A 115343-nucleotide genomic window follows, 5' to 3' on the forward strand; every position below is an offset into this window, starting at 1 on the left:
CTGGCGGCTTTAGCGCGGTGGTCCCACCTGACCCCATGCCGAACTCAGAAGTGAAACGCCGTAGCGCCGATGGTAGTGTGGGGTCTCCCCATGTGAGAGTAGGGAACTGCCAGGCATCAAATTTAGCGTGCTGATATGGCTCAGTTGGTAGAGCGCACCCTTGGTAAGGGTGAGGTCCCCAGTTCGACTCTGGGTATCAGCACCACTTTATACTTAGGTTAAAGTTCGGTAAGAAGTAAAAGAATTTGTCTGGCGGCTTTAGCGCGGTGGTCCCACCTGACCCCATGCCGAACTCAGAAGTGAAACGCCGTAGCGCCGATGGTAGTGTGGGGTCTCCCCATGTGAGAGTAGGGAACTGCCAGACATCAAACAAGCAAAAAGGCCATCCGAAAGGATGGCCTTTTTGCGTTATGTCTCCAGCTAAACCAATTCCCTTATTCGATATTCTAACTGGCGCTGTTATTATCTGACGGACGTGTGAAAGCGTTTTACCCTGCTGAAGCTGAAGTTTTGGAATGGAGTATACTGGCTTGCTGCCGCGTTAAATCAATTAAATATTTATGCCAGAGGCTATACAGATAAGGATGTATAGCGGGAAGTAAGGTAGTGTATTGAATTTAAATAATATGTGAAGCCATTCGTGATGAGGTATATACGTGCCGTGAATTCGGCAAAAAAAAAGCGCGACCATCGGCGCGCTTTTAAAATTCTTATTTAGTCAGGGCGACTATACCGAGTGTCAGGCCAGCGATTGCCGCGGCTCCTCCAGCTATTGCACCTGCTGTTTCCCAGTTATCCTGAGTGGTGCCTTTCATACAGGTATTGGTGTGGACCAGGCGGCCCTGATCGTCGTATACCGGTACACATGGAGAGTCGTGCGCGCAACCAGCAAGCAGCGCAGCGAGAAGTGCAACGGAAAGGAATCTTTTCATGATGTTACCTCAATATGATCGCTTATTCGCTACAGAGCCGATGCGGCAATTAACGAACTGATGATTATTTTACCACCGCACTAATACCATGCAGCACGGGGAATAATCTCAATTTGTGTAGATTGTAAAAATCATGGAGAAAAAGCGTGGGGGCTAATTATTAATGGAGGAAATGTGGAGATGAAGCGTTTCATTATATTGTTATTCAAAATAAAAAGGCACCAGAGGTGCCTTTTTATTTTCATTAATCCTTGTGCTTTGTAAACCGTCTCCGGACAACCACAAAGAAAACAGGAACAAAGAAAATGGCCAACAGAGTGGCTGACAACATCCCGCCCATGACACCCGTCCCGACCGCATTTTGTGCCCCGCTACCTGCACCGCTGCTGATGACCAGAGGCATAACACCGAGAATGAATGCCAGGGAGGTCATCAGGATAGGACGCAGGCGCATACGCGAGGCTTCAAGCGTGGCTTCGATAATCCCTTTGCCTTCTTTATCCATGAGATCCTTGGCGAACTCAACGATCAGTATGGCGTTCTTGGCAGATAAACCAATTGTCGTAAGCAGACCAACCTGGAAGTAAACGTCATTGTTTAAACCTCGCATTGATGCAGCCAGAAGCGCGCCGATCACCCCCAGCGGCACAACCAGCATGACTGAGAAGGGAATTGACCAGCTTTCATAGAGAGCCGCCAGACACAGGAACACCACTATGAGTGATATGGCATAAAGCGCTGGCGCCTGATTCCCGGAAAGTCGTTCCTGATAGGACATCCCCGTCCAGTCGTAGCCGATGCCGGACGGAAGTTTTGACGCAAGGCTTTCCATCAACGCCATTGCTTCACCGGTACTTTTGCCTGGCGCAGACTCACCGAGGATCTCCATTGATGGCATCCCATTGTAACGTTCCAGACGGGGTGAACCGTACACCCAATGAGAGCTACTAAAGGCAGAGAAAGGCACCATTTCGCCGTTAGCGCTACGCACATACAGGTCGTTGATATCTCCTGGTAACATACGGAAGCGAGCATCTGCCTGGACGTAAACTTTTTTCACGCGCCCGTGATCGATAAAGTCATTTACATAGGTGCCACCCAGCGCTGTTGAAATCGTCTGATTGACGTCAGAAACGCTCACACCCAGCGCCTGTGCCTTCTCCTGGTCGACATCCAGCTTGAACTGTGGCGTATCTTCCAGGCCATTAGGACGCACGCGAACCAGTAAGTCAGGGTGTTCCCTCACCATACCAAGCAGTTGGTTACGCGCCTGCGTTAGCTGCGTATGTCCCAGGTTTGCCTGGTCAATCAGTTCAAAGTCAAAGCCTGTTGCGGTACCCAGTTCAATAATGGCAGGCAGGTTAAACGGAAATACAAGACCATCTTTGATCTGGCTGAACGCTTTCGTTGCGCGGCTGACAATCGCCTCAACGGCATTTTCCTTGCCCGGGCGTTCTTCCCATGGCTTCAGGCTGACGAAAGCGATACCGGAGTTCTGCCCCTGTCCGCTAAAGCTAAACCCGTTGACCGTAAAGACCGATTCAACGTTCGCTTTCTCTTTCGTCAGGTAATAATCCTGAACCTGATCGAGTACCTGCTGGGTTCGCATCTGCGTCGCCCCTGCTGGCAGTTGTACCATCGTCATAAACACACCCTGATCCTCTTCCGGCAGGAAGGAGGAAGGCAGGCGCAGGAACAGAACTGCCATGCCGCCGACGATGATGACGTAAACCAGCAGATAGCGGCCGGTCTTACGTAAAATGCCGCTCACGCTGTTGCTGTAATGTTCCACGCTTTTATCAAAGAGCGCGTTAAACCAGCCAAAGAAACCACCTTTCTTTTCATGATGTTCGCTGGAAACCGGTTTGAGCAGCGTTGCACAAAGAGCAGGCGTTAATATCAACGCCACCAGTACCGACAAGGCCATCGCGGAGACAATGGTCAGCGAGAACTGGCGATAGATAGCCCCGGTTGAACCACCAAAAAATGCCATCGGAATAAATACCGCCGAAAGCACCATGGCAATGCCCACCAGAGCGCCCTGAATTTGCTCCATCGACTTCTGCGTCGCCTCTTTAGGCGGTAGTTTATCCTCCACCATAACGCGTTCTACGTTCTCGACCACCACGATGGCATCGTCAACGAGCAAACCTATCGCCAATACCATTCCGAACATCGTCAGGGTGTTAATCGAGAAACCGAACGCAGCCAGTACTGCAAAGGTGCCCAGTAACACCACGGGCACGGCGATAGTCGGAATTAGGGTCGCGCGCAGGTTTTGCAGGAACAGATACATCACCAGGAACACGAGAACGATCGCTTCAAAAAGCGTCTTCACCACTTCATGGATTGAGATCTTCACGAAAGGTGTGGTGTCGTACGGATAAACGACTTTCAGACCCTGAGGGAAGAAGGGCTGTAACTGCGCCAGTTTACTTTTGATGGCAGCAGCGGTATCCAGCGCGTTTGCGCCAGTCGCCAGCTTGATCCCTAGCCCCGTTGCTGCCTGGCCATTGATTTTGGTGACCATGTTGTAGTTTTCGCCACCCAGCTCAATGCGGGCCACATCTTTCAGATGGACCATTGAACCGTCCTGGTTCACCTTCAGCGTCACACGGCCGAACTCTTCCGGCGATTTCAGACGCGTTTGAGCAATAATTGAGGCGTTCAGTTGCTGTCCCGGTACGGACGGCGTTCCGCCCAACTGGCCCGCAGCAATCTGGTCGTTCTGCGTTTTAAGCTGGTTAATAATATCCAGCGGCGTGAGCTGATATTTGTTCATCGCGTTGCTGTCCAGCCAGATGCGCATTGCATACTGCGCACCGAACAGCTGTACGTCACCAACGCCGGAAGTACGGCTGATCGCATCTTTTACGTTAGAAGCAACATAGTCGGAAATATCATCCTGAGTGAGGTTTTTATTATCCGAAACAAAGCCGGCAACCAGCAGGAAACTGCTGCTGGATTTTTCCACGCCGATCCCCTGCTGCTGCACTTCTTGTGGAAGCAGCGGCATGGCGAGCTGAAGTTTGTTCTGAACCTGCACCTGCGCAATATCAGGATCTGTACCTGACTCGAACGTCAGCGTAATGGTGACGTTACCAGCGGAATCACTGGTGGACGACATGTACATCAGATTATCGATACCGTTCATATTCTGTTCGATAACCTGAGTTACGGTGTCCTGTACCGTCTGGGCATCAGCGCCAGGGTAGGTTGCTGTCACCGCCACCGCCGGCGGCGCAATGGTCGGATATTGCGCGACCGGCAGTTTTAGAATGGCCAGCCCGCCCGCAATCATCAGAATGATGGCGAGGACCCAGGCGAAAACAGGCCGTTGAATAAAGAAATTAGCCATGTCGTTATTCCTTAACTGGCTGGTGTAGCGGCGGTATCAGGAATAGCCACGACGGTGACGCCAGGGCGAACTTTTTGCAGGCCGCTGATAATGACGCGGTCGCCATTTTTGAGGCCTTCCGCGATCAGCCAGCGATCGCCAATCGCCTGCGGTGCAACGACAGTGCGAGATTCCACCTGGTTTTTCTCGTTTACCACTAGCACGGTCGCATCCCCGCGAGGTGTACGGGTCACCCCCTGCTGGGGAACAAGAATGGCATCAGGTTGTATACCTTCATCAATGCGTGCACGGACAAACATACCCGGTAACAACATATGCTGCGGGTTAGGGAAGAGGGCGCGAAGGGTGATTGAGCCGGTACTTTCATCTACCGTGACATCAGAGAACTGGAGCGTTCCTTTCAGCGGATAAGGCTGACCATTTTCCATCAGCAACTCGACGCTGCTGGTGTCTCCTTTTTGCAGGCTCGTCTGCTGTTTCAGACGCATAAAATCACTGCTGGATTGCGTCACATCGACATAAATAGGGTCAAGCTGCTGAACCGTCGCCAGCGCAGTTGACTGACCATTAGTGACTAATGCCCCTTCGGTGACGCTGGATTTACCTATACGCCCGTTGATTGGGGAAGTCACTTTCGTATAGGCCAGGTTAATCCGCGCGCTTTCAACGCCAGCCTTTGCGGCAACGACGGTCGCATCTGCCTGCTGGGCTGTTGCCACCGCCTGATCGTACTCCTGCTTGCTCACATATTGTGTTCCAACCAGCGGAACGTAACGCTTCACCGTCAGATGGGCGATATTTGCCGCCGCCTGCGCTTTTACCAGTTCACCTTTCGCATTATCGTAGGCTGCCTGATAGGTGGCCGGATCGATTTGATAAAGGGATTCACCCGCTTTAACATCGCTGCCTTCGGTAAAATTACGGTGCAGAATAATACCACTTACCTGAGGACGAACCTCCGCAACACGATACGCATCTGTTCTGCCAGGCAATTCCGTCGTTACGGCCAGTGGCGCACTTTTAACAATATGAACACTGACCTGAGGAGCTTGCGCATGCTGCTGGGGATTTTCTTGCCCATCGCACCCGGTGAGCAGCGCGGCACAGACAATGAAACCGTATAAGGGTAGGTATCTGAAGTGATTCGTCATTACTGTTCCTTAAACTACCCCTGAACCGATATTTGCTATGAATCGGTGAAAGGGTGTGAGGCAAAAAATAGAAATGTAGCTGTGTATAATAATGAGGGTATTTAATGTTTTTTAATTTATAAGTGCTGATGGCGTTTTTAAAAAGCAAAAATTGGATGGTGATCCAGAGCATTTTGCATGTTATTTCTGTCAGGATAATCAACAAAATGCTTTTTGGTGTGCGCTATTCATATGTTTTATGAATTTAATTGATTGAATTTATTCGTGTTAATTATAAATTAAATAAATTGACTTTTTTTGTGCAAAATTAACACGGGTTTTGGTTAATACTTTGACTTACACGACCACGTCAATATCCTACGATAACGTATCAAACTGATGAGTAGTGAGTAGCATGTTATGGCGCGCAAAAAGAAAGAAGAGGCTCAAAAGACCCGCCAGCAGCTGATTGAAGCCGCTATCGGGCTATTCGCGACGCGTGGCGTGGCCAGCACCACGCTTACCGACATCGCCGATGCTGCTCAACTCACACGCGGGGCGGTTTACTGGCATTTCTCGAGTAAAGCGGAAATATTTAATGCAATATGGGATCAGCAATTGCCGATGCGTGAGATGATTCGTGACAGGTTAATACTTTCCGAAAATGATGACCCTTTGTTAATGCTTCGTGAACAATTTATTGTCGCGCTGCAATATATTGCGAGTGAGCCCCGGCAATATGCACTTTTACAAATTTTGTATCATAAGTGTGAATTTCATGACGATGTGATTTCAGAGTGTGAAATACGCAAGCGGATCGGTTTAAACGATGATTATCTTCGCAAGACGCTAAAGCGATGCATTGCTCGTAACGTTATCTCTTCGCAAATCAATATTGAACTGGCGCTGATTGTTTTCCACGCCTTTTTTAGCGGTGTCATTAAAAACTGGCTAATGGATAGCAACAATTTTAATCTGTACAAGCAAGCACCGGCGTTGGTGGATAATATTCTGGCGACACTAAATATCACCCGAATGGCGCCAGTGGTTTACGATACATACTCATGACTGCGCCCGGGGTGGCGACATCTCCCCGTGCTGGCACTGTTCCATAATAGCTTGCGCGGTAATCGGTTTACCCAGCAGATAGCCCTGTAGCGTATTGCATCCCAGTTCTGTCAGAAAGGTTTGCTGCGCTGCGGTTTCGACCCCTTCCGCCACGACCTTCAGATTCAGCGTTTTTGCCAGGGCGACAATCGCCGAGACGATCGTTACATCTTCACTCTTCCCACTTAACTCTTTCACGAAAGCGCGATCGATTTTCAACTCGCATGCGGGAAGCCGCTTAAGATAGAGAAGACTTGAGTAACCTGTGCCAAAATCATCTATTGAGGCTTTTACTCCGGCATCCGTCAGCGCTGTCAGGACACGAACGCTTTCGTCTGGATTGCTCATCGCCGTGGTTTCGGTCACCTCCAGGATTAACATGCCGGGCGGCACGCTATGGCGCGTCAGACAATCGAGCACCGTTTTAACCAGCGAGGGCTGTTCGAACTGCAATGTAGAAAGATTCACCGCCATTGACCAGTCCGTGTGGCCCTGAAGATGCCATTCACGCAGCTGGCGGCAGGCCTCGTCGATTACCCAGTTTCCAATTGGAATAATCAACCCTGTTTTCTCTGACAGCGGTAGAAACAGATCGGGGGACAGTAAGCCCTGTTTTGGATGCTCCCAGCGTAACAGCGCTTCGAACCCGAGGATCGGCCCGGCAGGGGCGTGGAATTTGGGTTGATAAAGCAGACGTAACTCATTACGGTCGATGGCCTGCCACAGATCATTCATCAGCTGAAGATGCGTCTGCGCCAGCGTATTCATTGACGGTTGGAAAAAGTGATAGCCGTTGCGGCCCATATGTTTTGTGTGATACATCGCAGCATCCGCGTTAAACATCAGTTCACGATCGGTTTTGCCATCGTGCGGATAGAGTGCAATGCCAATGCTCAGGGTGACCATCAGTTCATAAGGATCGAGATGGAACGGACTATCAATGACGCGCACCAGTGAATTGGCCAGTGAGGCAGCATCATCCGGGGTCTCGGTTTCGGCAAGCAGAACGAATTCATCCCCACCGATACGCGCCAGCGTGTACTGACCTTTCAACTGCAACAGCAAACGCTGGGTCACCGCAACCAGAAGCTTGTCGCCGACATCATGACCATACGCATCATTGACGGTTTTAAAGCCATCGAGATCCATAAACATCAGTGCAAAAGGGCTTCCCTCGCGATCGGCCTTGCTGATGGCCTGATCGAGGCGATCCTCAAGCAGAATACGATTGGGCAATCGCGTCAGCGTATCATGCAACGCCAGCTGTGCGAGTTCACGGTTAGCTTCTGCCAGTGATGAGGCCAGCAGCGAGGTACGAGCCTGAAGGCGGGCATCGAACATCGACACCAGCAGCGTAATCCCCAGAATAGCGAGCGCAACTACGCTAACCAGTATCGCCAGCCAGCTCCCGTTAATACCATGATGGTGGACCATCGTCGACATCGGAAATTGTGCTGCTTCCATGCCGGCGTAATGCATCCCAGCGATAGCGATGCCCATGGCGATCGCTGCCCCCAGCCGCATCAATGCCATTCGTGCAGCTTCCTGACGTAAGCGGAACGTCAGCCAAAGAGCGGCCAGTGAAGCGACAAGAGCAATGACTACAGAGATGACCACCCACATTTTATCCCAGACAATGCCCGGCGTGACCTCCAGGGCCGCCATACCGATATAGTGCATGGCAACAATGCCCGTTCCCATCACGACTGCGCCGGGCAGCAGCCGACGCAAACGTAACTGCTCGCCGCTAACGAGCCACAGGGCGAACATAGACGAGCTGATGGCAATAACCATTGAAAGCACGGTCAGGGCCGCGTTGTAACTCATGCTCATGGAAAGATCCATCGCCAGCATGCCGATGAAATGCATCGCCCATACGCCAATCCCCATCGAAACACCGCCACCTGTCAGCCAGACGCGTGCAGCGACGCCCTGGCTTCCGGCAACGCGCGCAGCCATATTCAGCGCGGTATAGGCGGCAAGAATGGCAACCATAAAGGAGATAACTACGAGGATTTGGTTGTATTGGCTAACCAGCATGGTCTGTTCACTCGTTGTGAGACGTTAAGCGAAAGCGGTTGGAAAGGGCACAGACATTATCATCGTCAGGAAATGACGAAAAGTGATTTAAGCCCCTGTTTTTATTAGGTGATAACAGGGGTTTTACAGGATGGAAGAGGTTAGTCCAGCTCTGAGCAGTTGACCAGTTTAAGCGGGTTCACGGAATTCATATTGCGACATTTATCGGTTTCGGTGCTCATCAGTTCAATCCACTGCATCAGCAGCGCATCGAAAATGAAAACAGAGACAGCAAAAACGACCAGCCACCAGTATTTACGAATCATGTGTCATTCCGCGAAAAAGAGAGCCTGTAAGGTGGTGGAAATATACACGAAAAGCGGGCGTTGAAAAGCGGGGAAAGAGAAGGTTTACAAAGCGTTGACGGTTGCCCGTCCGGACGATAAAAAAGGCGCTTCCCCATGCCGAAGAGCGCCTTTTTAAACAAGCAATTAGCTAATCGAAATTAGTTCATGCCGTATTTTTTCAGTTTCTTACGCAGGGTACCACGGTTGATGCCCATCATCAGGGCAGCGCGGGTTTGATTACCACGGGTGTATTGCATCACCATGTCCAACAGTGGCTGTTCAACTTCAGCCAGTACCAGCTCATACAGGTCATTAACATCCTGACCGTTCAGTTGAGCAAAATAGTTCTTCAGTGCCTGTTTAACCGAGTCACGCAGGGGCTTTTGAGTCACCTGATCCTGAGAGTTAACGGTAGAAACGGTCAGTACGTCAGAATTTACGCGTTGTTCGAACATAGTTCTGTCAGCTCTTTATTTCATTACGCAAGATTTTCGAAGTATGCCTCCAACGCCTCCAGCTGTTCGCTGGCATCCTCAATGGCGTTGAATGTGCGCCGAAACTGGTCATTTGGAGCGTGCTCCTGGAGATACCAGGAGACGTGTTTACGCGCAATTCGGTACCCTTTTGCCTGGCCGTAGTGGTCATGCAGTTCCCGAACATGCGAACAAAGCAAGCGCTTGACCTCTGCCAGAGGCAGTGGGGCAAGCAGCTCCCCAGTGTCCAGATAATGCTGGATTTCCCGAAAGATCCAGGGTCTTCCCTGAGCGGCACGTCCTATCATCAGAGCATCAGCTCCCGTATAGTCGAGCACAGCTCTGGCTTTAAGCGGGTCAGTAATGTCGCCATTCGCGATAACCGGAATGGAAACTTTCTGCTTAACTGCCCGAATGCTGTCGTATTCAGCTTCACCGTTGAACAAACAGGCGCGAGTGCGTCCATGAATGGTCAGGGCCTGAATGCCACAGTCTTCGGCCAGTTGGGCAATCTCTACGCAGTTACGGTGTTCCGGCGACCAACCCGTGCGAATCTTCAACGTAACAGGAACGTCCACTGCGCTGACAACCGCCGTCAGGATTGACTTCACCTGGTCGGGGTATTGCAGAAGGGCTGAACCTGCAAGCTTGCGATTCACCTTTTTGGCCGGGCAACCCATATTGATATCAATAATCTGGGCGCCACTTTCCACGTTAATACGCGCGGCATCTGCCATCTCTTCAGGCACGCTTCCGGCAATTTGCACGGTGCGGATACCTGGTTCATCAATGTGCACCATCCGTAGGCGGGATTTATCGCTTTCCCAAACCTGCGGGTTAGACGACATCATCTCGGAAACGGTCAGGCCTGCTCCCATCTCGTAGCACAGCGTCCTGAACGGCCGGTCGGTAATACCTGCCATTGGGGCTGCGATCAGGCGATTTCTGAGCTGGTGGTGTCCGATGCGCATGAGTTAAGAAATGACCATACTGTGACTGCAAGGCGGCGTATATTACGCATTTTTTGCACGAGATGAAAGGCCAAACTTTGAACAATCCTCTGTTGTAGATCAAGGAATCGCCAGTCATTCTTTTTGGATAAGATTATTCGCTATTTAAATCATTGTGTTATGAGTAAATGAACATTTTCTGGGCGCTTACAATTTCCCGTAACTTCTCATCATTTCTGAATAAATGAATCAATTGTCCGGGATAATCTGCTGCTATAAGCAGCAGATTATGGCGCTTCTTTGCGATCTGTATCGCATTTCAGCACAGGATAACAGCGTAAAAAATCGACTTATTCAACAACCAGACGGCCATGAAGCGGCTGAACCGGGCGGCTGTTTTCGTGGTGCATGGTGTGAGTGAATGTTTGCAGCTGTTCGGCAGAGACGGTCAGCGGGTGCTTGAGCACCAGCCACGTCACCCCTTCTGAACACGGCGGCGTGGTCAGAGAGCCGCTGAAACGCCAGTACGTTTTGTCCGCGGGCAGTAATTTATTCATATCAAGGGTTGGCTTAATCGTGACGTTCTGATCAACCTTTCCAGGCATCACGCCCCAGAGCTTATCCAGTTCAGTATTTGCCGCGCCCTGATCGAACATAACGGCAACGACCGTCAGTTCGCCGTCAGCGTTTTTATGGACCAGATGCATTTCCATTGCGTATTTTTTACCGTGCACCGTATTTTCGGATGGCGCATGGAAATGGAACTGCTGTAACGTCCAGCGCTGTTTATCAAGCGTGATGCTGTCGCGTGTATCGGCGTTTTCACTCGCCTGGATAGTATGACCGTTGTTTGTCAGGGTGACCGGGCCGTCGATATAGTGCGTTTCCAGCGGAGAGATGTTGGCTTTGACCGTGCTATCAATGTTAATCGGCGACTGATACATCCCGCTTTTACACGTTTTATACGCCTCGTCCAGTTCGCCCCAGTGCTCCGGTGCGCCTTCTCCCTGATAGCTCCAGTGTGATGCGTAAGCCGAAGCCGACATTATGCTCAGCGCCAGCAGCGCTGCCTTGCCTGAAAAGTGTTTCATCGTATTCTTCCTGTGAATTTTATTATCCAAATCAATTATTAACATTATGATTCGTGTGGTTATTTTAGCGAAGAAAGGAAGACGGCGGGAGGAAAAATCGAAGGAAAAAAGCGTGGTCAGACGACCACGCCAAATGCTTATTTTTTGCGACCGGTGATGCGGCACCACTCTTCTTTCTCTACCACCGGATCGAGGGCAAAGAGATCGGCATAGGCTTCACAGACGCTGTCTGCCTGGCTGGCAAGGATACCGGACAGGCCCAGCAGACCACCTTCAACCGGCAATACGCTAATTAAGGGCGCCAGCTCGCGTAACGGACCAGCCAGGATATTCGCGACCACCACATCGGCTTTCATGGCCTCTGGCTGTGCATCGGGCAGATATAGCTCAAGGCGATCGGAAACACCATTGCGTTCGGCATTATCACGGCTGGCCTGAATCGCCTGCGGATCGATGTCGATCCCAATGGCTTTTGCCGCGCCCAGTTTCAGCGCTGCGATAGCAAGGATCCCGGAACCGCAACCGAAGTCGATCACGGTTTTGCCTTCCAGGTCCAGGCCATCCAGCCATTGCAGGCAAAGAGAGGTTGTTGGGTGAGTGCCGGTGCCAAACGCCAGACCGGGATCCAGCATCACATTGACCGCGTTTTCATCGGGAACTTCACGCCAGCTTGGGCAAATCCACAGACGCTGACCAAACTGCATCGGATGGAAGTTGTCCATCCACTCGCGTTCCCAGTCTTTGTCTTCCAGCTGTTCGATTTTATGCACAAATCCAGCGCCCAGCAGCGGATGGTTTTCCAGAATCGCCACGACCTCTTTCATGTCGGTTTCTGCATCGAACAGGCCGATAACGTCCGTATCACCCCACAGGCGCGTTTCGCCTGGCAGCGGCTCAAAGACCGGCGTGTCATGCGTGTCCTGGAAGGTAATAGAGACCGAGCCGGCCTCCATCAGCGCGTCACTCAGTTCTTCGGCGTTCTCGCCGGTTGTGTTCAGTTTTAATTGGATCCACGGCATGGCAAAACTCTTTATTTATCAGTAGAAATCAGGACAGCTTGTGGCATTGGACGACCAAAACGGTTTCCGACCACAAACGCCAGTAAACTTAACAGTAACGAAGGCACGATGGGATGGAAGCCCAGGTACTGAATTTTAAACGTGGCGAGAACGGCATACAGGACGCCTCCGACAATCATGCCGCTTAATGCACCCGCGGCATTCGCGCGTTCCCAGTACAGCCCCAGCACCAGCGGCCACAGGAATACGGCTTCCAGCCCGCCAAAGGCAAGCAGGTTCAACCAGATGATCATCTCCGGTGGACGCCACGCGGCCAGCAGCAGCAACGCCCCCAACACCAGGGTTATCACCGCCGACATACGCTTGAGGCGCCGCTCATTTTCAACCTGTTCAGGGCGCAAATTCAGATAGAGATCTTTAATGATCGTAGCGGAACTTTGCAGCAACTGAGCGTTAATGGTCGACATAATAGCCGCCATAGGGGCAGCGAGGAAAATCCCGGCGGCAAACGGTGGAAGCACTTTCACCATCAGGGTCGGAATGACCAGATCCGGTACGGTAAGATCAGGGATCACCGCACGTCCCAGCGCGCCCGCAAGATGCATACCGAACATCAGGATCGCCACCACAATTGTCCCGATAATGATCCCGCGGTGTACCGCTTTACTGTCTTTATAAGAGATGCAGCGCACGGCGGTATGTGGCAGGCCAATCACGCCAAAGCACACCAGTACCCAGAACGAGGTCATAAAGGTTGGAGAGAGGATGTCATCCGCGCCCTGCGGCGAAACCAGTTTCGGATCGATTGCTTCCAGGGTTTTAACCGCATGGCTCAGGCCCCCTGCGGCATGCACGATACCCACCAGCAGAACGAGGGTGCCAATCAGCATTACCATCCCCTGCATCGTGTCGTTCAGCACGCTGGCGCGGAACCCGCCAAAGGCGGTATACAGCGCGATACTCACGCCGAAAATGACCAGACCGGTCTCATAGGGGATCCCGGCAGCCGTCTCGAGCAAACGGGCCCCGCCGATAAACTGCACCGTCATCGCGCCAATAAACGCCACCAGCAGACTCAGGCTTGCCAGCCATACCAGTAAGCGACTTTGATAGCGGGCAAACAGCATATCGTTCAGCGTTACGGCATTGTAGCGGCGGGCCAGAATGGCAAATTTTTTACCCAGTATGCCCAGAGAGAGCCAGATGGCAGGCAGCTGGATCATGGCCAGCAGTACCCAGCCCAGCCCGTACTTATAAGCGGCGCCGGGGCCACCGATAAACGAGCTGGCGCTGATATACGTGGCGGTCAGCGTCATGGCCAGCACGACGCCACCCATTGAGCGGCTCCCGAGGAAATACTCGTTCAGAAAGGTGCCGGTCGAACGTTTACGCATCGCATAAACCGACAGGCCAAATACCAGGAACAGGTAAGCGATAAGGGGCAGAATGACTTCAAGCTGCATCATCGTCCTCCAGTGAAATATCGCGATAGATGAATTTCACCATCGCCCAGCACAGCAGAATAAACACCAGCGGCAGCAGCAGGCAGGCCATTTCAAACCAGTGCGGGAGGCCGGTAATGCCAATCGCCGAATCAGGTAAGTAAGCAGTTACTAACCAGGCGGCGAGATAGAGAAGGGTCAGCCACAGCGCCCAGCGCGCTTCTTTATGGGCCTGAACAAAACGTTTGTCCATTTTTTGTCCCTTGTGGATGAAGAAAGCGGGGATTGTACATGATGGGGCTTAGCGATCCCCAGAAATAAAAAAGGCCGGATAATCCGGCCTTTTAGCAACACTGGTCTCTTACTTCTCGTTCAGACCGAGTTTTTTCTCCAGGTAATGGATGTTAGTGCCACCATTCTGGAAGTGCTCGTCGCTCATAATGCGCATCTGGAGATCAACGTTGGTTTTGATCCCGTCGATGATCAGCTCCTGAAGGGCGTTCTTCATGCGTGCAATGGCCACGTCACGGTTTTCGCCGTAGCAGATCAGCTTACCAATCATTGAGTCATAGTACGGCGGTACGGTGTAACCGGCGTAGATATGGGACTCCCAGCGCACACCAAAGCCGCCCGGCGCGTGGAAACGCGTGATTTTACCCGGGCTTGGCAGGAAGGTGTTCGGGTCTTCGGCGTTAATACGGCACTCTACCGCATGGCCTTTAACCACAACTTCTTCCTGTTTGATGGACAGCGGCTGACCGGCTGCGATACGCAGTTGTTCTTTGATCAGGTCAACGCCGGTGATCATTTCTGTCACCGGGTGTTCAACCTGAATACGGGTGTTCATCTCAATGAAGTAGAACTCGCCGTTTTCGAACAAGAATTCAAAGGTACCCGCCCCGCGATAGCCGATATCGACACACGCTTTTGCACAACGCTCACCGATGTAGCGACGCAGTTCTGGCGTAATGCCCGGCGCTGGCGCTTCTTCGACGACTTTCTGGTGACGACGCTGCATAGAGCAGTCACGTTCTGCCAGATAGATCGCGTTACCCTGACCGTCAGCCAGTACCTGAATTTCGATGTGGCGTGGGTTTTCCAGGTATTTTTCCATGTACACCATGTCATTGCTGAAAGCCGCTTTCGCTTCCGCTTTGGTCATGGAGATGGACTGCGCCAGTTCAGCATCGCTGCGTACAACGCGCATACCGCGACCGCCGCCGCCGCCGGACGCTTTGATGATCACCGGGTAGCCAATGCGTTTAGCATGGGCGCGGTTAGCATCCATATCGTCGGTCAGCGGGCCGTCAGAGCCCGGTACGGTTGGCACACCGGCTTTTTTCATCGCGGTGATGGCAGACACTTTGTCACCCATCAGGCGAATGGTGTCGGCTTTCGGGCCGATGAAGATAAAGCCAGAGCGTTCTACTTGCTCAGCAAAGTTGGCGTTCTCAGAGAGAAAACCATAACCCGGGTGAATCGCGACCGCGCCAGTGATTTCGGCGGCGCTGATGATCGCCGGGATGTTCAGATAGCTTTTTACGGACGGAGCCGGACCGATACAGACCGTCTCATCCGCCAGCAATACGTGTTTTAAATCGCGATCCGCGCTTGAGTGCACGGCCACGGTCTTGATGCCCAGTTCTTTACAGGCCCGAAGAATACGCAGTGCAATCTCGCCACGGTTGGCGATAACAATTTTATCCAGCATGTTCGCCTCGTTACTCGATGACGACCAGCGGCTCGTCAAATTCTACCGGCTGACCACTTTCGACCAGGATCGCTTTCACAGTACCTGACTTGTCTGCTTCGATCTGGTTCATCATTTTCATGGCTTCAACGATGCACAGGGTATCGCCTACGTTGACTTTCTGACCCACTTCGATGAACGCTTTCGCGTCCGGGCTCGGGGTGCGGTAGAAAGTACCAACCATTGGGGAACGTACGATGTGACCACTGATTTCTGTTGCAGCCGCAGGTGCTGCTTCTGCTGCCGCTGGCGCAACGGCTGCGGAGAGCGCAGGCTGCTGCACTGGCGCAGCGTAAGCTTGCTGCATTACCGGGAAGCTAGCGGCTGGGGCTGCACGGCTGATGCGTACAGACTCTTCGCCTTCAGAAATTTCCAGTTCGGAGATGCCTGATTCTTCAACCAGCTCGATCAGTTTTTTAATCTTACGAATATCCATGAGTGGGTTCCGTACTCTTGTTTAGTGTGATTGTGACAAGCGTTTTACCGCTGTCTGTAAAGCGTATGAATAGCCGTCTGCACCCAGCCCACAAATCACGCCAGCGGCGATATCTGACAGGTAGGAATGGTGGCGGAACGGCTCTCGGGCGTGCACGTTGCTCAGGTGGATCTCGATAAACGGGATATTCACCGCGAGCAGTGCGTCGCGTATAGCAACACTGGTGTGCGTAAACGCGGCCGGATTGATCAGGATATAGTCCACAGTGTCTTTAGCCTGATGAATACGGTCGATGATTGCGTACTCCGCGTTTGACTGAAAATGGTCCAAATCCACATTCAGCGAGGCTGCTTCCGTACCCAGACGGTTAACAATTTCGCTCAATGTCAGCGTGCCGTACTTCTCTGGCTCACGGGTGCCGAGCATGTTCAGGTTCGGTCCGTTTAATACTAAAATTTGGAATTTGTCAGCCATTGTGCCGCTATCTCCTGCAATTTTCGGGTAAAAAACAACATATACCCTCAAAGCGCAATTGTCACCCTTTCAGAGGCCTAATAGCCCTGTCCGGAAAACCGAAGTCGCACATTATAACGATTTCGTAGCATTTGGCAGCTAAATACTGGTCTTATCAGGGAAGATTATCAACCGCTATCCGAAAAAGATTCGCGGTTGATAAGTAAACTGCGGGAAAACGCACAGTTTCGTGAACTATCGCAACCACTGGCGGAACTTCTTGTAACGCCACGCTAAAAGGGCCAATGCCAGCAGGGCGTAGATGACCGGCTGTGGGGATAAAATCTTCACCGACCACAGGTAATGTATGGGGGCGAGGATCGCGACAAGATAGACGAAGTTGTGCAGCAGTTGCCAGCGTCGACCCAGTTTTCGCTGCGCATACTGCGTGGATGTCAGCGTCAGCGCCAGCAAAACCAGCCAGCTTACGATACCCAGCGTCAGATAAGGACGCGTCACCAGTTCGCTGCCAAGGAGTGCCAGGTTGTTAATGCCCAGCTCCAGCAGGGCGTAGCTGGTGAGATGCAGCGTCGCCCAGGCAAAACACCATAGCCCTAAAAGCCGACGGGTGCGTATTAATAATGGCTGTTTAGCGTAGCGCGCCAGCGGTGAGATGAGCAAGGTCGCCAGCAAAAATTTCAGAGCCATCCGACCCGTAAAATGCTGAATATCTTTAGCCGGATCGGCACTGAACTGTCCCTGACTGGCCGCCCAAAAGAGCCAGATAAAGGGGAGCAATCCGGCTAAATGCAGGAATACCTTCAGCCAGGTTATCTGCTTTGCCGTTAAACGCACTTAGAAGTTCTCCCGTAAATTCAGACCACGGTAGAGGGATGCCACCTCATCCGCATAGCCGTTAAACAGCAGCGTTGGCTGGCGTTTCACATCCAGCGCGCCGCCGGAACCGATAAAACGTTCCGTCGCCTGCGACCAGCGCGGATGGTCAACGTGTGGGTTAACGTTGGCAAAAAAACCATACTCATCAGGCGCTGCCAGGTTCCAGGTGGTAGGAGGGCGTTCACGGGTGAGCTTAATACTGACGATCGATTTGATGCCCTTGAAACCGTATTTCCACGGTACGGTTAAGCGAATGGGCGCTCCGTTTTGCGGCGGCAGCGCTTTGCCGTAGACCCCGACGGTAAGCAGCGTAAGCGGATGCATGGCTTCGTCGAGACGTAAACCTTCAACGTAGGGATACTCCAGCCCGCCGCCGATAAACCGATCCTTCTGGCCTGGCATCTCATCCGGGGCGTAGCGCGTTTGAAAGGAAACATACTTCGCGTTGCTGGTGGGCTCAACCAGCGCCAGCAGTTTGTGCAAAGGGAAACCTACCCATGGCACTACCATCGACCAGGCTTCCACACAGCGCATACGGTAAATGCGTTCTTCAAGTGGGAAGCGGGTGGTGAGGTCATGATGATCCAACGTTAGCGGTTTTGCCACCTCGCCATCTATCTTCAGCGTCCAGGGATCGGTTTTCATGCTCCCGGCGTTGGCGGCAGGATCGGCCTTATCAAGACCAAACTCATAAAAGTTGTTATAGCCGGTGACTTTATCTTCTGGCGTCAGCATCAGTTTATTCTGCCACTGCGCCGGTTTCGTGAAGGTAAGCGGTGCTCCGGAAGGGGCTTTTGGGCGGTCGTTGCCTTTAAACCAGTCGAGCAGGTCGGCGTGGGCCGCAGGGGTGAGCGTCAGGGCGGTGGCGCTAATGCCAAGCATTTTCAGGATCTGGCGGCGCTGTAGCATAAAGACAGACTCAGACGTTACGTCGGCTTCCGTCAGTTTTCGGGTTTTCATGGCATCCTCCGTCAGGCGTTTTTCTAAGCATGACGGAGGAGAAGGGTTAGCGCGAATATGTCACGAAAATTTGAAGATTAGGCGATCTTAACCAGCGCACGACCGTGGAACTGATTATCCATAATGTTATTCGCGAATTCTGGCACCTGGCTCAGGGAAATCTCCGTGGCGCTCTGATCGTAGAATGAGGCTGGCAGATCCCGCGCCAGACGTTCCCAGGCCTCGGTACGTCGTTCGGCTGGGGTCATGACCGAATCGACCCCCTGAAGACGCACATTACGCAGAATAAAAGGCATCACCGTCGTCGGCAGGGCAAAACCTCCCGCCAGTCCACAGGCCGCCACGCAGCCGCCGTAATTCATTTGCGCCAGCACCTTCGCCAGCACTTTGTCGCCGACGGTATCTACTGCGCCGGCCCAGACCTGTTTTTCCAGTGGACGGGTCTCGGCGAACTCATTTCGGCTCAGAATACGGTTTGCGCCCAGCTGACGAAGATAATCATGTGTACTTTCGCGGCCAGAGACGGCGGCGACCTGATACCCCAGCTTGTGCAGCAGCGTGACGGCCGTGCTGCCCACGCCGCCGCTGGCGCCGGTGACGACAATTTCGCCAGAGTCAGGATGGATCCCGGCCTCTTCCAGGGCCATCACGCAGAGCATGGCGGTAAAACCCGCAGTGCCAATGATCATCGCTTTGCGACTGTCCAGACCTTTCGGCATCGGGACAAGCCAGTCACCTTTTACGCGCGCCTGCGCTGCCAGTCCACCCCAGTGGTTTTCACCTACACCCCAGCCGGTGAGCAGTACCTGCTGTCCGGCGTGAAAACGCGGATCTTCACTGGTATGCACGTGGCCTGCAAAGTCAATTCCTGGCACCATCGGGAAATTTCGGATGATTTTACCTTTCCCCGTAATGGCCAGTGCATCCTTATAGTTCAGGCTGGACCAGTCGATATCCACGGTCACGTCGCCCTCCGGCAGGCGGCTCTCTTCGATGGATTGCACCGAGGCAACGGTTTTACCGTCCTGCTGTTCTAAGATCAAAGCCTGCATACAGGTCCTCACTAGGTTTGATGATGGGATAATATGTTCTGAAGACTATACTCGCTTAATGAAACGCAGTGCCGATTTAACGCAATAAATTGCCAGATACACCAGGTTTGGTAGTATGTCGCATTTAAAATGCAAGTTAGCGCTCACTTGCACCCCCCTTCAATCCACGGAGTAATCTCAAGGATGCGATTAACGACGAAGTTCTCAGCTTTTATCACCTTGCTGACGGGGCTGACCATATTTGTCACGCTAATCGGCTGCTCGCTGAGCTTTTATAACGCCATCCAGGATAAGCTGGTTAACCGTGTTGAATCGGTTGCATCGGTTATCGACACCCGCCTGATTACAACCTCCTTCCCGGCGCTTTCGCGTGAGCTGGATGAGTTAATGGTGCCTGTGGATATTGTGCAGATTGACATTAAACAGGGGAAACGGACCGTTTTCAGCCATACCCTCCAGGGCAGCTATCGTCCTGCCGGCACGGTAGATCAGTATCGCGACGTCACGGTTCCTTCACTTAAACATCCGGGTATGGCAATTCATCTGATTTACCAGGATCCGATGAACAACTATTTACGCTCGCTTATGACCACCGCGCCCTTAACCATCGCCGTTGCCTTTATCATACTGCTGATTTTCCTCGCCGTTCGCTGGCAGCGACGTCAACTTTCCGGCCAGGAACTGCTGGAAACACGCTCCGCGCGGATACTGAATGGCGAGCGGGGGCCGCAGGTGCGGGGATCGGTTTATGAATGGCCATCACGCACCAGTAGCGCCCTGGACGTACTACTCTCCGAAATCCAGTTTGCCAGCGATCAGCGCAGCCGTATGGACACGTTGATTCGCTCTTACGCCGCGCAGGATAACAAAACGGGCCTCAACAACCGTCTCTTCTTTGATAATCAGCTGGCTACGCTTCTTGATGATCCTGAAAAGGTGGGTACGCATGGCGTGGTAATGATGATTCGCCTGCCCGACTTCGATCTTCTTCGGGATACCTGGGGCCAGCGTGTGGCGGAAGAGAACCTCTTCACGCTGATTAATCTGCTATCCACCTTTATTATGCGCTATCCCGGCGCGCTACTGGCGCGCTACCATCGCAGTGACTTTGCCGTCTTGCTGCCGCATCGCACTTTAAAGGAGTCCGAGAGTATCGCCAGCCAGCTGCTGAAAGCCGTCGATGCGCTACCGCAGAGCAAAATGCTCGACAGAGACGACATGGTGCATATGGGTATCTGTGCCTGGCGCGGTGGCCAGTCGACGGAGCAGGTGATGGAACATGCTGAAGCGGCCACGCGCAACGCCGTATTGCAGGGGGCGAACGGCTGGGCGGTCTATGATGATACGCTGCCCGAGAAAGGGCGCGGCAACGTGCGCTGGCGAACCCTGATTGAACAGATGCTGAGCCGCGGCGGACCGCGTATCTATCAAAAACCGGCGGTCATGAAGAGTGGTCATGTTCATCATCGTGAACTGATGTGCCGTATCTTTGACGGGACCGAAGAGGTTATCTCAGCGGAGTATTTGCCGATGGTGCTGCAATTCGGGTTGTCCGAAGAGTATGACCGCCAGCAAATCACGCGTCTCATCACGTTTTTATCGTACTGGCCTGAAGAAAATCTGGCTTTACAGGTAACTGTCGAATCGCTGATCCGTCCCCGCTTCCAGCGCTGGTTACGTGACACGATAATGCAATGCGAAAAATCGCAACGCAAACGCATTATTTTTGAACTTGCAGAGGCAGATGTAGGTCAACACATCAGCCGGTTGCGCCCGGTGGTGCGTTTAATCAATGCGCTTGGGGCTCGCGTGGCGGTAACCCAGGCGGGTTTGACCCTGGTGAGCACAAGCTGGATCAAAGAGCTTGATGTCGAATTATTGAAGCTGCATCCGGGTCTGGTAAGAAATATTGAAAAACGTACGGAAAACCAGCTGCTGGTACAAAGCCTGGTGGAAGCCTGCAAAGGAACGCAAACGCAAGTATTTGCCACAGGCGTACGTTCACGAAGTGAATGGCAGATGTTGACAGAGCGCGGCGTGACGGGCGGTCAGGGGGATTTTTTTGCCGCCTCTCAGCCGCTTGACACCAATGTGAAAAAATATTTGCAAAGATACTCTGTTTGACCTGCCGTTTACTTTGTTTTCACGTAGAATATCGCGCCTGTAGCTTTGAGTAAGACGAGCATAAAAGCCAGTGAACGACCTTTAGTGGGTTACAAGTGAAAGTGAGGGACGCTGCTGTTTACTCAGCCCTGAGGGATTCAGGGGATGAATTTGTAACAAAGGAAACGTGCTGCACTAATTTTCACCGTAGCAGACGATTTTTGCGCCTTGTCGCTGCTGCGTGTGGTTGGTAAAGTAAGCGGATTTTGTTTTCCGCCCCAGCTTTCAGGATTATCCCTTAGTATGTTGAAAAAATTTCGTGGCATGTTTTCCAATGACCTGTCCATTGACCTGGGTACCGCGAATACCCTTATTTATGTAAAAGGACAAGGCATCGTATTGAATGAGCCTTCCGTTGTGGCCATTCGTCAGGATCGTGCCGGCTCGCCAAAAAGCGTGGCCGCAGTAGGTCATGATGCGAAGCAGATGCTGGGCCGTACGCCAGGCAACATTGCCGCGATCCGCCCTATGAAAGACGGCGTTATTGCTGATTTCTTCGTGACTGAAAAAATGCTTCAGCACTTCATCAAGCAGGTTCACAGCAACAGCTTCATGCGTCCAAGCCCGCGTGTGCTGGTGTGTGTGCCGGTTGGCGCAACCCAGGTTGAACGCCGTGCTATCCGTGAATCCGCTCAGGGTGCCGGTGCACGTGAAGTGTTCCTGATTGAAGAGCCGATGGCTGCGGCAATTGGTGCGGGTCTGCCGGTTTCTGAAGCAACCGGCTCTATGGTGGTGGATATCGGTGGCGGTACCACTGAAGTGGCCGTTATCTCCCTGAACGGTGTGGTTTATTCCTCTTCCGTGCGTATCGGCGGCGACCGTTTCGACGAAGCCATCATCAATTACGTTCGCCGTAACTACGGCTCTCTGATCGGTGAAGCGACCGCAGAGCGCATCAAGCACGAAATCGGTTCTGCGTATCCGGGTGATGAAGTTCGCGAGATCGAAGTGCGTGGTCGTAACCTGGCTGAAGGTGTGCCACGCGGATTCACCCTGAACTCCAACGAAATCCTGGAAGCGTTGCAGGAGCCGCTGACCGGCATCGTGAGCGCGGTAATGGTTGCGCTGGAACAGTGCCCGCCAGAGCTGGCCTCCGATATTTCTGAGCGCGGTATGGTTCTGACCGGTGGTGGTGCGCTGCTGCGTAACCTCGACCGCCTGTTAATGGAAGAGACAGGGATTCCTGTCGTAGTTGCAGAAGATCCACTGACTTGCGTCGCCCGTGGTGGTGGCAAGGCGCTGGAAATGATCGACATGCACGGCGGCGACTTGTTTAGCGAAGAGTAGTCGGGTGTGAAAGGGTAGCAATTCGCTACCCTTTCTCTCTGACGCGAGAATACGCATAGCCTATGAAGCCAATTTTTAGCCGTGGCCCGTCGCTACAGTTTCGCCTGATCCTGGCGGTTCTGGTTGCGCTCGGGGTCATTATTGCCGATAGCCGCCTCGGTACGTTCAGCCAGATCCGAACGTACATGGATACCGCCGTCAGTCCTTTCTACTTTATTTCAAATGGTCCCCGTGAATTGCTCGACTCCGTGTCGCAGACGTTGTCATCGCGTGACCAGCTCGAACTCGAAAACCGTGCATTACGCCAGGAGCTGCTGCTGAAAAACAGCGAGCTGCTGATGCTGGGGCAATATAAGCAGGAAAACGCACGTCTGCGCGAACTGCTTGGCTCGCCGCTGCGCCAGGATGAACAGAAAATGGTCACCCAGGTGATCTCCACCGTAAACGATCCGTACAGCGATCAGGTGGTGATTGATAAAGGCAGCGTGAATGGCGTATACGAAGGTCAGCCTGTCATCAGCGATAAAGGCGTCGTGGGCCAGGTTGTGGCGGTTGCCAAACTGACCAGCCGCGTGCTGCTGATTTGCGATGCCACCCACGCACTGCCGATTCAGGTGCTGCGTAACGATATTCGCGTTATTGCTGCCGGTAACGGCTGTACCGACGATCTGCAACTGGAACACCTGCCGGCCAACACGGACATCCGCGTGGGCGATGTGCTGGTGACGTCCGGTTTGGGTGGGCGTTTCCCGGAAGGCTACCCGGTTGCGGTTGTCTCATCCGTGAAGCTCGACACGCAGCGAGCCTACACTGTGATTCAGGCGCGTCCGACGGCTGGCTTGCAGCGTTTGCGTTACCTGCTGCTGCTGTGGGGAGCCGATCGTAACGGCGCTAACCCGATGACCCCGGAAGACGTGCATCGTGTAGCCAATGAGCGCCTGATGCAGATGATGCCACAGGTACTGCCTGCGCCGGATGCGATGGGGCCACCTGCGCCCGTACCGGCTCCGGCGACAGGGTTAACGCAGCCGCTGCCGGATGCGCCGCCACCTCCGCAAGTCTCTGGTGGAGGGCAGTAGTGGCCAGTTATCGTAGCCAGGGGCGCTGGGTTATCTGGCTCTCATTCCTCGTTGCACTGTTGCTGCAAATTATGCCCTGGCCGGACGACATTCTCGTTTTCCGGCCAAACTGGGTATTGCTCATTTTGCTGTACTGGATCCTGGCCCTGCCGCACCGCGTAAATGTCGGCACAGGTTTTGTGATGGGTGCCATACTGGATCTTATCAGTGGCTCTACGCTTGGCGTCCGCGCCTTATCCATGAGCATTATTGCATATCTCGTCGCACTCAAATTCCAGCTCTTTCGTAACCTTGCGCTCTGGCAACAGGCGCTGGTGGTGATGTTGTTGTCGCTCGCTGCGGATATCGTTGTTTTCTGGGCAGAGTTTTTAGTGATCAACGTCTCTTTCCGACCGGAAGTGTTCTGGAGTAGTGTAGTAAACGGTGTGCTCTGGCCGTGGCTGTTCCTGCTGATGCGTAAAATTCGCCAGCAGTTTGCCGTGCAATAAAAGGTTTCTATGACGTCTCTGTATCTTGCCTCCGGTTCTCCGCGTCGCCAGGAACTGCTCGCGCAGTTGGGCGTCTCCTTCGAACGCATCGTTACCGGCATTGAAGAAAAACGTGCTGAGGGTGAAAGCGCTCAGCAGTATGTCTCTCGTCTGGCGCGTGAAAAAGCGCAGGCGGGCGTCGCATGCGTGCCGCATGACTTACCGGTGTTGGGCGCGGATACCATCGTCATTCTTAATGGTGAGGTACTTGAGAAACCTCGCGACGCAGACCATGCGGCGCGGATGCTGCGTAACATGTCCGGACAAACCCATCAGGTGATGACGGCAGTGGCGCTGGCAGACAGCCAGTACGTTCTGGATTGCCTTGTGGTAACGGAAGTGACGTTCAGAGTCCTCACCGACGAGGAGATCGCCGGCTATATCGCCAGCGGTGAACCTATGGATAAAGCAGGTGCATACGGTATTCAAGGGTTGGGTGGCTGTTTTGTCAGGAAGATAAATGGCAGCTATCACGCCGTAGTCGGCTTACCGCTGGTGGAAACGTATGAGTTGCTGAGCAATTTTAACTCACTGCGTGAGGGAAGGGATAATTATGACGGCTGAATTGTTGGTAAACGTAACGCCATCGGAAACCCGTGTGGCTTACATTGATGGTGGCATTCTTCAGGAAATTCATATTGAGCGTGAAGCGCGACGCGGAATCGTAGGCAATATCTACAAAGGTCGTGTCAGTCGTGTACTACCGGGTATGCAGGCGGCTTTTGTAGATATTGGGCTCGATAAGGCCGCGTTTTTACACGCCTCCGACATCATGCCGCATACCGAATGCGTAGCAGGCGAAGAGCAAAAGCAGTTTGCCGTACGTGATATTTCTGAACTGGTGCGTCAGGGCCAGGATCTGATGGTGCAGGTGGTAAAAGATCCTCTGGGCACCAAAGGCGCACGTCTGACCACTGACATCACTCTGCCTTCACGCTATCTGGTCTTTATGCCGGGAGCATCGCACGTGGGCGTGTCACAGCGCATTGAGAGCGAAAGCGAGCGCGAGCGCCTGAAAAAGGTGGTCAGCGCCTACTGCGACGAGCAGGGCGGGTTTATTATCCGTACCGCGGCGGAAGGGATCAGCGAAGAGGATCTGGCCTCGGATGCGGCCTACCTGAAGCGCGTCTGGACCAAAGTGATGGAGCGTAAAAAACGCAACCAGACCCGCTACCGGCTGTACGGTGAACTGGCGCTCGCTCAGCGCGTATTACGCGATTTTGCCGATGCGCAGCTTGATCGCATTCGCGTGGACTCCCGCCTGACGTATGAAGCGTTACTCGAATTCACCGCCGAGTACATTCCGGAAATGCCAGGCCTGCTGGAACATTACACCGGCCGCCAGCCGATATTTGACCTTTATGACGTTGAAAACGAAATTCAGCGCGCGCTGGAGCGTAAGGTTGAGCTGAAATCGGGTGGGTATTTGATCATCGATCAAACCGAAGCGATGACTACCGTCGATATCAATACCGGCGCGTTTGTCGGCCATCGCAACCTGGATGACACCATTTTCAACACTAATATCGAAGCGACGCAAGCCATCGCGCGCCAGCTTCGCCTGCGCAATCTGGGCGGCATTATCATCATCGACTTTATCGATATGAATAATGAGGATCACCGCCGTCGCGTGCTGCACTCCCTGGAGCAGGCGCTGAGTAAAGATCGCGTGAAAACCAGCATTAATGGCTTCTCGCAGCTCGGTCTGGTGGAAATGACGCGGAAACGGACCCGCGAAAGCGTGGAACATGTTCTGTGTAATGAGTGTCCAACCTGCCATGGACGCGGAACGGTAAAGACGGTGGAGACGGTCTGCTACGAGATCATGCGTGAGATTGTCCGTGTTCATCATGCCTACGACTCAGACCGTTTTCTGGTCTATGCTTCCCCTGCGGTAGCGGAGGCCCTGAAAGGGGAAGAGTCGCACGCGCTGGCGGAAGTGGAAATCTTTGTCGGCAAACAGGTAAAAGTGCAAATTGAGCCGCTCTATAACCAGGAGCAGTTTGACGTTGTCATGATGTAAACGCAGTGCGCTGCGAGATTAAAGGCTGACAAGGAGAGACGCGTGAGGCGATTGCCGGGGATTTTACTGCTTACAGGGGCAACGCTGGTCGTGATTGTCGCATTGCTCGTGAGCGGGCTGCGTCTCGTCTTACCGCACCTGGACAGCTGGCGTCCGCAAATCCTGGCAAAAATCGAATCCGCCACCGGCCTGCCGGTGGACGTGAGCCATATTGAAGCAAGCTGGCAGAACTTTGGCCCGACGCTTGATGCGCGGGATATCAGCGCCAGCCTTAAAGATGGCGGTCACCTCAAAATCAAACGCGTCACCCTGGCGCTGGATGTCTGGCAAAGCCTGCTGCATCTGCGCTGGCAGTTTCGCGATCTCACCTTCTGGCAACTTCAGCTGATGACCAACACGCCGCTGCAAAGCGGCGACAGCGATCGGGGGCTGGAAACCAGCCGTATCAGCGATCTGTTTCTGCGTCAGTTCGATCATTTCGATCTGCGCGACAGTGAGGTGAGCTTTATTACGCTTTCCGGGCAGCGCGCCGAGCTGGCAATTCCGCAGCTGACCTGGCTAAACGGGAAAGAGCGTCACCGCGCCGAGGGACAGGTCAATCTTTCCAGCCTGAACGGCCAGCACGGCGTTATGCAGGTGCGGATGGATCTGCGCGACGACAATGGCCTGCTGAACAACGGCAGGGTTTGGCTACAGGCGGATGACGTGGACGTGAAGCCGTGGCTCGGTGAGTGGCTTCAGCAGAACATGCAGCTGGAAACCGCGCGCTTCAGCCTCGAAGGCTGGATGACCCTGACGAACGGTGCGTTCGCCAGTGGTGATATCTGGCTTAAGCAGGGGGGCGCGAGCTGGAAAGGCGAACATCATCAGCATCAACTTTCCGTTGATAACCTCACCGCTCACGTAACGCAGGAAAAGGGCGGCTGGCAGTTCGCTATTCCGGATACGCGTATCTCCATGGATAACAAACCCTGGCCGCGCGGCGCGCTGACGCTGGCGTGGATGCCGGAGCAGGACGTCGGCGGGATAAACGGTAAACGCAGCGACGAGTTGCGTATCCGCGCCAGTAACCTGGATTTGACGGCGATCGAAGGTTTGCGTTCAATGGCCGCAAAACTCTCTCCGGAGCTGGGCGAAATCTGGCTGGCGACGCAGCCGAGCGGGCAGATCAACCGTCTGGCACTCGATATTCCGCTTCAGGTCACGGAAAAGACACGTTTTCAGGCTGCATGGAAAAATCTTGCGTGGAAACAGTGGAAACTGCTACCGGGTGCTGAGCACTTCAGCGGTAAGCTGGAAGGAAGCGTGGAAAACGGCAGACTAACGGCAGAAATGCAGGACGCGAAAATGCCATACGAAACGGTCTTCCGTGCCCCACTGGAGATTGAAAAGGGAAACGCTACCCTTAACTGGCTGAAGAATGATAAAGGTTTTCAGCTCGATGGCCGCGATATCGATGTGAAAGCCAAAGCGGTACATGCGCGCGGTAATTTCCGCTATCTACAGCCTGAAGGTGATGAGCCATGGTTGGGTATTCTGGCGGGCATCAGCACGGATGACGGCGCGCAGGCATGGCGCTACTTCCCCGAAAATCTGATGGGGAAAGCGCTGGTGGACTATCTCAGCGGCGCCATCCAGGGCGGTCAGGCGGATAACGCCACGCTGGTCTATGGCGGCAACCCACATCTGTTCCCGTATAAGCATAACGAAGGCCAGTTCCAGGTTCTGGTGCCGCTGCGCAACGCCACCTATGCTTTCCAGCCGGACTGGCCCGCGCTGAAGAATCTGGATATTGAACTCAACTTCCTCAATGACGGCTTGTGGATGAAGACGGACAGCGTTGCGCTGGGCGGCGTGACGGCAACTAACCTGACGGCAAATATCCCGGATTACTCCAAAGAGAAATTGCTGATTGATGCGGACATTAAGGGGCCGGGTAAAGCGGTTGGCCCGTACTTTGAAGATACGCCGCTGAATGACTCCCTGGCAGCCACCCTTCAGCAGTTGCAGTTAGACGGCGATGTGAATGCCCGCTTACATCTGGATATCCCGCTGGACGGTGAAATGACCACCGCCAAAGGCGACGTTCGTCTTAATAACAACAGCCTCTATATCAAGCCGCTGGACAGCACGCTGAACAGCCTCAGCGGTCAGTTCAGCTTTGTTAACGGCACGCTGAAAAGTGAGCCGCTGAAAGCGACCTGGTTCAATCAACCTGTCAATATCGATTTCTCCACCACCGAAGGTGATAAAGCCTACCAGGTGGCGGTCAATATGGACGCGAACTGGCAGCCGTCACGCATGGATGTTCTGCCGAAGCCGATTGAGAATGCGGTGGACGGCGCGGTGTCATGGAATGGCAAGGTCGCCATCGACCTGCCTTATCATGCCGGTGCGCGCTATAACGTCGACATTACGGGCGATCTGAAAAACCTCAGCAGCCAACTTCCCGCGCCGCTGAATAAGAAAAGCGGTGAAGCATTGCCCGTCAACGTTAAGGTTGCGGGCAACCTTAACAGCTTCGATTTAACCGGAAACGCTGGCGGAACCAACCATTTCAACAGCCGCTGGCTGCTTAACCGCAAGCTGACGCTGGACAGAGCGATCTGGACGACGGACAGCCGTACCACGCCGCCGCTGCCGGAGCAGGCGGGCGTTGAACTGAATCTCCCGCCGATGGATGGCGCAGAGTGGCTGGCGCTGTTCCAGAAAGGTGTCGGGCAAAACGTCGACCAAACGGCGCAGTTCCCGCAGTCCATTACCTTGCGCACGCCTGCGCTGACGCTGGGCGGGCAGCAGTGGAACAACCTGAGTATTGTCTCCCGGCCGACGGTAAACGGCTCAAAGGTCGAGGCGCAGGGGCGTGAGATCAACGGTTCGTTGACCATGCGCGATCACGCGCCATGGCAGGCGGCTATCCGTTATCTCTATTACAACCCGACCTTTGCGACATCTCACGCGCAGTCGACAAGCGCTTCTCTGTTAGGCGAGGCCTCGCGCGTGGATTTCAGCGGCTGGCCCGATCTCCAGCTGCGCTGTGCGGAATGCTGGCTGTGGGGGCAAAAATATGGCCGTATCGACGGTGACTTTGCCATCCAGGGCAACACGCTGAACCTCTCTGGTGGGCTGGTGGATACCGGTTTTGGCCGCCTGACTGCCGCCGGCGAATGGGTGAACAAACCGGGTGAACAGCGCACCTCGCTTAAGGGCGATATTAAAGGCAACAAGCTGGATGCCGCGGCTAACTTCTTTGGGATCAGCACGCCGCTTCGCGGATCGTCCTTCAATGTGAATTATGATCTGCACTGGCGCGCAGCGCCGTGGACACCCGATGAAGCTTCGCTTAACGGCATCCTGAAAACCAACTTCGGTAAGGGTGAGATTGCCGATGTGAGCACGGGGCGCGCCGGGCAGATCCTGCGTCTGCTGAGTTTTGACGCGCTGCTGCGCAAGCTGCGCTTCGACTTTAGCGACACCTTCAGCGAAGGTTTCTACTACGATTCCATTCGCAGCACGGCGTGGATCAAAGACGGCGTTCTGCACACCGACGATACGCTGGTGGACGGCCTGGAAGCGGATATCGCGATGAAAGGGTCAGTGGATCTCGTGCGCCGCAAGCTGGATATGGAAGCCGTGGTGGCGCCGGAGATTTCCGCAAGCGTGGGCGTTGCGGCAGCCTTTGTGGTCAATCCGATCGTCGGCGCGGCGGTATTTGCCGCCAGCAAAGTGCTGGGACCGCTCTGGAGTAAAGTCTCGATTCTGCGCTATCGCATTACCGGACCGGTTGATAAACCACAGATTAATGAAGTGCTGCGCCAGCCGCGCAAAGAAGCACAGCAATGATTTGACGTGGGCAGGTAATTGCCTCACTCTCAATAAATACGATCTTTATACCGCCACGGGCGGCAACGAACGAGTAGCAATACGATGAGTCTGAACCTGGTAAGTGAACATTTGCTCGCAGCGAACGGCCTGAGCCATCAGGACCTGTTCTCCATTCTTGGTCAACTGACCGAACGCCGTCTCGACTACGGCGATCTCTATTTCCAGTCGAGCTATCACGAATCCTGGGTTTTAGAAGACAGCATCATTAAAGATGGCTCCTATAACATTGACCAGGGCGTCGGCGTGCGCGCCGTCAGCGGCGAAAAAACCGGTTTTGCCTATGCAGACCAGATAAGCCTGGCCGCGCTGGAGCAGAGCGCGCAGGCGGCGCGAACCATTGTGCGCGATACGGGCGACGGACGGGTGAAAACGCTGGGTGAAGTGCAGCACGCTGCGCTCTATACCAGCATCGACCCGCTGCAAAGCATGAGCCGCGAAGAGAAGCTGGACATTCTGCGTCGCGTGGACAAAGTGGCTCGCGCAGCGGACAAGCGCGTGCAGGAAGTTTCTGCCAGCCTGAGCGGGGTCTATGAACTGATTCTGGTGGCGGCGACGGACGGTACGCTGGCCGCCGACGTGCGTCCGCTGGTGCGTCTTTCCATCAGCGTTCAGGTGGAAGATGACGGCAAGCGCGAGCGCGGCTCAAGCGGTGGAGGCGGTCGTTTTGGCTATGACTGGTTCCTGGGCGATGTGGATGGCGAAGCCCGCGCTGATGCGTGGGCGAAAGAAGCCGTGCGCATGGCGCTGGTCAATCTGTCTGCCGTGGCTGCACCCGCCGGTACGCTGCCGGTGGTACTGGGCGCAGGCTGGCCGGGCGTGCTGCTGCACGAAGCGGTCGGTCACGGCCTGGAAGGTGATTTCAACCGTCGCGGCACGTCCGTATTCAGCGGTCAGATGGGGCAGCTTGTCTCCTCCGAGCTGTGTACCGTGGTGGATGATGGCACCATGCTCGACCGTCGCGGCTCGATTTCTATCGACGATGAAGGTACGCCGGGTCAGTACAACGTGCTGATCGAAAACGGTGTACTGAAAGGCTACATGCAGGACAAGCTTAACGCACGGTTGATGGGAGTAGCGCCAACGGGTAACGGCCGTCGTGAATCCTACGCGCATCTGCCGATGCCGCGCATGACCAACACCTACATGCTGCCGGGTAAATCTACGCCGCAGGAGATTATCGAATCCGTTGATTACGGGATTTTCGCGCCAAACTTTGGTGGTGGCCAGGTGGATATCACCTCCGGCAAATTTGTATTCTCTACCTCCGAGGCGTATCTGATTGAGAAAGGCAAAGTGACAAAAGCGGTGAAAGGCGCGACGTTGATTGGGTCTGGCATTGAAGCGATGCAGCAGATTTCCATGGTCGGTAACGACCTGAAGCTGGATAACGGCGTGGGCGTTTGCGGCAAAGAGGGCCAAAGCCTGCCTGTGGGTGTGGGCCAGCCAACGCTGAAGGTTGATAACCTGACGGTGGGCGGCACGGCGTAAATTCTCCCCCTCACCCTAATCCTCTCCCCAACGGGGAGAGGGAACGGCCCCGTGCTGTCTTTTCTCCCTCGCCCCTTTGGGGTGAGTGGAAAAGCCTACTCTTTCCTTCTTCCCCGCATCCCCTGAAACAGGTCCGCCACTTCCACAAAATAGTCTGTCAGATAGTTAATACAGACCTGAACCTTCAGCGGCAGCTTGTCCTTTTCGGTATACAATGCGTACACCGGGCGCGGATCCGACTGGTAGCGCGGGAAGAGGATCTCCAGTTCGCCGCTGTTGATCTCGTTAATTACCCACATTAGTGGCACATAGGCGATCCCGGCCCCGGCCACCAGCCAGCGCGAGATCGTCATCGGATCGTTGGTCACGAAGCGGCCTTCTGGCAGCAGTTTAGTGGAAAGCCCTTCCGGCGCAATCAGTTCAAATTCGTTATCTGGCCGTACGCTGTATTCCAGCCATGAGTGGTTGCTCAGGTCGGCAGGTTTTTCCGGTACGCCATACTGTGCCAGATAACTCTTCGAAGCGCAGACCACCATCGGCATGCTGCCCAGTCGACGCGAGAACAGGCTTGAGTCCTGCAACGCGCCAACGCGTATCACCACGTCTAACCCATCGGCAATCAGATCCGGTGCTGGAATGCCCGTTACCAGATTGACACTCAAACCGGGATACTCCTTCAGCATTTCCGCCGTCATGGCAGCGAGAACATTTTGTGCCATAGTTGAAGAACACCCGATACGCAGCGTGCCGATAGGGGTGTTGTTAAAGGCATAGAGCTGCTCGTGAACATCCTGCACTTCATGCAGCATTCGACGGCAGCCCTGATAATAAATTTTACCCGCTTCCGTCAGCCCGATGCTGCGGGTGCTGCGGTTGAGCAGCTTCACCTGAAGCTCATCTTCCAGTTTTGACACTGTCTGGCTAATGGATGAAACACTCATTTGTAGCTGACGTGCTGCGGCGGTAAAAGAGCCTTGTTCGACAACTCGGGCAAACACCGACATGCGTTTTAGACGTTCCATTATTCACTCTGGCTTAAAAGTGATTTAGATCACATATGATAGATAACAGCATAACAGTTACGTTAATATATTATTAATTACATAACGGCTGCGCCACTCTCGCCCGGCAATTCTTGCTCTCCTGCGGCGGCGTGAGCTTAAAAATCCAGTAACCTGCACTCTCTTTAATCAAGGTCAACATGAGTCTGTTTCCCGTTATCGTGGTGTTCGGTTTGTCGTTCCCACCGATATTTTTCGAGCTTCTTTTATCACTGGCGATCTTCTGGCTGGTGCGCAAGGTGCTGGTCCCTACCGGGATTTATGATTTCGTCTGGCATCCTGCATTGTTTAATACCGCGCTGTATTGCTGCCTGTTTTATTTAATATCGCGCATGTTTGTCTGAGGTTGATGTGAAAACGCTAACAAGAAAAATCTCCCGCACTGCCATCACTATGGCGCTGGTCATCCTGGCGTTCATCGCTATTTTTCGCGCCTGGGTGTATTACACTGAATCCCCGTGGACGCGCGATGCGCGTTTCAGCGCGGAGGTGGTCGCGATAGCGCCCGATGTCGCCGGTCTCATTACGGCAGTCAACGTCCACGATAACCAACTGGTGAAAAAAGATCAGGTGCTGTTCACCATCGACCAGCCGCGCTATCAAAAAGCGCTGGAAGAAGCGGAAGCCGACGTGGCGTATTACAACGCGCTGGCCTCTGAAAAACGCCGTGAAGCAGGACGTCGTAACAAGCTGGGTATCCAGGCCATGTCCCGGGAAGAGATTGACCAGTCCAATAACGTGCTGCAAACCGTGCTGCATCAGCTGGCCAAAGCGCAGGCGACGCGCGATCTGGCGAAGCTCGATCTGGAACGTACCGTTATCCGCGCCCCGTCCGATGGCTGGGTGACCAACCTCAACGTCTATGCGGGTGAGTTTATCACGCGCGGCTCAACCGCTGTGGCGCTGGTGAAACAGAACTCCTTCTACGTCCTCGCCTATATGGAAGAGACCAAGCTGGAAGGCGTGCGTCCGGGCTATCGCGCTGAAATCACGCCGCTCGGCAGCAACCGGGTCCTGAAAGGGACCGTGGACAGCATTGCCGCGGGGGTGACCAACTCCAGCAGTACCAATGACTCAAAAGGGATGGCGACCGTCGATTCCAACCTTGAGTGGGTTCGCCTGGCGCAGCGTGTACCGGTTCGCATTCGTTTGGATGAGCAGCAGAGCAACCTCTGGCCCGCAGGCACCACGGCGACGGTGGTGATCACCGGTGAAAAAGACCGTGACGCCAGTCAGGACTCCATCTTCCGTCAAATCGCCCACCGCCTGCGCGAGTTTGGTTAATCACTATGGGCATTTTTACCATCGCCAGCCAGCACATCCGCTTCGCCGTGAAGCTGGCATGCGCCATTGTGCTGGCACTGTTTGTTGGATTCCATTTCCAGCTTGAAACGCCGCGCTGGGCCGTTCTGACCGCCGCAATTGTCGCCGCCGGTCCTGCCTTCGCAGCGGGTGGCGAACCCTACTCTGGGGCAATCCGCTATCGCGGAATGCTGCGTATTATCGGGACCTTTATCGGCTGTATCGCCGCCCTGACCATTATCATCCTGATGATCCGCACCCCGCTGCTGATGCTGATCGTGTGCTGTATCTGGGCCGGTTTCTGCACCTGGGTCTCTTCGCTGGTGAAGGTTGAGAACTCGTACGCCTGGGGGCTGGCGGGATATACCGCGCTGATTATCATCATCACCATTCAGACCGAACCCCTGCTCGCTCCCCAGTTTGCGGTGGAGCGATGCAGTGAGATTGTGATTGGTATTGTCTGCGCGATTGTCGCAGATCTGCTTTTCTCTCCGCGATCCATTAAGCAGGAGGTGGATCGTGAGCTGGATGCGCTGATAGTTGCCCAGTACCAGCTCATGCAGCTGTGCATTAAGCACGGCGACAGCGAGGAGGTCGACAAGGCCTGGAGTACGCTGGTGCGCCGCACGCAGGCGCTGGAAGGGATGCGCAGTAATCTCAATATGGAATCTTCCCGCTGGGAGCGGGCCAATCGTCGTCTGAAAGCGATCAATACCGTCTCGTTAACGCTGATCACCCAGGCGTGTGAAACCTACCTGATTCAGAACACCCGCCCCGAAGTGGTAACGGATACTTTCCGCGAACTGTTTGATGAGCCTGTGGAGACGGTGCAGGACGTGCATCGACAGCTTAAACGCATGCGCCGTGTGATTGCCTGGACGGGAGAACGGGATACGCCAGTCACCATTTATACCTGGGTTGGCGCCGCAACGCGCTACCTGCTCCTGAAACGCGGCGTGACGGGCAACACCAAAATCAGTGCGGCGGAAGAAGAGGTGTTACAGGGCGAAGTGGTGATCAAACCAGAATCCGCCGAGCGCCACCATGCGATGGTGAACTTCTGGCGTACCACCCTGGCCTGTATACTCGGCACGCTGTTCTGGCTGTGGACCGGCTGGACGTCCGGCAGCGGCGCGATGGTGATGATTGCCGTCGTTACCGCGCTGGCGATGCGTCTGCCCAACCCGCGCATGGTCGCGATTGATTTTCTGTACGGCACCATTGCGGCGTTACCCATTGGCGCGCTCTATTTCCTGGTGATTATTCCCTCGACGCAGCAAAGCATGCTCTTGCTCTGCATCAGCCTGGCAGTGATGGCGTTCTTTATCGGGATTGAGGTCCAAAAGCGCCGTCTGGGATCGTTAGGTGCGCTGGCGAGTACGATTAACATCATCGTGCTGGATAACCCGATGACCTTCCATTTCAGCCAGTTCCTGGACAGCGCATTAGGCCAGCTGGTGGGGTGTTTCCTGGCGATGATGGTGATCCTGCTGGTGCGGGATAATTCTCAGGCCCGGACCGGACGCGTGCTGCTGAATCAGTTTGTGTCGGCCGCCGTTTCGTCCATGACCACCAACACTGCGCGGCGCAAGGAGAACCACCTGCCGGCGCTCTATCAGCAGCTTTTCCTGTTGCTGAATAAATTCCCTGGCGATGTGGCCCGCTTCCGCCTGGCGTTAACCATGATTATCGCGCACCAGCGTTTGCGGAACGCGCCAGTTCCTGTCAACGACGATTTGTCCGCTTTCCACCGCCAGCTACGGCGAACGGCAGACCATGTGCTATCGGCATCCAGCGATGACAAACGTCGCCGCTACTTTAAGCAGCTGCTGGAGGAGCTGGATATCTACCAGGAGAAACTGCGGATCTGGGAAGCGCCGCCGCAGGTTACCGAGCCGGTAGAGCGGCTGGTGTTTATGCTGCACCGCTACCAGAATGCGCTGACAGACAGCTAACGAAGAGAAAACCGACGCCAAAAGCGTCGGTTTTTTTGTGGCTATACTTAATCTTGCAGGTTCAAACATTCAGGAAGGGAGGACACATGACAACCCAGGCTCTACAGGATAGTATTCTTTTTCAGACCGGGTATCTGGTTAACGGTATCTGGAAAACACTCGACACCACGTTTGATGTACTAAACCCGGCCACGGGCGAGGTGGTCGCCAAAGTGGCGAAAGCCGGTAAAGCTGAAACCGAAGAGGCCATTGCGGCCGCGGCGAAGGCCTTTCCCGCATGGCGTGCAAAAACGGCAAAAGAGCGTTCCGCGATCCTCTATCGCTGGTATGAACTGATTATTGAGAACAAAAGCTGGCTCGGGCGGCTGATGACCACCGAGCAGGGCAAGCCGCTGAAAGAGGCTGAGGGCGAAGTGGACTATGCTGCCAGCTTCATTCAGTGGTTTGCCGAGCAGGCCAAGCGCGCCAACGGCGAAATCATTCCTCCGGTTAAACCCGGCTCCCGTATTCTGGCCACGCGTGAACCTTTCGGGGTGGTTGCTGCTATTACGCCATGGAACTTCCCGATGGCCATGCTCACCCGTAAGCTTGGCCCGGCGCTGGCGGCAGGGTGTACCGGCGTGATTAAACCTGCAAACAACACACCGCTGAGCGCCTTTGCGCTGCTGACGCTGGCGAAGCAAGCTGGTGTGCCGGATGGGGTGCTGAATGCGGTCGCGGGGAACACCTCAGAAATTAGCGACGCCATTATGGCCAGCCATGACGTGCGCAAAATCTCGTTTACGGGTTCAACCGCCGTCGGGAAAACGCTGGTTCGCAATTCCGCAGAGACCATGAAAAAGGTATCGATGGAGCTGGGCGGTAATGCGCCGTATATCGTTTTCGAGGACGCGGATATTGAGGCCGCCGTCCAAGGCGCGATCGCCAATAAGTTCCGTAACGCCGGGCAGGTCTGCGTCAGCGTAAACCGTTTCTATATTCAGGAGACGGTCTATGACAAGTTCGTCAATCAACTTGCCGATGCCGTGAAGGCGCTGAAGGTGGGTAACGGTCTGGACGAGGGCGTCGTTGTCGGCCCGCTGATTGAGCCTTCTGCTGTCGAGAAAGTGCGTGAGCACGTCGAAGATGCGGTAGCGAAGGGCGCCACGGTGCTGGCTGGGGGTAAACCGCACGAACTTGGCGGCAACTTCTGGATGCCAACCGTACTCGGTGACTGCCATGAAGGCATGAAGCTGGCAGAAGAGGAGACTTTTGGTCCCGTTGCCGCCTGCTTCCGCTTCACGTCGGAAGACGAAGTTGTGATGCGCGCTAACAATACGCCTTACGGGCTGGCGGCCTACTTTTATACCCAGAATCTCTCGCGCGTGTTCCGCGTCTCACAGGCCATTGAGAGCGGCATGATCGGAATTAACGAATGTGCGGTCTCGACCGAACTGGGTCCGTTTGGGGGCGTAAAAGAGTCCGGGCTGGGCCGCGAAGGGTCCGTGCTGGGGCTGGAGGAGTTTCTGGAAGTCAAAACCCTGCATATTGGGGGATTATAATAGACAGGGCGGCATCTGACGCCCGCCTGTACCGGGTGGCTGGCAATGAAAATCTATACCTTTGATTTTGACGAAATTGAGAGTCAGGAAGACTTCTATCGCGAGTTTATTCGGGCGTTCGACCTGGAGCGGGGCAGCGTAAGCAATCTTGATATGCTGTGGGATGTGGTTACCGGCGATCGGCTGCCGTTACCGCTGGAAATCGAATTTACCCATCTGCCTGAAAAACTGCGCAGACGCTTTGGCGCACTGATTTTATTATTTGATGAAGCGGAGGAGGAGCTGGAAGGACAACTGCGTTTCAACGTGCGTCAGTCATAAAAAGGCCCCTGACCGGGTGGTCAGGGGCAAGTCGTATGATGAGATACGACGAGGGTTTATTTGTACAATTCTGCGGTAGCGTGCCAGTGGTCACCACTGCGCGCTTCGATGATGCGATAGGATGACGCACCTTGTTCTTCCGCTTTTTTATTCAGCATTTCGTGCATGTCCATCGGAGACGTACCGATGGCACCAACAGAAACAGTCCCGATAGCCTGACGGGATTGTGCCTGTTCGGCATTAATGGTGTCGGCTGCAAACGCACCGAATGACAGGACGGACAGTACGCTCAGGGCGGCTACAGTGGTTTTAATTTTCATGGTTATTTACCTCGTCAATTATTTACTGGGGTCTTTGTTCTGTGACCCTCATCACAAAATCAAGTATACACTAATCACGCAAAAAATTAATACCAGACTAATGGTTTCGCCTGTTATTACGGGTTAAAAAGATGATTTTTTATAACGCGAAAGCATAAAAAAGGGCGCCACAATGCGAGGTTTGTGGTTTTTTCTTGTCTAAATCAAAGGGATAGGTCAATTTGATTTTTTGTGCGATTTAGCGGCGGATCATTCACTGAATGAATGTTAACAGGCGGTAAAAAGCACTATTTGCCAAAACAGGAGGCAGCGAAAAGCAGGGTAAAACGAGGTAATAGCAGAATGATCCCCGCAGCCAGGCGCTACGGGGCAGACGATTACAGCTCCTGTTCGAACAGAACCAGAATCGCTTCGTAGAGGTCTTTCACTGAGAAACCATTCGCCGGGGTCGTAAAAATGGTGTCATCACCGGCGATGGTCCCGAGGATCCCCTCTGCTTTACCCAGCGAATCCAGCAGGCGAGCGATCAGCTGAGCTGCGCCTGGGCTGGTATGGATCACAACTACGGCATCGTTATAGTCGATGTCCAGAACCAGGTTCTTTAGCGGGCTGGAGGTGGTCGGCACGCCAAGTTCAGCAGGCAGGCAATAGACCATCTCCATTTTGGCGTTGCGCGTACGTACCGCACCAAACTTGGTTAACATGCGAGAGACCTTTGACTGGTTAATGTTGTCGAAGCCTTGCTCCTGCAACGCCTGAACAATTTCTCCCTGAGAACTGAATTTCTCTTCTTTGAGCAGCGCTTTAAACGCCTTCACTAATTCTTCTTGCTTAGACGAGCTTCGCATAAGTCACCCGGAATATGACGATAGAAACAACATTATTATGCATGTGGATGAATTTTTATGCAAATTATCTGCCTGATGCCAGGCTGAAATAATGTTATGAAAGGGAGTGATTTTATCAGATTTCGTTATCGGAAAACATGCCTGGGTCACGGCGCGCAAATAAGCTTAAAAGTAAATTAAATGTTATCAAAATGATGTTGTTTTGGTGGCGTGGCAGGGTGTATTGTAACCCCCTCTTAATTCGTTGTGCCCACAGCCCGATAGCATTCAGGTGAAGGCGAAAGACGTGCGACCTCAAATTCTTTAGCGATGAAAATTGTAATTAATGACGTGCTGAATTATGGTCGCCGCAACGGAGTTACAGATACTTAAGTTAACCATAATAAGGAGTTTAGGATGAAAGTCGCAGTCCTCGGCGCTGCTGGTGGTATCGGCCAGGCGCTTGCCCTACTACTGAAAACCCAACTGCCTTCAGGCTCAGAACTCTCCCTGTACGATATTGCTCCGGTAACCCCAGGCGTGGCGGTTGACCTGAGCCACATCCCGACAGCTGTGAAAATCAAAGGCTTCTCCGGTGAAGATGCACGTCCTGCATTGCAGGGTGCCGACGTGGTGCTGATCTCTGCGGGTGTCGCGCGTAAACCGGGTATGGATCGTTCAGACCTGTTTAACGTCAACGCGGGCATTGTGAAAAACCTGGTTCAGCAGATCGCAGAAACCTGCCCGAAAGCGTGCATCGGTATCATCACCAACCCGGTGAATACTACCGTGGCCATCGCAGCAGAAGTGCTGAAGAAAGCGGGCGTTTACGACAAGAACAAACTGTTCGGCGTGACTACGCTGGATATCATCCGTTCCAATACCTTCGTGGCTGAGCTGAAAGGCAAGCAGCCAACGGAAGTGGAAGTGCCGGTTATCGGCGGCCACTCTGGCGTGACCATTCTGCCTCTGCTGTCGCAGATCCCGGGCGTGAGCTTCACCGAGCAGGAAGTAGCTGACCTGACCAAACGTATTCAGAACGCAGGCACCGAAGTGGTGGAGGCGAAGGCGGGTGGCGGTTCTGCAACTCTGTCCATGGGCCAGGCGGCGGCACGTTTCGGCCTGTCTCTGGTTCGCGCGTTGCAGGGTGAAAAAGACGTTGTTGAATGCGCCTATGTTGAAGGCGACGGTGAACACGCGCGCTTCTTCTCTCAGCCGCTGCTGCTGGGTAAAAATGGTGTTGAAGAGCGTAAGTCTATCGGCACGCTGAGCGCGTTTGAGCAAAACGCGATGGAAGGCATGCTCGATACGCTGAAGAAAGATATCACTCTGGGCGAAGAGTTCGTTAACAAGTGATCTTGTCCCGGTAAAAAAAACGGAGCGCTAAGCTCCGTTTTTTTATGCCCGTCAGTTAGTGGCCGGGTATTCCTGAATGGTGACCTGAATCGTCAGCTTCTTATCATTACGCATGACTTCAACAGGGATGATGGAACCCGGTCGAATCTCAGCCACCTGATCCATGGTTTCAAGCGCAGAGACCGCTGGCGTGCCGTTGACGGAAAGGATAACGTCGTTCACCTGGATACCCGCATTCGCCGCCGGGCCGCCCGGGGCCACTTCGTTGACTACAATCCCCTGAATCTGATCGATACCACCGCCCTGCGTATGCATCGGCGCGATTTCACGCCCGCCGATACCAATGTAGCCACGGATCACGCGACCATCGCGGATCAGCTTATCCATAATCTTGGTTGCCAGCTGGAACGGAATGGCAAAGCCAATCCCCTCCGGCGTTTCACCGTCGTTGCTCTTATCGAAGGAGAGGGTGTTAATGCCCATCAGTTCGCCCAGCGAGTTGACCAGTGCGCCGCCGGAGTTACCGTGGTTGATGGAGGCATCGGTTTGCAGGAAGTTCTGCCGTCCTGACGGGTTCAGGCCGATTCGACCGGTTGCGCTGATGATCCCCTGAGTGATGGTCTGGCCCAGATTGTACGGGTTACCAATCGCCAGCACCACATCGCCGATGTGCGGCGTTCGTTTGCGATTAATCGGGATAGTCGGCAGACCGCCCGTGGCGTTGATCTTAAGCACCGCCAGATCGGTCAGGCTGTCCGACCCCACCAGCAGGGCTTCAAACACGCGGCCATCCTGCAAGGCGACGATAATCTGGTCGGCATCGTTGATGACGTGTTTATTGGTGATGATGTAACCTCGGTCATCCATGATCACACCGGAACCGAGCGTGCGGATCTCCAGCTGGTTATGAGCGGAACTGTTAAGCCCGCGGTTATAGACGTTAACCACGGCGGGGGCGGCACGGCGTACCGCCTGATTGTACGTCGCAGGCGTTTCATCCGTGCTGTCGAACTGGGGAGCCGACAGTTTGTTGAACTGGCGTAAAGAGGGCATAGCCACCAGAAGCAGGCCGGCAACGATCAAACCAATGACAATTGAACGAAAGAGCTTTAAAAGCATGATGCGTGTGTCGTTAAAAAAGGAACGGTTTGCAGCATAACATGAGTTATCCGGACATCACACGCAGCGGCGATGCCCGGAGTCGCAAATGGTTAATGCAGTAAAATGTAGAGGGTGTCGTTGCCACGGATAATTTGCAGGGCAATGACCGCCGGTTTACTCTCCAGCACCTTACGCATTTCGGCAATAGACTGCACACGAGTGCGGTTCACGCCTACTATCACGTCGTCCTGATGTAAGCCTGCCTGCGCAGCCGGGCTACTCTTCTCAACGGTAGTGACTGAAATGCCTTTCGTGCCGTTTTTAAGCTGGCCGTCGCTCAGCGTAGCGCCCTGTAGCGCCGGGGAGATCTGTTCGGCACTGGCGGAAGAAGAGGTGCTCTTGTCCAGGGTCACTTCCACGGTCAGCGGTTTCCCCTCGCGGATCAGGCCCAGCTTCACTTTAGCGCCCGGCTCCGTGGTGGCAATACGTGAACGTAATTCAGCGAAGCTGCTCAGTGGTTTATCGTTCAGGCTGACAATAACGTCGCCGGATTTCACACCCGCTTTCGCAGAGCCTGAGTTGGGCAGCACTTCGCTGACAAACGCCCCGCGCTGGACGTTGAGCTTAAAGGCTTTGGCGATATCGGCGCTCATCTCCATACCTTTGATGCCCAGCAGACCGCGCTTAACCTCGCCAAACTGAATCAGCTGTTGAGACAGGGTTTTCGCCATGTTACTCGGAATGGCAAAACCAATCCCGATGCTACCGCCGCCTGGCGCGAGGATAGCGGTGTTGATGCCGATTAGCTCGCCGTTCAGATTAAGCAGCGCGCCGCCGGAGTTGCCCCGGTTGATGGAGGCATCGGTCTGGATGAAGTTTTCCAGCCCTTCGAGATTCAGGCCGCTGCGCCCCAGGGCGGAGACAATCCCGGAAGTGGCGGTCTGGCCTAAACCGAACGGGTTACCGACCGCGACGGCAAAATCACCGACGCGCAGCTTATCGGAATCCGCAATGGCGATCTGGGTCAGGTTGCTGGGATTTTGCACCTGTAGCAGGGCGATATCACTCTGATCGTCACCGCCGATCAGTTTGGCGTCAAACTCCCGGCCATCGTTCAGCTGAACGCTGATTTTATCAGCCTGGCTGATAACGTGGTTATTGGTCAGGATATAGCCTTTAGCCGCGTCGATAATCACCCCTGAGCCCAGACCTTCAAACGGCTGAGCCTGCTGATCCGGCGCGTCTTCGCCAAAATATTTCTTCAGCTCTTCGGGAATGCGCTGGCTTTGGCGTGCCGTCCCTTCCACCTGAACGCTGACCACCGCAGGCAGTACTTTTTCAAGCATCGGCGCAAGGCTGGGAATGGCTTCTTGTCCAGGCACCTGCGAAGGCAGTGCCGCACTGGCGGGGAAGGCCGCCGAGAGAGATAACCCGACACTTAACGCTAAGGCGCTCAACAGCTGGTTTTTTTTCTTCATCGATGCTGACTCTCGTATCCTGGAATGAAAAAGAACGGCCCCAAAAACATCTTGATGTTATTGAATTTTCAACCGCTGAACAATGAGGTGTTTGACTAAATAATAGCTGGGGACGGGAAGAAAGGACGGGCGCATAAGGTGCGCCCGTTAAATTTATTCAGGTTGTGCGATTAATCGCGTTTTACGCCACCGCGCAGCAGGCCGGATGCGCCGTCTGAATAGTCGCGTGGCATCTGAACCGGTGCCTGATCGTTACCGGCTTCAGAGTCCGCCAGACGATTGCGGAAGGGGTTGGTCTCCGCGGTCATTTCCGGCAGCAGGCTGCTGGAGCTTTTCGCCATGTGCTGGTAGAGCTGGCGATAATCTGTCGCCATGTTGTCCAGCAGCTCAGCGCTACGGGCAAAGTGGCTGACCAGCTCTTCGCGATATTCTTCCAGTTCGGCTTTGTTCTTTTCCAGTTCGTATTGCAGTGACTGCTGCTGACGCAATTTGCGGTTACCGAAACGCATGGCCACAGCACCAATGATGATGCCGACGACTAAACCGATTAGCGCATATTCCCAGGTCATGAACTTCTCCCGTTGTCTTGTTGTTCCTTAGGGTGTTGGCTCGGCTCCTGCCTGTGCCTGATTATGCCACTATAACCGCTATTTCCGTAGAAGTGGAATCCTGACGTATCATCGCGTAGTGTAGAACGGCCTTTTTTTCATCAGCCATGCGCGCTGTTGAGGTTTAACTAAAGGAATAACAACAACATCATGCAAAACCTGTCCCCTTCATCGCGTTACCAACTGGCCCTGAGCGAGGGCACACACCAGCCGGATGATGTCCAGCGTGAAGCGGTTAACCGCCTGGACACGATTTATCAGGCACGTCTGGCGAAACCCGCCGATGCGGTGCAGAGCAGTGGGCTGAAGGCGGCATTCGGCCGTTTACTGGGCAAAAAAGAGCCTACGGTAAACGCACCGGTTCGTGGCTTATATATGTGGGGCGGCGTTGGGCGGGGTAAGACCTGGCTGATGGACTTGTTCTACCAGAGTCTGCCCGGCACGCGTAAGCAGCGTCTGCACTTTCACCGTTTTATGCTGCGGGTCCATGAAGAGCTGACGGCGCTCCAGGGCGAAACCGACCCGCTGGACATCGTGGCCGATCGCTTTAAGGCGGAAACGGACGTACTCTGCTTCGACGAGTTCTTTGTTTCCGATATTACGGATGCCATGCTGCTGGGGGGGCTCATGAAAGCGCTGTTTGCGCGTGGGATCACCCTGGTGGCGACCTCCAATATCCCGCCGGATGAGCTTTATCGCAATGGTCTCCAGCGAGCGCGTTTCCTGCCGGCCATTGATGCTATTAAACAGCACTGCGACATCATGAACGTCGACGCGGGCGTCGATTATCGTTTGCGCACATTAACGCAGGCACACCTGTGGCTTTCGCCATTGAACGCCGACACAGCCCGCGAGATGGATAAACTGTGGCTGGCGCTGGCGGGAGCGCCGCGGGGTAACGCGCCTGCGCTGGAGATTAATCATCGTCCGTTGCCGACGCTTGGCGTAGAAAACCAGACGCTGGCCGTCTCGTTTGCAACGCTCTGCGTGGATGCCCGCAGCCAGCATGACTACATTGCGCTTTCGCGTCTGTTCCATACCGTTATGTTATGGGATGTGCCCGTTATGACCCCACTTATGGAGAGCGAGGCGCGCCGCTTCATCGCGCTGGTTGATGAGTTTTACGAGCGCCACGTTAAGCTGGTGGTCAGCGCCGAGGTGCCTTTATATGAGATTTATCAGGGCGAGCGCCTGAAGTTTGAGTTCCAGCGCTGCCTGTCGCGCCTGCAAGAGATGCAGAGCGAAGAGTACCTCAAGCGTGAGCATATGCCATAAATGCTACCCTCTCCCCGTGGGAGAGGGGCTGGGGGTGAGGGCACCAGACCCTAACTAATGCTACCCTCTCCCTGTGGGAGAGGGGCTGGGGGTGAGGGCACCAGACCGCACAAGACTTAACCCCGAAAAACCCATTCCAAATCACATTTAAGGGTCGATCTTTGACCTCAACTTCTCTATAATCTTGCGACCCCACGTTACGAGAAGGTTTTTTTCCCGAAACTTTCTATGTGTCGGCATGTGCTATTCGAAGGGGTAGGTTTGCCGGACTTTGTCGTGTGAACCTCAACTGACTAAACGTTTGGGTGTTCACCAACGTGTAACTTATTATTTGGGTAAGCTTTTAATGAAAACTTTTACAGCTAAACCAGAAACCGTACAGCGCGACTGGTATGTTGTTGACGCGACCGGTAAAACTCTGGGCCGTCTGGCTACTGAACTGGCTCGTCGCCTGCGCGGTAAGCATAAAGCGGAATACACTCCGCACGTTGATACCGGTGATTACATTATCGTTCTGAACGCTGACAAAGTTGCTGTTACCGGCAACAAGCGTACTGACAAAATGTACTACCACCACACCGGCCACATCGGTGGTATCAAAGAAGCGACCTTTGAAGAGATGATTGCCCGCCGTCCTGAGCGTGTGATTGAAATCGCGGTTAAAGGCATGCTGCCAAAAGGCCCGCTGGGTCGTGCTATGTTCCGTAAACTGAAAGTTTACGCAGGCAACGAGCACAACCACGCGGCACAGCAACCGCAAGTTCTTGACATCTAATCGGGATTATAGGCAATGGCTGAAAATCAATACTACGGCACTGGTCGCCGCAAAAGTTCCGCAGCTCGCGTTTTCATCAAACCGGGCAGTGGTAAAATCGTCATCAACCAGCGTTCTCTGGAACAATACTTCGGTCGCGAAACTGCCCGCATGGTAGTTCGCCAGCCGCTGGAACTGGTTGATATGGTAGAAAAACTGGATCTGTACATCACCGTTAAAGGTGGTGGTATCTCCGGTCAGGCAGGTGCGATCCGTCACGGTATCACCCGCGCTCTGATGGAGTACGACGAATCCCTGCGTTCTGAACTGCGTAAAGCTGGCTTCGTTACTCGTGACGCCCGTCAGGTTGAACGTAAGAAAGTGGGTCTGCGTAAAGCACGTCGTCGTCCACAGTTCTCCAAACGTTAATCCATTCTGCTTACGCAGAACGATTGGCAAAAAACCCGCTTCGGCGGGTTTTTTTATGGATAATGCGCAGGTTATCCACAGTAACATTTCATATATCTTCTCTTTTTCCACATTTCCAGAATCCCCTCACCACAAAGCCATCAAAATCTGGTAAACTATCATCCAATTTTCTGCCCAAATATCGGTGAATACTCGATTTTTGTTCGATTCTTGAACAATGTGTCTTCTCTGGGATGGGCGATACATCATCTGGCTGGCCCCGTTGGGCTGGTAGCAGTAAAAATTCTGAATATACCTGGAGGTTTTCATGGCTGTCGCTGCCAACAAACGTTCGGTAATGACGCTGTTTTCTGGTCCTACTGACATTTATAGCCATCAGGTTCGTATCGTGCTGGCCGAGAAAGGTGTCAGTTTTGAGATCGAGCATGTGGAAAAGGATAACCCGCCTCAGGATCTGATCGATCTCAACCCGAGCCAAAGCGTACCGACGCTGGTGGATCGCGAGCTGACCCTGTGGGAATCCCGTATCATTATGGAATACCTGGATGAGCGTTTCCCGCATCCGCCACTGATGCCTGTTTATCCTGTAGCACGTGGTGAAAGCCGCCTGTACATGCAGCGTATCGAGAAAGACTGGTACTCGCTGATGAACGTTATCGTCAACGGTTCCTCTTCAGAAGCGGATGCTGCACGTAAACAACTGCGTGAAGAGCTGCTGGCGATTGCGCCGGTATTTGGTCAAAAACCTTTCTTCCTGAGCGACGAGTTCAGCCTGGTAGATTGCTATCTGGCTCCGTTGCTGTGGCGTCTTCCAACCCTGGGCGTAGAGTTCAGCGGTCCTGGCGCGAAAGAGCTGAAAGGTTACATGACTCGCGTCTTTGAGCGCGATTCTTTCCTGGCATCCTTAACTGAACCGGAACGTGAAATGCGTCTCGGCCGAGGCTAATGACTGTGGAAATGTCACAACTTTCACCACGCCGTCCGTATCTGCTGCGCGCCTTCTATGAATGGCTGCTGGATAACCAGCTCACGCCGCACCTGGTTGTGGATGTGACGTTGCCGGGCGTGCAGGTTCCAATGGAATACGCACGCGACGGACAGATTGTACTGAATATTGCGCCACGTGCAGTGGGTAACCTGGAGCTGGCAAACGACGAAGTGCGCTTTAATGCACGTTTCGGCGGTGTGCCGCGTCAGGTTTCCGTTCCGCTGGCAGCGGTACTGGCCATCTACGCCCGTGAAAACGGTGCCGGCACCATGTTCGAGCCGGAAGCGGCTTATGATGAAGATGTTGCCAGCCTTAACGATGAAGAGTCAGTACCCGATTCAGAAAGTGAAACGGTCATGTCCATTATTGATGGTGATAAGCCGGACCATGCCGACGATAACGATCCGGATGACGACCCACCGCCGCGTGGGGGGCGTCCAGCGCTACGCGTCGTAAAATAGATTCAGCTTAGTTATAAACCAGCCAGTTAACATTACCTGGCTGGTTTTTTTTTGGGGAAATTTTGCTTATTTTTCTATTTTGTAATTGATAATGCATATGTTTTTTTATTTCTAACACAGAAAAATGAAAATTTGAAGCGCAGATTCATAACTCGTGTGAATAATATAATCCATTTTTTTCATTGAAAGTTCTGATTTTATAGCTATTCCATATCTTATGAGTGGTTCTTAATTTATTAATTAATAATGCTAAATTGCATGTATTTATAAAAATAATATTATGATGCCCAATGCTGGAGACTGTCATCGATTATTGACGCATTTATACCAGCATAATATTCGCATATGTTAAGGAATAACAGGTGAAAAAGGTTTTACTCGCCTTGGTTTAGTCTCCTTGCGTTGTGTCTACATGAACTACAGATATCGCACCACTGAAATGTCAGTAAGCCTGCAACCAGGCACGGTGGCGTAGTTGATTGCGGTACAGATAAATAACGTGGGTTCAATAAACCCAGAGAGTAAATAAATCATGCATTTATTCTCTTTTTAACAGCACGATAGACATGGATTGTATTGTTGTCGCTTCTAAGGATTTATTCATATGTCATGCTTTAAAAGTGTATTATTAAACACATTAATTACTGCTGCGTTATTCTCAGTGCAATTTTCTGGGCATGCCGCAGGTATGGTTCCCGAAACCACCCTGCTTGTTATTGACGAAGCAACGCACAGTGGAACCATTAACGTTAAAAATACGGATAGCTTTCCGTCACTGCTGTATACCAATGTCGTGGACCTTCCTGACGATAAAGGGTTGAAGCTGATCGCTACGCAGCCAGTTGTTCGTCTGGAGCCGGGGCAAACCCAGCAGCTTCGTTTTATATTGCAGACAAAAGAGCCTTTGAGCGTCGAGCATTTTAAACGTGTCACTTTTGAAGGCATTCCGCCAAAAAGCGATGATAAAAAAATAAAAATAGGTATTAACATCCGCCAGGATATACCCGTGCTTATCCGTCCAAAATCGCTCGCGGTTGTGACGGACGCCTGGAAAGAACTGAAGTGGAGTGCCAATGGCAAATCACTGAAGGTCAACAACCCGAGCAAGTACGTCGTTCGTCTGGCGCAAAAAGTAATAACTCAGCCCTCGGGTGCGGCTGGCTCGCTGTCTAAAACCTACATCCTTCCAGGTGAAACGCTCACCACGACTTTAGATAAAACGCCGGTGAGTGATAACAAGGTGAAGTTTTTCCCGGCAAGCCGCTATGGGGTTGAAGTACCGAGCTTTATTTCGGACTTGAATAAATAAAATAGGGATATGACGGTGTGTAAAAAAAGCCGCCTTGCACTTTGTGTCCGCGCGATCCTTTGCGGCACGCTGCCTCTGGTATTACTGAATTCAACTTCCCTCCAGGCGAGGGAAGTGACATTTGACACGGGGATCATTAAATCCCGTGGTTTAAGCATGGATCTCAACCATTACTTTGCAGAAGCCCCGCGCTTCCTACCAGGTACGCACTCCGTACAGATTAAAGTGAATGGCAAAGACCGTGGCACTGCGGCAGTACGCTTTAATGAAGAAGGTGTACTGTGTATAGATAATGATTTTATTGAATTTGCAGGCATTATGCCTGTTCCACTAAAAGCCAGTGAAACGTGCCACGATATTCGCAGTGATTATGCGCAGGCTGTTGTTAACTCACTTCCTAACCAGGAAGCGGTGGAACTGTTTTTACCACAGGAAGCCATTAACAGCCTGACAGCGGATGTTAAAAACTTCCAGCATGGCGGAACCGCGGGACTCCTGAATTATTCCCTGTTTAGCACCCGTAATGAATACGGTAGCAGCGAAAGCAATCGATACTCGCAGGCGAGTCTGGAGGCAGGTTTTAATGCTCTGGACTGGTCGCTGCGCAGCCGTTATATCCTGACGGATGATCAGGGGAAAAGGAACGCAGAGAGCATTTACACCTACGCCGAGCATGTGTTTGTGCCTCAGCGTCTGACCATGCAGGTCGGTGAAATTAACGCCTTATCGCAGGTACTGAGCGGCGCCCCCATTTTAGGCGTTCAGTTGATGCCCACCACGGGCTTGCAAAAGCAGGGCCGTGGCGTGAGTGTCTCCGGCATTGCACGTACCCCGCAAGCTCGCGTTGAGATTCGTCAAAGCGGGCAGGTTATTTTCAGTACGTTAGTGCCAGCCGGTCCCTTCAAGCTGGACGATGTACCAATGGTCCGTAGCAATGTGGACCTGGATGTCACCGTGGTCGAGACGGATGGCTCCAGCAGCCACTTTATCGTGCCTGCCGCGTCGGTGAGATCGCAGCAATTGTCGCGTCCGCAGGGTCTTACAATCTCAGCAGGTCAGGTACGCGACATTGAAAGTGATTATGATGACCCGATGATCGTGAACGTTTCTGATGGCTGGCGGATCCTGCCATGGATGAACTTCATGGCGTCCGGTGCGGCAGCGGAAGACTATCAAGCCGTAGGTGGCAGAACCGAGTTCAGGTTAACCGATAGCTGGGGGATTTCAACGAGTGCCGCAGCCAGTAAATCGAAATTTGGCGACAGCAACAGCGGCCTGAAAACGGAATTGCAGAGTGATTTGGCGCTGGGCGAAAACCTGGGGCTCTCTGCAAGTGCGGCGCATTACAGCGGCGGCTACCGTGAATTGTCCGAAGCAATGGATGATGATTTTGAAGCCAGCGATAATACCTATTCAGGGAACGTCAGCTTCTCGACTGAAATGGCGGGCGTTTTCAGCGCCGGGTTTAACTACAACCAAAGCGCTGGTGATGAGCCTGACTCACGCTACCTGTTGCTGACATGGGGTAAAACCTTCAAATACGCCTCTGTGAACGTGAACTGGCAGACTTCGGTAGGGAATAATGATAGTGATGATGAACAGGATGATGACCTGCTCTATGTCAATGTGAGTATTCCTCTGGGCGGTTCACAAAGCCTGAGCACCTATATGCGTAAGCAGGGTGATAGCACCAGCTATGGCGTTGCGAACAGCGGAGGCATTGGTGATAACACCAATTACTACATCTCTGCTGACCGGGATGATGAGTCCCACGAAAACAGCTTTAACGGAAATCTCACGACGAACCTGCACTATACCCAGCTTGGCCTGGGCGGCGGTACCAGCGGTAATAACAACCGCAACTATAATGCCTCGCTGTCTGGTGGGATCGCGATGCATAAAGATGGCGTTACTTTCTCGCCATATACAATCAAGGACACTTTTGCTATTGCCAAAATGAGTGAGCCTAAGAGCGGGATAGAGATTTCTACCCCACAGGGAACCGTCTGGACGGATCGCTGGGGACAAGCCGTGGTGCCAGGGCTGACTGAATGGCGTAACTCTCGTCTTGAAGTCGATGCGAACAAACTGCCTCAAAGTATGACTCTCGCGAACGGGACCAAATACGTGGCTGCGGGGCATGCATCAGTCAGTGAAGTGACCTTTAAAGTGCTCAATAGTCGTCGCGTAATGTTGCGTGTGAAGCGTACCGATGGTACGCCATTGGCAAAAGGGATTTCGATTGTTGACGGTAATGGTCATTACATTGTGACCACCGTTGATGACGGTCACGTCTTCCTGAACGATGCCGATCAGCTTGACGCGCTGTATGCGATGGACGACAACAACAAACAACTGTGTCAGATTGATTTCACCCTCAGTGATAAGCGAAATGAAGATGCATTCTATGAGGAAGTGAACGGAGTATGCCGATGAGATTTCAGCGAAAAATGACACTCGCCGGGCTGCTGGCGCTCTGTTTACCTGCTATGGCGTTTGCCGAAGACTGTCAGATTACCCTCTCGCAGTCCGTGGTGGATTACCACCAACTACAGCGTGAAAACATTGTCACGACGCAGCAGGACTTGCACAAAATGCCGGAGCGTGAAGTCAATGTGAATGTTTACTGCCCCGAAAAACGCCAGATCGGCGTGCTGCTCCAGGGGGCAACCGGCGAAAAAGGTCGTTTTCTGTTTGGTGAAAAGGGTGGTGTCGCGATCAAAATCGATAACATGATCGTTGATGGTCAAAATTACACCGTGGGTAAAACAGGCGACCAGGTTAACTTAAAGCCTGAGAGTGGTGGTGAACAGTCGTTATATTTGAGAAATAACGAAACCGTAGTGGCCGTAGAGAACAACCAGGTCCCTTTAGTTCAACAGATGAGCTTCAGGGTGACGGTTTTCCCCGTTCTGAAAGATAACGCATTCAGAAACACTGCGGACGTTACGCAGCTGGAAAGCGATCTGAGCTGGAAAATCATTACGAAATAATGTTTCGCCTTATGACGCGGTAACGTTATAAGGCCTGCTACCGCTATCGATATTCAGTCCGTTGTTAGCCGCGTAAAAAAGCCGGATGGTCTGTACCATCCGGCTTATCTCTTACACTTCCAGGAAGTTCATAATCCCTTCGGCCGCTTTGCGTCCTTCGGCAATCGCCGTGACCACCAGGTCAGAACCGCGAACGATATCGCCACCGGCGAAAATTTTCGGATTGCTGGTCTGGAAGGCGTTATCGCTACCTTCTGGCGCAATCACGCGGCCCTGCGAATCCAGCTCGACGCTGTGCTTCGCCAGCCACTCCATGCTGTGAGGACGGAAACCAAACGCCATCACCACGGCGTCGGCCGGGATCACGTGTTCAGAACCGGCTACGATCTCCGCGCGACGACGGCCTTTTGCATCCGGCGCGCCCATCTCCGTGCGAGCCATCTTCACGCCGCTCACTTTACCGTTGGCATTTACTTCAATACCCAGAGGCTGGATGTTGAACTGGAACTCCACGCCCTCTTCGCGCGCGTTTTTCACTTCGCGCTTAGAGCCCGGCATGTTCTCTTCATCACGACGATAGGCACAGATGACGTGCGCCGCGTTCTGACGAATAGACGTACGCACGCAGTCCATTGCGGTATCACCCCCGCCCAGCACGACCACGCGTTTGCCTTCCATGCTGACGAATGGCTCTTCGGCAGTTTCGCCGTAGCCCATAAGCTGCTTAGTGTTAGCAATCAGGAACGGCAACGCGTCATAGACGCCCGGGGCATCTTCGTTCTCCAGACCGCCGCGCATGGACTGATAGGTGCCCACGCCGAGGAACACCGCGTCGTAATCCTTCAGCAGGTCGTCGAGCTGGACGTCGCGGCCCACTTCTACGTTCAGTTTGAACTCAATGCCCATGCCGCTGAAGATTTCGCGGCGGCGAGTCATGACCTCTTTCTCCAGCTTGAAGGCCGGGATACCGAAGGTCAGCAGACCACCAATTTCCGGATGGCGGTCAAAGACCACAGCCTTCACGCCGTTGCGGGTCAGCACGTCCGCACAGGCCAGGCCCGCCGGGCCTGCACCGACGATCGCCACGCGCTTGTCGGTTTGACGCACGCCGGTCATATCCGGACGCCAGCCCATCTCGAACGCTTTATCGTTGATATAGCGCTCGATGTTGCCGATGGTCACCGCGCCAAACTCGTCGTTCAGCGTGCATGAACCTTCGCACAGGCGGTCCTGAGGACACACTCGGCCGCACACTTCCGGCAGGGTATTGGTCTGGTGAGACAGCTCGGCAGCTTCAAAAATACGCCCTTCGTTAGCCAGCTTCAGCCAGTTGGGGATGTAGTTATGCACCGGGCATTTCCATTCACAATAAGGGTTACCGCAGGACAGGCAGCGGTCTGCCTGCGCTTTGGCCTGGCCTTCGGAAAACGGCTCATAAATTTCAACAAATTCAATTTTACGGATCTTCAGCGGTTTCTTTGGCGGATCAACACGCTGAAGGTCGATAAACTGGTATACATTCTGGCTCATCTAAATTCCTCAAATCTGATTCATCGGGCTATTTTTCTTGTGATTCTGGACCAGGGCAGTGCTCAGACTCCTCGCGTACTACGTGTACGCTGCGGGTCTTGCGCGCTGTCCGTGTCCAGACTCACTGCGACAATGACGCCCGCTAAATCCAGATTTACTGCGCCTGCACGCGCAGCTCTGCTGCGCTACGACTACGGTGACCCAACAGGGCTTTAACATCGCTGGACTTCGGCTTAACCAGCGCGAATTTCGCAGAGAACGCAGGCCAGTTCGCCAGGATCTCTTCGCCGCGCGAAGAACCGGTATGCTGCACGTGTTCGGTAATCAAACCGCGCAGGTGTTCTTCGTGGATGGCCAGCGTATCAACGTCCAGCACTTCCACCAGCTCCGGGTTCACGCGCTTGCGGAACTCACCGTCTTCATCCAGGACGTAGGCAAAACCGCCCGTCATGCCCGCGCCAAAGTTCACGCCGGTTTTACCCAGGACGCACACAATTCCGCCGGTCATGTATTCGCAGCCGTTATCGCCAATGCCTTCCACCACGGTGATGGCGCCGGAGTTACGCACCGCAAAACGCTCGCCTGCCCGGCCCGCGGCAAACAGACGTCCGCCGGTCGCGCCGTACAGACAGGTGTTGCCGATGATGCTGGCATCACAGCTGCGGAAGGCTGAGCCGACCGGAGGACGCACCGCCAGCAGACCGCCCGCCATGCCTTTTCCGACGTAGTCGTTGGCATCGCCGGTCAGGTATAACTCAACCCCGCCTGAGTTCCACACGCCGAAGCTCTGACCTGCGGTACCGCTGAAGTGGGCGGTAATCGGATCCGACGCCAGACCCTGGTCACCGTGCGTTTGCGCGATGTAACCGGAGAGAGACGCCCCCACGGAACGGTCGGTGTTGCGGATATCAAACCAGAACGTTTTGCTCTGCTTCTCATCCACATACGGCTTCGCCTGCTGCAACAGCTGCGCATTCAACACGCCGTTGTCGAACGGCGGGTTGTTCTCGGTGCAGTACACCGCTTTGCCTGGATGCGGCTGCGCGGTTTCCAGCAGCTTGGACAGCTCCAGCTTTTGCTGCTTGGCGGTGAAGCCTTCCAGCTCTTTCAGCAGGTCGGTACGGCCAATCAGGTCTACCAGACGCTTCACGCCCAGCTGCGCCATCAGTTCGCGGGTTTCGCGGGCGATGAAGTCAAAGTAGTTGGTCACTTTGAACGGCAGGCCGTGATAGTGGTTCTTACGCAGCTTTTCGTCCTGGGTAGCAACGCCCGTTGCACAGTTGTTCAGGTGGCAAATACGCAGGTATTTACAGCCGAGCGCAACCATCGGGCCGGTACCAAAGCCGAAGCTTTCCGCTCCCAGAATCGCCGCTTTGATGATGTCGAGGCCGGTTTTCAGCCCGCCGTCCACCTGTAAACGGATCTTGTGACGCAGGCCGTTAGCGACCAGCGCCTGCTGGGTTTCCACCAGACCAAGCTCCCACGGACAACCCGCGTATTTCACGGAGGAGAGCGGGCTCGCGCCGGTGCCACCGTCGTAACCGGCGATGGTGATCAGATCCGCATAGGCTTTCGCCACGCCGGTGGCAATGGTGCCAACGCCCGGTTCGGAAACCAGCTTCACGGAGATCATCGCTTTCGGATTGACCTGTTTCAGGTCGAAAATCAGCTGCGCCAGATCTTCGATAGAGTAGATATCGTGGTGCGGCGGCGGGGAGATCAGCGTCACGCCCGGCACCGAGTAGCGCAGTTTGGCGATGTACGGCGTGACTTTATCACCCGGCAGCTGACCGCCTTCGCCCGGCTTCGCGCCCTGAGCGACTTTAATCTGAATCACGTCGGCGTTGACCAGGTACGCTGGCGTGACGCCGAAGCGACCGGATGCCACCTGCTTGATGCGGGATACTTTGTTAGTGCCGTAACGCGCTGGGTCTTCACCGCCTTCGCCGGAGTTGGAGTTGCCGCCGATGCTGTTCATGGCTTCCGCCAGCGCCTCGTGGGCTTCCGGGCTCAGCGCGCCGATGGACATTGCCGCGGTGTCGAAGCGTTTGAACAGCTCGGAAGCAGGCTCAACGTCGTCAATGCTGACCGCTTCATCACCCGGATTGAGGGCAATGAGATCGCGCAGCGTCGCCGCCGGACGGTTGTTCACCAGCTCAGCATACTGCTGATAATCGCTGTACTCGCCGCTTTGCACCGCCTGTTGCAGCGTGCGCACCACGTCCGGGTTATAGGCGTGATACTCGCCCCCGTGGACATATTTCAGCAGACCGCCCTGTTCCAGCGGCTTACGCGCCAGCCAGGCGCGTTTCGACAGGTTCACCAGATCCTGCTGGAAGTCAGCAAAACCGGCGCCACCGATGCGGCTAACCACGCCCTGGAAGCAGAGGTTAGCGACCTCGTCATGCAGGCCGACCGCTTCAAACAGCTTCGAGCAGCGGTAAGAGGCGATGGTCGAGATGCCCATTTTGGACATGATCTTGTACAGGCCTTTGTTGATGCCGTTACGGTAGTTCAGCATCACGGTGCGGTAGTCTTTGTCGATCGCGCGGGTATCCACCAGGCGGGCCAGCGTTTCGTAGGCGAGGTAAGGATAAATCGCCGTGGCACCAAAGCCTAACAGCACCGCAAAGTGGTGCGGGTCGCGCGCGCTTGCGGTTTCAACGATGATGTTGGCATCGCAGCGCAGGCTCTTGTCGACGAGACGCGTCTGGATAGCCCCTACCGCCATTGGCGCAGGCACAGGTAGACGGTTTTTCGCGATGTTGCGGTCAGACAGCACCAGCAGAACGGTGCCGTTACGCACCATCTGTTCGGCTTTATCGCACAGCGCGTTCACCGTCTCTTCGAGGCTCGTTTCGGTCACGTCGAAGGTGATATCGAGCGTGTCGGCGCGGTAGTGCTCCTCGGTCATGGTAGTGAGCTGTCTGAAATCGGAGTACAGCAGGATCGGCGATTTAAAGGTCAGACGGTGCGCCTGGCCTTCGGCTTCGCAGAAGACGTTCATCTCACGGCCGATGCTGGTGGCCAGGGACATCACGTGGGCTTCGCGCAGCGGATCGATTGGCGGGTTGGTGACCTGCGCAAACTGCTGACGGAAGTAGTCATAAATGATGCGTGGCTGGCTGGAGAGCACGGCAAACGGGGTATCGTCACCCATTGAGCCGACAGCTTCCTGACCGTTTTCACCGAGCACGCGGATAACCGAATCCAGCTCTTCTGCGCTGTAGTTAAACTGTTTCTGGAAGCTCGCGAGGGTGTCGTCATCCATTTCGCGGCTGCCCACTTCCTCGTCAGGCAGATCTTCGAACGGCACCAGACGGCGGACGTTTTTCTCCATCCACTCTTTGTACGGGTGGCGGCTTTTCAGATCGTGATCGGTTTCGGCGGAATGCAGAATACGGCCACCGCGAGTATCGATCACCATCAGCTCGCCCGGACCGACGCGGCCTTTCTCAACCACTTCGTCTGGCTGGTAATCCCAGATCCCCACCTCGGAGGCACAGGTGATGAGTTTATCTTTTGTAATGACGTAGCGCGCCGGACGCAGGCCGTTACGGTCCAGGTTACAGGCGGCAAAACGACCGTCGGACATGACGATGCCCGCCGGGCCATCCCACGGCTCCATATGCATGGAGTTAAAGTCAAAGAACGCACGCAGCTCAGGATCCATATCCGGATTGTTCTGCCACGCCGGTGGAACCAGCAGACGCATGGCGCGCACGATATCCATCCCGCCTGCCAGCAGCAGTTCCAGCATGTTGTCCATGGAACTGGAGTCCGAGCCGGTTTCGTTCACGAACGGCGCGGCATCGTGCAGGTCAGGGATCAGTGGCGTCTGGAACTTATAGGTACGGGCGCGAGCCCACTGGCGGTTACCGGTGATGGTGTTGATCTCGCCGTTGTGCGCCAGGTAGCGGAACGGCTGAGCCAGCGGCCAGCGTGGAACGGTGTTGGTGGAAAAGCGCTGATGGAACAGGCAAATGGCCGATTCCAGACGCAGATCCGCCAGGTCCAGGTAGAAGCGCGGCAGGTCAGCCGGCATACACAGACCTTTATAGATGTTCACCAGGTTAGAGAGGCTACAGACGTAGAACTCTTTATCGTCCTGAAGACGTTTTTCAATGCGGCGACGAGCGATGAACAGACGGCGTTCCATATCGCGTGGACGCCAGCCCGCAGGTGCGTTAACAAAAATCTGTTCAATACGAGGCAGCGAGGAGAGGGCAATTTCACCGAGCACCCCTTCGTTGGTTGGCACATCGCGCCAGCCGACAATCGACAGGGTTTCACGCTGAAGTTCTTCTTCAACGATGCGGCGTGAGGCGGCAGCCTTTTCAGGATCCTGATTCAGGAACAGCATGCCGACAGCGTAGTTTTTGGCTAAACGCCAGCCGCGCTCTTCCGCCACGATGCGGAAGAAACGATCGGGTTTTTGCAGCAGCAGGCCGCAACCGTCGCCGGTTTTACCATCGGCAAGGATGGCGCCACGGTGCTGCATACGGGCCAGTGCGTGAATAGCAGTACGCACTACCTTGTGGCTAGGTTCGCCTTCTATGTGGGCGATCAGGCCGAAACCACAGTTATCCTTCTCAAGGGATTTATCGTACAACATATCAGTGAACCTCCCCAGGCTCGTCGGGCTTCCCACTGAACTTTACCGTGGCGCACAGGCGCAGAAAGAGCATGGCGACGGGGTTAGCGTTTCATACGCGGACCTCGCATTCGCCCTCTTTTTCATCCTTTCGCGCAGGTAAACAAGTTTGAGGACTTGCTTCAGAGGGAATCTCAATTACTGCATAAATATGATGAGCAGGCCGCTCATCCAGAAAGCTTCCAGCGGATTTCCAACTTATCGGGAATTGGTACACAGGTCAAATGGCAATCTTATTTATACAAAAATGTGCTAAAGCGTGTTTATCCTTTTGTTTTTATTGCATATTTAACTATTTTTACAAGCGCTTAAAGCACCGACAAGGTGCAGGGGAGTGTGATCTGACTCACTATATGAAAGCGGTATTATCGATGCAGCGTGCTGAAATGCAGATTTATAGCAGAATAATAATCTGGTGTTGCATTCAAACCCGCATAAAATCACTGTTTTTCAGTACTGACGCTATAAATGAAAAAAACAATCAGAACATAAGGAAAAGTAATCACAGATGGTGTGAATGAAAGTGCAGTAATCTTGAGTATTTATTCATATGGATAAAGGCCGTCCAGGGCGATTGATCCAGGTCATCGCCGACGGAGGCTAAAAATGGCAGGCTTGTTCCCTTTCTTCGGGACGGTCTATCAGATTATGCAGTTACAGAAATTAGTCAATATGTTTGGTGGGGATCTTTTGCAGCGCTACGGACAAAAGGTTCACAAACTGACGCTACACGGCGGCTTTAGCTGCCCGAATCGCGACGGCACCATCGGGCGTGGTGGCTGCACCTTCTGTAACGTGGCCTCGTTTGCTGACGAAGCCCAACAGCATAAATCTATCACTGAACAGCTCGCCCATCAGGCGAGTCTGGTGAACCGCGCGAAGCAATATCTGGCCTATTTCCAGGCCTACACCAGTACATGGGCAGAAGTGCAGGTGCTGCGCTCTATGTATCAGCAGGCGGTTGCTCAGGCTAACATTGTCGGGCTGTGCGTGGGGACGCGTCCGGACTGCGTGCCGGACGCCGTGCTGGATTTACTTAGCGAGTACAAAGAGAAGGGCTACGAGATCTGGCTGGAGCTGGGCTTACAGACCGCGCACGACAAAACCCTGCACCGTATCAATCGCGGACATGATTTCGCTTGCTACCAGCGCACCACGCGTCTCGCCCGCGAGCGTGGATTAAAAGTCTGCTCGCATCTGATTGTCGGCTTGCCGGGTGAAGGGCAGCAGCACGGTCTGGAAACGCTGGAAAAAGTCGTCGAGACCGGCGTGGACGGCATTAAGCTGCATCCGCTGCATATCGTAAAGGGAAGCATAATGGCGAAAGCCTGGGAAGCGGGGCGGTTAAGTGGAATCGAACTTGCCGACTATACGGTGACGGCGGGGGAGATGATTCGCCACACGCCGCCGGACATTGTTTATCATCGAATCTCCGCCAGCGCCCGCCGGCCAACGCTTCTGGCACCGCTGTGGTGCGAGAACCGCTGGACGGGAATGGTAGAAATTGACCGTTATCTGCATGAACACGGTGTGCAGGGGTCGGCGCTGGGCCGCCCGTGGGTTCCCCCGTTACCGGCGACGGCCGCCTAGCAGACTTCCCAGCATGCCGCGTACTATCTGATTGGTAATCTGACGCGTCGCGCTTTTTGCCATAGTCTGTACCACGCCATCGCGTTTGCCGCCGCGTGGCCCGGTGCTGCCGAATAGAATATCTTTCAGCCCACCAAGAATACCGTCATCCACGTCAACAGATTGCCCTTTGGCGGCAGGCGCATCCTGCGATTCGGCAGTTGCCTGCACCCCTTTTTGCAGCATCTCGAAAGCGGATTCGCGATCCACCTCGTCTTCATACTTCCCGTAGAGGGGGGAGTGGTTAATCAGGCCGTTGCGTTCATCGTCCGTGACCGGCCCCATGCGTGAGCAGGGCGCAATCACCATCGCGCGCTCGACAACTGTCGGGCTACCTTTTGTATCGAGGAACGAAATCAGCGCTTCGCCGGTTCCCAGCGCCTGAATGGCGGTTTCGGTATCGAAGGCCGGATTGGCGCGCATGGTTTGCGCCGCGGCTTTCACCGCTTTCTGATCTTTCGGCGTAAAGGCGCGCAGGGCATGCTGCACGCGGTTACCTAACTGCCCCAGAACGTTATCAGGAATATCCGACGGGTTTTGCGAAACAAACCAGACACCGACGCCTTTGGAGCGGATCAGGCGGATAACCTGTTCAATTTTATCCAGCAGCACCTGTGGGGCGTCGTTAAATAGCAGGTGCGCTTCGTCAAAGAAGAACACCAGTTTGGGTTTTTCCAGATCGCCAGCTTCCGGCAGTTGTTCGTACAGTTCTGAGAGCATCCACAGCAGGCTGGCGGCGTAGAGTTTAGGCATCTGGTAGAGCTTCTCTGCGCTAAGAATGTTAATGATGCCTTTGCCGCTGCTGTCGGTGCGCATCCAGTCTTTGATATCCAGCATTGGCTCGCCGAAGAAGTGTTCGGCTCCCTGTTGCTCCAGCGTCAGGAGTCCGCGCTGAATGGCGCCCACCGAGGCGCTGCTGATATTGCCATACTGATTCTGGAAGGATTTAGCGTTATCGCCAATGTACTGGGTGATGGCGCGCAGATCTTTGAAATCAAGCAGCAGTAAGCCCTGATCGTCGGCGATACGGAAGATAATGTTCAGCACACCGGACTGCACGTCGTTAAGATTAAGCAGACGAGCCAGCAGCAGCGGGCCGAGATCGGAGACTGTGGCGCGAACCGGATGGCCTTTTTCGCCGAATATATCCCAGACCACCACCGGATTACCGTGCGGCGTCCAGTCCGTGATGCCGATATTTTTCAGGCGCTCGAGGAGTTTTTCTGACGCTGCACCTTCCTGAGCCACCCCGGTTAAATCGCCCTTCACGTCAGCCATAAAAACCGGCACGCCAGTCTCTGACAACGACTCCGCCAGCTTTTGCAGGGTGACGGTTTTCCCCGTCCCGGTCGCGCCTGTGATCAGGCCATGGCGGTTCGCCATCGCGGGCAGTAAAAACAGCTCTTTTTCCAGCGTCCTGGCGATTAACAATGGTGTACTCATGATGCACGTCCTCTCGTAGTCCTGGGTGGAGTATAGGCAACCTGACGGCAAAATGTCTGCGTAAATTCCTCACTTTGCGGCGCATTTTCCAGTGCGGACTATGCTTTTGCATACGGTAAACAAAATTTTGGGAAACTATGTCCAGATTCTTTTTTAACGACCGCAAACAGCTTGTCAACGATGCCATTGAAGGCATACTTCTCTCCGCGCCGCACGGTAATCTCGTCAAACTGGATATCGATCCGGCCATCCGGGTGGTGGCACGCGGCGACTGGGATAAAAGCCGCGTGGCGGTGATCTCCGGTGGCGGCTCCGGCCATGAACCGGCACATGCCGGGTTCGTCGGTAAAGGCATGCTTACCGCAGCAGTGTGTGGCGATCTGTTCGCCTCCCCAAGCGTGGATGCGGTCCTCAATGCCATTGTGGCGGTGACGGGCGATCGTGGCTGCCTGCTGATTGTGAAAAACTACACCGGCGACCGGCTTAACTTTGGCCTGGCGGCGGAAAAAGCCAAACGCTACGGCCTGAAGGTCGAGATGGTTATCGTGGCGGATGATATCGCCCTGCCGGATAACAAGCAGCCGCGTGGTATCGCGGGAACGGCGCTGGTGCATAAAATTGCGGGATATGCGGCAGAGCAGGGGAAATCGCTAAACGACGTGCGGGATATTGCGCAACAGGCCTGCGATAACCTCTGGAGCCTGGGGGTTGCGATGCAAACCTGTAACCTGCCGGGCAGCGATGATGAAGAGGGGCGCATTAAACAAGGCCATGTCGAGCTGGGTTTGGGCATTCACGGCGAGCCGGGAGCTTCCGTCGTGGATACGCAAAACAGCAAAGCCATTATCGACACGCTGGTGACGCCGTTACGCGCCCGGGCGGGTGACGGGCGCTTTGCGGTGCTGGTCAACAACCTCGGCGGCGTGTCAGCGCTGGAGATGGCTCTGCTCACCAAAGAGCTGGCGCACTCGGCGCTGAAAGAGAACATTGCGTATCTGATTGGCCCGGCGCCGCTGGTGAGTGCGCTGGATATGAAAGGCTTTTCGCTAACGCTGTTAAAGCTCAACGATTTCTTCGAGAAAGCGATTCACGCCGAGGTCGAGACGCTGGGCTGGCAGAAGCCCGTCGCGTTTGCGCCTCTGCGTACCGTTCCCCATAGCGCCCTTCATGACCGCGTAGAATATACCCCGTCGGACAATCCGCAGGTGAGCGCGGCCGTCGCCTCGGTAGTGAAAACATTGATCCAGCTGGAAAACCGCCTTAACGCACTGGATGCCAAAGTAGGCGATGGCGATACGGGCTCCACCTTTGCGCAAGGGGCGCGGGATATTGCGCAGCGACTTGAGGAGAACAACCTGCCCCTTAACGACGTGCCGACATTACTCCTGCTGGTGGGGGAGCGGCTGGCAACGGTGATGGGCGGATCGAGCGGCGTATTGATGTCGATCTTCTTCACGGCGGCAGGCCAAAAGCTTCACGATGGACAGCCGCTACCTGAAGCATTGTTGAGCGGGCTGGCGCAGATGAAGCAGTATGGCGGTGCAGATCTCGGCGATCGTACGCTGATCGATGCCCTGCAACCGGCGCTGGAGGCGTTACAGAAAGGCGATCTTCAGTCAGCGGCGCAGGCTGCGCAGCAAGGGGCTGAAGCAACGGCGAAAATGGCGAAAGCCGGCGCGGGACGCTCGTCGTACGTGAATAAAGAGAATCTGGACGGGGTGATGGATCCGGGAGCAGTCGCGGTGGCAGAGGTGTTTAAGACCATGGTAGATGCAAAACGGTAACAACCGTTACCGTTTTTAGTGTTTGCGCCCTCTCCCTGTGGGAGAGGGTTGGGGTGAGGGCATCAGGCCGCACATTCCCCGGCAATGTCACATCAAAAATCCGCTTTCAACACCACGCGGTAGCGGGCTTTGCCGTCGCGCACGTGCTGGATCGCTTCGTTGATTTTCGACATTGGATAGAGCTCGGTGGTGGGCGCCACTTTGGTGCGTCCGGCGAACTTCATCAGCTTGCGTAACTCATATGGCGTGCCGGTAGCAGAGCCGGATATGCTGCGATCCCCGCCGATCAGGGTAAACGCCGGAACTGGTAGCGGCTTCATCACCGCACCTACGGTGTGGAAGTTACCGCCGTAGGCCAGGGCTTCAAAGTAGGGCTGCCAGTCGAGATCGACGTTGACGGTGTTGATGATCAGATCAAACTGACCCGCCAGTGCGGTGAGTGCCTGCGGATCGCGACTGTTCACCACTTTATCCGCACCCATCGCCAGCACTTCCTGCTCTTTCGCCGGGTTAGAGCTGAACGCCGTCACTTCGCAGCCCATCGCATGTAACAGTTTGATGGCGATATGCCCCAGACCGCCAATACCGATCACGCCCACGCGGCTGGTGGCGGTGATGTGATGCATCAGCAGGGGCTTAAAGACGGTGATGCCGCCACACAGCATCGGACCTGCGGATTCAATATCAATGCTGTCCGGCAGCGGGATAACCCATTGCCAGTCGGCGCGCAGCTTATCGGCGAAACCACCCTTGTTAAGGATGGTCGGCGTAGCGCCCTCAAGGCAGTTGATCTGGTTGCCACTGATACAGGCGTCGCAGTGGCCACAGCTGCGTGCCGTCCAGCCGATACCCACGCGCTGGCCCACTTTCAGCCCTTTGTCCTGCGCGGCACTGCCGAGCGCCACGACGCGGCCAATCACTTCGTGCCCGGCCACCAGTGGGTAGCTGGAAAAGCCCCATTCATTGTCGATCATCGAGAGATCCGAGTGGCAGATCCCGCAGTAATCCACCTGTACTTCGACGTCTTCCGCTTTTAGTTCGCCCGCATCGTACTCGTACAGCTCAAGTTCTGCACCCGCCTGCGGTGCGGCGTAGCTTTTAATCTTCGACATCGCGTTTCCCCTGTTTTGGTGTGAACTGTGAGTGTAGAGCATTCAGTTTACAGACGCTTAACAGAAGACGGCAGGAACGAAATTTACAGACTTTTCAGCATCCTGACCTCGCAGTCCACGTGGCCCGTGCAGCCCAGTGGCGCATCGATATGCTCAAAGCCCAGATGTTCATACAGGCCAATGGCCTCTTTAAGGAAAGCGGTGGTTTCAAGGTAGCAGCGTTTAAAGCCCTGTGAGCGTGCATGTTCCAGGGCGACCAGCGCCAGCTTTTTCGCCAGGCCTTGTCCGCGTATCGTTGGAAGGAAATACATTTTTTGAAGTTCACAGATATCCGGCTCGCTGCAAAGCAGTGGGGCAATGCCGCCACCGCCCACGACCAGGCCGTCCTGCTCAATGACCCAGTAGGCATGACCCGGCTGGCTGTACAGCTGAAAAAGCTCGTCCAGATTGGGGTCGGCCACGGTGTAGCCTTTGTCGGCGGTCAGGCCGTATTCGGCAGAAACCGTGCGGATAACGGCGGCGATAGCCGGGTTGTCAGTCTCAGTGATCCGACGCATTGTCATCGCGACGGGGGTAATCACGCTCATAACATTACTCATGACAAAAATTGACACACAGCTGGTGTTAATAGCACCGCAGAAAGGGGAGTGCAAGCGAGGAGTTTTCAGGAAGGATACCCCTTACGCCCTGAAGCGTAAGGGGTAAAAGCATTACAGGGCTGCAATAACCGCCTGCTGCTCGATCAGTTTAGTCTTCGCATCGGCGAAGGCAACCAGACGCTCACGCTCTTTGGCGATGACCGCTTCCGGCGCGCGGGCGACAAAGCCCTCGTTCGCCAGTTTGCTTTCAATTTTGCCAATTTCCACGTCAACTTTCGCCACTTCTTTCGCCAGACGCGCCAGCTCCGCATCTTTGTCGATCAGGCCCGCCATCGGGATCAGCAGTTCCGCACCGTCGATGATTTTAGTCACGGAAACCGGACCTTTGTCATCGGCAGGCAGCACGGTGATGCTTTCCAGACGCGCCATGGTTTTCAGGAAGGTGTTGTTCTCAGTGACGCGACGAACGGCAGCTTCGCTGCAACCGCGCAGCAGCAGCTCCAGTGGTTTACCCGGCGCGATGTTCATTTCCGCGCGGATGTTACGTACCGCAACGATCGCCTGCTTCAGCCACTCGGTATCCGCAGACGCGGCTTCATCCACTTTCCCGGCGTCGAAGGCCGGGAACGGCTGAAGCATGATGGTATCGGCGTTGATACCGGCAATGACCTTCACGCGCTGCCAGATGGTTTCGGTGATGAACGGAATAATCGGGTGCGCAAGGCGCAGCAGACCTTCCAGAACGGTAATCAGCGTATTACGCGTGCCGCGCAGTTCCGCTTCAGAACCGCCGTTCATGACCGGCTTCGCCAGCTCCAGATACCAGTCACAGAACTGGTTCCAGGTGAATTCATACAGAATGCCCGCTGCGATATCGAAGCGGTAGCTGTCCAGCGCGTCGCGGAACGCTTTCACCGTCTGGTTAAATTCGGCCAGGATCCAGCGGTCCGCCAGAGAAAGGGTCATTTCGCCGCCGTTGAAGCCGCAATCCTGATCTTCGGTATTCATCAGCACGAAGCGGCTGGCGTTCCACAGCTTGTTACAGAAGTTACGGTAACCTTCCAGACGCTTCATATCCCAGTTGATGTCGCGGCCGGTAGAGGCCAGCGCCGCCAGGGTGAAGCGCAGGGCGTCGGTACCGTGAGACTCAATCCCGTTCGGGAACTGCTTCTCGGTGCGCTTGCGGATTTTCTCTGCCAGCTGCGGCTGCATCATGTTGCCGGTACGTTTTTCCAGCAGCTCTTCCAGAGAGATACCGTCCACCATATCCAGCGGGTCAATAACGTTACCCTTGGATTTGGACATCTTCTGGCCTTCATCGTCACGGATCAGACCGGTCATGTAGACGGTATGGAACGGAACCTGAGGCTTGCCGTCTTCGTCTTTGATGAAGTGCATGGTCATCATGATCATGCGCGCGATCCAGAAGAAGATGATGTCGAAACCGGAAACCATCACGCTGGTTGGGTGGAACTGACGCAGCGCGTCGGTGTTTTCCGGCCAGCCGAGGGTGGAGAAGGTCCACAGCGCGGAAGAGAACCAGGTATCCAGCACGTCTTCGTCCTGGCGCAGGGCAACGTCAGCGCCCAGGTTGTTTTCCTGACGCACTTCGTCTTCGGTGCGGCCAACGTAGACGTTGCCTTCGTTGTCGTACCACGCCGGGATGCGGTGGCCCCACCACAGCTGACGGGAGATACACCAGTCCTGAATATCGCGCATCCAGGAGAAGTACATGTTTTCGTACTGCTTTGGCACGAACTGAATGCTGCCGTTCTCAACCGCTTCTACAGCCGGTTTTGCCAGCACGTCGGCACGCACGTACCACTGGTCGGTCAGCATTGGCTCGATAACTACGCCACCACGGTCGCCGTACGGCACGGTCAGGTCGTGAGGTTTAATTTCTTCCAGCAGGCCGAGCGCGTCAACGGCAGCCACAATCGCTTTACGCGCGGCAAAGCGCTCCAGCTTCTGGAACTCAGCCGGGATCTCGCTGGAATAAACGTCGGATTCGTTGCCTTTGGTGTCATACACTTCTGCGCTTTCGCGGATATCGCCGTCGAAGGTCAGAATGTTGATCATCGGAAGTTGATGACGGCGGCCAACTTCATAGTCGTTAAAATCGTGCGCCGGGGTGATTTTCACGCAGCCGGTGCCTTTTTCCATGTCGGCGTGTTCGTCGCCCACAATCGGAATACGGCGGTTTACCAGCGGCAGCACCACAAATTTGCCGATCAGATCTTTATAACGCGGATCTTCCGGGTTAACGGCCACGCCGGTATCGCCCAGCAGGGTTTCCGGACGGGTGGTCGCGACGACCAGGTAATCTTTACCGTCTGCGGTTTTTGCACCGTCGGCCAGCGGATAGCGGATGTGCCACATGGAGCCTTTAGACTCGCGGTTTTCCACTTCAAGGTCAGAGATGGCGGTGCGCAGTTTCGGGTCCCAGTTGACCAGGCGTTTGCCGCGATAAATCAGGTCTTCTTTGTACAGGCGCACAAAGACTTCTTTCACGGCGTTGGAAAGACCTTCGTCCATGGTGAAGCGCTCGCGCTCCCAGTCAACGGAGTTGCCGAGACGACGCATCTGGCGAGTAATGGTGCCGCCGGATTCTGCCTTCCACTGCCAAATTTTATCGATGAACGCGTCGCGACCGTAGTCGTGGCGGGTTTTACCCTCTTCAGCGGCAATTTTACGTTCAACCACCATTTGGGTCGCGATACCCGCGTGGTCAGTCCCCGCCTGCCACAGGGTGTTTTTACCCTGCATGCGCTGGTAGCGGATCATGGTGTCCATGATGGTCTGCTGGAAAGCATGCCCCATATGCAAACTGCCGGTGACGTTCGGCGGCGGGATCATGATGCAGAAGGACTCTTTGCTTTCGTCGCCGTTAGGCTTGAAATAGCCCTGCTGTTCCCAGTGCTCGTAAAGCGGCTGTTCGATATCGCGTGGGTTATATGTCTTTTCCATTATTTCCAGGTTGCCGTATTCAGGTTAAAACCAGCCAGGCGGTACGCTTTATAGCGTTCGCGCGCCAGTTGTTTCAAGGATTCTTCGTAAGGGACAAAGTCTACCACTTCTGTGAAAGCGGTGGCAAAATCTGCAAAGTCTGTCCGCAGGCTAATGAGAATGTCGCGCGCGCTGCTGTTGCGTTTTTGCGGCCAGGCGATTTCGACCGGTGCCCCGCCGCGTGGACCTTCGCCCGACAGGTTATGCGGAACAAAACTCTCCGGCGGGCGCGCCCATAGCGCTTCATCCAGGCGAATCGCCTGCTGCTCATCTTCACAGGCAATCAGGACGCGTTTACCTGCGCGCCAACGTTCTGCGGCAATGTCACACACCAGTTGTTCAACGGCGCTGAGGCCATCCTGATGGGTGTCATTGTCCAGAAGGTAGAACGTTGCATTCTTCATATATGGGGCTTCTTGTGCTCACTTTAAATGCTTAAGCCGGGTGGCGGCTTCGCCTTACCCGGCCTACGGTTTACTGCCGTTTTGACTTACTCGTCGCCGTTAAAACCTGCGCGGTTTAGCAGGAACTGCGACAGCAGCGCCACCGGACGTCCGGTCGCGCCTTTGGCTTTGCCGGAGCGCCACGCGGTACCCGCAATGTCCAGGTGCGCCCAGTTGTACTTGCGGGTAAAGCGCGCCAGGAAGCAGCCCGCGGTAATAGCCCCGCCTGGACGACCGCCGATGTTCGCCATGTCTGCGAAGTTAGACTCCAGCTGTTCCTGGAACTCGTCCCCCAGCGGCAGACGCCACGCGCGGTCGCCGGCCTGTTCGGACGCGCCGATAAGCTCGTGCGCCAGCGGGTTGTGGTTCGACATCAGGCCGGTGATGTGGTGCCCCAGCGCGATCACACACGCACCGGTCAGCGTTGCCACGTCAATCACCGCTTCAGGCTCGAAACGCTCAACGTAGGTCAGCACGTCGCACAGCACCAGACGGCCTTCGGCATCGGTGTTTAGCACTTCAACAGTCTGGCCGGACATGGTGGTCAGCACGTCACCCGGACGATAGGCGCGGCCGCCAGGCATGTTTTCGCAGCCCGCCAGCACGCCGATCACGTTGATAGGCAACTGAAGTTCCGCGACCATGCGCATGACGCCGTAAACCGCCGCTGCGCCGCACATGTCGTATTTCATCTCATCCATGCCTTCTGAAGGCTTGATGGAGATACCGCCGGAGTCGAAGGTCAGCCCTTTGCCGACGAGCACGATTGGGCGCGCGTCCTCGGACGGGTTGCCTTTGTACTCGATGACCGACATCAGGGATTCGTTCTGGGAGCCGTTACCGACCGCCAGATAAGAGTGCATCCCCAGCTCTTTCATCTGCTGTTCGCCGATAACGCGGGTGATGACGTTCTTGCTGTAGGCGTCAGCCAGCTGGCGCGCCTGAGACGCCAGATACGCGGCGTTACAGATGTTTGGCGGCATATTGCCCAGATCTTTTGCCGCTTTAATACCGGCTGCAATCGCCAGGCCGTGCTGAATGGCGCGCTCGCCGCTGGTCAGCTCGCGACGGGTTGGCACGTTAAAGACCATTTTACGCAGCGGGCGACGCGGCTCGCTTTTGGTGGTCTTCAGTTGATCAAAGCTGTAGAGGCTCTCTTTTGCGGTTTCGACGGCCTGGCGCACTTTCCAGTACGTGTTGCGGCCCTTAACGTGCAGCTCCGTCAGGAAGCAGACGGCTTCCATCGAACCAGTATCATTCAGTGTATTAATGGTTTTCTGAATAACCTGCTTGTACTGGCGCTCATCAAGCTCACGTTCTTTACCACAGCCAATCAGCAGAATACGCTCGGACAGGACGTTCGGAACATGGTGCAGCAACAGGGTCTGCCCAGGTTTGCCTTCCAGTTCGCCACGGCGCAGCAGGGCGCTAATATAGCCGTCGCTGATTTTATCGAGTTGCTCGGCGATCGGGGAGAGTCGGCGTGGTTCAAAGACGCCCACAACGATGCAGGCACTCCGCTGTTTCTCCGGGCTACCGCTTTTTACACTGAACTCCATGCACTACGCTCCTGAATCTTAAAGACAACGGCGGCGGCTACGGATAGAATTGAAACCTTTCGTAACTCATGTCCGCCGTTGTGGTGACTTCGTGTTAATCTTACGTTACTACGGTTTCGACACGTCAATAAATGTCATGAAGCGCGAATCCGCCGGGTTTTTTAATCTTAGCGATGATTTCGACGACTCAAGAGAATAAATGACGTTTAAGCCATGAAACAAGCTAAATTCCTGCATAAGACGAGTTTTAACGGGCGTATTTAAAGTGATAATCATAAGATATCTGGTTCGGGAGACGTTGAAGAGCCAACTGGCGATCCTCTTTATCCTCCTTCTGATCTTTTTCTGTCAGAAGCTGGTCAGGATCCTCGGCGCGGCGGTTGATGGCGAAATCCCAACGAATCTGGTGCTTTCCCTGCTCGGGCTTGGCGTGCCGGAAATGGCGCAGCTTATCCTGCCGTTAAGTCTGTTCCTTGGTCTGCTGATGACCCTGGGTAAGCTCTATACCGAAAGCGAAATCACCGTGATGCATGCCTGCGGCCTCAGTAAAGCCGTACTGGTAAAAGCAGCCATGGTGCTGGCGCTGTTCACGGGCATTGTTGCCGCGGTTAACGTCATGTGGGCGGGGCCGACCTCGTCCCGTCATCAGGATGAGGTGTTGGCGGAAGCCAAAGCTAACCCGGGGCTGGCGGCGCTGGCGCAGGGGCAGTTCCAGCAGGCGACCGACGGTAACTCCGTGCTGTTTATCGAAAGCGTGGATGGCAATCGCTTCAATGACGTGTTTCTTGCTCAACTGCGCCCGAAAGGTAACGCTCGCCCTTCTGTGGTGGTAGCGGACTCCGGTCAGCTGGCGCAGCGTAAAGATGGCTCTCAGGTTGTCACGCTGAACAAAGGAACGCGTTTCGAAGGCACGGCTATGCTGCGCGACTTCCGCATTACGGATTTCCAGAACTATCAGGCCATCATTGGTCATCAGGCCGTCGCGCTCGATCCAACCGATACTGAGCAGATGGATATGCGCACCTTAATGAATACCGATACCGATCGTGCGCGTGCTGAACTGCACTGGCGTCTCACGCTGGTATTCACCGTATTTATGATGGCGCTGATGGTGGTTCCGCTAAGCGTGGTGAACCCGCGCCAGGGCCGCGTGCTGTCGATGCTGCCAGCGATGCTGCTGTATCTGGTGTTCTTCCTGCTGCAAACCTCAATCAAGTCTAACGGCGGGAAAGGCAAAATTGACCCGATGCTCTGGACCTGGGTCGTGAATGGTTTGTATCTGCTGCTGGCAGTCGGACTCAACTTGTGGGACACGGTGCCTGTGCGTCGTCTTCGTGCCCGGTTTACGCGTAAAGGAGCCATCTAATGCAGGCGTTTGGCGTACTTGACCGCTATATAGGTAAAACGATTTTCACCACCATCATGATGACCCTGTTCATGCTGGTGTCGCTCTCGGGCATTATCAAATTTGTCGACCAGCTGAAAAAAGCCGGGCAGGGGAGCTACGACGCGTTGGGCGCCGGGATGTACACCCTGCTCAGCGTACCAAAAGATGTACAGATCTTCTTCCCGATGGCGGCCCTGCTGGGGGCGCTGCTGGGCCTGGGGATGCTGGCTCAGCGTAGCGAACTGGTGGTGATGCAGGCATCGGGCTTTACCCGTATGCAGGTTGCGCTGTCGGTGATGAAAACCGCGATCCCGCTGGTGCTGTTGACCATGGCGATTGGCGAATGGGTCGCGCCGCAGGGCGAACAGATGGCGCGTAACTACCGTGCTCAGGCTATGTACGGCGGGTCACTGCTCTCCACGCAGCAGGGGTTATGGGCGAAAGATGGTCAGAACTTCGTCTATATCGAACGCGTTAAAGGGGACGATGAACTGGGCGGCGTGAGCATCTATGCCTTCAATAACGATCGTCGTTTGCAGTCGGTGCGTTATGCCGCCTCCGCTAAATTTGATGCGAACAACAAGCTGTGGCGGTTATCCCAGGTTGATGAATCTGACCTGACGAACCCAAAACAGATCACCGGTTCGCAGACCGTTAGCGGTACCTGGAAAACGAACCTGACGCCGGACAAGCTTGGCGTGGTAGCGCTCGATCCCGATGCGCTCTCCATCAGCGGTCTGCATAATTACGTGAACTATCTGAAATCGAGCGGACAGGATGCGGGGCGTTACCAGCTCAACATGTGGAGCAAAATCTTCCAGCCGCTGTCCGTAGCGGTGATGATGCTGATGGCGCTGTCGTTCATCTTTGGACCGCTGCGTAGCGTGCCGATGGGGGTTCGCGTGGTAACCGGTATCAGCTTTGGTTTCGTGTTCTACGTCCTCGATCAGATTTTCGGTCCGCTAACGCTGGTATATGGTATTCCGCCAATTATCGGCGCGCTGTTGCCGAGCGCCAGCTTCTTCCTGATCAGCCTCTGGATGCTGTTAAAACGCTCCTGATCAACCTTCTTCCTCGCTCCCGGTTGCCGGGGGCGAGGCTAATCTCCTGTTTCACCCCGCACTTTTTCTCACAACCTTCAACGCCTCGCCGTGAATTTGAGTATTATTGAGCGATAAAGTCGTGAAGGGATCCTCTATGAAGCAAATTCGAATGCTGGCCCAGTACTACGTCGACCTGATGATGAAGCTCGGGCTGGTGCGTTTTTCCATGCTGCTGGCGCTGGCGCTGGTCGTTCTGGCCATCGTCGTGCAAATGGCCGTGACCATGGTTCTGCATGGTCAGGTCGAGAGCATCGACGTGATCCGCTCTATTTTCTTTGGCCTGCTGATTACCCCATGGGCGGTCTATTTCCTCTCCGTGGTGGTTGAGCAACTGGAAGAGTCCCGACAGCGTTTATCGAAACTGGTGGATAAGCTGGAAGAGATGCGCGAACGCGATCTCAAACTCAATGTCCAGCTCAAGGACAACATTGCCCAGCTGAATCAGGAAATTTCAGACCGTGAGAAGGCGGAAGCCGAGCGTCAGACCACGCTTGAGCAGCTGAAAATCGAGATGAAAGAGCGTGAAGTGACGCAGATCCAGCTGGAACAACAATCCTCTTTTCTGCGCTCGTTCCTCGATGCGTCGCCGGATCTGGTGTTCTACCGTAATGAAGATAAAGAGTTCTCCGGCTGTAACCGGGCCATGGAACTGTTGACCGGTAAAAGCGAAAAGCAGCTGATCCACCTGAAACCTCAGGACGTCTATTCCGAAGAGGCGGCAGCAAAAGTGATGGAGACGGATGAAAAGGTCTTTCGCCATAACGTTTCGCTGACCTATGAGCAGTGGCTGGACTACCCCGACGGGCGCAAAGCCTGCTTTGAGATCCGCAAAGTGCCTTATTACGACCGGGTGGGTAAACGGCATGGTCTGATGGGCTTTGGCCGTGATATTACCGAGCGTAAGCGCTATCAGGATGCGCTGGAGCGCGCCAGCCGGGATAAAACAACCTTCATCTCCACCATCAGCCATGAACTGCGCACCCCGCTGAATGGCATTGTGGGGCTAAGCCGCATTCTGCTGGATACCGAGCTGACCAGCGAGCAGGAAAAATACCTCAAAACGATCCACGTCTCGGCGGTCACGCTGGGCAATATCTTCAATGATATTATCGACATGGATAAGATGGAGCGCCGTAAAGTTCAGCTCGACAACCAGCCGGTTGATTTTACCGGCTTCCTCGCGGACCTGGAAAACCTGTCAGGTTTGCAGGCTCAGCAAAAAGGGTTGAGCTTTGTGATGGAGCCAACGCTGCCGTTGCCGCATAAAGTGGTGACGGACGGCACGCGTCTGCGTCAGATCCTGTGGAATCTCATCAGCAATGCCGTGAAGTTTACCCAGAGGGGGCAGGTTGCGGTGCGTATTCGTTATGACGAAGGGGACATGCTCCACTTTGAAGTTGAGGACTCGGGTATCGGCATTCCTCAGGAGGAGCAGGATAAGATCTTCGCCATGTACTATCAGGTTAAAGACAGCCACGGCGGTAAACCGGCAACCGGTACGGGCATTGGCCTGGCGGTGTCGAAACGTCTGGCGAAAAGTATGGGTGGGGATATTACCGTTGCCAGCCAGCCGGGTAAAGGCTCCACCTTTACGCTTACCGTCCACGCGCCTGCCGTCGCGGAAGAGGTGGAAGATACGTTTGAGAACGACGATATGCCGCTGCCAGCCCTGCACGTCCTGCTGGTGGAAGATATTGAGCTGAACGTCATTGTCGCCCGGTCGGTACTGGAAAAACTCGGTAATAGCGTGGATGTGGCGATGACCGGCAAAGCCGCGCTGGAGATGTTCACGCCGGGCGAGTATGACCTGGTGCTGCTCGATATTCAGCTGCCGGACATGACCGGGCTGGATATCTCCCGCGAGCTGACGCGCAAATATGCCCCTGACGAGCTGCCGCCGCTGGTGGCGTTGACCGCAAACGTGCTGAAAGATAAAAAAGAGTACCTTGATGCCGGGATGGATGATGTGCTCAGCAAGCCGCTGGCAGTACCTGCCCTGACGGCGATGATCAAGAAGTTCTGGGATACCTGTGATGAAGAGGAGAGCACCATGACGTCTGTTGATAGCGCCAAAGCCCAAACGATACTGGATACCGCCATGCTGGAGCAGTATATCGATCTGGTGGGACCAAAACTGATCACCGATGGTCTGGCCGTGTTCGAAAAAATGATGCCGGGCTATCTGAACGTGCTTGAATCTAACCTGACGGCGCGTGACCAGAAGGGCATCGTCGAAGAGGGACATAAAATCAAAGGCGCGGCTGGCTCCGTCGGGTTACGCCATCTCCAGCAGTTGGGCCAACAGATTCAGTCACCTGATTTACCTGCCTGGGAAGATAACGTAGGTGATTGGGTTGAAGAGATGAAACAAGAGTGGCAAAACGATGTGGCAGTGCTGAAAGCCTGGGTGGATGCCAGAAAAAAATGACCCCGGCTATACCGGGGTGCGCGAATACTGCGCCAACACCAGGGAAATCGTGGCTGCGCCTGATTTTTGTGGGTTGTTTTCGCATGGACGCCGCCTGAAAAATTGAGGCCGCACGCAGATAAGATAGCAAATCTTAAACAGTTTGTTACATGAATCAGTGAAATGTGTGAAGCATAGCGTTTTAATCAGAATTTTTAATGTGCTTCAGCGAGTTGCATAGAAGGATCGTCAGAATGAAAAAGATTGGTGTCGTACTGAGCGGATGTGGTGTTTACGATGGTTCAGAGATACATGAAACCGTATTAACGCTGCTGGCCTTGTCGCGCCAGGGAGCAGACGTTACCTGCTTCGCCCCGGATAAAACCCAGGCAGACGTGATTAATCATCTTACCGGCGAGCCAATGGCGGAAAGCCGTAACGTGCTGATTGAAGCGGCGCGTATTGTGCGCGGCGATATTCACCCGCTGGCACAGGCCGATGCGGCTGAACTTGATGCGCTCATCGTGCCGGGCGGGTTTGGCGCGGCGAAAAACCTGAGCACGTTTGCAACGGAAGGCGCGGCGTGTCACGTCGATCCCGATTTAAAAGCGCTATCGCAGGCGATGCATGCGGCAGGTAAGCCGCAGGGCTTTATCTGCATTGCGCCAGCCATGCTGCCGAAAATTTTTGATTTCCCGCTGCGGCTCACGATCGGAACCGACATTGATACCGCGGAGATTGTCGAGGATATGGGCGGTGAACACGTTCCATGTCCGGTAGACGACATTGTGGTGGATGAGGACAACAAAATCATCACCACGCCAGCGTATATGCTGGCGCAGAACATCGCAGAGGCTGCCGCAGGCATTGAAAAGCTGGTGGACAGAGTGCTGGTCCTGACCGAATGAGTCGTAAATTTTCCCCCGGCGGGTGGTTAAAACGGATCCTGCTGCGGATGGTGCTGGTCCTGGCGGTTTTCTGGGGCGGCGGTATTGCGCTGTTCAGCATCCTGCCCGTCCCGTTTTCCGCCGTGATGGCAGAGCGGCAGGTAAGCGCGTGGCTCTCGGGCGATTTTGACTATGTTGCCCACTCAGACTGGGTCAGCATGGATGCAATCTCCCCGTGGATGGGGCTGGCGGTCATTGCGGCAGAAGATCAGAAATTCCCGGAGCACTGGGGTTTTGACGTAGCGGCTATCGAAAAGGCGCTGGATCATAATGAACGTCATGAAAACCGCGTCCGCGGCGCGTCGACGCTTTCTCAGCAGACGGTAAAAAACCTGTTCTTATGGGACGGCCGCAGCTGGGTGAGAAAAGGGCTGGAGGCCGGGCTGACGCTGGGTGTCGAGACGGTGTGGAGCAAAAAACGCATTTTAACCGTCTACCTGAATATCGCGGAATTTGGTGACGGCGTGTTTGGGGTCGAAGCAGCATCGCAGCGCTATTTTGGCAAGCCCGCCAGCAGGCTGACTATGTCCGAAGCAGCACTGCTTGCCGCCGTGCTGCCGAACCCGCTGCGTTTTAAGGCCAGCGCCCCGTCAGGCTACGTGCGAAGCCGGCAGGCGTGGATTATGCGCCAGATGCGTCAGCTGGGTGGGGAAGGGTTTATGGAGCGAAATAATCTTATGTAGGGCGGGTAAGCGCAGCGCTACCCGCCGACATGGCGAACGTTAGTCTTCGTCAAACCCGGCGTTAAACAGGGCAATCACTGCCGCCAGCGCTTCTTCTTCCTGCGGACCGGTGGCTTCCACTTCAATCTGACGGCCTTTGGCAGAATCCAGCATTAGCAGCGCAATCACGCTGTTGGCTTCTGCCTCGGTTCCCTCGTCGTTGCGCAGCAGCACCTCAGCATCAAAACCCTGCATCAGTTCAAACAGCTTCATCGCCGGGCGCGCATGCATGCCCAGCTTGTTAGTGATTTCGACGGTCTGTTTTACGGTCATGTTTTACGTTTTTCCAGGGTGCGATGACGGGACTGAACGTTCTTCCCGCGAGAGCGGAAATAATCAGCCAGCTGTTCGGCAATGTACACCGAACGATGTTTACCGCCGGTACAGCCAATCGCTACCGTCAGGTAGCTACGATTGTTTGTTTCCAGCATAGGTAACCATAGCTCAAGGTAGCTTCGCGTCTGGTAAATAAAATTGTGTACTTCAGTGTGTCGATCGAGGAACGCTGCCACGGGCTTATCCAGACCGGTCATAGGACGCAGTTTTGGATCCCAGTGTGGGTTCGGCAGGAATCGCACATCAAAAACGTAATCCGCATCGATAGGTATACCGTGCTTAAAGCCGAAGGATTCAAACACCATCGTTAGTTCGCGCTCGCGCTTGCCGAGTAAGCGCGTACGCAGCATTTCCGCCAGCTCGTGGACGGACATTTCAGAGGTGTCGACAATCAGGTCGGCTCGTGAACGCAGCGGTTCAAGCAGATCGCTCTCTTTATCGATGGCGCTTTCCAGCGAAAGATTTTTACTGGAGAGCGGATGCAAACGACGTGTATCGCTGTAGCGTCGGATCAACGTGTTGCGGTCAGCATCGAGGAACAAGAGCTGAGGCGAGAAGCATTCCGGCAGGCTATTCATTGCCTGCTCGAAGATTTCCGGCGATTCCGGCATGTTACGCACGTCTATACTGACGGCGGCAGAGATTTGCCTGTCTGCGAGCGTTCGCGCCAGATCGGGTAACAGCACTACTGGCAGGTTGTCTACGCAGTAAAATCCCATGTCTTCCAGCGCACGCAAGGCCACGGACTTCCCGGACCCTGAACGACCGCTGACGATCATCAGCACCATGTTCCGTTTCTCCTCAGGGCAGCTGTTCTGAAAGCCATCTCGCGATTATGCCTCATCCTGGTGGCCTTCTGCTTCAGTGATAATTTGATAAAGCTCTTCATCACTTTGGGCTGAGCGCAGTCGACGACAAATGGTTTTATCTGCCAGACGTTTGGCAACCAGCGACAGCGTGTGCAGGTGGGTTTTAGTCTGATCGGCAGGAACCAGCAGTGCGAAAAGCAGATCCACAGGCTGGTTATCAATGGCGTCAAAAGCGATAGGCGTTTCCAGTTGCACAAACACGCCCACGGCACGCAGCGTATCTTCTTCAAGCTTGCCGTGCGGGATCGCAATGCCATTGCCGATACCTGTACTGCCCATTTTTTCTCGAGTCAGAATGGCTTCAAATACGATCTGCGGCGGCAGACCCAGCTGTTTTGCGGCCAGTTCACTAATAATCTCCAGCGCACGTTTTTTGCTCTGGCAGTGAACGCCACTGCGGGTACAATCCTGGTTAAGGACATTGCTCAGTTGAAGAGCGGAATCGTTGTTTATCATAATTTCACCTAAGCGCTAACTGTACAAATGGCCTGTTGTGTTTCACAACAGGCCGTCCTGCACCCGTTAACTGCCCGGACAATTAGTGTTGTTTCAGTTTATCTTTATGTTTATTGAGCTGTCTCGCAAGCTTATCAATCAAGCCGTCGATAGCCGCGTACATGTCTTGCCCTTCCGCACTGGCATGAAGTTCCCCTCCGTTGACGTGCAGGGTTGCATCCGAGATATGCGTCACTTTCTCCACTTTCAACACAACATAGACCTGGTTGATCCTCTCGAAATACTGCTCGAGTTTCGCAAACTTAGTGTTTACAAAATCGCGTAAAGCCTCAGTAATCTCGACGTTATGTCCGGTGATATTGAGCTGCATAGTGTCTTCCTTATCGGTTGTGTCAAACCAGTTGTTTACGCTGGTTAGACGGCGGAATGGATAAAGACTCTCGATACTTCGCGACAGTACGACGTGCCACCATAATACCCTGATCGGACAGCATGGTGGTTAACTTACTGTCACTGAGTGGCTTCGCGGGGTTCTCCGCGGCGATCAACTTCTTCACCAGTGCGCGAATAGCCGTTGACGAGGCTTCGCCGCCGCCTTCGGTATTCACGTGGCTGGAGAAGAAATACTTAAGCTCAAAAATACCGCGTGGGCTGTGCAGATACTTCTGCGTGGTCACGCGGGAAATGGTTGATTCATGCATCTCGACGGCCTGGGCGATATCCGCCAACACCATCGGTTTCATAAATTCTTCGCCCTGCTCAAAGAACGCCTGCTGTTGTTCGACAATACAGCGGCTAACGCGCAGCAGCGTGTCATTACGGCTCTCCAGACTCTTGATCAACCAGCGTGCTTCCTGAAGGTTGCTGCGAATGTATTGATTATCAGCGTCGTTACGTGCGCTGGTGCACATGGAGGCGTATTGCTGGTTGATTTGCAGGCGAGGAATGCTGTCGACGTTCAGTTCAACGACCCAGCGGCCATTATGTTTTCTCACCAGCACATCAGGAATAACATATTCCGGCTCGCTGGTCTGGATCGACTGCCCCGGTCGCGGATCGAGCGACTGGATCAGATTCACCGCTTCCTTCAGCACCTCTTCTTTCAGGCGCGTGACGCGCATCAGGGTGCGGAAGTCGTGATTCGCCAGCAGATCCAGATGATCGCTGATGATGAGCCGGGCTTCGTCAATCCACGGTGTCTCTTTGGCAAACTGCGAAAGCTGGATCAGAAGGCAGTCGCGCAGATCTTTCGCGGCGACGCCAATCGGGTCGAAACGCTGAACGCGTTTCAGGACGGCTTCGATCTCTTCCAGCTCTATCTCGTCATCGCCGATGCTTTCAAGAATCTCGTCCAGCGTTACGGTCAAATAGCCCGTGTCGTCAACGGCATCAACAATCGAGGTGGCAATGGCGCGATCGGTATCGGAGAAAGGGGTCAGCTCGACCTGCCACATCAGATAGTCCTGAAGCGACTGGGTGGTTTCACCCTGGTAGACCGGGAGTTCATCGTCCTGGTAGTCTGCACGCGTCCCGGAAGGAGTACCCGCGGTGTAGATTTCATCCCAGCTGGCATCCAGCGGCAGTTCGTCCGGCATCTCTTTCTGTTCGAGCGCATCTACGGAGTCGAGCGTTTCTGTGTCCTGCGTCTGCTGGGTGTCTACCTCGTCATGAAGATCGGTTTGCTCCAGCAGCGGATTGCTGTCCAGCGCCTGCTGGAGCTCCTGCTGGAGTTCTAACGTGGACAACTGCAACAGACGGATTGCCTGCTGTAGCTGCGGCGTCATGGCCAGTTGCTGGCTAAGCCGTAATTGCAAACCTTGCTTCATGTTCAGCGCGTTTTTCTCCGGTTCGGCGTGACTTAACCTCTACCCTATCAGAGTCTGAAGTCTTCCCCAAGGTACACGCGCTTAACATGCTCATCTTCGAGGATTTGCTGCGGCGTACCGTGGGCAATAAGATGGCCCTGGCTCACAATGTAGGCGCGCTCACACACGGCCAGCGTTTCACGAACGTTGTGGTCCGTGATCAGTACGCCAAGCCCGCTATCGCGCAGATGCTCAATAATACGTTTGATATCGATAACGGAGATGGGGTCAACGCCCGCAAACGGTTCATCCAGCAGGATGAATTTCGGGTTTGCTGCCAGCGCGCGCGCAATCTCAACGCGGCGGCGTTCACCGCCGGACAGTGCCTGACCGAGGCTGTCGCGAAGGTGTTCGATATGAAACTCTTCCATCAGCTCGTTCGCACGGTCAGTGCGTTGCTCGCTGGTCAGATCGTCACGGATCTGGAGCACGGCCATCAGGTTATCGAACACGCTTAAGCGGCGGAAGATGGAGGCTTCCTGCGGCAGATAGCCGATGCCACGACGCGCGCGGGCATGAAGCGGCAGCAGGCTGATGTCTTCATCATCGATAATAATGTTGCCGGCATCACGCGGGACAATGCCCACGACCATGTAGAAAGTCGTGGTTTTACCCGCACCGTTAGGGCCAAGCAAACCCACGATTTCGCCGGAGTTGACGGTCAGACTGACATCTTCGACGACGCGGCGGCCCTTGTACGCTTTCGCGAGGTTTTTTGCAGTTAATGTTGCCATAACGAATTAATTACTCTTTTTTTGTGCCGGAGCCTGACCGTTGTTCTTGTCCTGCAACTGCGAAGGCACAAGCACGGTAGTGACGCGCTTGCCTTTTTCGCTGGAGGCCTGCATTTTCTGCTCTTTCACCAGATAGGTGATCTTGTCGCCTTTGATATTGCTGTCCAGCTGTTCCAGGTAAGCATTACCGGTCAGAATGACCAGATCCTTCGCCAGTTCATAATGCATATGTGAGGCATGGCCTTTCACCGGCTTGCCGTTGTCCTGCATCTGGTAGAAGGTGGCCGGGTTGCCATAACCATCGATAATCTCTTTGCCCTGCTCGCCGCCCGGACGAGTAACGACCACTTTGTCGGCATTGATTTTAATGGTGCCCTGGGTCATGACGACGTTGCCGGTAAAGGTGACGACGTTACCCTGCATATCCAGAGACTGGGTATCAGATTCAATATGAATCGGCTGTTCGGTATCGCCAGTCACAGCAAGCGCGGGAAGACTGGCCGCCAGCAGCGCGCTGGCGATAACAACTTTAAGGCTGAGTTTGTTTGTTTTGAATTTCATAGGAGGTTCTAACCTTTTCAATCAGCTCGGCGTTTTTGCTGCGTAAGTTCCCGCGCATTCTTAAACCGCTGGAATTAAATGTTGTGCCATACAGGGTGACTAAATCCTGCGACGTGACATCCTGGGTGACCAGGTTGATCTGGGCGTTATCCGTCGTAATTTTTCGCAGTTGAGCGTCAGCGGTCAGGGCGTTGACTTCAACGTGACCATACAGGTAAAGCATACGGTCATTTGTCAGTTTTGCCCGGTCAGACTTGATAGACCACGTCGGCACTTTGTCCGTATCAAAGGTGGTCATGACCGGTTGGGTAAACCATGAGGTACCGTCATCTGAAAAATATTCTACATGCTGCGCAACCAGGCGATAGTTCAGCGCGCCTTCCGGGCTATAGACCACGGTGTCGCTGTGATCGCTTTTATAGGTCGGGTCGCTCGTGTTAACCACTTCCGCTTGCGTATCATCGCGGTCTGCGAGGTTTACGCCAATCAGTACCAGGGCGACAAGCGCAAGCAGAATGATAACCCAACGTCTGGTTTTACTCATATCGATTGCCCTTTCGCCTCATCAAGCTTGCCCTGCGCCAGCAGAAGCAGATCGCAGACTTCACGGACGGCGCCACGGCCACCGTGAATATGGGTTACGTAATCAGCACGCGGGATCAGCAGCGGATGCGCGTCAGCCACGGCGATGCTCAGACCTACCTCCGCCATCACTGGCCAGTCGATCAAATCATCCCCGACGTACGCCACATTCTCTGGTGCAATGGCCAGTTTTCCCAGCAGATCCCGGAAGGCTACCATCTTATCAGACTGCCCCTGATAGAGATGGGTAATGCCCAGCGTTTCACACCGATCTTCTACCAGTTTAGCTTTCCGCCCGGTGATGATTGCAACTTCAATACCGGACGTGAGCGCACAGCGGATACCGTAACCGTCGCGAACGTTAAAGGCTTTCAGCTCTTCGCCGTTATTGCCCATATAAATCAGACCGTCGGAGAGCACACCATCCACATCGAGGATCAGCAGGCGGATATTTTCCGCCTTTGTCATCATGTGGGCACTCACCGGGCCATAACAGGTTGCAAGGGATGCACCCGCATTACTCATTGTCTTATCCTTCATTACACTACGCCAGCGCGCAGCAGATCATGCATATGTACCACACCCAGCAGTTGGTCGCCATCGGCAACCATCACTGAGGTAATATGGCGGGACTGCATCAGGTTCAGCACCTCTACCGCCAGCGTACCCGGACGGACGCGGATCCCGCCTGGCGTCATCACATCAGCGATGCCCAGCGTGCGGACATCCACACCCATATCAAATACCCGGCGCAGGTCACCGTCGGTGAAAATGCCCTGAATCTTCATCAGGTCATCGCAGATAACCGTCATGCCCAGATTTTTACGGGTAATCTCCAGCAACGCATCGCGCAGAGAGGCCTCTTTGCTGACGTGCGGGATCTCATCCCCGGTGTGCATAATATCGTTAACCCGCAGCAGCAGTTTGCGCCCGAGCGCGCCGCCGGGATGAGACAGGGCGAAATCTTCCGGCGTAAAGCCGCGGGCTTCCAGGAGCGCAACGGCAAGGGCATCGCCCATCACCAGCGCGGCGGTGGTGCTGGAGGTCGGCGCCAGCCCCAGCGGACAGGCTTCTTTAGGCACCTTCACGCACAGGTGAATATCCGCCGCACGCGCCATGCTGCTTTCCGGGCGGCTGGTCATGCAAATCAGCGGTACGTGCAGACGCTTCAGCACCGGGATCAACGCCAGGATTTCATTCGATTCCCCGGAGTTGGACAGCGCAATAACCACGTCCTGCGGCGTAACCATGCCGAGGTCACCGTGCGCGGCTTCACCCGGATGAACGAAGAATGACGACGTGCCGGTACTGGCAAAGGTCGCCGCCATTTTGCGTCCAATATGGCCGGACTTGCCCATCCCCATTACCACGACTTTGCCGGCACAGTGGAACATCTTCTCACAGGCCAGACTAAAATCCTGATTAATGTACTGATCTAACTGCGCCAGACCTTCACGTTCAATCTCCAGAACGTCTTTGCCTGCTTTCTGAAAGTCAAAACCCGGCTGCAATTCTATTTGCGACATAATGCGTTTCCGTTTACCCAGAGAGAAGAGGCGAAAGCCAGTACAGCATCGCCAGCCATACGATAAATCCACCCGTCAGCAGCGCGCCTGCGCCTTTGCCGATCTGCTCTTTTCGCCGCCAGCAGAGCAGGGCAAAAATCACGCTGACCAGCAGCATCACACCGTAATCGCGCGTGAAAACCATAGGGTTAAACGGCCCCGGCGAGATTAGCGCCGGCAGCCCCGTCACGATTGCGATATTGAAAATATTCGAGCCGATGATATTGCCGATGGCGATATCGTCTTCTCCTTTACGCGCCCCGGCGATGGCGGTAGCCAGCTCTGGCAGGCTGGTGCCGATGGCGATTACCGTCAGACCGATTGTCAGTTCGCTCATCGCAAACGCGTTCGCTAGCACCGTCGCGTTATCGACTACCATCTGCGTAGCCATTGGCATGATGATCAGCGCGACGCCCAGCCACAGCAGGGCGACGGGTAAGGTCCCTTCCCGGGGCAGCTCGGCGAGATGCTCACGCGTGAGGCTATCGTTACCCTGTTTTTCCGCCAGACGCGCGATCTTCACGCTATAAAGCAACCAGATCACGGCCAGTGCAAGCAGGAATATACCGTCATCGACGCTCAGCACGCCGTCATAAAGCACGTAACCTGCCAGCAGACTGACGACTAACATTAGCGGCAATTCACGACGCAAAACATCAGAATGCACGCGAAATGGATGCAATAATGCGGCTAAACCTAAAATCAGTAAGATATTGACGATATTAGAGCCAATCGCGGTGCCGATAGCGAGGTCGACCTGGCCATGCAGCGAGGCTGAAACTGAAACGATGATTTCAGGTAGCGATGTGCCTACACTGACCACCGTCATGCCGATAATAATGGGCGGCATGCCAACGAGTCGACAGAGAATGGATGCGGCAAAGACCAAACGGTCAGCACTGTAGACCACCAACAGTAAACCAATTATTAACAGTGCTGTTGCTAAAAGCATCAAAAGTCCTTTCTTCAGGTATACTCGCTGGTCCACTGCGCACGAATGTTGGCGCCAGATGAAGTCTGAGACGTAACGAATTCCTAATTTTGACTTTATGCGCCGGAAAAGTAAAACAAATGCCAGCTTTCGCTAACCCCAATAGTGAATATTCTGTAAAAATGCGGGGTTTAGGGCTGATTTACGCTTCATGCCAGCCGTGAAGCAAGGTAAGTAAGGAACCATAAATGAGCCAAACGATGGCGAATATAGTCGATGTCCGGGGCGTCAGTTTTTCTCGCGGCAACCGGTTAATATTTGATGATATTTCGCTGACCGTGCCGCGCGGTAAAATCACCGCCATCATGGGGCCGTCAGGGATCGGTAAAACCACGTTGCTGCGTCTTATCGGCGGACAAATCCCCCCTGATAGCGGCGAGATTCTCTTCGACGGCGAAAATGTCCCGAAGATGTCTCGCTCGCGCCTCTACACGGTTCGCAAACGGATGAGCATGCTCTTTCAGTCGGGCGCGCTGTTCACGGATATGAACGTTTTTGACAACGTGGCCTATCCGTTGCGTGAGCATACCCATCTTCCCCCTGAACTGTTGCACAGCACGGTGATGATGAAGCTTGAAGCCGTGGGGCTGCGTGGGGCTGCGAAACTCATGCCGTCTGAACTATCGGGTGGGATGGCGCGCCGCGCCGCACTGGCACGTGCTATTGCCCTGGAACCCGATTTAATCATGTTCGATGAACCGTTCGTCGGGCAGGACCCTATCACCATGGGCGTACTGGTGAAGTTAATCTCGGAGCTAAACAGCGCCCTTGGCGTCACTTGCGTAGTGGTTTCCCACGACGTGCCGGAAGTGCTGAGTATCGCTGATTACGCCTATATTGTGGCTGACAAAAAGATCGTCGCCCACGGCAGCGCCCAGGCCTTGCAGGTAAATGGCGATCCGCGTGTGCGACAGTTCCTGGACGGAATCGCAGATGGGCCAGTGCCTTTCCGCTATCCGGCGGGCGACTACCATGACGATTTACTGGGAATAGGGAGTTAAGCCACTCATGCTGTTAAATGCGTTGGCGGGTCTTGGACACCGTGGCCTAAAAACCATCAGTACGTTCGGACGTGCCGGATTAATGTTGTTCAACGCGCTGGTTGGCAAACCGGAGTTCCGCAAACATGCACCGTTACTGGTGCGGCAGCTTTATAACGTCGGCGTTTTGTCGATGCTTATCATCATCGTGTCGGGTCTGTTTATTGGCATGGTGCTGGGGTTGCAGGGATATCTGGTGCTGACAACCTACAGCGCGGAAACCAGCCTTGGCATGCTGGTGGCGCTTTCGCTGCTGCGTGAACTCGGGCCGGTGGTTGCCGCGCTGCTGTTCGCCGGGCGTGCCGGGTCAGCGTTGACGGCGGAAATTGGCCTGATGCGCGCCACCGAGCAGCTCTCCAGTATGGAGATGATGGCGGTCGATCCGCTGCGCCGGGTCATCTCTCCGCGCTTCTGGGCCGGGGTCATCTCCTTGCCGTTACTGACTATCCTCTTTGTAGCGGTAGGTATCTGGGGAGGTGCGCTGGTTGGTGTTAACTGGAAAGGCATTGATGCTGGGTTCTTCTGGTCGGCCATGCAGGACGCCATCGATCTGCGAATGGATCTGGTGAACTGTCTGATCAAGAGCGTGGTTTTCGCTGTGACGGTTACCTGGATTGCGTTGTTTAATGGTTACGATGCTATTCCGACGTCGGCGGGCATTAGCCGTGCAACGACGCGTACTGTCGTACATTCGTCGCTGGCCGTTTTAGGTCTGGATTTTGTGCTCACCGCACTGATGTTTGGGAATTGAGTTCATGCAAACGAGAAAAAATGAAATTTGGGTTGGCGTGTTTCTGCTTCTGGCGCTGCTGGCCGCGCTGTTCATCTGCCTGCGAGCGGCGGACATCACCTCAGTTCGCGCCGAGCCGACGTATCGCGTCTACGCGACTTTCGATAATATCGGCGGCCTGAAGGCGCGCTCACCGGTGCGTATTGGTGGCGTCGTTATCGGACGTGTCGCGGACATTACGCTTGATGAGAAAACCTATCTGCCGCGTGTCGCAATGGATATCGAAGAGCGCTATAACCACATCCCGGACACCAGCTCGCTTTCTATCCGCACCTCTGGCCTGCTGGGGGAGCAATATCTGGCCCTTAACGTTGGTTTTGAAGATCCTGAGCTGGGAACGACTATCCTTAAAGACGGTAGCGTAATCCAGGATACCAAGTCAGCGATGGTGCTGGAAGATATGATTGGTCAGTTCCTTTACAACAGTAAAGGGGATGATAAAAAGTCTGACGATGCCCCTGCGCAGAGTGAAGACCACACCAACGTCGAACCGACGCCAGGCGCGACGAATTAATTTCAGGAGAAGTCATTCATGTTTAAACGACTGTTAATGGTTGCCATGCTGGTCATTGCCCCTCTTACCGCGGCGCATGCTGCGGATCAGAGTAACCCGTACAAACTGATGGATGAGGCCGCGAAGAAAACCTTCGACCGTCTTAAAAACGAACAGCCAAAAATCCGCTCTAACCCTGACTATCTGCGTGATGTGGTGGATCAGGAACTGCTGCCGTATGTGCAGATCAAGTATGCGGGCGCACTGGTGCTGGGCCGTTACTACAAAGACGCGACCCCTGCACAGCGCGAGGCTTACTTTGCGGCGTTCCGTGAATACCTGAAACAGGCTTACGGCCAGGCGCTGGCGATGTACCACGGGCAGACCTATCAGATTGCCCCTGAGCAGCCTCTGGGCGACGCCACCATCATTCCTATCCGCGTGACGATTATCGATCCAAACGGCCGTCCGCCGGTTCGTCTGGACTTTCAGTGGCGTAAAAACAGCCAGACCGGAAACTGGCAGGCGTACGACATGATTGCTGAAGGCGTCAGCATGATCACCACTAAACAGAACGAGTGGAGCGATCTGCTGCGCACTAAAGGTATTGATGGCCTGACTGCTCAGCTTCAGTCAATCTCTCGTCAGAAAATTACCCTGGACGAGAAGAAGTAATGTCGCAGCAGCTTAGCTGGGCGCGTGACGGCGAGACGTTGACGCTGACGGGAGAGCTGGATCAGGATCTGCTTAACCCGCTGTGGGACGCTCGCCATAACGCGATGCAGGGCGTGACGCTGATTGATCTCCATGGCGTCACGCGGGTAGATACCGCTGGTATTGCCCTGCTGGCGCACCTGGTGGCCACGGGCAAAAAGCAGGGGAGCAACGTCACCCTGACGGGAGTAAGCGATAACGTGATTACCCTTGCACAGCTTTACAATTTGCCGCAGGACGTATTACCGCGCTAATTTTTTCAGTACGTTACTTCTGAAAGCCCCGACAGTTTACGCGTCGGGGCTTTTTGCTTGTTTAAGACCGCGCCACTTTGCTCTAAGATGTTGAGCTTGTTTTCACTATCAGATGATGTAGACCCCATGGAAAATAATGAAATCCAGACTGTGCTGATGAATGCACTCTCCCTTCAGGAAGCCCACGTCTCTGGCGATGGCAGTCACTTCCAGGTTATTGCTGTGGGTGAGATGTTCGACGGAATGAGTCGCGTGAAGAAACAGCAGGCTGTGTACGCGCCGCTGATGGAATACATTGCGGATAACCGCATCCACGCGCTGTCGATTAAAGCGTTCACCCCACAGGAGTGGGCACGCGATCGCAAACTAAACGGTTTTTGAGCTGAGGGCGAAATGCCCGCAGCACGGTTGAATTTATAAGAGAGCAAACGATGGATAAATTTCGTGTACAGGGACCTACGCGTCTCCAGGGCGAAGTCACAATTTCTGGCGCTAAAAACGCCGCGCTGCCCATTCTTTTCGCTGCGCTGCTCGCAGAAGAGCCGGTAGAGATCCAGAACGTACCGAAGCTGAAAGATATCGACACGACCATGAAGTTGCTCGGCCAGTTGGGCACCAAAGTGGAGCGTAACGGTTCCGTCTGGATCGATGCCAGCAACGTGAACAACTTCTCAGCACCTTATGAGCTGGTGAAAACCATGCGTGCTTCCATCTGGGCGCTTGGCCCGCTGGTGGCGCGTTTCGGTCAGGGACAGGTTTCACTCCCGGGCGGATGCGCTATCGGCGCGCGTCCAGTCGACCTGCATATCTTCGGCCTTGAAAAACTCGGCGCGGAGATCAAGCTGGAAGAAGGTTACGTTAAAGCGTCCGTAAATGGCCGTCTGAAAGGCGCGCACATTGTCATGGACAAAGTGAGCGTGGGCGCAACGGTCACCATCATGTCGGCTGCTACGCTGGCAGAAGGCACCACAATCATCGAAAACGCCGCACGTGAGCCGGAGATCGTGGATACCGCGAACTTCCTGGTCGCATTGGGTGCGAAGATCAGCGGGCAGGGTACTGACCGTATCACCATTGAAGGTGTTGAACGTCTGGGAGGCGGTGTGTATCGCGTACTGCCAGATCGTATCGAAACCGGTACTTTCCTGGTCGCGGCCGCGATTTCTGGCGGTAAGATTGTTTGCCGTAACGCACAGCCCGATACCCTGGATGCAGTGCTGGCGAAACTGCGCGATGCGGGTGCGGACATTGAAATCGGTGAAGACTGGATCAGCCTCGATATGCACGGGCAGCGCCCTAAAGCCGTTAACGTGCGTACTGCGCCACATCCGGCATTCCCGACGGATATGCAGGCGCAGTTCACCCTGTTGAACCTGGTGGCCGAAGGCACGGGCTTTATCACGGAAACCATCTTCGAAAACCGTTTCATGCATGTCCCGGAACTGATCCGTATGGGGGCGCATGCTGAAATTGAAAGCAACACGGTAATTTGCCACGGCGTTGAAAAACTGTCCGGTGCACAGGTGATGGCGACCGATCTGCGTGCGTCTGCAAGCCTGGTGCTGGCAGGTTGTATTGCGGAAGGGACTACCGTTGTCGATCGTATTTACCATATCGATCGTGGTTATGAGCGTATTGAAGACAAACTGCGCGCGCTGGGTGCGAATATCGAGCGTGTGAAGGGCGAGTAATCTTTCCGGCACCCCCCTGCCAGAACAGGCCGGGGGATTGCTGTTTCTGTCGAACCGGGTGCATCAGTCCTGATGTGCTTTCTTCTTTTTGCTTTGGCGCATCATGCGCGTTCTGTCGATAAATTCATGGGTAATGGGATCGTGGTAGCGTGACGGCCAAATCACCCACGGATGCGTATCCAGCGCCGTCGCGATAATCAACTCTCCCTTCGGCCATGGGCGGGTCAGTGCATTTGCCAGCGTCGATGAGCTCAGCCCATGACGACGTGATTCGGCAGCCAGCGATGTCCCTTTTTTACGCAGTGCTGCAATAATGTCAGCAGAATGCCAGTCGATGAATTTTGTATCCATAATGCTGTCCTTGTGTTCGTTATCGTCCACGTCGTTTCGTGTGAAAAGACAGCATTACTATACTCACTTCTAACTTCTGTTCTAAAAAGTTCATGTTACGAGAAACAATATTCAGAATAAGACATGGCTTTATACATGCGGCCTGTAACCTGATGAACTTACACGGAAAAGTAATTTACTGGTGCGTACTGGAATCTCCCTGCGGGGACGCAGGGAGACGAGGACGGGATTAACGGTCGCGCTGAACGGCGATGTGGGCGAGGCCGATTAACGCATCACGCCATGGGCTGTCAGGAATGACCTGAACAGCGGCGATGGCTTTGTCTGCTTCTTCTTCAGCACGCTGGCGGGTCCATTCCAGGGAGCCGCAGATTGCCATTGTTTCCAGTACCGGCTCCAGAAGATGGCGGCCATTTCCCTGCTCGATAGCTTCCCGGATCATTTTCGCCTGCTCTGGTGTGCCGTTGTGCATTGCGTGGAGCAGTGGCAGCGTTGGCTTCCCTTCGTTCAGGTCATCACCGACGTTTTTACCGAGCGTTTCGCCATCCGCGCTGTAATCCAGCAAATCATCAATCAGCTGGAACGCGGTGCCAAGGTAACGGCCATAATCCTGAAGCCCTTTCTCCTGAGCTTCGCTACAACCTGCCAGAATGCCAGAACACTGCGCCGCTGCTTCAAACAAACGTGCGGTCTTGCTGTAAATCACCCGCATATAGTTTTCTTCGGTGATATCCGGGTCGTTAACGTTCATCAGCTGAAGGACTTCGCCTTCAGCGATAACGTTCACGGCTTCTGACATCACTTCCAGTACCTTCAGCGAGCCAAGACGGGTCATCATCTGGAACGCTCGGGTATAGATAAAATCCCCTACCAGAACGCTTGCCGCATTTCCAAACGCGGCATTAGCGGTGGCTTTACCACGACGCATGTCTGATTCATCCACAACATCGTCATGAAGCAGAGTAGCGGTGTGGATAAATTCGATCAGCGCCGCGATGGTGACGTGGGCATTTCCCTGATAGCCAACCGCGCGCGCGGCCAGAATGGCAATCATCGGACGAATACGTTTACCGCCGCCACTGACGATGTAATAGCCCAACTGATTGATCAGCTGAACGTCAGAGTTGAGTTGCTCCAGGATTGCTGCATTCACACCCGCCATATCTTGCGCGGTTAACTCATTGATTTTTTCTAAATTCATCGCAAAAGCCGGGCTTTTTATCCTGTTTATCCCACACGAGATGGGTACACAAAGGGTTTCGGTTTATAAATAGTATTGCTGATTGTACTGAAAAAACGGCTCAGATAAACGTTACCGTACGTGTTGTGTTTTTTTTCTTCATGTATTGATGGTAGCACTTGTCAAAGGCTCGCGTTTTGCGTAATATTCGCGCCCTATTGTGAATATTTATAGCGCACTCTGAATCATACGAGGATGTGCGCGGAAGCGGAGTTTATATGTACGCGGTTTTCCAAAGTGGTGGTAAACAACACCGAGTAAGCGAAGGTCAGACCGTTCGCCTGGAAAAGCTGGACATCGCAACTGGCGAATCTGTTGAGTTCGCTGAAGTTCTGATGATCGCAAACGGTGAAGAAGTCAAAATCGGCGTTCCTTTCGTTGATGGCGGCGTTATCAAAGCTGAAGTTGTTGCTCACGGTCGTGGCGAGAAAGTTAAAATCGTTAAGTTTCGTCGTCGTAAACACTATCGTAAGCAGCAGGGCCACCGTCAGTGGTTCACTGATGTGAAAATTACTGGCATCAGCGCCTAAGACCTGAGGAGAGATTTAAATGGCACATAAAAAGGCTGGCGGCTCCACACGTAACGGTCGCGATTCAGAAGCTAAACGCCTGGGCGTTAAGCGTTTCGGTGGCGAATCCGTTCTGGCGGGTAGCATCATCGTTCGTCAGCGTGGCACCAAATTCCACGCGGGTACCAACGTAGGTTGCGGTCGTGACCACACTCTGTTTGCTAAAGCAGACGGTAAAGTGAAATTTGAAGTTAAAGGCCCGAACAACCGTAAATACATCAGCATCGTTGCTGAGTAAGGTTTTCTCGGTCCGGTAACGGATTAAAGCCCCGCAACGTGTTGCGGGGCTTTTTACATTGGAAACCCGGAAATTTTCTGTAGGGAAAACGGGCATGAAGCAGCAGGCCGGCATGGGTATTCTCTTGGCGCTCACTACCGCAATGTGCTGGGGTGCGCTGCCAATTGCAATGAAGCAGGTACTGGAAGTCATGGAGCCACCGACGGTGGTGTTTTATCGCTTCCTGATGGCAAGCATAGGCCTGGGCGCCATTCTGGTCGTTAAAGGTAAGCTGCCACCGCTGCGCATCTTCCGAAAACCGCGTTGGCTGGTGTTACTGGCTATCGCGACGGGCGGTCTGTTCGGTAACTTCATTCTGTTCAGCTCTTCCCTGCAATATCTTAGCCCTACAGCGTCGCAGGTGATTGGTCAGCTTTCACCGGTCGGCATGATGGTCGCCAGCGTATTCATCCTCAAGGAGAAGATGCGCGGCACGCAGATCGTCGGGGCAAGCATGCTGCTTTGCGGGCTGGTGATGTTCTTTAATACCAGTCTGATCGAGATTTTTACCCGCCTGACGGATTACACCTGGGGTGTCATTTTTGGGGTGGGCGCAGCAACGGTCTGGGTGAGTTATGGCGTCGCGCAAAAGGTGTTATTGCGCCGTCTGGCCTCACAGCAGATCCTCTTTTTGCTGTACACTTTGTGTACACTGGCATTATTGCCGTTAGCGAAGCCGGGTGTCATTACCCAGCTCAGCGATTGGCAACTGGCGTGCCTCATTTTTTGTGGGCTGAATACGCTGGTCGGTTATGGCGCGCTGGCTGAAGCTATGGCGCGCTGGCAGGCAGCACAGGTGAGCGCCTTAATTACGCTTACCCCGCTGTTTACGCTGTTATTTTCAGATTTGTTATCAATGGCCTGGCCCGATGTCTTCGTCAAGCCGATGCTCAACCTGTTGGGTTATCTCGGTGCGTTTGTCGTGGTTGCGGGCGCGATGTATTCCGCCATTGGTCATCGTCTCTGGGGGCGTTGGCGCAAAAATGAAGCGGTTGTAATAGTCCCCCGCTCAGGCGAATGAGTTACGGAGAGTAAAATGAAGTTTGTTGATGAAGCGACGATTCTGGTCGTGGCAGGTGATGGCGGTAACGGCTGTGTAAGCTTCCGCCGTGAAAAATATATTCCTCGTGGCGGTCCTGACGGCGGTGACGGTGGAGACGGTGGTGACGTGTGGCTGGAGGCGGATGAAAACCTCAATACGTTGATTGACTACCGTTTTGAAAAATCTTTCCGCGCCGAGCGTGGTCAGAACGGTCAGAGCCGCGACTGTACCGGTAAACGCGGTAAAGACGTGACGATCAAAGTGCCTGTGGGTACGCGTGTGATCGACCAGGGCACGGGCGAAACCATGGGTGATATGACCAAACACGGTCAGCGCCTGATGGTGGCGAAAGGCGGCTGGCACGGTCTGGGTAACAGCCGTTTCAAATCTTCCGTAAACCGTACCCCGCGTCAAAAAACCATGGGTACGCCGGGTGATAAGCGCGACCTGCAACTGGAACTGATGCTGCTGGCAGATGTGGGGATGCTGGGTATGCCAAACGCCGGTAAATCGACGTTTATCCGTGCGGTCTCTGCGGCGAAACCAAAGGTAGCGGACTATCCGTTTACGACGCTGGTACCGAGCCTGGGCGTTGTCCGTATGGATAACGAGAAGAGCTTCGTGGTAGCGGACATTCCTGGTCTGATTGAAGGGGCAGCAGAAGGCGCCGGTCTGGGTATTCGCTTCCTGAAGCACCTTGAGCGTTGCCGCGTACTATTGCACCTTATCGACATCGATCCAATCGACGGCTCCGATCCGGTTGAAAACGCCCGTATCATTATTGGCGAGCTGGAGAAGTACAGTGAAAAACTGGCGCAAAAACCACGCTGGCTGGTCTTCAATAAGATCGACCTGATGGACAAAGCGGAAGCTGAAGCGAAAGCTAAAGCGATTGCCGAAGCGATGGGTTGGGAAGATAAATACTATCTGATCTCTGCCGCCAGCCAGGTTGGCGTGAAAGATCTCTGCTGGGATGTGATGACCTTTATCATCGAGAATCCGGTTGTTCAGGCAGAAGAAGCGAAACAGCCTGAAAAAGTTGAATTCATGTGGGATGACTACCACCGCCAGCAGCTCGAAGAGCTGGAAGCGGAAGAAGATGATGAAGACTGGGACGATGACTGGGATGAAGACGACGAAGAAGGCGTCGAGTTCATCTACAAGCACTAATCTCTGTATAAAGCCCCTGACGGGGCTTTTTTTTTTAACCTATTTTCGCGGGTAACCAACAGCTGGCGATTAAACCGCCCTCAGCGCCGTTCTCCAGCGTTAAATGGCCATGATGGAGCTGTACGATACGCTGTACGATGCTCAGCCCAAGACCGCTGCCGCCGTAGCGCTGGTCGAGACGGCGGAAAGGCTCGGTGATCGACTGGCGGTGTGCCTCATCAATACCCGGCCCCTGATCGGTAACGCTCACCCGGGTACCGCCCTCCGTCGCTGTTAATGCCACTTCAATGGTTGTGCCTGCCGGGCTGTAGCGAGCGGCATTCTCAAGAAGGTTCCTGAGCATCAGACGTAACAGGACGGCGTCCCCCTGCACCGTCAGCGCGCTTTGCGGCGGCCATATTACCGTATGCTCTTTGGCTTCATGTTCCAGGCTGAGCGGGGCAATGATTGTCTCTGTCCAGTTCACGGTATCGTAGTGGCCGCTGGCCATCGCCTGCCCGGCACGCGCCAGCATCAACAGCTGTTCCACCGTATGCATTAACTGATCGATACGGCTTATCAGAGGTGTGGCCTGTGGGGAACCGGACTGAGCCATCAGTTCCAGATGGAGCCTGATCCCCGCAAGCGGTGTTCGTAACTCATGTGCCGCATCGGCTGTAAAGAGGCGTTCCTGTTGGATAGTGTGGTCCAGCCGGGCGAGCAGCTGATTTAGCGACGTGGTCACTGCACCAATTTCTTCCATATCGGAATACATCGGCAGGGGCGTCAGATTATCCGCCGATCGGTTCGCCAGGCTGTTGCGAAGTTTGTTGAGGGGCCGGGTGATCCAGGTGACTGCCCAAAATGAGAAGAACAGGGTAAAACCGACCATCACCAGAGAAGGGATCAGCAGCGAGGCTATGGCTTCGCGAATTTCTTTTTCGACATGGGTGTTGCGCGCTTTCGCGGAGAGCGTTTCGTTCACCAGGAAACCGATTTGTTCGCGGCTCTCGTGCCATAGCCAGATTACGCTAATGAGTTGAAAAAATAACAGAATAACCGCCAGCAACACCATTAATCGCCGACGCATACTGTTCATTTCTGGCTCTCCAGACGGTAACCCACCCCGCGTACGGTTTTGATGCGATCTTTGCCAAGCTTACGCCGCAGGTTATGTATGTGGACTTCAAGCGTGTTCGATCCCGGATCGTCCTGCCAGGAGTAGATGTCCTGTTGCAGCGTTTCACGATGCACCGTCTGTCCGCTGCGCATGATCAGACGCGTCAGCAGAGCGAACTCTTTTGGCGTCACCTCCACAGGCTGAGACTGGCGCAGCACCTGCTGGGTTTGTAGATTGAGGGTGATATCCCCGTCCGTCAGCAGGTTGTCGCTGTGGCCCTGGTAGCGGCGGATCAACGCCCGTACGCGAGCCTGTAGCTCGGCGAGGGCGAAGGGTTTTACCAGATAATCGTCAGCGCCAGAATCCAGCCCGTTAATTCTGTCTTCAATGGCATCGCGAGCGGTGAGAATCAATACGGGATTCTCCACCCCGCGACGACGCCACTGGCAGAGCAGCGTCGCGCCGTCTTTATCCGGCAGCCCCAAATCCAGGATCACCAGACTGTATTCTCCGCTCTGTATCAGGGCATCTGCTTCAGCGGCCGTGGCGGTACAATCCAGGGCGTAGCCCTCATTGCCCAGCGCCAGCGCTAACCCTTCCTGCAATAACAGATCGTCTTCAACTATCAGTAGTTTCATCGCTAGTTATTCTGGTAGATGTCCTTGTAGAGCCTGCTTTCGAAACGCACCAGTGGAATACGACGATTGCGCTGGTCGGCCGGTTCGACGGCATACCCGGAGAGATACTGCACGAATGCCATGCGTTGACCGCTGGCTGTGGTGATAAAACCGGCAAGGTTGTAAACGCCTTGCAGCGATCCCGTTTTGGCTGACACTTTGCCATCCACGCCCGCAGCGTGAAGGCCCGCACGGTATTGAAGTGAACCATCGTGTCCGGCAAGCGGCAGCATCGTGATAAAGTTTAGCTCAGCGTCGTGCTGAGCAATGTACTGCAACACCTGCATCATGGTGGCAGGCGAGATCAGATTATGACGCGATAAACCGGAACCATCGACCGCAATCGTATTGCCCAGATCGATTCCCGCCTGCTGGCGCAGGATTTGACGTACGGCATCAGAACCGGCCCGCCAGGTGCCCGGCACGCCAAAGCGCGCGTGCCCAATCATGCGAAATACCGTGTCGGCAATCATGTTATCCGACTTTTTCAGCATAATCTTAAGCAAATCATGCAGTGGCGCGGACTGTTTGCTGGCAATCACCGTGCCAGGCTCATTCACCTGCGTCTGGCGCAGCAGCGTTCCGGTGTAGGTTATGCCTGCCTGCTTCAGTTCGTCTTTAAAAATGGCCCCGGCATAGCCTGCGCCGTCCTGAATAGCGAAGGCCAGCGGGAGTGGATCGGCCCGCTGGGTCAGGCAGCCGGTGAGCGTATAGCGGTTTAGATCGCCCGGTACCACGTCCAGCTCACAATACTGCGCCTCCGGGGAACCTTTCGCCAGCGTCCGCACCTGGCTGAACATCGTAACCGGGTAGTAAGAGGCCACGCGGATAAAAGCTAAATCATTGGGTTTTGGCGCGCTGTAAAGCGATACGGAGAAGCAGTTACGGTCGACGATGGCGGCGGCTGGCGGGGCGCTAAAGCACTGCGTCATGTCGTTCCACGGCCAGCCAGGCGCTTTATCGTGGCTGGCGAAAATGGAGGTGTCGATCAGCACGTTGCCATCAATTTTTGTCACGCCGGATTTTTTCAGTACCGCCACCATGTTGCGGACATCCTGACGCTTAAAGGTAGGATCGCCGCCAAAACGGGCGATAAGATCCCCTTTCAGTTCGCCACCCTCAACGTTACCTCTGGTTTCAAGGGTGGTAGTAAAACGGAAGTCAGGCCCGAGCTGGAGCAGGGCGGCGAGGGCAGTGATAACCTTCTGGGTACTGGCAGGCAGCGCCATCTGTTGACTGTGATAGTCAATCTCGGGAGCCTGCGCGCCAACCTTCTGCACCATCAGGGCAAGGTTCGCGCCGGCGGGCAGTTGATTAATGTACTCATCAACGTTCGCGGCCTGAACGGTGAACGTTATACTGGTAGTCAATCCGATGATAAAACTGGAAAATCGCATAATCTCGCGCTAACAACCCGAAAACAAACCGTCATACTACGGTGCATGGCACTGTAAAGTAAACGATGACCCATAGTGAACTTCGCGGTAAAATGCGTATCAAATTGAAAAATTGCTGCTGACCTGGGGCGTTGCTCCCGGGTCGGTTTTCTTTTTGCTTCTGGCCTGTTCAGGTGGGCTGGAGCAGGGAACACTGCTCCCAACAGGAATGTTTAAGAGGTATAACAAATGCAAGCTATTCCGATGACCTTACGTGGTGCCGAAAAACTGCGCGAAGAGCTGGATTTTCTCAAATCTGTGCGTCGCCCTGAAATCATCGCCGCTATCGCGGAAGCGCGTGAGCATGGCGACCTGAAAGAGAACGCTGAATACCACGCGGCGCGTGAGCAGCAGGGTTTCTGTGAGGGGCGCATTAAAGATATCGAGGCGAAACTGTCTAACGCGCAGGTTATTGATATCACCAAAATGCCAAATAATGGCCGTGTGATCTTCGGTTCTACCGTCAGCGTCCTGAACCTGGACAACGACGAAGAGCAGACCTATCGCATCGTGGGTGATGATGAAGCGGACTTCAAACAGAACCTGATTTCGGTGAACTCCCCGATTGCTCGTGGCCTGATTGGCAAAGAGCAGGACGATGTGGTCACCATCCGCACCCCTGGCGGCGAAGTAGAATACGAAATTATTAAGGTTGAATACCTCTAATTCGCTTCTCTACTAAGATGTTGATACATTGTAAAGAAAAGAAAAAGGCCGCATAGCGGCCTTTTATCAACTCAAGGAGCATGGCATTTTGCTCGCCTGCTGAAAGAAATCCCTCGTTTCACACAGAAAATGTGTTCGATTCAGGATATCCTTAACGTGGCAGCGAGATTTTGCGCTCTTTAGATGGGCGATAGAGCACCAGCGTTTTACCGATGACCTGTACATTACAGGCGCCGGTTTCGCGCACGATGGCTTCCACGATCAGGTTTTTAGTGTCTCTGTCTTCAGAGGCGATTTTCACCTTGATCAGCTCGTGGTGTTCCAGCGCTTGTTCAATCTCGGCAAGCACCCCTTCGGTCAAACCATTGTTGCCAAGCATCACTACAGGCTTGAGCGGATGTGCCAGACCTTTAAGGTGCTGTTTTTGTTTAGTACTCAGATTCATCGTATATTTTTGCTTACGTTGGGATTGAAAACGGTTCATTCTACCGCCATCTCCCTAATATCGCCAAATAGCTGCGTAGAAATTTACGTCACAGGCAAGCAACGATGAACCAGGACGGAAATGTTAAATGACAGGTAAAAAGCGTTCTGCCAGCTCCAGCCGCTGGCTTCAGGAACACTTTAGCGATAAATATGTTCAACAGGCGCAGAAAAAGGGGTTGCGTTCCCGCGCCTGGTTTAAACTTGATGAAATACAGCAAAGTGACAAACTTTTTAAACCGGGAATGACGGTTGTCGACCTCGGTGCGGCACCTGGCGGATGGTCCCAGTATGCGGTTACGCAGATCGGCGGAACAGGCCGAATCATCGCATGCGATCTTTTACCAATGGATCCCATCGTCGGTGTCGACTTCCTTCAGGGCGACTTTCGTGATGAATTAGTGCTTAAAGCATTACTTGATCGTGTAGGTGACAGTAAGGTCCAGGTTGTCATGTCGGATATGGCACCAAATATGTGTGGAACACCGGCGGTGGATATCCCCCGCGCCATGTATCTGGTGGAACTAGCGTTAGAAATGTGTCGTGATGTACTAGCGCCTGGTGGTAGTTTTGTTGTGAAGGTGTTTCAGGGCGAAGGTTTCGAGGAGTATCTTAAGGAAATTCGCTCCCTGTTTGCGAAGGTCAAAGTTCGTAAGCCGGACTCTTCCCGGGCCCGTTCCCGTGAAGTGTATATTGTAGCGACCGGGCGAAAATGATAACCGGTAGATTTCAGGCGAAAGTTTGAATGAAACTGGATATAGAGTATCCTGACGCTGTTTTTAACACAGTTGTAATATGAGGTTAATCCCTTGAGTGACATGGCGAAAAACCTAATACTCTGGCTGGTCATTGCCGTTGTGCTGATGTCAGTATTCCAGAGCTTTGGGCCCAGCGAGTCGAATGGCCGCAAGGTGGATTATTCTACCTTCCTGCAAGAGGTCAATCAGGACCAGGTTCGCGAAGCGCGTATCAACGGACGTGAGATCAACGTTACCAAGAAAGATAGTAACCGTTACACGACTTACATCCCGGTGAACGATCCTAAGCTGCTTGATAACCTTCTGACCAAAAACGTCAAAGTGGTAGGCGAGCCACCGGAAGAACCAAGCCTGTTGGCTTCTATCTTCATTTCCTGGTTCCCGATGCTGCTTCTTATCGGCGTCTGGATTTTCTTTATGCGCCAGATGCAGGGCGGCGGTGGCAAAGGTGCCATGTCGTTCGGTAAGAGCAAGGCGCGTATGCTGACGGAAGACCAGATCAAAACCACGTTTGCTGACGTAGCTGGTTGTGACGAAGCAAAAGAAGAGGTGGGTGAACTGGTTGAATACCTGCGTGAGCCGAGCCGTTTCCAGAAACTGGGCGGTAAGATCCCGAAAGGCGTCCTGATGGTCGGCCCTCCGGGTACCGGTAAAACCCTGCTGGCAAAAGCCATCGCGGGTGAAGCGAAGGTACCGTTCTTTACTATTTCAGGTTCTGACTTCGTTGAAATGTTCGTGGGTGTCGGCGCATCTCGTGTGCGTGACATGTTCGAGCAGGCTAAGAAGGCAGCACCGTGCATCATCTTTATCGATGAAATCGACGCCGTAGGCCGCCAGCGTGGCGCAGGCCTGGGCGGTGGTCACGATGAACGTGAGCAGACCCTGAACCAGATGCTGGTTGAGATGGACGGCTTCGAAGGTAACGAAGGTATTATCGTTATCGCGGCAACTAACCGTCCTGACGTACTTGACCCTGCGCTGCTGCGTCCAGGCCGTTTCGACCGTCAGGTTGTGGTCGGTTTACCGGATGTTCGTGGTCGTGAACAGATTCTGAAAGTGCATATGCGTCGCGTACCGCTGGCGCCAGATATCGACGCGGCAATCATCGCGCGTGGTACGCCAGGCTTCTCCGGTGCGGATCTGGCTAACCTGGTCAACGAAGCTGCTTTGTTCGCCGCTCGCGGTAACAAGCGTGTGGTGTCTATGGTGGAATTCGAAAAAGCGAAAGACAAAATCATGATGGGTGCGGAACGTCGCTCCATGGTGATGACGGAAGCGCAAAAAGAGTCCACGGCATACCACGAAGCAGGACACGCGATTATCGGCCGCCTGGTTCCGGAACACGATCCGGTACACAAGGTGACGATCATTCCACGCGGTCGTGCGCTGGGTGTGACCTTCTTCCTGCCTGAAGGCGATGCGATCAGCGCCAGCCGTCAGAAGCTGGAAAGCCAGATTTCAACCCTGTACGGCGGTCGTCTGGCGGAAGAGATTATCTACGGTGCGGAACATGTTTCCACCGGTGCGTCTAACGATATTAAAGTGGCGACAAACCTGGCGCGTAACATGGTGACTCAGTGGGGCTTCTCCGACAAACTCGGTCCGCTGCTGTATGCAGAGGAAGAGGGCGAAGTATTCCTGGGCCGCTCCGTGGCAAAAGCGAAACATATGTCCGATGAGACGGCACGTATCATCGACCAGGAAGTGAAAGCGCTGATTGAACGTAACTACGCTCGCGCCCGTCAGATCCTGAACGACAATATGGACATCCTGCATTCGATGAAAGATGCGCTCATGAAATATGAGACCATTGATGCACCGCAGATTGACGACCTGATGGCGCGCCGCGAAGTGCGTCCGCCGGCAGGCTGGGAAGACCCAGGCGCGTCTAACAATTCTGACAACAATGGCACCCCGCGTGCGCCGCGTCCGGTCGATGAACCGCGTACGCCAAACCCGGGCAACACCATGTCAGAGCAGTTGGGCGACAAGTAAGTCACTGCTGTTGAAGCGTTTGTTTGTATCTCAAACCCTGGAGCTTGCTCCGGGGTTTTTCTTATCCATTTAACCACATTCATTCCAGGGATTTCACCATGAAACTATTCGCCCAGGATTCGCATCTCGACCTTTCACATCCCCATGTGATGGGGATCCTGAATGTCACGCCTGATTCCTTCTCTGACGGCGGCACGCATAACTCGCTCATCGACGCGGTTAAACACGCAAATTTAATGATCAACGCGGGCGCCACCATCATTGACGTTGGAGGGGAGTCAACGCGGCCTGGCGCAGCGGAGGTTTCGGTGGAAGAAGAGCTGGCGCGCGTGGTGCCGGTGGTGGAAGCTATCGCCCGACGCTTTGAAGTGTGGATCTCCGTTGATACTTCCAAACCCGAAGTGATCCGCGAAGTGGCGAGAGTGGGCGCTCACATTATTAATGATATTCGCTCGCTGACCGAGCCAGGCGCGATCGAAGCCGCCGCAGAAACCGGGCTACCGGTGTGTCTGATGCATATGCAGGGCCAGCCTAAGACAATGCAGGAGGCGCCTAAATATGAAGATGTGTTTGATGATGTCACCCGCTTCTTTATTGAGCATATCGAACGCTGTGAACGTGCGGGAATCGCAAAAGAGAAATTGCTGCTCGACCCGGGCTTCGGTTTCGGTAAAAATCTCTCACACAATTATGCGTTGCTTGCGCGCTTATCAGAATTTCATCAGTTCGGCCTACCACTGCTGGTGGGAATGTCGAGAAAATCGATGATTGGTCAGTTGTTGAATGTCGGGCCGAGCGAACGTCTGAGCGGCAGTCTGGCCTGCGCGGTGATTGCCGCGATGCAAGGTGCACACATCATTCGCGTCCATGACGTAAAAGAAACAGTAGAAGCCATGCGTGTGGTGGAAGCCACACTGGCAGCGAAGGAAAACAAACGCTATGAGTAATCGTAAATATTTTGGTACCGATGGCATCCGTGGGCGCGTAGGCGATGCGCCAATAACCCCTGACTTTGTCCTGAAGCTGGGCTGGGCAGCGGGGAAAGTGCTGGCGCGTCATGGCTCTCGTAAGATCATTATTGGGAAAGATACCCGTATTTCGGGTTACATGCTGGAGTCCGCGCTGGAAGCCGGGCTGGCGGCGGCAGGGCTTTCTGCTTCCTTTACGGGACCAATGCCGACCCCTGCTGTTGCCTATCTGACCCGCACCTTCCGTGCGGAAGCGGGCATCGTCATTTCCGCTTCACATAACCCGTTCTATGACAACGGTATCAAATTCTTCTCCATCGACGGCACTAAACTGCCGGATGACGTGGAAGAGGCGATTGAAGCGGAAATGGAAAAAGAGATCACCTGTGTCGACTCCGCTGAGCTGGGTAAAGCAAACCGTATTGTCGATGCCGCAGGCCGCTACATTGAATTCTGTAAAGGCACTTTCCCGAATGAACTGAGCCTGGCACATCTCAAAATTGTGGTGGACTGTGCAAACGGTGCGACTTACCACATTGCGCCGAATGTTTTCCGCGAGCTGGGTGCGAAAGTGATCACTATCGGCTGCGAGCCGGACGGCCTGAACATCAACGAAGAAGTCGGCGCGACAGACGTACGTGCCTTGCAGGCGCGTGTCCTGGCTGAAAAGGCCGATCTGGGTATTGCCCTGGATGGCGATGGCGACCGTGTGATCATGGTTGACCACGAAGGTAACAAAGTCGATGGCGATCAGATCCTCTACATTATTGCACGTGAAGGCCTGCGTCAGGGGCAACTGCGCGGTGGCGCGGTGGGCACGCTGATGAGCAACATGGGTCTGGAGCTGGCGTTGAAACAGCTGGGCATCCCGTTTGTTCGTGCGAAAGTGGGTGACCGCTACGTGCTGGAAAAACTCCAGGAGAAAGGCTGGCGCATTGGCGCGGAAAACTCCGGCCACGTGATCCTGCTCGATAAAACCACCACCGGTGACGGCATTGTGGCGGCACTTCAGGTTGTTGCCGCGATGGCGCGTAACCATATGAGCCTGCACGATCTTTGCAGCGGCATGAAAATGTTCCCGCAGATCCTGGTGAACGTGCGTTTCACCGCCGGTAAAGGCGATCCCCTGGAAAATGACAACGTGAAAGCGGTGATGGCAGACGTAGAAGCCGCTTTGGGCAGTCGTGGGCGCGTTCTGCTGCGTAAGTCAGGTACGGAGCCGCTGATCCGCGTGATGGTGGAAGGTGAAGACGAAGTGCAGGTGACCGAATTTGCGCACCGTATTGCGGATGCTGTGAAAGCTGCATAATCTTTCATAATAGGTGTTTAAAAAGGCGGCGTTTGCCGCCTTTGTTTTAAGCAATGAATGGATTTTTGCTGTTTTTTTCGGCAGTTGATACAATGCCTCGAAAATGCCCTTGCGAAGGTGATTCGCTTTGGTTAGTATTCACACCCGCTTCAGTGGGAAACAAAATCCTGCTAATTGGTTGAAGCATTGGTATGCGGCAAATCCGCAAGGAACAGGTTGATTATGTACGAAGCTCTTTTAGTTATTTTCCTTATTGTAGCCATCGCTCTCGTAGCGCTGATTATGCTACAGCAAGGTAAAGGCGCTGATATGGGAGCCTCCTTCGGAGCAGGCGCTTCCGGTACGCTGTTCGGTTCAAGTGGTTCTGCGAACTTCATGACCCGTACGACGGCGATTCTGGCTACGCTGTTCTTCATCATCAGTCTGGTGCTGGGCAATATCAACAGCAATAAGACCAGTAAAGGAAGCGAGTGGGAAAATCTGAGCGCGCCAGCAAAAACTGAGCAAACTCAGCCAGCTGCACCGGCTAAGCCAACCAGCGATATCCCGCAGTAAGTATTCCGTACCGAGGTGGTGGAATTGGTAGACACGCTACCTTGAGGTGGTAGTGCCCTAACGGGCTTGTGGGTTCGAGTCCCATCCTCGGTACCAATATTCCAGAAGAAAGACGTCGCAAGACGTCTTTTTTTTCGTCTGTGCATTCCGTGTTTCCGATCTTTTGTAGGGCGGGTAAGCGCAGCGTCACCCACCGTTTTGTCCGGTGGCGCTGCGCTTACCGGGCCTACTAAGACCACAAAAAAGGCGCCCAATGGGCGCCTTTTGTATGACTTGCTGTCGATTATTTCTTATCACTGTGTTCCAGGTTCTCAACCTGTGGGAGGCCATTACCGGAACTGGCGGAGAGCAGGCCATTCTCAACATAGTTGAACAGCTTCTCACGGGTATCGGTGATGTCCAGGTTACGCATGGTCAACTGGCCAATACGATCGTCCGGAGAGAACACTGACTCACCTTTCTCCATGGTCAGACGCTCTGCTTTATAGGTCAGGTTGTCAGACACGGTATTGAGGATGGAGTAGTCATTGCCGCGACGCAGTTCCAGCGTCACTTCGCCGGTGATGGCGCTTGCCACCCAACGTTGCAGGGCGTCACGCAGCATCAGCGCCTGTGGATCAAACCAGCGACCCTGATACAGCAGTTTGCCCAGCTGGCGGCCATGAGAGTGATACTGCTCAATGGTATCTTCGTTGTGAATGCCGGTCAGCAGACGCTCGTAAGCGATGTGCAACAACGCCATCCCCGGCGCTTCGTAAATGCCACGGCTTTTCGCTTCGATAATACGGTTCTCAATCTGGTCACTCATACCCAGACCGTGACGGCCGCCGATGCGGTTTGCTTCCAGCATCAGTTCAACATCGTCGGAGAAGGTTTTGCCGTTCAGGGCAACCGGATGGCCGCGTTCGAAACGCACGGTCACTTCTTCCGCCGGGATGTTCACGTTCTCATCCCAGAACTTCACGCCCATGATCGGGTTAACAATTTTCACGCTGGAGTTCAGGAATTCCAGGTCTTTCGCTTCGTGCGTCGCACCCAGCATGTTGGAGTCGGTTGAGTAGGCTTTCTCAACGGACATCTTGTAGTCAAAGCCGCAGGCAATCATAAATTCAGACATTTCATGACGGCCACCCAGTTCGTCGATGAAGTCGGTATCCAGCCACGGTTTGTAGATCTGCAACTCGGCGTTGGTCAGCAGGCCATAACGATAGAAACGTTCAATATCATTGCCTTTATAGGTGCTACCATCACCCCAGATGTTCACGCCATCTTCTTTCATGGCGGCGACCAGCATGGTGCCAGTGACGGCACGACCCAGCGGAGTGGTATTAAAATAGGTCAGGCCGCCGGTAGTATTATGAAAAGCACCGCACTGGATCGCGGCAATCCCTTCGGCAACCAGCTGCTTACGGCAGTCGATCAGACGTGCGTTCTCTGCGCCATATTCCATGGCACGACGAGGGATTGCGTCATAATCTTCCTCGTCCGGCTGACCCAGGTTCGCAGTATATGCATAAGGAACCGCTCCCTTCTGGCGCATCCACAGCAGTGCAGCGCTGGTATCCAGGCCGCCAGAAAAAGCGATGCCAATACGTTGTCCTACCGGGAGATGCTTGAGAATCGTCGTCATATAATAAAACCCTGCTTGAGTGACTGTTTAGAGACCGCTTTCGCTCTCGATGCATGTTTATGCAAAATAAGTGAGTATTCATTTAATCATCTTTTACCGACGACCGAAAGAGACGTGTGCGTTTTTTGTAAAAATTTCCCTTTTATTCCCCTGACTGAAGTTAGGTTGACAGGTGGGGTCAACTATCAATATACTAAACGCCGATTTTACGTCCCGTCTTCGGTACCAAATCCCAGCATTATTTGCAAATTCTGTCCAAAACGCGTAGAATTTGCCACGTTTCAGGCGCGGGGTGGAGCAGCCTGGTAGCTCGTCGGGCTCATAACCCGAAGGTCGTCGGTTCAAATCCGGCCCCCGCAACCACTTTCCCATAAAGTTCTTTTTCAAATATACTGTGAAGACTTAGAGCCTTCGTAGCTGGATTTGAAAAAATTCTTTCGGAGAGTGCTCCAGGCCACAGTTGTGGCTATAGGGTTCAGTTATCTAAAGCCCCGATTTATCGGGGTTTTTTGTTATCTGACTACAGAATAACTGGGCTTTACGCCCTTTTTTTATGTCTTGGGGGTGGGCTTGTCCACATTAGAGCAAAAATTAACAGAGATGATTTCTGCACCGGTCGAAGCACTGGGCTACGAACTGGTCGGCATCGAATTCGTTCGCGGCCGTACATCCACACTGCGCATCTATATTGATAGTGAAGATGGCATCAATGTTGATGATTGTGCTGATGTCAGCCACCAGGTGAGTGCGGTTCTTGATGTTGAAGATCCGATTACCGTTGCGTACAACCTGGAAGTTTCCTCACCTGGCCTCGATCGCCCGATGTTCACGGCCGAGCACTATGTGCGTTTTACCGGTGAAGAAGTGGCTCTCGTTCTGCGTATGGCCGTACAGAACCGCCGTAAATGGCAGGGAATTATCAAAGCCGTTGATGGTGAAATGATCACGGTGACAGTCGAAGGCAAAGATGAAGTGTTCGCGCTGAGTAATATCCAGAAGGCGAACCTGGTTCCCCACTTTTAACAGTCTGGATTGAGGTGAAAAGCCCGCGATGAACAAAGAAATTTTGGCTGTTGTTGAAGCCGTCTCCAACGAGAAATCACTGCCGCGTGAGAAGATTTTCGAAGCGCTGGAAAGTGCACTGGCTACAGCGACCAAGAAAAAATACGAACAAGAGATCGATGTTCGCGTAGAAATCGATCGTAAAAGCGGTGACTTCGATACATTCCGTCGCTGGGTAATTGTTGAAGAAGTGACCCAGCCGACCAAAGAGATCACCCTGGAAGCGGCACGTTTTGAAGACGAAAGTCTGAACGTGGGTGACTACGTTGAAGATCAGATTGAATCTGTTACCTTCGACCGTATCACCACCCAGACCGCGAAGCAGGTTATCGTGCAGAAAGTTCGCGAAGCTGAGCGCGCGCTGGTTGTCGATCAGTTCCGCGATCAGGAAGGCGAAATCATCACTGGCGTGGTGAAGAAAGTAAACCGCGACAACATCTCTCTGGAGATCAAATCCGAAGGGCTGCCGGGTAACGCTGAAGCCGTGATCCTGCGCGAAGATATGCTGCCGCGTGAGAACTTCCGCCCAGGTGACCGTATTCGTGGTGTGCTGTATGCCGTACGCCCTGAAGCGCGTGGTGCACAGCTGTTCGTAACGCGTTCTAAACCAGAAATGCTGGTTGAACTGTTCCGTATTGAAGTGCCGGAAATCGGCGAAGAAGTTATCGAAATCAAAGCGGCGGCCCGCGATCCGGGTTCCCGTGCGAAAATTGCGGTGAAAACCAACGACAAGCGTATCGACCCGGTCGGTGCCTGCGTCGGTATGCGTGGCGCACGTGTTCAGGCGGTTTCTACCGAACTGGGCGGCGAGCGCATTGATATCGTTCTGTGGGACGATAACCCGGCGCAGTTCGTGATCAACGCAATGGCACCGGCTGATGTGGCGTCTATCGTAGTTGACGAAGACAAACACACCATGGATATCGCTGTAGAAGCGGGCAACCTGGCGCAGGCGATTGGCCGTAACGGTCAGAACGTACGTCTGGCGTCACAGCTGAGCGGCTGGGAACTCAACGTGATGACCGTTGATGACCTTCAGGCCAAGCATCAGGCTGAAGCCCATGCGGCGATCGACACCTTCACCAAATACCTGGACATTGACGAAGATTTCGCCACTGTGCTGGTTGAAGAAGGTTTCTCTACGCTGGAAGAACTGGCCTATGTGCCAATGAAAGAGCTGCTGGAAATTGACGGTCTGGATGAACCAACCGTTGAAGCCCTGCGTGAACGCGCTAAAAACGCACTGACCACCCTGGCGCTGGCTCAGGAAGAAAGCCTTGGCGATAAGAAGCCGGCTGATGACCTGCTGAATCTGGAAGGTCTTGATCGTGCGATTGCGTTCAAGCTGGCTGCCCGTGGTGTTTGTACGCTGGAAGATCTCGCTGAGCAAGGCGTTGATGACCTGGCTGATATCGAAGGTTTAACCGACGAGAAAGCCGGCGAACTCATCATGGCCGCACGTAATATTTGCTGGTTCGGCGACGAAGCGTAATAAACTGTAGCAGGAAGGAACAGCATGACTGATGTAACTGTAAAATCGCTGGCTGCTGAGATTCAGACCTCCGTGGACCGCCTGGTACAGCAATTTGCTGATGCAGGGATCCCGAAGTCCGCTGATGACTCGGTGACCGCGCAAGAAAAACAAACCTTGTTAGCGCACCTGAACCGTGAACACGGCTCTACGCCTGACAAGTTAACGCTACAGCGCAAAACGCGTAGCACGTTGAACATCCCTGGTACCGGCGGCAAAAGCAAATCGGTACAAATTGAAGTCCGCAAGACGCGCACCTTTGTAAAACGTGATCCGCAAGAGGCAGAACGCCTTGCCGCGGAAGAGCAGGCACAGCGTGAAGCGGAAGAACAAGCTCAGCGTGAGGCAGAAGCCACTGCCAAACGTGAAGCAGAATTAAAAGCTGAACGTGAGGCCGCAGAAAAAGCGAAACGCGACGCCGGTGAAAAAGCGAAGCGTGACGCTGCGGAAAAAGACAAAGTGAGCAATCAACAGACCGACGAAATGACCAAAACAGCCCAGGCTGAAAAAGCCCGCCGTGAAAATGAAGCTGCCGAGCTGAAGCGTAAAGCGGAAGAAGAAGCCCGCCGTAAGCTTGAAGAAGAAGCTCGCCGCGTCGCCGAAGAAGCGCGACGCATGGCAGAAGAAAACGAGAAGAATGGTGTGAATACCGCTGAACCTACTGAAGATACCAGCGATTATCACGTCACCACGTCTCAGCATGCGCGCCAGGCAGAAGACGACAACGACCGTGAAGTTGAAGGTGGTCGTGGCCGTACTCGCAGTGCAAAAGCTGCACGTCCTGCGAAAAAAGGTAACAAACACGCTGAATCAAAAGCTGACCGTGAAGAAGCGCGTGCAGCGGTTCGCGGCGGTAAAGGCGGCAAGCGTAAAGGTTCCGCTCTCCAGCAGGGCTTCCAGAAGCCTGCTCAGGCCGTTAACCGTGACGTTGTGATCGGCGAAACCATCACCGTTGGCGAACTGGCTAACAAGATGGCGGTAAAAGGCTCTCAGGTCATCAAAGCGATGATGAAACTGGGCGCAATGGCCACCATTAACCAGGTCATCGACCAGGAAACCGCACAGCTGGTTGCCGAAGAGATGGGCCACAAAGTTATCCTGCGTCGTGAAAACGAGCTGGAAGAAGCAGTAATGAGCGACCGTGATACGGGCGCAGCGGCTGAACCGCGCGCACCGGTTGTGACCATCATGGGTCACGTTGACCACGGTAAAACCTCTCTGCTTGACTACATTCGTTCTACTAAGGTTGCCTCCGGCGAAGCGGGTGGTATTACTCAGCACATCGGTGCTTACCACGTAGAAACCGAAAACGGCATGATCACCTTCCTGGATACCCCGGGCCACGCAGCGTTTACCTCCATGCGTGCTCGTGGTGCTCAGGCAACGGATATCGTTGTACTGGTTGTTGCTGCCGACGATGGCGTGATGCCACAGACCATTGAAGCTATCCAGCACGCGAAAGCGGCGCAGGTGCCTCTGGTTGTCGCAGTTAACAAAATCGATAAGCCAGAAGCCGATATGGATCGCGTGAAGAACGAACTGTCCCAGTACGGCGTCATGCCGGAAGAGTGGGGCGGTGAAGCGCAGTTCATCCCTGTATCTGCAAAAGCGGGTACCGGTATCGACGACCTGCTGAACGCTATCCTGCTTCAGGCTGAAGTTCTGGAGCTGAAAGCGGTTCGTAAAGGTATGGCGAGCGGCGCGGTAATCGAATCCTTCCTGGATAAAGGTCGTGGTCCGGTTGCAACCGTTCTGGTTCGCGAAGGTACTCTGCACAAGGGTGACATCGTTCTGTGTGGTTTCGAATACGGTCGCGTTCGTGCGATGCGTAACGAACTGGGTCAGGAAGTGCTGGAAGCGGGTCCGTCCATTCCGGTGGAAATCCTCGGCCTGTCCGGTGTTCCGGCTGCCGGTGACGAAGTCACCGTGGTACGTGACGAGAAGAAAGCGCGTGAAGTTGCACTGTATCGTCAGGGTAAATTCCGTGAAGTGAAGCTGGCTCGTCAGCAGAAATCTAAACTCGAGAACATGTTCGCCAACATGACCGAAGGCGAAGTTCACGAAGTGAATGTCGTTCTGAAAGCGGACGTTCAGGGTTCTGTGGAAGCGATCTCCGACTCCTTGCTGAAACTGTCTACCGACGAAGTGAAAGTGAAGATCATCGGTTCTGGCGTAGGTGGTATCACCGAAACCGACGCAACCCTGGCAGCAGCGTCCAACGCGATCCTGGTTGGCTTCAACGTTCGTGCTGACGCTTCTGCGCGTAAAGTGATTGATGCTGAAAGCCTGGATCTGCGTTACTACTCCGTCATCTATAACCTGATTGACGAAGTGAAAGCAGCGATGAGCGGCATGCTGTCTCCTGAGCTGAAACAGCAGATCATCGGTCTGGCTGAAGTACGTGACGTGTTCAAATCACCGAAATTCGGTGCGATCGCGGGCTGTATGGTTACCGAAGGGACCATCAAGCGTCACAACCCAATTCGCGTACTGCGTGACAACGTGGTTATCTACGAAGGCGAGCTGGAATCCCTGCGCCGCTTCAAAGATGACGTTAACGAAGTCCGTAACGGCATGGAATGTGGTATCGGCGTGAAGAACTACAACGACGTTCGCGTTGGCGATATGATCGAAGTGTTCGAGATCATCGAAATTCAGCGTACCATCGCGTAATCTTCGTCAACTGAAGATTAATTAGCGTAGGCCGGGTAAGCGAAGCGCCACCCGGCAGTAATTTTAAAAAGGGGCTTAAGCCCCTTTTTTGTCTGGAGAATTTATTATGGCGAAAGAATTTGGTCGCCCACAGCGCGTCGCGCAGGAGATGCAGAAAGAGATCGCGCTCATTCTGCAACGTGAAATCAAAGATCCACGTGTCGGTATGATGACCACCGTGTCTGGCGTGGAAATGTCCCGCGACCTGGCGTACGCCAAGGTATTCGTGACTTTCCTGAATGACCAGGATGAAGACGCAGTGAAGAACGGCATTAAAGCGTTGCAGGAAGCCTCTGGTTTCATCCGCTCTCTGCTTGGCAAAGCGATGCGCCTGCGTATCGTGCCGGAACTCACCTTCTTCTACGACAACTCGCTGGTTGAAGGTATGCGTATGTCCAACCTGGTGACCAGCGTGGTGAAACATGACGATGAGCGTCGTGTTAATCCGGCGGACGACAGCAAGGAGGACTGATGAGTCGTCCTCGTCGTCGCGGTCGTGACGTGCATGGCGTGCTGTTGCTGGATAAACCGCAGGGCGCATCCAGCAACGACGTGCTGCAAAAAGTGAAACGTATTTATAACGCCAACCGTGCAGGTCACACCGGCGCGCTGGATCCGCTGGCAACCGGCATGCTGCCGATCTGCCTGGGGGAAGCGACAAAGTTTTCCCAGTACCTGCTGGATTCCGATAAGCGCTACCGCGTGATTGCTAAACTGGGTCAGCGGACGGATACCTCCGATGCAGATGGCCAGGTGGTGGAAGAGCGCCCGGTGACCTTTAGCGCAGAGCAACTTGAGGCAGCGCTGGACAGTTTTCGTGGTGATACGCTTCAGGTGCCGTCGATGTATTCGGCGCTGAAATATCAGGGTAAGAAGCTCTACGAATATGCACGTCAGGGCATTGAGGTTCCGCGCGAAGCGCGTCCGATTACCGTGTATGAGCTGCTGTTCATTCGCCACGAAGGTGATGAACTCGAGCTGGAAGTACACTGTTCGAAAGGAACCTACATTCGTACCATCATTGATGACCTCGGTGAAAAGCTCGGCTGCGGCGCGCATGTAATTTATCTGCGTCGTCTGGCGGTCAGCAAATATCCGGTTGAACGCATGGTGACGCTTGAGCATCTGCATGCCCTGGTTGAACAGGCGCAAGCGCAGGGAATTGCACCGGCCGATCTGCTGGATCCGCTGCTGATGCCAATGGACAGTCCGGCAGCGGATTTCCCGGTTGTTAACCTTCCCCTGACATCGTCCGTTTACTTTAAGAACGGAAATCCGGTTCGCACAACGGGAGCGCCGCTTGAGGGCCTGGTACGCGTGACGGAAGGCGAAGAAGAGAAATTCATCGGTATGGGCGAAATGGACGGCGAAGGGCGCGTGGCACCGCGTCGTCTGGTCGTCGAATATCCAATCGAAGCGTGACGGTGATAACGCCTTACCTTGCGATAAGCAGGGGAGACGAGTAGAATATCGCCGCATAACGCCTGGTAAATTGTTTAACAATTTGCGAGGCGTACATGGGATAGCTGAATTAGAGATCGGCATCCTTACATTCTTTATACTTTGGAGTTTGAAAATGTCTCTAAGCGTTGAAGCTAAAGCTAAAATCGTTTCTGAGTTTGGTCGTGGTACTAACGACAGCGGTTCTACCGAAGTTCAGGTTGCACTGCTGACTGCACAGATTAACCACCTGCAAGGTCACTTTGCAGAGCACAAAAAAGATCACCACAGCCGTCGTGGTCTGCTGCGTATGGTTTCTCAGCGTCGTAAACTGCTCGACTACCTGAAGCGTAAAGATGTTGCACGCTATACCGCGCTGATCGAGCGTCTGGGTCTGCGTCGCTAAGTCTTGCGAGTTTCAGAAAAGGGGGCCTGATGGCCCCTTTTTTCAACCAGACGGCAGCAATTCAATGGAAACTATTGTATTGTTGCTATAAATGATCTTCATTGCAGAGGTTCGCGCGGCTAATGAGAGGCTTCACCCATGGGGGTGTCGGTTGTCATTAGTCGCGAGGATGCGAAGAAGGTCGGGTTAAATCGACAGCACGCCAGTGGTGTGCTGTCATACATTTAAGAAAGGACAGAATTTTGCTGAATCCGATCGTTCGTAAATTCCAGTATGGTCAACATACCGTCACGCTGGAAACCGGCATGATGGCGCGTCAGGCTACTGCTGCCGTTATGGTAAGCATGGATGACACCGCGGTGTTCGTTACCGTAGTTGGCCAGAAAAAAGCTAAACCAGGTCAGGACTTCTTCCCACTGACCGTTAACTACCAGGAGCGTACCTACGCTGCCGGTAAAATCCCGGGTGGCTTCTTCCGTCGTGAAGGCCGTCCAAGCGAAGGCGAAACCCTGATCGCGCGTCTGATTGACCGCCCGGTTCGTCCGCTGTTCCCGGAAGGCTTCGTTAATGAAGTGCAGGTTATCGCAACCGTCGTTTCCGTTAACCCACAGGTTAACCCTGACATCGTTGCGATGATCGGTGCCTCTGCTGCCCTATCACTGTCTGGTATTCCATTCAATGGCCCAATCGGTGCTGCGCGCGTGGGTTACATCAATGACCAGTACGTGCTGAACCCAACGCAGGAAGAGCTTAAAGAGAGTAAGCTGGATCTGGTTGTTGCCGGTACTGAAGCGGCAGTTCTGATGGTTGAATCCGAAGCAGAACTGCTGAGCGAAGACCAGATGCTGGGTGCTGTGGTATTTGGCCACGACCAGCAGCAGGTTGTTATCCAAAACATCAACGACCTGGTGAAAGAAGCCGGTAAACCACGTTGGGACTGGCAGCCAGAAGCGGCCAACGACGCGCTGAACGCACGCGTTGCGGCACTGGCAGAATCTCGTCTGAGCGACGCATACCGCATCACCGACAAACAGGAGCGCTATGCTCAGGTTGATGTGATCAAATCTGAAGTGACCGCGACCCTGGTTGCCGAAGACGAAACGCTGGACGCTAACGAGATTGGCGAAATCCTGCACGCTATCGAGAAAAACGTTGTTCGTAGCCGCGTACTGGCAGGCGAGCCGCGTATCGATGGCCGTGAAAAAGATATGATCCGTGGTCTGGACGTGCGCACTGGCGTACTGCCGCGTACTCACGGTTCTGCGCTGTTCACCCGTGGTGAAACGCAGGCGCTGGTAACCGCGACCCTGGGTACTGCACGTGATGCACAGATCATCGACGAACTGATGGGCGAGCGCACTGACAGCTTCCTGTTCCACTATAACTTCCCTCCGTACTCTGTGGGCGAAACCGGTATGGTTGGCTCACCGAAGCGTCGTGAAATTGGTCACGGTCGTCTGGCGAAGCGCGGCGTGCTGGCAGTGATGCCTGAAGCAGACAAATTCCCGTACACTGTACGTGTTGTGTCTGAAATTACCGAATCCAACGGTTCTTCTTCCATGGCTTCCGTGTGTGGTGCCTCTCTGGCGCTGATGGATGCAGGCGTGCCAATCAAAGCCGCCGTTGCGGGTATCGCAATGGGTCTGGTGAAAGAAGGCGACAACTACGTTGTTCTGTCTGACATTCTGGGTGACGAAGACCACCTGGGCGATATGGACTTCAAAGTGGCGGGTTCCCGCGACGGTATCTCTGCCTTGCAGATGGATATCAAAATTGAAGGCATCACCAAAGAGATCATGCAGGTTGCTCTGAACCAGGCTAAAGGTGCGCGTCTGCACATCCTGGGCGTGATGGAACAGGCTATCAACGCACCACGCGGTGATATCTCTGAATTCGCTCCGCGTATTCACACCATCAAGATCAATCCAGACAAGATCAAAGATGTTATCGGTAAGGGCGGTTCGGTTATCCGTGCGCTGACCGAAGAAACGGGCACCACCATCGAAATCGAAGATGACGGTACTGTGAAGATCGCAGCGACCGACGGCGAGAAAGCGAAATACGCTATCCGTCGTATCGAAGAGATCACGGCAGAAATCGAAGTGGGCCGTATCTACAATGGTAAAGTGACCCGTATCGTTGACTTTGGCGCGTTTGTTGCCATCGGTGGCGGTAAAGAAGGTCTGGTACACATCTCTCAGATCGCTGACAAGCGCGTTGAGAAAGTGACCGATTACCTGCAAATGGGTCAAGAAGTACCGGTGAAAGTTCTGGAAGTTGACCGCCAGGGCCGCATCCGTCTGAGCATTAAAGAAGCAACCGAGCAGTCACAGCCTGCTGCGGCGCCGGAAGCCCCGGCTGCTGAACAGCAAGGCGAGTAAGGTTGCCATTTGCCCTCCGCGTTGGCGGAGGGCTTCTCATCAGGCAGGACGCCTTGTTAAGCCGCCGGGGGACAGGACGTTCATCCAATAGTTGTCTTCGGGAGTGGGAAATGAAGCCTTTTTTGCGCTGGTGTTTCGTTGCGACAGCTTTAACGCTGGCAGGATGCAGCAACTCTGCCTGGCGTAAGAGCGAAGTCCTCGCAGTGCCATTGCAACCGACTTTGCAGCAAGAAGTCATTCTGGCACGCATGGAACAAATACTTGCCAGTCGGGCTTTAACCGATGACGAACGCGCACAGCTTTTATATGAGCGCGGAGTGTTGTATGATAGTCTCGGTCTGAGGGCATTAGCGCGAAATGATTTTTCACAAGC

104 protein-coding genes, 3 tRNA genes and 2 rRNA genes (1 of these 109 running past the window's edge) are annotated in these 115343 nt (G+C 54.2%); 60 read left to right on the top strand and 49 right to left on the bottom strand.

Translation table 11 applies throughout. The annotated features are described in order from the left end of the window. The 3 genes from rrf (G6Q29_RS16815) (at window position 1) to rrf (G6Q29_RS16825) (ending at window position 364) form a co-directional block, all read left to right on the top strand. A 5S ribosomal RNA gene (rrf, locus tag G6Q29_RS16815) occupies window positions 1-115 on the top strand. A 14-nt stretch (window positions 116-129) separates the two neighbouring features. After that, a tRNA-Thr gene (locus tag G6Q29_RS16820) sits at window positions 130-205 on the top strand. Window positions 206-248: 43 nt separating this feature from the next. Then, window positions 249-364 (top strand): 5S ribosomal RNA (rrf, locus tag G6Q29_RS16825). A 346-nt stretch (window positions 365-710) separates the two neighbouring features. Here the strand turns inward: rrf (G6Q29_RS16825) and G6Q29_RS16830 are convergent. The 3 genes from G6Q29_RS16830 to G6Q29_RS16840 all read right to left on the bottom strand — a co-directional run bounded on the left by G6Q29_RS16830 (window position 711) and on the right by G6Q29_RS16840 (window position 5441). Beyond that, entirely contained in the window at window positions 711-932 is a 222-nt protein-coding gene (locus G6Q29_RS16830; protein WP_003860364.1) for a lipoprotein, read from the bottom strand. Between the two features lie 244 nt (window positions 933-1176). Continuing rightward, on the bottom strand, window positions 1177-4290 hold the full coding sequence (locus G6Q29_RS16835) for an efflux RND transporter permease subunit (protein WP_165466628.1): 3114 nt from the start codon (window positions 4288-4290) through the stop codon (window positions 1177-1179). An 11-nt stretch (window positions 4291-4301) separates the two neighbouring features. Continuing rightward, the gene (locus tag G6Q29_RS16840) at window positions 4302-5441 is read right to left on the bottom strand and encodes an efflux RND transporter periplasmic adaptor subunit (protein ID WP_165466629.1); all 1140 of its coding nucleotides are present in this window, start codon (window positions 5439-5441) and stop codon (window positions 4302-4304) included. Between the two features lie 399 nt (window positions 5442-5840). Between G6Q29_RS16840 and envR the strand changes: the two genes are divergently transcribed. After that, window positions 5841-6488 (top strand): acrEF/envCD operon transcriptional regulator, encoded by a 648-nt coding sequence (envR, locus tag G6Q29_RS16845; protein ID WP_165466630.1) that lies wholly within the window; start codon window positions 5841-5843, stop codon window positions 6486-6488. Here envR and G6Q29_RS16850 read toward each other — a convergent pair. The 14 genes from G6Q29_RS16850 to G6Q29_RS16915 form a co-directional block, all read right to left on the bottom strand. Then, window positions 6483-8567, bottom strand: a complete 2085-nt coding sequence (locus G6Q29_RS16850) for a putative bifunctional diguanylate cyclase/phosphodiesterase (protein WP_165466631.1) — start codon at window positions 8565-8567, stop codon at window positions 6483-6485. The genes envR and G6Q29_RS16850 overlap by 6 nt on opposite strands. Window positions 8568-8707: 140 nt before the next feature. Continuing rightward, window positions 8708-8872 carry a DUF2556 family protein gene (locus G6Q29_RS16855; protein ID WP_003860373.1) on the bottom strand — a complete coding sequence of 55 codons (165 nt, stop codon included), beginning with the start codon at window positions 8870-8872 and terminating at the stop codon, window positions 8708-8710. 179 nt (window positions 8873-9051) lie between these two features. Then, the gene (gene fis / locus G6Q29_RS16860) at window positions 9052-9348 is read right to left on the bottom strand and encodes a DNA-binding transcriptional regulator Fis (protein WP_000462905.1); all 297 of its coding nucleotides are present in this window, start codon (window positions 9346-9348) and stop codon (window positions 9052-9054) included. Window positions 9349-9371: 23 nt separating this feature from the next. Further along, on the bottom strand, window positions 9372-10337 hold the full coding sequence (gene dusB / locus G6Q29_RS16865; protein ID WP_015572023.1) for a tRNA dihydrouridine synthase DusB: 966 nt from the start codon (window positions 10335-10337) through the stop codon (window positions 9372-9374). Window positions 10338-10666: 329 nt separating this feature from the next. Continuing rightward, window positions 10667-11407, bottom strand: coding sequence for a carbonic anhydrase (locus G6Q29_RS16870; protein WP_165466632.1), 741 nt, complete (start codon window positions 11405-11407; stop codon window positions 10667-10669). A gap of 137 nt (window positions 11408-11544) precedes the next feature. Then, on the bottom strand, window positions 11545-12426 hold the full coding sequence (gene prmA, locus G6Q29_RS16875; RefSeq protein WP_165466633.1) for a 50S ribosomal protein L11 methyltransferase: 882 nt from the start codon (window positions 12424-12426) through the stop codon (window positions 11545-11547). 11 nt (window positions 12427-12437) lie between these two features. Then, a complete protein-coding gene (gene panF / locus G6Q29_RS16880) occupies window positions 12438-13889 on the bottom strand; it encodes a sodium/pantothenate symporter (RefSeq protein WP_165466697.1) in 1452 nt (483 codons plus the stop codon). After that, complete coding sequence (locus G6Q29_RS16885) at window positions 13879-14121, bottom strand: YhdT family protein (protein ID WP_003860385.1); 243 nt, start codon at window positions 14119-14121, stop codon at window positions 13879-13881. The genes panF and G6Q29_RS16885 overlap by 11 nt, the downstream gene beginning before the upstream one ends. Before the next feature lie 108 nt (window positions 14122-14229). Further along, on the bottom strand, window positions 14230-15579 hold the full coding sequence (gene accC, locus G6Q29_RS16890; protein ID WP_003860388.1) for an acetyl-CoA carboxylase biotin carboxylase subunit: 1350 nt from the start codon (window positions 15577-15579) through the stop codon (window positions 14230-14232). 10 nt (window positions 15580-15589) lie between these two features. Continuing rightward, complete coding sequence (accB, locus tag G6Q29_RS16895; RefSeq protein WP_003860389.1) at window positions 15590-16054, bottom strand: acetyl-CoA carboxylase biotin carboxyl carrier protein; 465 nt, start codon at window positions 16052-16054, stop codon at window positions 15590-15592. Between the two features lie 21 nt (window positions 16055-16075). Further along, window positions 16076-16528: a type II 3-dehydroquinate dehydratase gene (gene aroQ, locus G6Q29_RS16900; RefSeq protein ID WP_165466634.1), complete on the bottom strand. Its 453-nt coding sequence runs from the start codon at window positions 16526-16528 to the stop codon at window positions 16076-16078. Between the two features lie 234 nt (window positions 16529-16762). After that, window positions 16763-17362 (bottom strand): protein-methionine-sulfoxide reductase heme-binding subunit MsrQ, encoded by a 600-nt coding sequence (msrQ, locus tag G6Q29_RS16905; RefSeq protein WP_165466635.1) that lies wholly within the window; start codon window positions 17360-17362, stop codon window positions 16763-16765. After that, window positions 17363-18364, bottom strand: a complete 1002-nt coding sequence (gene msrP / locus G6Q29_RS16910) for a protein-methionine-sulfoxide reductase catalytic subunit MsrP (RefSeq protein ID WP_165466636.1) — start codon at window positions 18362-18364, stop codon at window positions 17363-17365. Between the two features lie 77 nt (window positions 18365-18441). Beyond that, window positions 18442-19416, bottom strand: a complete 975-nt coding sequence (locus G6Q29_RS16915) for an MDR family oxidoreductase (RefSeq protein ID WP_165466637.1) — start codon at window positions 19414-19416, stop codon at window positions 18442-18444. Window positions 19417-19599: 183 nt separating this feature from the next. Between G6Q29_RS16915 and csrD the strand changes: the two genes are divergently transcribed. The 8 genes from csrD (at window position 19600) to tldD (ending at window position 31868) form a co-directional block, all read left to right on the top strand. Continuing rightward, window positions 19600-21540, top strand: coding sequence for an RNase E specificity factor CsrD (csrD, locus tag G6Q29_RS16920; protein ID WP_165466638.1), 1941 nt, complete (start codon window positions 19600-19602; stop codon window positions 21538-21540). A 282-nt stretch (window positions 21541-21822) separates the two neighbouring features. After that, window positions 21823-22866, top strand: coding sequence for a rod shape-determining protein MreB (gene mreB, locus G6Q29_RS16925; RefSeq protein ID WP_000913396.1), 1044 nt, complete (start codon window positions 21823-21825; stop codon window positions 22864-22866). A gap of 62 nt (window positions 22867-22928) precedes the next feature. Beyond that, window positions 22929-23945 (top strand): rod shape-determining protein MreC, encoded by a 1017-nt coding sequence (gene mreC, locus G6Q29_RS16930; protein ID WP_003860400.1) that lies wholly within the window; start codon window positions 22929-22931, stop codon window positions 23943-23945. Further along, complete coding sequence (gene mreD, locus G6Q29_RS16935) at window positions 23945-24433, top strand: rod shape-determining protein MreD (protein WP_003860402.1); 489 nt, start codon at window positions 23945-23947, stop codon at window positions 24431-24433. Before mreC ends, mreD begins: the two co-directional genes overlap by 1 nt. A gap of 9 nt (window positions 24434-24442) precedes the next feature. Continuing rightward, window positions 24443-25036, top strand: coding sequence for a Maf family protein (locus tag G6Q29_RS16940; protein ID WP_165466639.1), 594 nt, complete (start codon window positions 24443-24445; stop codon window positions 25034-25036). Then, the gene (gene rng / locus G6Q29_RS16945) at window positions 25026-26495 is read left to right on the top strand and encodes a ribonuclease G (RefSeq protein WP_003860405.1); all 1470 of its coding nucleotides are present in this window, start codon (window positions 25026-25028) and stop codon (window positions 26493-26495) included. Before G6Q29_RS16940 ends, rng begins: the two co-directional genes overlap by 11 nt. 42 nt (window positions 26496-26537) lie before the next feature. Then, window positions 26538-30338, top strand: a complete 3801-nt coding sequence (gene yhdP / locus G6Q29_RS16950; RefSeq protein WP_165466640.1) for an AsmA2 domain-containing protein YhdP — start codon at window positions 26538-26540, stop codon at window positions 30336-30338. An 84-nt stretch (window positions 30339-30422) separates the two neighbouring features. After that, entirely contained in the window at window positions 30423-31868 is a 1446-nt protein-coding gene (tldD, locus tag G6Q29_RS16955; protein WP_022649562.1) for a metalloprotease TldD, read from the top strand. Between the two features lie 95 nt (window positions 31869-31963). Here tldD and aaeR read toward each other — a convergent pair whose 3' ends face one another. Then, window positions 31964-32890, bottom strand: coding sequence for an HTH-type transcriptional activator AaeR (aaeR, locus tag G6Q29_RS16960; protein WP_165466641.1), 927 nt, complete (start codon window positions 32888-32890; stop codon window positions 31964-31966). Window positions 32891-33069: 179 nt separating this feature from the next. Between aaeR and aaeX the strand changes: the two genes are divergently transcribed. The 5 genes from aaeX to G6Q29_RS16985 all read left to right on the top strand — a co-directional run bounded on the left by aaeX (window position 33070) and on the right by G6Q29_RS16985 (window position 38048). Next, window positions 33070-33273, top strand: a complete 204-nt coding sequence (gene aaeX, locus G6Q29_RS16965) for a p-hydroxybenzoic acid efflux pump operon protein AaeX (RefSeq protein WP_003860416.1) — start codon at window positions 33070-33072, stop codon at window positions 33271-33273. A 7-nt stretch (window positions 33274-33280) separates the two neighbouring features. Then, entirely contained in the window at window positions 33281-34213 is a 933-nt protein-coding gene (gene aaeA / locus G6Q29_RS16970) for a p-hydroxybenzoic acid efflux pump subunit AaeA (protein ID WP_165466642.1), read from the top strand. Between the two features lie 5 nt (window positions 34214-34218). Next, entirely contained in the window at window positions 34219-36186 is a 1968-nt protein-coding gene (gene aaeB, locus G6Q29_RS16975; RefSeq protein WP_165466643.1) for a p-hydroxybenzoic acid efflux pump subunit AaeB, read from the top strand. Between the two features lie 86 nt (window positions 36187-36272). Continuing rightward, window positions 36273-37727, top strand: a complete 1455-nt coding sequence (locus G6Q29_RS16980) for an NAD-dependent succinate-semialdehyde dehydrogenase (RefSeq protein ID WP_165466644.1) — start codon at window positions 36273-36275, stop codon at window positions 37725-37727. 45 nt (window positions 37728-37772) lie between these two features. Beyond that, window positions 37773-38048 (top strand): barstar family protein, encoded by a 276-nt coding sequence (locus G6Q29_RS16985; protein WP_165466645.1) that lies wholly within the window; start codon window positions 37773-37775, stop codon window positions 38046-38048. Between the two features lie 56 nt (window positions 38049-38104). On the opposite strand, the gene yhcN is transcribed toward G6Q29_RS16985, so the two are convergent. Beyond that, window positions 38105-38368: a peroxide/acid stress response protein YhcN gene (yhcN, locus tag G6Q29_RS16990; RefSeq protein WP_006812160.1), complete on the bottom strand. Its 264-nt coding sequence runs from the start codon at window positions 38366-38368 to the stop codon at window positions 38105-38107. 377 nt (window positions 38369-38745) lie between these two features. Next, complete coding sequence (gene argR, locus G6Q29_RS16995) at window positions 38746-39216, bottom strand: transcriptional regulator ArgR (protein ID WP_003860428.1); 471 nt, start codon at window positions 39214-39216, stop codon at window positions 38746-38748. 396 nt (window positions 39217-39612) lie between these two features. Between argR and mdh the strand changes: the two genes are divergently transcribed. Then, a complete protein-coding gene (gene mdh, locus G6Q29_RS17000) occupies window positions 39613-40551 on the top strand; it encodes a malate dehydrogenase (RefSeq protein ID WP_006812159.1) in 939 nt (312 codons plus the stop codon). Window positions 40552-40602: 51 nt separating this feature from the next. Here mdh and degS read toward each other — a convergent pair whose 3' ends face one another. From degS to zapG, 3 genes are all read right to left on the bottom strand, one after another. After that, window positions 40603-41670, bottom strand: coding sequence for an outer membrane-stress sensor serine endopeptidase DegS (degS, locus tag G6Q29_RS17005; RefSeq protein WP_003860430.1), 1068 nt, complete (start codon window positions 41668-41670; stop codon window positions 40603-40605). Window positions 41671-41762: 92 nt separating this feature from the next. Next, window positions 41763-43130, bottom strand: coding sequence for a serine endoprotease DegQ (gene degQ, locus G6Q29_RS17010; RefSeq protein WP_165466646.1), 1368 nt, complete (start codon window positions 43128-43130; stop codon window positions 41763-41765). A gap of 170 nt (window positions 43131-43300) precedes the next feature. Continuing rightward, a complete protein-coding gene (gene zapG / locus G6Q29_RS17015; protein ID WP_003860432.1) occupies window positions 43301-43699 on the bottom strand; it encodes a Z-ring associated protein ZapG in 399 nt (132 codons plus the stop codon). Window positions 43700-43888: 189 nt separating this feature from the next. Between zapG and zapE the strand changes: the two genes are divergently transcribed. The 8 genes from zapE to G6Q29_RS17055 all read left to right on the top strand — a co-directional run bounded on the left by zapE (window position 43889) and on the right by G6Q29_RS17055 (window position 51947). Then, window positions 43889-45013 (top strand): cell division protein ZapE, encoded by a 1125-nt coding sequence (gene zapE / locus G6Q29_RS17020; RefSeq protein ID WP_165466647.1) that lies wholly within the window; start codon window positions 43889-43891, stop codon window positions 45011-45013. Between the two features lie 346 nt (window positions 45014-45359). Beyond that, window positions 45360-45788: a 50S ribosomal protein L13 gene (gene rplM / locus G6Q29_RS17025; protein WP_003860434.1), complete on the top strand. Its 429-nt coding sequence runs from the start codon at window positions 45360-45362 to the stop codon at window positions 45786-45788. 15 nt (window positions 45789-45803) lie between these two features. After that, on the top strand, window positions 45804-46196 hold the full coding sequence (gene rpsI / locus G6Q29_RS17030; protein WP_003860436.1) for a 30S ribosomal protein S9: 393 nt from the start codon (window positions 45804-45806) through the stop codon (window positions 46194-46196). Between the two features lie 307 nt (window positions 46197-46503). Beyond that, window positions 46504-47142 carry a stringent starvation protein SspA gene (gene sspA / locus G6Q29_RS17035; RefSeq protein ID WP_003860438.1) on the top strand — a complete coding sequence of 213 codons (639 nt, stop codon included), beginning with the start codon at window positions 46504-46506 and terminating at the stop codon, window positions 47140-47142. A gap of 5 nt (window positions 47143-47147) precedes the next feature. Continuing rightward, window positions 47148-47645, top strand: coding sequence for a ClpXP protease specificity-enhancing factor (sspB, locus tag G6Q29_RS17040; protein ID WP_165466648.1), 498 nt, complete (start codon window positions 47148-47150; stop codon window positions 47643-47645). A gap of 604 nt (window positions 47646-48249) precedes the next feature. Next, window positions 48250-48954, top strand: a complete 705-nt coding sequence (locus tag G6Q29_RS17045) for a fimbria/pilus chaperone family protein (RefSeq protein ID WP_165466649.1) — start codon at window positions 48250-48252, stop codon at window positions 48952-48954. Window positions 48955-48963: 9 nt separating this feature from the next. Next, on the top strand, window positions 48964-51390 hold the full coding sequence (locus G6Q29_RS17050; RefSeq protein ID WP_165466650.1) for a fimbrial biogenesis outer membrane usher protein: 2427 nt from the start codon (window positions 48964-48966) through the stop codon (window positions 51388-51390). Beyond that, a complete protein-coding gene (locus tag G6Q29_RS17055; RefSeq protein ID WP_165466651.1) occupies window positions 51387-51947 on the top strand; it encodes a hypothetical protein in 561 nt (186 codons plus the stop codon). Before G6Q29_RS17050 ends, G6Q29_RS17055 begins: the two co-directional genes overlap by 4 nt. A gap of 111 nt (window positions 51948-52058) precedes the next feature. Here G6Q29_RS17055 and G6Q29_RS17060 read toward each other — a convergent pair whose 3' ends face one another. Together G6Q29_RS17060 and gltB are read right to left on the bottom strand one after the other, a co-directional pair. Then, window positions 52059-53477: a glutamate synthase small subunit gene (locus tag G6Q29_RS17060; protein ID WP_165466652.1), complete on the bottom strand. Its 1419-nt coding sequence runs from the start codon at window positions 53475-53477 to the stop codon at window positions 52059-52061. Between the two features lie 154 nt (window positions 53478-53631). After that, window positions 53632-58092, bottom strand: coding sequence for a glutamate synthase large subunit (gltB, locus tag G6Q29_RS17065; protein ID WP_165466653.1), 4461 nt, complete (start codon window positions 58090-58092; stop codon window positions 53632-53634). Window positions 58093-58779: 687 nt separating this feature from the next. Here gltB and G6Q29_RS17070 point away from each other — a divergent pair. Beyond that, the gene (locus tag G6Q29_RS17070) at window positions 58780-59721 is read left to right on the top strand and encodes a TIGR01212 family radical SAM protein (RefSeq protein ID WP_165466698.1); all 942 of its coding nucleotides are present in this window, start codon (window positions 58780-58782) and stop codon (window positions 59719-59721) included. On the opposite strand, the gene G6Q29_RS17075 is transcribed toward G6Q29_RS17070, so the two are convergent. After that, window positions 59701-61203 carry a helicase HerA-like C-terminal domain-containing protein gene (locus G6Q29_RS17075; protein ID WP_165466654.1) on the bottom strand — a complete coding sequence of 501 codons (1503 nt, stop codon included), beginning with the start codon at window positions 61201-61203 and terminating at the stop codon, window positions 59701-59703. The two genes, G6Q29_RS17070 and G6Q29_RS17075, sit on opposite strands and share 21 nt — an antisense overlap. A 137-nt stretch (window positions 61204-61340) precedes the next feature. Between G6Q29_RS17075 and G6Q29_RS17080 the strand changes: the two genes are divergently transcribed. Further along, on the top strand, window positions 61341-62987 hold the full coding sequence (locus G6Q29_RS17080) for a dihydroxyacetone kinase subunit DhaK (RefSeq protein WP_165466655.1): 1647 nt from the start codon (window positions 61341-61343) through the stop codon (window positions 62985-62987). A gap of 92 nt (window positions 62988-63079) precedes the next feature. On the opposite strand, the gene ahr is transcribed toward G6Q29_RS17080, so the two are convergent. From ahr to pepA, 5 genes are all read right to left on the bottom strand, one after another. Further along, a complete protein-coding gene (ahr, locus tag G6Q29_RS17085; RefSeq protein WP_165466656.1) occupies window positions 63080-64099 on the bottom strand; it encodes an NADPH-dependent aldehyde reductase Ahr in 1020 nt (339 codons plus the stop codon). A gap of 83 nt (window positions 64100-64182) precedes the next feature. After that, window positions 64183-64686 carry a GNAT family N-acetyltransferase gene (locus tag G6Q29_RS17090; RefSeq protein WP_165466657.1) on the bottom strand — a complete coding sequence of 168 codons (504 nt, stop codon included), beginning with the start codon at window positions 64684-64686 and terminating at the stop codon, window positions 64183-64185. Between the two features lie 123 nt (window positions 64687-64809). After that, complete coding sequence (locus tag G6Q29_RS17095; protein WP_165466658.1) at window positions 64810-67665, bottom strand: valine--tRNA ligase; 2856 nt, start codon at window positions 67663-67665, stop codon at window positions 64810-64812. After that, window positions 67665-68108, bottom strand: a complete 444-nt coding sequence (holC, locus tag G6Q29_RS17100) for a DNA polymerase III subunit chi (protein WP_047716880.1) — start codon at window positions 68106-68108, stop codon at window positions 67665-67667. The genes G6Q29_RS17095 and holC overlap by 1 nt, the downstream gene beginning before the upstream one ends. A gap of 86 nt (window positions 68109-68194) precedes the next feature. Then, window positions 68195-69706 (bottom strand): leucyl aminopeptidase, encoded by a 1512-nt coding sequence (gene pepA / locus G6Q29_RS17105; protein WP_003861882.1) that lies wholly within the window; start codon window positions 69704-69706, stop codon window positions 68195-68197. 265 nt (window positions 69707-69971) lie between these two features. On the opposite strand from pepA, the gene lptF reads away from it, so the two are divergent. From lptF to mtgA, 5 genes are all read left to right on the top strand, one after another. Further along, window positions 69972-71072: an LPS export ABC transporter permease LptF gene (gene lptF, locus G6Q29_RS17110; RefSeq protein WP_165466659.1), complete on the top strand. Its 1101-nt coding sequence runs from the start codon at window positions 69972-69974 to the stop codon at window positions 71070-71072. Next, window positions 71072-72154, top strand: coding sequence for an LPS export ABC transporter permease LptG (gene lptG, locus G6Q29_RS17115; protein ID WP_165466660.1), 1083 nt, complete (start codon window positions 71072-71074; stop codon window positions 72152-72154). The genes lptF and lptG overlap by 1 nt, the downstream gene beginning before the upstream one ends. A 136-nt stretch (window positions 72155-72290) precedes the next feature. Then, a complete protein-coding gene (gene arcB / locus G6Q29_RS17120) occupies window positions 72291-74624 on the top strand; it encodes an aerobic respiration two-component sensor histidine kinase ArcB (protein WP_165466661.1) in 2334 nt (777 codons plus the stop codon). 233 nt (window positions 74625-74857) lie between these two features. Then, on the top strand, window positions 74858-75511 hold the full coding sequence (gene elbB, locus G6Q29_RS17125; protein ID WP_165466662.1) for an isoprenoid biosynthesis glyoxalase ElbB: 654 nt from the start codon (window positions 74858-74860) through the stop codon (window positions 75509-75511). Beyond that, the gene (gene mtgA / locus G6Q29_RS17130; RefSeq protein WP_165466663.1) at window positions 75508-76233 is read left to right on the top strand and encodes a monofunctional biosynthetic peptidoglycan transglycosylase; all 726 of its coding nucleotides are present in this window, start codon (window positions 75508-75510) and stop codon (window positions 76231-76233) included. Before elbB ends, mtgA begins: the two co-directional genes overlap by 4 nt. 39 nt (window positions 76234-76272) lie before the next feature. On the opposite strand, the gene npr is transcribed toward mtgA, so the two are convergent. From npr to G6Q29_RS17185, 11 genes are all read right to left on the bottom strand, one after another. Next, entirely contained in the window at window positions 76273-76545 is a 273-nt protein-coding gene (gene npr / locus G6Q29_RS17135; protein ID WP_003861872.1) for a PTS phosphocarrier protein NPr, read from the bottom strand. Then, window positions 76542-77396 (bottom strand): RNase adapter RapZ, encoded by an 855-nt coding sequence (gene rapZ / locus G6Q29_RS17140; protein ID WP_003861870.1) that lies wholly within the window; start codon window positions 77394-77396, stop codon window positions 76542-76544. Before rapZ ends, npr begins: the two co-directional genes overlap by 4 nt. 45 nt (window positions 77397-77441) lie before the next feature. Then, window positions 77442-77933 carry a PTS IIA-like nitrogen regulatory protein PtsN gene (ptsN, locus tag G6Q29_RS17145; protein WP_006812138.1) on the bottom strand — a complete coding sequence of 164 codons (492 nt, stop codon included), beginning with the start codon at window positions 77931-77933 and terminating at the stop codon, window positions 77442-77444. An 82-nt stretch (window positions 77934-78015) separates the two neighbouring features. Then, on the bottom strand, window positions 78016-78303 hold the full coding sequence (gene hpf, locus G6Q29_RS17150; RefSeq protein ID WP_003861866.1) for a ribosome hibernation promoting factor: 288 nt from the start codon (window positions 78301-78303) through the stop codon (window positions 78016-78018). A gap of 22 nt (window positions 78304-78325) precedes the next feature. Next, window positions 78326-79759 carry an RNA polymerase factor sigma-54 gene (gene rpoN / locus G6Q29_RS17155; RefSeq protein ID WP_165466664.1) on the bottom strand — a complete coding sequence of 478 codons (1434 nt, stop codon included), beginning with the start codon at window positions 79757-79759 and terminating at the stop codon, window positions 78326-78328. A gap of 47 nt (window positions 79760-79806) precedes the next feature. Then, entirely contained in the window at window positions 79807-80532 is a 726-nt protein-coding gene (lptB, locus tag G6Q29_RS17160) for an LPS export ABC transporter ATP-binding protein (protein ID WP_003861862.1), read from the bottom strand. A gap of 6 nt (window positions 80533-80538) precedes the next feature. Continuing rightward, entirely contained in the window at window positions 80539-81093 is a 555-nt protein-coding gene (gene lptA, locus G6Q29_RS17165) for a lipopolysaccharide ABC transporter substrate-binding protein LptA (RefSeq protein WP_006812136.1), read from the bottom strand. After that, entirely contained in the window at window positions 81062-81637 is a 576-nt protein-coding gene (gene lptC / locus G6Q29_RS17170) for an LPS export ABC transporter periplasmic protein LptC (RefSeq protein WP_015571983.1), read from the bottom strand. Before lptC ends, lptA begins: the two co-directional genes overlap by 32 nt. Beyond that, on the bottom strand, window positions 81634-82200 hold the full coding sequence (gene kdsC, locus G6Q29_RS17175; RefSeq protein WP_165466665.1) for a 3-deoxy-manno-octulosonate-8-phosphatase KdsC: 567 nt from the start codon (window positions 82198-82200) through the stop codon (window positions 81634-81636). Before kdsC ends, lptC begins: the two co-directional genes overlap by 4 nt. Before the next feature lie 14 nt (window positions 82201-82214). Next, a complete protein-coding gene (gene kdsD / locus G6Q29_RS17180) occupies window positions 82215-83201 on the bottom strand; it encodes an arabinose-5-phosphate isomerase KdsD (RefSeq protein WP_165466666.1) in 987 nt (328 codons plus the stop codon). Between the two features lie 13 nt (window positions 83202-83214). Then, the gene (locus tag G6Q29_RS17185; RefSeq protein WP_165466667.1) at window positions 83215-84192 is read right to left on the bottom strand and encodes a calcium/sodium antiporter; all 978 of its coding nucleotides are present in this window, start codon (window positions 84190-84192) and stop codon (window positions 83215-83217) included. Between the two features lie 227 nt (window positions 84193-84419). On the opposite strand from G6Q29_RS17185, the gene mlaF reads away from it, so the two are divergent. The 7 genes from mlaF (at window position 84420) to murA (ending at window position 89213) form a co-directional block, all read left to right on the top strand. After that, window positions 84420-85232 (top strand): phospholipid ABC transporter ATP-binding protein MlaF, encoded by an 813-nt coding sequence (gene mlaF, locus G6Q29_RS17190; protein WP_165466668.1) that lies wholly within the window; start codon window positions 84420-84422, stop codon window positions 85230-85232. A 7-nt stretch (window positions 85233-85239) separates the two neighbouring features. Beyond that, window positions 85240-86022, top strand: a complete 783-nt coding sequence (gene mlaE, locus G6Q29_RS17195; protein WP_003861848.1) for a lipid asymmetry maintenance ABC transporter permease subunit MlaE — start codon at window positions 85240-85242, stop codon at window positions 86020-86022. Window positions 86023-86026: 4 nt separating this feature from the next. Next, window positions 86027-86575 carry an outer membrane lipid asymmetry maintenance protein MlaD gene (mlaD, locus tag G6Q29_RS17200; protein ID WP_006812131.1) on the top strand — a complete coding sequence of 183 codons (549 nt, stop codon included), beginning with the start codon at window positions 86027-86029 and terminating at the stop codon, window positions 86573-86575. Window positions 86576-86593: 18 nt separating this feature from the next. Further along, window positions 86594-87229, top strand: a complete 636-nt coding sequence (mlaC, locus tag G6Q29_RS17205; RefSeq protein ID WP_006812130.1) for a phospholipid-binding protein MlaC — start codon at window positions 86594-86596, stop codon at window positions 87227-87229. Next, window positions 87229-87522 (top strand): lipid asymmetry maintenance protein MlaB, encoded by a 294-nt coding sequence (mlaB, locus tag G6Q29_RS17210; protein WP_165466669.1) that lies wholly within the window; start codon window positions 87229-87231, stop codon window positions 87520-87522. Before mlaC ends, mlaB begins: the two co-directional genes overlap by 1 nt. A gap of 126 nt (window positions 87523-87648) precedes the next feature. Next, a complete protein-coding gene (gene ibaG / locus G6Q29_RS17215) occupies window positions 87649-87903 on the top strand; it encodes a BolA family iron metabolism protein IbaG (RefSeq protein ID WP_003861840.1) in 255 nt (84 codons plus the stop codon). Between the two features lie 50 nt (window positions 87904-87953). Next, a complete protein-coding gene (gene murA, locus G6Q29_RS17220; protein WP_006812128.1) occupies window positions 87954-89213 on the top strand; it encodes a UDP-N-acetylglucosamine 1-carboxyvinyltransferase in 1260 nt (419 codons plus the stop codon). Window positions 89214-89276: 63 nt separating this feature from the next. Here the strand turns inward: murA and sfsB are convergent, their stop codons facing one another. Next, window positions 89277-89564 carry a DNA-binding transcriptional regulator SfsB gene (gene sfsB / locus G6Q29_RS17225; protein ID WP_165466670.1) on the bottom strand — a complete coding sequence of 96 codons (288 nt, stop codon included), beginning with the start codon at window positions 89562-89564 and terminating at the stop codon, window positions 89277-89279. Between the two features lie 229 nt (window positions 89565-89793). Further along, complete coding sequence (ispB, locus tag G6Q29_RS17230; RefSeq protein ID WP_165466671.1) at window positions 89794-90765, bottom strand: octaprenyl diphosphate synthase; 972 nt, start codon at window positions 90763-90765, stop codon at window positions 89794-89796. A 257-nt stretch (window positions 90766-91022) separates the two neighbouring features. Here ispB and rplU point away from each other — a divergent pair, with 257 nt between their 5' ends. The 4 genes from rplU (at window position 91023) to cgtA (ending at window position 93862) form a co-directional block, all read left to right on the top strand. Next, window positions 91023-91334, top strand: coding sequence for a 50S ribosomal protein L21 (gene rplU / locus G6Q29_RS17235; protein WP_003025032.1), 312 nt, complete (start codon window positions 91023-91025; stop codon window positions 91332-91334). A 19-nt stretch (window positions 91335-91353) separates the two neighbouring features. Then, window positions 91354-91611, top strand: coding sequence for a 50S ribosomal protein L27 (gene rpmA, locus G6Q29_RS17240; RefSeq protein WP_003861831.1), 258 nt, complete (start codon window positions 91354-91356; stop codon window positions 91609-91611). 94 nt (window positions 91612-91705) lie between these two features. Continuing rightward, entirely contained in the window at window positions 91706-92671 is a 966-nt protein-coding gene (locus G6Q29_RS17245) for a DMT family transporter (RefSeq protein ID WP_165466672.1), read from the top strand. 15 nt (window positions 92672-92686) lie between these two features. Beyond that, complete coding sequence (gene cgtA, locus G6Q29_RS17250; protein ID WP_003861823.1) at window positions 92687-93862, top strand: Obg family GTPase CgtA; 1176 nt, start codon at window positions 92687-92689, stop codon at window positions 93860-93862. A gap of 34 nt (window positions 93863-93896) precedes the next feature. Here the strand turns inward: cgtA and pmrB are convergent, their stop codons facing one another. From pmrB to dacB, 3 genes are read right to left on the bottom strand one after another with little or no spacing between them, the layout of a single operon-like run. Continuing rightward, window positions 93897-94940 (bottom strand): two-component system sensor histidine kinase PmrB, encoded by a 1044-nt coding sequence (gene pmrB, locus G6Q29_RS17255; RefSeq protein WP_165466673.1) that lies wholly within the window; start codon window positions 94938-94940, stop codon window positions 93897-93899. Beyond that, window positions 94937-95599, bottom strand: a complete 663-nt coding sequence (pmrA, locus tag G6Q29_RS17260; protein WP_165466674.1) for a two-component system response regulator PmrA — start codon at window positions 95597-95599, stop codon at window positions 94937-94939. Before pmrA ends, pmrB begins: the two co-directional genes overlap by 4 nt. Window positions 95600-95601: 2 nt before the next feature. Further along, window positions 95602-97035: a serine-type D-Ala-D-Ala carboxypeptidase gene (dacB, locus tag G6Q29_RS17265; protein ID WP_003861817.1), complete on the bottom strand. Its 1434-nt coding sequence runs from the start codon at window positions 97033-97035 to the stop codon at window positions 95602-95604. Between the two features lie 228 nt (window positions 97036-97263). On the opposite strand from dacB, the gene greA reads away from it, so the two are divergent. Then, entirely contained in the window at window positions 97264-97740 is a 477-nt protein-coding gene (greA, locus tag G6Q29_RS17270; RefSeq protein WP_006812122.1) for a transcription elongation factor GreA, read from the top strand. A gap of 151 nt (window positions 97741-97891) precedes the next feature. Here greA and yhbY read toward each other — a convergent pair whose 3' ends face one another. After that, a complete protein-coding gene (yhbY, locus tag G6Q29_RS17275) occupies window positions 97892-98185 on the bottom strand; it encodes a ribosome assembly RNA-binding protein YhbY (RefSeq protein WP_003861814.1) in 294 nt (97 codons plus the stop codon). Between the two features lie 127 nt (window positions 98186-98312). On the opposite strand from yhbY, the gene rlmE reads away from it, so the two are divergent. The 6 genes from rlmE (at window position 98313) to G6Q29_RS17305 (ending at window position 103904) form a co-directional block, all read left to right on the top strand. Further along, a complete protein-coding gene (rlmE, locus tag G6Q29_RS17280) occupies window positions 98313-98939 on the top strand; it encodes a 23S rRNA (uridine(2552)-2'-O)-methyltransferase RlmE (RefSeq protein ID WP_003861812.1) in 627 nt (208 codons plus the stop codon). Between the two features lie 102 nt (window positions 98940-99041). Further along, on the top strand, window positions 99042-100976 hold the full coding sequence (gene ftsH, locus G6Q29_RS17285) for an ATP-dependent zinc metalloprotease FtsH (RefSeq protein WP_003861810.1): 1935 nt from the start codon (window positions 99042-99044) through the stop codon (window positions 100974-100976). Window positions 100977-101074: 98 nt separating this feature from the next. Next, entirely contained in the window at window positions 101075-101923 is an 849-nt protein-coding gene (gene folP, locus G6Q29_RS17290; RefSeq protein ID WP_165466675.1) for a dihydropteroate synthase, read from the top strand. Then, complete coding sequence (glmM, locus tag G6Q29_RS17295; RefSeq protein WP_165466676.1) at window positions 101916-103253, top strand: phosphoglucosamine mutase; 1338 nt, start codon at window positions 101916-101918, stop codon at window positions 103251-103253. The genes folP and glmM overlap by 8 nt, the downstream gene beginning before the upstream one ends. 222 nt (window positions 103254-103475) lie before the next feature. After that, window positions 103476-103808 carry a preprotein translocase subunit SecG gene (secG, locus tag G6Q29_RS17300; RefSeq protein ID WP_003861803.1) on the top strand — a complete coding sequence of 111 codons (333 nt, stop codon included), beginning with the start codon at window positions 103476-103478 and terminating at the stop codon, window positions 103806-103808. A 9-nt stretch (window positions 103809-103817) separates the two neighbouring features. After that, window positions 103818-103904: transfer RNA gene (locus tag G6Q29_RS17305), tRNA-Leu, on the top strand. 187 nt (window positions 103905-104091) lie between these two features. Here G6Q29_RS17305 and argG read toward each other — a convergent pair. Next, window positions 104092-105438 (bottom strand): argininosuccinate synthase, encoded by a 1347-nt coding sequence (gene argG / locus G6Q29_RS17310; protein WP_165466677.1) that lies wholly within the window; start codon window positions 105436-105438, stop codon window positions 104092-104094. A 286-nt stretch (window positions 105439-105724) separates the two neighbouring features. Here argG and G6Q29_RS17315 point away from each other — a divergent pair. From G6Q29_RS17315 to nlpI, 9 genes are all read left to right on the top strand, one after another. Further along, window positions 105725-105801 (top strand) — tRNA-Met (locus tag G6Q29_RS17315). 207 nt (window positions 105802-106008) lie between these two features. Beyond that, window positions 106009-106461 (top strand): ribosome maturation factor RimP, encoded by a 453-nt coding sequence (gene rimP, locus G6Q29_RS17320; RefSeq protein WP_165466678.1) that lies wholly within the window; start codon window positions 106009-106011, stop codon window positions 106459-106461. Window positions 106462-106489: 28 nt separating this feature from the next. Then, window positions 106490-107992 carry a transcription termination factor NusA gene (gene nusA, locus G6Q29_RS17325; protein ID WP_003861798.1) on the top strand — a complete coding sequence of 501 codons (1503 nt, stop codon included), beginning with the start codon at window positions 106490-106492 and terminating at the stop codon, window positions 107990-107992. 24 nt (window positions 107993-108016) lie between these two features. Further along, the gene (gene infB / locus G6Q29_RS17330; RefSeq protein ID WP_003861796.1) at window positions 108017-110704 is read left to right on the top strand and encodes a translation initiation factor IF-2; all 2688 of its coding nucleotides are present in this window, start codon (window positions 108017-108019) and stop codon (window positions 110702-110704) included. 106 nt (window positions 110705-110810) lie between these two features. Next, on the top strand, window positions 110811-111215 hold the full coding sequence (gene rbfA / locus G6Q29_RS17335) for a 30S ribosome-binding factor RbfA (protein WP_003861793.1): 405 nt from the start codon (window positions 110811-110813) through the stop codon (window positions 111213-111215). Next, complete coding sequence (gene truB / locus G6Q29_RS17340) at window positions 111215-112165, top strand: tRNA pseudouridine(55) synthase TruB (protein WP_165466679.1); 951 nt, start codon at window positions 111215-111217, stop codon at window positions 112163-112165. The genes rbfA and truB overlap by 1 nt, the downstream gene beginning before the upstream one ends. A 154-nt stretch (window positions 112166-112319) precedes the next feature. Further along, on the top strand, window positions 112320-112589 hold the full coding sequence (gene rpsO, locus G6Q29_RS17345) for a 30S ribosomal protein S15 (RefSeq protein WP_003861789.1): 270 nt from the start codon (window positions 112320-112322) through the stop codon (window positions 112587-112589). Window positions 112590-112831: 242 nt separating this feature from the next. Next, window positions 112832-114970 carry a polyribonucleotide nucleotidyltransferase gene (pnp, locus tag G6Q29_RS17350; protein ID WP_003861786.1) on the top strand — a complete coding sequence of 713 codons (2139 nt, stop codon included), beginning with the start codon at window positions 112832-112834 and terminating at the stop codon, window positions 114968-114970. A gap of 110 nt (window positions 114971-115080) precedes the next feature. Beyond that, window positions 115081-115343, top strand: the 5' end (the start) of a protein-coding gene (nlpI, locus tag G6Q29_RS17355) for a lipoprotein NlpI (RefSeq protein WP_003861782.1). Its footprint extends 622 nt past the window's final position; 263 of the gene's 885 nt are visible here — the first part of the coding sequence; the start codon lies at window positions 115081-115083; its stop codon lies beyond the right edge, outside the window.

It is taken from the genome of Enterobacter cloacae (assembly GCF_011078175.1).
Taxonomy (GTDB): Bacteria; Pseudomonadota; Gammaproteobacteria; order Enterobacterales; family Enterobacteriaceae; genus Enterobacter; species Enterobacter cloacae_Q.

Excerpts from the sequence above, each read along its gene's own strand:
- infB (WP_003861796.1), top strand. The coding sequence starts at position 108,017 with ATGACTGATGTAACTGTAAAATCGCTGGCTGCTGAGATTCAGACCTCC.
- accB (WP_003860389.1), bottom strand. The coding sequence starts at position 16,054 with ATGGATATTCGTAAGATTAAAAAACTGATCGAGCTGGTTGAAGAATCA.
- lptB (WP_003861862.1), bottom strand. The coding sequence starts at position 80,532 with ATGGCAACATTAACTGCAAAAAACCTCGCGAAAGCGTACAAGGGCCGC.
- tldD (WP_022649562.1), top strand. The coding sequence starts at position 30,423 with ATGAGTCTGAACCTGGTAAGTGAACATTTGCTCGCAGCGAACGGCCTG.
- mreC (WP_003860400.1), top strand. The coding sequence starts at position 22,929 with ATGAAGCCAATTTTTAGCCGTGGCCCGTCGCTACAGTTTCGCCTGATC.
- mlaB (WP_165466669.1), top strand. The coding sequence starts at position 87,229 with ATGTCGCAGCAGCTTAGCTGGGCGCGTGACGGCGAGACGTTGACGCTG.
- lptC (WP_015571983.1), bottom strand. The coding sequence starts at position 81,637 with ATGAGTAAAACCAGACGTTGGGTTATCATTCTGCTTGCGCTTGTCGCC.
- secG (WP_003861803.1), top strand. The coding sequence starts at position 103,476 with ATGTACGAAGCTCTTTTAGTTATTTTCCTTATTGTAGCCATCGCTCTC.
- folP (WP_165466675.1), top strand. The coding sequence starts at position 101,075 with ATGAAACTATTCGCCCAGGATTCGCATCTCGACCTTTCACATCCCCAT.
- ftsH (WP_003861810.1), top strand. The coding sequence starts at position 99,042 with ATGGCGAAAAACCTAATACTCTGGCTGGTCATTGCCGTTGTGCTGATG.
- G6Q29_RS17075 (WP_165466654.1), bottom strand. The coding sequence starts at position 61,203 with ATGAGTACACCATTGTTAATCGCCAGGACGCTGGAAAAAGAGCTGTTT.
- hpf (WP_003861866.1), bottom strand. The coding sequence starts at position 78,303 with ATGCAGCTCAATATCACCGGACATAACGTCGAGATTACTGAGGCTTTA.
- rlmE (WP_003861812.1), top strand. The coding sequence starts at position 98,313 with ATGACAGGTAAAAAGCGTTCTGCCAGCTCCAGCCGCTGGCTTCAGGAA.
- pmrB (WP_165466673.1), bottom strand. The coding sequence starts at position 94,940 with ATGAACAGTATGCGTCGGCGATTAATGGTGTTGCTGGCGGTTATTCTG.
- G6Q29_RS16870 (WP_165466632.1), bottom strand. The coding sequence starts at position 11,407 with ATGAAACACTTTTCAGGCAAGGCAGCGCTGCTGGCGCTGAGCATAATG.
- argR (WP_003860428.1), bottom strand. The coding sequence starts at position 39,216 with ATGCGAAGCTCGTCTAAGCAAGAAGAATTAGTGAAGGCGTTTAAAGCG.
- G6Q29_RS17090 (WP_165466657.1), bottom strand. The coding sequence starts at position 64,686 with ATGAGCGTGATTACCCCCGTCGCGATGACAATGCGTCGGATCACTGAG.
- kdsC (WP_165466665.1), bottom strand. The coding sequence starts at position 82,200 with ATGAGTAATGCGGGTGCATCCCTTGCAACCTGTTATGGCCCGGTGAGT.
- envR (WP_165466630.1), top strand. The coding sequence starts at position 5,841 with ATGGCGCGCAAAAAGAAAGAAGAGGCTCAAAAGACCCGCCAGCAGCTG.
- murA (WP_006812128.1), top strand. The coding sequence starts at position 87,954 with ATGGATAAATTTCGTGTACAGGGACCTACGCGTCTCCAGGGCGAAGTC.
- G6Q29_RS17045 (WP_165466649.1), top strand. The coding sequence starts at position 48,250 with ATGTCATGCTTTAAAAGTGTATTATTAAACACATTAATTACTGCTGCG.
- rplU (WP_003025032.1), top strand. The coding sequence starts at position 91,023 with ATGTACGCGGTTTTCCAAAGTGGTGGTAAACAACACCGAGTAAGCGAA.
- G6Q29_RS17050 (WP_165466650.1), top strand. The coding sequence starts at position 48,964 with ATGACGGTGTGTAAAAAAAGCCGCCTTGCACTTTGTGTCCGCGCGATC.
- mlaE (WP_003861848.1), top strand. The coding sequence starts at position 85,240 with ATGCTGTTAAATGCGTTGGCGGGTCTTGGACACCGTGGCCTAAAAACC.
- gltB (WP_165466653.1), bottom strand. The coding sequence starts at position 58,092 with ATGTTGTACGATAAATCCCTTGAGAAGGATAACTGTGGTTTCGGCCTG.
- zapE (WP_165466647.1), top strand. The coding sequence starts at position 43,889 with ATGCAAAACCTGTCCCCTTCATCGCGTTACCAACTGGCCCTGAGCGAG.
- pepA (WP_003861882.1), bottom strand. The coding sequence starts at position 69,706 with ATGGAGTTCAGTGTAAAAAGCGGTAGCCCGGAGAAACAGCGGAGTGCC.
- ispB (WP_165466671.1), bottom strand. The coding sequence starts at position 90,765 with ATGAATTTAGAAAAAATCAATGAGTTAACCGCGCAAGATATGGCGGGT.
- panF (WP_165466697.1), bottom strand. The coding sequence starts at position 13,889 with ATGCAGCTTGAAGTCATTCTGCCCCTTATCGCTTACCTGTTCCTGGTA.
- elbB (WP_165466662.1), top strand. The coding sequence starts at position 74,858 with ATGAAAAAGATTGGTGTCGTACTGAGCGGATGTGGTGTTTACGATGGT.
- zapG (WP_003860432.1), bottom strand. The coding sequence starts at position 43,699 with ATGACCTGGGAATATGCGCTAATCGGTTTAGTCGTCGGCATCATCATT.
- holC (WP_047716880.1), bottom strand. The coding sequence starts at position 68,108 with ATGAAGAATGCAACGTTCTACCTTCTGGACAATGACACCCATCAGGAT.
- G6Q29_RS16830 (WP_003860364.1), bottom strand. The coding sequence starts at position 932 with ATGAAAAGATTCCTTTCCGTTGCACTTCTCGCTGCGCTGCTTGCTGGT.
- mlaC (WP_006812130.1), top strand. The coding sequence starts at position 86,594 with ATGTTTAAACGACTGTTAATGGTTGCCATGCTGGTCATTGCCCCTCTT.
- fis (WP_000462905.1), bottom strand. The coding sequence starts at position 9,348 with ATGTTCGAACAACGCGTAAATTCTGACGTACTGACCGTTTCTACCGTT.
- mreB (WP_000913396.1), top strand. The coding sequence starts at position 21,823 with ATGTTGAAAAAATTTCGTGGCATGTTTTCCAATGACCTGTCCATTGAC.
- pmrA (WP_165466674.1), bottom strand. The coding sequence starts at position 95,599 with ATGAAACTACTGATAGTTGAAGACGATCTGTTATTGCAGGAAGGGTTA.
- npr (WP_003861872.1), bottom strand. The coding sequence starts at position 76,545 with ATGACCGTAAAACAGACCGTCGAAATCACTAACAAGCTGGGCATGCAT.
- ptsN (WP_006812138.1), bottom strand. The coding sequence starts at position 77,933 with ATGATAAACAACGATTCCGCTCTTCAACTGAGCAATGTCCTTAACCAG.
- cgtA (WP_003861823.1), top strand. The coding sequence starts at position 92,687 with ATGAAGTTTGTTGATGAAGCGACGATTCTGGTCGTGGCAGGTGATGGC.
- aaeB (WP_165466643.1), top strand. The coding sequence starts at position 34,219 with ATGGGCATTTTTACCATCGCCAGCCAGCACATCCGCTTCGCCGTGAAG.
- G6Q29_RS16940 (WP_165466639.1), top strand. The coding sequence starts at position 24,443 with ATGACGTCTCTGTATCTTGCCTCCGGTTCTCCGCGTCGCCAGGAACTG.
- G6Q29_RS16850 (WP_165466631.1), bottom strand. The coding sequence starts at position 8,567 with ATGCTGGTTAGCCAATACAACCAAATCCTCGTAGTTATCTCCTTTATG.
- arcB (WP_165466661.1), top strand. The coding sequence starts at position 72,291 with ATGAAGCAAATTCGAATGCTGGCCCAGTACTACGTCGACCTGATGATG.
- G6Q29_RS17060 (WP_165466652.1), bottom strand. The coding sequence starts at position 53,477 with ATGAGCCAGAATGTATACCAGTTTATCGACCTTCAGCGTGTTGATCCG.
- mdh (WP_006812159.1), top strand. The coding sequence starts at position 39,613 with ATGAAAGTCGCAGTCCTCGGCGCTGCTGGTGGTATCGGCCAGGCGCTT.
- greA (WP_006812122.1), top strand. The coding sequence starts at position 97,264 with ATGCAAGCTATTCCGATGACCTTACGTGGTGCCGAAAAACTGCGCGAA.
- G6Q29_RS16985 (WP_165466645.1), top strand. The coding sequence starts at position 37,773 with ATGAAAATCTATACCTTTGATTTTGACGAAATTGAGAGTCAGGAAGAC.
- rapZ (WP_003861870.1), bottom strand. The coding sequence starts at position 77,396 with ATGGTGCTGATGATCGTCAGCGGTCGTTCAGGGTCCGGGAAGTCCGTG.
- mlaF (WP_165466668.1), top strand. The coding sequence starts at position 84,420 with ATGAGCCAAACGATGGCGAATATAGTCGATGTCCGGGGCGTCAGTTTT.
- rpmA (WP_003861831.1), top strand. The coding sequence starts at position 91,354 with ATGGCACATAAAAAGGCTGGCGGCTCCACACGTAACGGTCGCGATTCA.
- G6Q29_RS17185 (WP_165466667.1), bottom strand. The coding sequence starts at position 84,192 with ATGCTTTTAGCAACAGCACTGTTAATAATTGGTTTACTGTTGGTGGTC.
- rplM (WP_003860434.1), top strand. The coding sequence starts at position 45,360 with ATGAAAACTTTTACAGCTAAACCAGAAACCGTACAGCGCGACTGGTAT.
- yhbY (WP_003861814.1), bottom strand. The coding sequence starts at position 98,185 with ATGAATCTGAGTACTAAACAAAAACAGCACCTTAAAGGTCTGGCACAT.
- truB (WP_165466679.1), top strand. The coding sequence starts at position 111,215 with ATGAGTCGTCCTCGTCGTCGCGGTCGTGACGTGCATGGCGTGCTGTTG.
- lptA (WP_006812136.1), bottom strand. The coding sequence starts at position 81,093 with ATGAAATTCAAAACAAACAAACTCAGCCTTAAAGTTGTTATCGCCAGC.
- ahr (WP_165466656.1), bottom strand. The coding sequence starts at position 64,099 with ATGTCGAAGATTAAAAGCTACGCCGCACCGCAGGCGGGTGCAGAACTT.
- nusA (WP_003861798.1), top strand. The coding sequence starts at position 106,490 with ATGAACAAAGAAATTTTGGCTGTTGTTGAAGCCGTCTCCAACGAGAAA.
- G6Q29_RS17080 (WP_165466655.1), top strand. The coding sequence starts at position 61,341 with ATGTCCAGATTCTTTTTTAACGACCGCAAACAGCTTGTCAACGATGCC.
- aaeX (WP_003860416.1), top strand. The coding sequence starts at position 33,070 with ATGAGTCTGTTTCCCGTTATCGTGGTGTTCGGTTTGTCGTTCCCACCG.
- lptG (WP_165466660.1), top strand. The coding sequence starts at position 71,072 with ATGCAGGCGTTTGGCGTACTTGACCGCTATATAGGTAAAACGATTTTC.
- yhcN (WP_006812160.1), bottom strand. The coding sequence starts at position 38,368 with ATGAAAATTAAAACCACTGTAGCCGCCCTGAGCGTACTGTCCGTCCTG.
- aaeR (WP_165466641.1), bottom strand. The coding sequence starts at position 32,890 with ATGGAACGTCTAAAACGCATGTCGGTGTTTGCCCGAGTTGTCGAACAA.
- sspA (WP_003860438.1), top strand. The coding sequence starts at position 46,504 with ATGGCTGTCGCTGCCAACAAACGTTCGGTAATGACGCTGTTTTCTGGT.
- kdsD (WP_165466666.1), bottom strand. The coding sequence starts at position 83,201 with ATGTCGCAAATAGAATTGCAGCCGGGTTTTGACTTTCAGAAAGCAGGC.
- G6Q29_RS16915 (WP_165466637.1), bottom strand. The coding sequence starts at position 19,416 with ATGCAGGCTTTGATCTTAGAACAGCAGGACGGTAAAACCGTTGCCTCG.
- G6Q29_RS17070 (WP_165466698.1), top strand. The coding sequence starts at position 58,780 with ATGCAGTTACAGAAATTAGTCAATATGTTTGGTGGGGATCTTTTGCAG.
- dusB (WP_015572023.1), bottom strand. The coding sequence starts at position 10,337 with ATGCGCATCGGACACCACCAGCTCAGAAATCGCCTGATCGCAGCCCCA.
- accC (WP_003860388.1), bottom strand. The coding sequence starts at position 15,579 with ATGCTGGATAAAATTGTTATCGCCAACCGTGGCGAGATTGCACTGCGT.
- argG (WP_165466677.1), bottom strand. The coding sequence starts at position 105,438 with ATGACGACGATTCTCAAGCATCTCCCGGTAGGACAACGTATTGGCATC.
- glmM (WP_165466676.1), top strand. The coding sequence starts at position 101,916 with ATGAGTAATCGTAAATATTTTGGTACCGATGGCATCCGTGGGCGCGTA.
- aroQ (WP_165466634.1), bottom strand. The coding sequence starts at position 16,528 with ATGGCTGACAAATTCCAAATTTTAGTATTAAACGGACCGAACCTGAAC.
- G6Q29_RS17095 (WP_165466658.1), bottom strand. The coding sequence starts at position 67,665 with ATGGAAAAGACATATAACCCACGCGATATCGAACAGCCGCTTTACGAG.
- csrD (WP_165466638.1), top strand. The coding sequence starts at position 19,600 with ATGCGATTAACGACGAAGTTCTCAGCTTTTATCACCTTGCTGACGGGG.
- mtgA (WP_165466663.1), top strand. The coding sequence starts at position 75,508 with ATGAGTCGTAAATTTTCCCCCGGCGGGTGGTTAAAACGGATCCTGCTG.
- prmA (WP_165466633.1), bottom strand. The coding sequence starts at position 12,426 with ATGCCGTGGATCCAATTAAAACTGAACACAACCGGCGAGAACGCCGAA.
- G6Q29_RS16840 (WP_165466629.1), bottom strand. The coding sequence starts at position 5,441 with ATGACGAATCACTTCAGATACCTACCCTTATACGGTTTCATTGTCTGT.
- mlaD (WP_006812131.1), top strand. The coding sequence starts at position 86,027 with ATGCAAACGAGAAAAAATGAAATTTGGGTTGGCGTGTTTCTGCTTCTG.
- rpoN (WP_165466664.1), bottom strand. The coding sequence starts at position 79,759 with ATGAAGCAAGGTTTGCAATTACGGCTTAGCCAGCAACTGGCCATGACG.
- G6Q29_RS17055 (WP_165466651.1), top strand. The coding sequence starts at position 51,387 with ATGAGATTTCAGCGAAAAATGACACTCGCCGGGCTGCTGGCGCTCTGT.
- ibaG (WP_003861840.1), top strand. The coding sequence starts at position 87,649 with ATGGAAAATAATGAAATCCAGACTGTGCTGATGAATGCACTCTCCCTT.
- G6Q29_RS16855 (WP_003860373.1), bottom strand. The coding sequence starts at position 8,872 with ATGATTCGTAAATACTGGTGGCTGGTCGTTTTTGCTGTCTCTGTTTTC.
- rpsI (WP_003860436.1), top strand. The coding sequence starts at position 45,804 with ATGGCTGAAAATCAATACTACGGCACTGGTCGCCGCAAAAGTTCCGCA.
- G6Q29_RS17245 (WP_165466672.1), top strand. The coding sequence starts at position 91,706 with ATGAAGCAGCAGGCCGGCATGGGTATTCTCTTGGCGCTCACTACCGCA.
- rpsO (WP_003861789.1), top strand. The coding sequence starts at position 112,320 with ATGTCTCTAAGCGTTGAAGCTAAAGCTAAAATCGTTTCTGAGTTTGGT.
- msrP (WP_165466636.1), bottom strand. The coding sequence starts at position 18,364 with ATGAAAACCCGAAAACTGACGGAAGCCGACGTAACGTCTGAGTCTGTC.
- rbfA (WP_003861793.1), top strand. The coding sequence starts at position 110,811 with ATGGCGAAAGAATTTGGTCGCCCACAGCGCGTCGCGCAGGAGATGCAG.
- G6Q29_RS16980 (WP_165466644.1), top strand. The coding sequence starts at position 36,273 with ATGACAACCCAGGCTCTACAGGATAGTATTCTTTTTCAGACCGGGTAT.
- degS (WP_003860430.1), bottom strand. The coding sequence starts at position 41,670 with ATGCTTTTAAAGCTCTTTCGTTCAATTGTCATTGGTTTGATCGTTGCC.
- G6Q29_RS16835 (WP_165466628.1), bottom strand. The coding sequence starts at position 4,290 with ATGGCTAATTTCTTTATTCAACGGCCTGTTTTCGCCTGGGTCCTCGCC.
- rng (WP_003860405.1), top strand. The coding sequence starts at position 25,026 with ATGACGGCTGAATTGTTGGTAAACGTAACGCCATCGGAAACCCGTGTG.
- G6Q29_RS16885 (WP_003860385.1), bottom strand. The coding sequence starts at position 14,121 with ATGGACAAACGTTTTGTTCAGGCCCATAAAGAAGCGCGCTGGGCGCTG.
- sfsB (WP_165466670.1), bottom strand. The coding sequence starts at position 89,564 with ATGGATACAAAATTCATCGACTGGCATTCTGCTGACATTATTGCAGCA.
- dacB (WP_003861817.1), bottom strand. The coding sequence starts at position 97,035 with ATGCGATTTTCCAGTTTTATCATCGGATTGACTACCAGTATAACGTTC.
- degQ (WP_165466646.1), bottom strand. The coding sequence starts at position 43,130 with ATGAAGAAAAAAAACCAGCTGTTGAGCGCCTTAGCGTTAAGTGTCGGG.